Here is a 115343-nt window from a genome sequence, read left to right as displayed (position 1 = left end):
GCTTGCGCACCACTTCGACTGCGGTCTCCATCGCCTGCACCACGGCCTGATCGATGCCCTCGGGCGTCGGCTTGAGCACGAAGCGGTTGCCGTCGATCACGTTGATCGTCCAGTCGCGCGCGCCGGTCAGCCCCGCACCGTTGGTCAGCGGCAGGATCGCCTCGCGCACCGCATCGACCTTGCCCGGATCTTCAACCAGGAAAGTCAGCGCGCCGTCGCGGTTGGAAATGTCGCTGATGCGGATATTGCCGCCCGCTTGCTTGAGCTTGCCGCGCACGGATTCGTCCATGCCCTCGATGCGCTGCTGGCGCACTTGTGCGGGATCGGCTTCGAGCAGGATATGGCTGCCGCCCGCAAGATCGAGCCCCAGATTGACCTTGGGCGCATAGACCCCGGCTGGAATGGCGAAACCCATGGTGGACAGGAGCGACGGGACCGCGGCCAGCGCAGCGGCCAGCGTGATCGCCCAGAGCCAGATCACCTTCCAGCGCGGAAATTCAAGCATTTCGAGCAGTCTTCCTGAAGGAGCCCCGGCGCATCGGAATGGGAAACGCGGGCCGCAGCATCAATTTGGTCGTTCGGCGTGAAGCGGGCAGCACTCAGTCGTTGGCGGGAGCCGAACCGGCTGGCGGCATGACATCGCCAATCGTCGCCCGCACCGCGCGGACGCGCACATTGGGGGCCAATTCCAGATCGACGATATGATCGTCAACCTTGAGCACCTTGCCGATGAGGCCGCCGGCCGTCACCACCTGATCGCCCTTCTTCAGCCCTGCGATCTTCGCCTGCTGATCCTTCTGGCGGCGCATCTGCGGACGCAGGATCAGGAAGTAGAAGATCACCGCCATCGCAACGAGCGGCAGGAACTGCAGATAAGCAGGCGGCTCGCCCGCAGCAGTGGCAGGAGCAGCGGCGGCGAGCATGGAGAGCAAGGCAGGACCGTTCATGGCTGGTCAGAAACTTTCGATAGGGCGGGCTTGAGGCTCGATCCGGCCCCGCAGGCCGAACCTCACCAATATCGGCTGGCGCGCTAGCAGTTTGGCATGGCTTAGGCAACTTTGCGCGGGGCCCCGCCGCCCCGCTTTTGCCCGCGCCATCAAATCAACCATCAAGAAGCCTTGCGCTCCTGCAAACCCCTGCCTATAGGCGCGCCTTCCGGTCGGGACGTAGCGCAGCCTGGTAGCGCATCACACTGGGGGTGTGGGGGTCGGAGGTTCGAATCCTCTCGTCCCGACCAACTATTTCAAGCGGCGCTCCCCCTGCAGGCGCCGCTTCCCCGACCTCACCAAACTTGTAGCACCGCCCCTTACGGCTTCTTGCCCGCATCGGTCCGGTACTTGTCGAACCACGCGAGGATCGCCGAAGCCTTGGCCGCCGATTGCGAGGGCCGCGCGGTGAAGCCGCCGTGGCTGGCGCCGGGCACTTTCACGAGCGCGGTCGGCACGCCGCGGATTTGCAGCGCCGCGTAATATTGCTCGGATTCGCTCACCGGCGTGCGGAAGTCTTCGCTCCCCACCACCACCATTGTCGGCGTTTTCACATTGCCCACCAGCGAGAGCGGCGAACGGTTCCAGTAGCTCATCGGGTCTTCCCACGGCTGCTTCTTGAACCAGTAGCGCGAGGTGAAGCCCGTACCATCCATCGTCAGCGCCTCGCTGATCCAGTTGATCACCGGCTTCTGCGTGGCGGCGGCCTTGAAGCGGTCGGTCTTGCCCACGATCCAGCTGGTCAGCACCCCGCCGCCCGAACCGCCGGTCACGAACAGGTTGTCCGGATCGGCCACGCCCTTGGCAATCGCCGCATCCACCGCGCTCATCAGGTCGCCATAGTCATCGCTCGGGTAGTTCTTGTCGATCAGGTTGGCGAACTCGCTGCCGTAGGACGTGCTCCCGCGCGGATTGGTGTAGAGCACCGCATAGCCCTGCGCGGCATACAGCTGGTCGTCCGAGGAAAAGACCTGCCCATAAGCCGTGTGCGGCCCGCCGTGGATTTCCAGGATCAGCGGCACGCGCTTGCCCGCCTGATAGCCCGGCGGCAGCACCAGCCACGCCCCGATCTTGCGCCCGTCGCTCGCCGTCACGTCCAGCGGCTCGACGCGTCCCAGCGCCTTGGCCGCCAGCACCGTCTCGCCCAGCCGCGTCACTTGCCGCTTGCCGATGAACAGGTTTGCAGGCCGCACGCCGCCGCTGGCATCGCCGGTCCACGCGATCACCCCGCCCTTGGAAACGCTGAAGCTGCCGCCGGTATAGGGCCGGTCGAACCCGCTGCCCGCCAGCCCTTCGGCCACCACCGTCAGCTTTCCAGCGAGATCGATCCGCGCCACCTTGCGCACCGCCTTGTCGTCAAAGGCCGCATAGACCGAGCGCCCGTCCGCCGCCCACTGCACATCCTCGATGCTGCGGTCGAGCGTGGCCGTCAGCGCCCGCACGTTCGCACCATCGCGGTCCATCACGTAGAGCACAGACGGCTGGTAGCTCTTGTGCGTATCGTCGAACCCGAGAAACGCGATTTTCCCGCCATCGGGCGAGACCACCGCATTCTGATCCGGCCCATAGCGCCTGGTCAGCTGCGTCAGCGCCCCGCTCGCCAGATCGAGCGCAAAGACCTCGCTGTCATTGGGCTCGCGCTCCCAGTCTGCGCGGCGATTGGAGGAAAGCACCAGCGTGCGGCCATCCGGCGCAAACGAAAGCGGCCCGGAAACATCGAACTTGCCGTAAGTCAGCTGGCGCGGCGCACCGCCGTCCGCCGCCACCACAAACGCCTGATCGAACCCCGGCTTGAGATAGCCGCCGCCATCCGCGCGGTAGGTCACCCGGTCGATCACTTCGAGCGGCTCGGCCCACTTCGCGCCCTCGGGCTTGGCCGGCGCTGCGCCCAGCCGCGTCGCCTCGCCCGGCACGCGCATGGTATAGGCAAGCTGCTTGCCATCGGGCGACCAGGCAAGGCTGGCAGGCGCATCCGGCAGCCCGGTGATCCGCGCCGTCGCGCCGCTCTCCATCCACCGCACATACAATTGCGGCGAACTGCCTTCCTCGGCCCCGACATAGGCCAGCCGCTTGCCATCGGGCGACCACACCGGCGAAAACTGCGCGGCCCCGCCCGCGCCCGCCAGCGGCACTTGCTCGCCGCTCTGCACATCCACGATCCAGATCGCCGAGCGCATCCGGTCGGTCATCACATCGCCCGATTGGCGCACATAAGCGGCGCGCGTCCCGTCCGGGCTGATCTGCGGACCGGACGCCATCTCGAGGCCGAACAAGTCCGCGCCGGTGAAGCTGCGCGAAGGCTGCTCGCTCGCGGCTGCAGGCGAAGCTGTCTGGGCCACGGCGGGCACGCAGGTCGAAAGGAGAAGCAGGGCAATCGTCTGGCGAAGCATGGATAATTCCCGCGTGATGGATCGTTGCCCCATCTTTGGCCCGCCAGCCCGCACCCGCGCAAGCGGTGTTTTAGCGCCGGACAAGATCGTCAGCCGCGTCCATGCTCCATCCTGTCAATCCGGCAGTGCCGCCACGAACGCCCGCACCACATGCGCCGAATTGGCCGAGGCGAGATGCTCGAACACATATTCCATGTTCTTGTGCGGATCCCCGCCCGCCAGATCGGAAAGGCTGCGAAACACGATGGCCGGCACGCTGTTGCTCATCGCCACCTGCATCACCGCGCCGCTCTCCATATCGAGCACCCGCGCCGCCCACGCACGCTGGAGGTAGATGCGGAAGGCCGCATTGTCGGCATAGATCCCCGCCGTCACCCCCGTCCCGCCAACTTCGACCTTGGGCATGCGCGGCAGGCACAGCGCCGATCCGGCGCGCATCTTGTCCGAAGGCGGCACGCAGCGTTCCAGCGTGATCCCCGCCACCACCTGCTTCGCCAGCGCCAGCAACCCGGCATCAACCGGAATGCGGTAAACCCGCTGCATCTGCGCGGTTTTGCTGGTGATCAGCGTTCCGCGCGGGAAGATGAAGTTCCAGTTCGCGGGCGATTCCGGGTGCCCCTCATCCGGCGGCATCCAGCCCTTCTTCGTCTTCCGTGCGAAAGAGCCCTCCAGGTACTGCCCCCAGTTCTCAGGCACCACGACATCGCCGATGGACAGCGCCGGATCGACTCCGCCCGCAATTCCGGAAAACACGATCCGCTTCACGGTGAACCGGCCGAGCACGAGCTGCGTGCTCATCGCCGCATTCACCACGCTCACCCCGCTCTGCATCAGCACGACGGGCTTGCCCTCCAGCGTCCCCGTCAGGAAGGTGTTGCCGTTGATGGTGTGCTCCTTCGCCTCCTGAATCAGCGGCGCGAGCGAATGCCATTCGGGATGGAACGCGGTCATCACCACCGTGCGCGGCGTATCATCCAGCTTTTGCGCTGCGGCTGGCACCGCCAACAGCGCGGCGCAGAGCAGGAGGATGGACCGGATCATGCCGCAGCCATCCACATGAAGCGCACCACGAACAGCGCGGCGAGCAGATAGAGAAACCAGTCCGACGTGCGCGCCTGCCCCTTGATCAGCTTGAGGAACGCGTGCGCGGTGATCCCAAAGGCGAGGCCATTGGCGATCGAGAACGTCAGCGGGATCATCGCCACGGTCAGGAACGCCGGGATCGCCGCCATCGGGTCGTCCCAGTCCACTTCAGTCAGCGGCAGCAGCATCAACCCGCCTACCACCACCAGCGCAGGCGCAGTCGCCGCCAGCGGGACCAGCTGCGCATAAGGCGCAACGAACATCGTGGCGAAAAACAGCAGCCCGCAGACCACCGCCGTCAGCCCCGTGCGCCCGCCCGCCTGCACGCCCGCCGCGCTCTCGACATAGCTCGTCACGGTCGAAGTGCCCGCCACCGCGCCGACCATCGTCGCCACCGCGTCGGTCATCAGGATGCGGTTCAGCCCCGGTATCTTGCCCGCCGCATCCATCAGCCCGGCGCGCTTGGTCACCGCGACCAGCGTGCCGATATTGTCGAACAGATCGACGAACAGGAACACGAACAGAATCTCGACCAGCCCCAGCCCGGCCCGGTGCGCGTTCTCGCCGGAAAGGCCAAACACGCCCGGAATATCGAGCTTGAACGCCGTCGCCGTCAGCGCCGAGAGGCTGTAGGGCTCGGTCGGCGCATGGACTTGCCCCATCGCCCAGCCCGCCAGCGTGGTCAGCACGATCCCGATCAGCATCGCCGCGCGCACGTTCCAAACCGCGAGCGAGCCGATAACCACCAGCCCGAACAGCGCCATCGCCGGCCCCGGCTCGGTCACGCTGCCCAGCGCCACGAACGTCGCGGGATTGGCGACGACGATGCCTGCATCCTTCAGCCCGATAAACCCGATGAACAGGCCAATGCCCCCCGCCACCGCCGCAAACAGGTGCTGCGGGATGACCGAGACGATGAGCTGGCGCACTCCCGTCAGCGTCAGAATCAGGAACGCAAGGCCCGAGAGGAACACACAGCCCAGCGCCACCGGCCACGGCACGCCCATCTGCTGCACCACGGTGAAGCTGAAATAGGCGTTCAGCCCCATGCCCGGCGCGAGCGCCAGCGGGGTGTTCGCCACCATGCCCATCAGGATCGAGGCAAAGGCCGCGGCAAAACATGTCGCCGCCGCCACCGAGGCGACCGGCAGGCCCGCCTGCCCGAGGATCGCCGGATTGACGAGCACGATATAGGCCATCGTCAGAAACGTGGTGAACCCCGCCAGCACTTCAGTGCGCACATCGGTGCCGCGTTCGCTCAGTTTGAAGCGGGCCTCCAGCATCCCGGCATTCGCCGCATCGCCCGTCATGTCATGTCCCCCGCATCTGCATTCGCCGGCATGGTCACGCCGACGATTCCCCTGTCTTCAAGCTCTGCCGCCAGCCGCAGCAGCGCCCCTTCGCCGCCCTGCTTGCCGATCAGCTGCAAGCCTAGCGGCAAAAGCCCCGCGCGCTGCAAGGGTACGGCCAGCACCGGCAGCCCGGTAAAGGTGATCGGCTGGGTATGCATGCCAAGGTTCGACCGCGCCTCGTTCAGTTCGCCGTCGATCAGGATCATGGGATCGTTGATCAGCGGCGCAGCACACGGCGCAGACGGCGCGAGCAGCACATCGAACTCTGCCACCAGCGCCGCAATTCGCGCCATGTGTTCGGCGCGGAACGCCCGCGCTTCGTCGTAGAGCGCATCGGGCAGCAAGGCCCCCGCGATCAGCCGGTCGCGCACGGCGGGATCATAGGCAAAGGGATCGGCGGCCAGCGCATCGCGGTGCAGCTTTCCGCCTTCATAGGCCGTCATCACAAAGGCCGCACTGCGCGCCCGCGCCACATCGGGCAGTTCGATCAGCGGTGCTTCGGGCGCTATCGCATCGATCGCGGCAAGCTGCGCCGGATCGGCATTCTCGCGAAACCGCCCGCCCAGCCGCGCCACGCGCAGCGCGCCCTGATGCGGCGCAATTGCGCCGCCCCGCAGCACGTCCCACACCAGCGCCAGATCGCCCAGATTGGCTGCAAACGGCCCGATCTCGTCAAAGCTCTCGGCAAACGGAAATGTCCCCGCCAGCGGCAGATCACCGCGCGCGGGACGCACCCCATACAGCCCGCACAAGCTGGCCGGAATGCGCACCGAACCATTGGTGTCCGATCCCAGCGCAAAGGACACCAGCCCCGCCGCCACCGCCGCCGCCGATCCGCCCGAAGAACCGCCCGCCAGCCGCGCGGGATCATGCGGATTGCGCGTGGTGCCATAGTCGGCATTCACCGTGGCAAAGCCATAGGCAAAGGCATCCATGTTGAGCGTGGCGCACAGCACAGCGCCCGCCGCGCGCAGCCGCTGCACCGCCAGCGCATCGGCTGCCGCCACAGGCCCCTTCGCCCGCGCGGCGGAGCCAGCCGTCGTCGGCAGGTCCGCCACATCGAACAAGTCTTTCACTGCATAAGGCACGCCCGCGAGCGGCCCCAGATCGCACCCCAGCGCGCGCTTCGCGTCCACCGCGGCCGCTTCGGCCAGCGCCCGCTCGGCCAGCACCCGCGTCACCGCAACATGCGGATCGGCCGCCAGCGCATCGAGCGTGCGCACGGCCACCCCCGTTGCCGTCACTTCTCCGCTGCGTACCGCAGCCGCAATCGCTGTCGCCGTCTTCATGCCCCGTCCTCACCCAGCGCGATCCGCGCATGCCGCGTCAGCAGCGTCAGATTGGCATTCACCCCAGCGCGGCATTCGTCCGGCACCGTCAGTCCGATCTCGCCTGCGCGCACCAGCATCGCCGCCTCGCCTTGTGGGGGCAACGGCACGACTGCCGCTGCCGCATCCAGCTCGCTCCGCCAGCGCCCGGCCAGCCATGCGCAGACGAACAGCTGCAACTGGTGGAAAATCATCAGCGGCAGGATCACCACGCCCACGTCCGCCGGAGCAAACAGCGCCCCCGCCATCGGCACGCCCGAAACGAGGCTCTTCTTCGAACCGCAGAACAGCAGCACGATGGCATCCTCGCGCTTGAGGCCCGCCGCGCGCGCGACCATCCCGTTAAGCGCGATCACGATGCCGAGGATCACCGCCGAAGCGGCCAGCAGCACCGCCAGATCAACCAGCCCCACCCGGCTCCACACCCCGTTCACCACCGCCGCGCTGAACGCCGAATAGACCACCAGCAGCACCGAAGACTGGTCCACCGGGCGGAGCAGGGCCTTATGGCTATCGATCCACTTGCCGATCACCGGCCGGAGCAAGTGCCCGGCAAGGAATGGTAGCAGCAACTGCGTGCCGATCTTCTGTACCGAGGCGAGGCCGTCCATCCCGCCACTCCCATCAGCCGCAGGGCCGCCCGAATGGATGAACACCGCCACCAGCAGCGGCGTCAGCACGATGCCGATGAGATTGGACAGCGAGGCACTGCACACCGCCGCCGCGACATTGCCCCCCGCCAGCGCGGTAAAGGCAATCGAGCTCTGCACGGTCGAAGGCAGCAGCGCGAGGAACAGCAGCCCCATCGCCAGCGCCGGATCGATGAACGGCGCAGTCAGCGCCGCCGCCGCCAGCCCCAGCACCGGAAACAGCCCATAGGTAAAGCCAAGCGCCATCAGGTGCAGCCGCCAGTGCCCGATCCCGGCAAGCACCGCTTCGCGCGAAAGCTTCGCGCCGTGGAGGAAAAACAGCAGCACGATCGCCCCGTCCGCTGCCCAGTCGAACACAGCCTGCGCCGCGCCGCGCGCGGGCAGCACGCTGGCCGCCACCATGCAGCCCACCAGCCACAGCAGGAACTGATCGATCTTGGGCAAAGAAAAGCGCGCCGCCATGGTTCTCCCCGCTAAACCGCGCCTGAACCACCCAGACGTCCGCCTTGAAGCGCAGGGCTTGTTGCAAAAAACAGCCCATGCGTCACCATCGGCAGCGGCGCCATCCCCCGCCGCATGCCCGGATGCAGGCCGTCACGCAGGCCGTCATCGGGGCGGGCTCTGTTCAAAGCGGTCCCAGTGCCCGGTAATCTCGTCCACCACTTTGCCGCCCACGCGGTACAAGCTCTCCAGCGCGGCGGTCATCCCGGCATAGCCCTGGTTCTCGCTGAGCAAATACGCTGCAGCATCCACTCCCGGCGGCGGCATCGTGAAATTGCTCGCCGCGCGCAGCACCATTACCCGGTCGCGGTCCGCCCGGCCCACTTTCGTGAGGTATTCGATGGATTGGAACGTGCCCGTCTCCTCCATCGCGGAGGTCACGAACTCGCCCTTGCCCTTGGTCCAGAACTTCGTCCAGTCATTGGCCCACTGGGTCAGCTTCGCGCCGTGCCAGAAGGTCATCGCCGCCAGATTGTCACCCTTCAGCACGAACGGCGGCTTCTGCGCATTGGGATAGCCGGTGAAAGCCTTGCGCGCCTCGGCAATCCGCGCATCATCCGGCAGCGCCATGTCCTTCGTGAGGGCAAAGGCCCAGTCCCGCAGCGCCGGATTGAGCTCGAACAGCTCACCGTTGGCCGGTTCCAGCGGGGTCTTGTCCATCGGCCCCTTGCTGTGCAGCGCGAAGTAGCCGCTCGTCCACCCAGCCGGAATCTCCCGCGCATCGATCTCGTGCGCCATGTCGCCATCGATCAGATAGCGCGCCCACGCAGCGGAACCGACCGAGGCATCCCCCGGATCGATCCCGGCAATCCCCGCGACGAGCCAATAGGCCTTCGCCAGATCTAGCCGCTCATCCAGCCCCAGCGCCAGCGCCGCCGTGGCCGATTTGATCGAGCCCATTCCCGTCACAATGGCGAGAACGCCGGTTTCGGGATCATAGGCCAGATCGTGCCAGCCTTGCGGAAACGCCAGCGGCTCGGTCAGATGCCGCCGCTCTTTCCACAGCTGGAATTCGCCCGGCGCGTCGCCCGTGTCCTTGCCGATCTCGAACATGGTGACGACCACCACCCGCACCGGCAGCTTCGCGCTGCAAGGCCGCGCCGGCGCGCAGGCCTTCACCGCCGCCAGCGTGGCGGCATCGGCCACGGGCGCGGCGCTCGCAGACTGGGAAGCCAGCAGGCCAGCCGCAAGGCACGCAAGACGCACAATACCACGCATGGCCCGGATCCCCCTGAAATCACGTCATGAAAAACGAGGGCGAAGGGCAGCCGCGCCGCCCCTCGCCCCATGGCCCGGTCAGAACTTGTAGACGACCGAGGCCTGCCAGTTGCGCGGACGCTCGGGCAGCGCGATCGTGCTGCCGAACAGTTCCGTGAAGTTGGCGCGGAAGTACTTGGCGTCGGTGATGTTCTTGACGACCACGCGCAGCAGCCACGGCCCCTTGGCATACGAGATGCTGCCATCGACCAGCGTATAGGCCGGCAGACGAACCGTCTGCGCCTGCCCCGAAAACACCGACGGCACGTGGCTGACACTGCCCGCAAACGCGAGGCCATTGTCGAACGAGTAGGTCGCGGTGGCCGAGAACAGATCCTTCGGGATACCGGCGCGGCGCGCCTGATCCTTGTTGCCGATCGGCAGCAGGCCGAACAGCTGCCCACCAAGGTGCAGCGATTGGTCGGTCACGCCCTTGAGATCGCCAATGCCGAAGAAGCTGAACAGCACGCCATCATTGAGCGCGGTCAGGTTGTAGACGTTGGTCTTGGTATAGGCGCCCGTCACCAGCAGGTGGCGATCCACCGACCAGCGCACTTCGGCCTCGAGGCCCTTGGTCTCGACCGCCTGGTTGACCGTGATCGACTGCGCGTTGAAGTCCACGCGGCTCTGCTTGTAGACCGAAACGGCGGCATAGAGGCGATTGTTCAGGAACGAACCCTTAATGCCGCCTTCATAGAGCTTCGAGGCGCTGATCCATGTGCCCGCCTGCAGGTTGCCCGGATCAAGCTCCGCACCCTGCCCCGCGATCACCACCGACTGGCGCGCGATCGTGCCATAAGGCACCAACCCGAACGGCAGCTTGTAGTTGGCGCTGACCGACCACGACCACGCGCCTTGCGTGTCCTCGCCCACCGCGCCGTTCTTCGAGCGGGTGCGGGTGGCATCGCTGGTCGATTTGCCCTTGATGTTGTCATACCGGACGCCGCCGGTCACATCGAGGCCGAAGTTGAAATCGAGGTCGACCAGACCCGCCAGACCGAAGTCGGTGTAATAGCCAGTCACATAACTGGAGTAGTCTTTGCCCGACTGGGTCGAGAGCAGACGCGTCGAACGCGCGTCATAGCCCTTGGTCAGGTCGACGCGGTGGAAGAACTCGTAGTCGAAATCGTCACCATGCTTGAAATCGGTGTAGCGGATCGAGGGCGAGAACTGGACCGAGAACTTGCCGACGTCGTTGGTGAACTTCTTCGAGACGACGATCTTGTTCTCGATCACGTAGGAATCGTGGAACTGCGAGAAGCCGTAGGCGTTCTCGTTGAGGTTGGTATAGGCATCGTAGAACAGCTGGTTCTTGATCTCGAGATCGTTCCCGGCGTCGAAGATCAGGTCCATGTAGGCCGTCTTGGCCTTGTTCCACAGCTTGTCCTCGGGGCCGGCCAGCGTGTTGCGCCGATCGAGCTTGGCCGTGCCCGCGCCCGTCAGCGCCAGCTTGGGGTAGTTGTCCTTGAGGCACTGGTCGGTCCAGCCGCCGGGAAACACGCCGCCGCCGCAGGCAAATGCGCCGAACACGCCGAACGAGCCGCCCGCATCCATCTCATCGGGCGAAAGCTTGCCGTCGCCGTCCGTATCGAGCGGCTGGGCCGAACCGGTGATGTAGGTGCCGTTGTCGACCAGATCCTGCGTCAGGCGGTTCCAGCCGCCGTTCTGCTGGCCCTTGAAGTCATGGTACATGCCGCCGAACTCGAGCCGCAAGTTGGGCGAGAGATCGGTATCGAACGCCGCCTGCAGAATGGTCTGCTTGGTGTTCATGTTGCGGTAGTAGCTGCCTGAATCCTCGACCTCGGCGTAGAGGCTGTAGCCGAATTCCTGGCCGCCGATCTTGCCCGGGCCGCGCAGGTCCGCGCTGAGCACGCTCTTGCCCCAGCTGCCGGTGGTGTAAGAAAGCTGGCCCGCCGGGCTGTCCATGTACTTGCCCTTGGCCACGCGGGCCGATTTGGGCACGAAGTTCATGTAGCCGCCGGTCTTCGAAGGACCATAGATCGGCGAGGCCGGGCCGCGCACGATGTCGATGCGGTCCGAAGCGCCGATCGGGGTCGGGTAGTTGCCCGGATTGTCGAGCCTGCGAACGCCGCGGAAATAGACTTCGCCGGGGGTGCCGCGAATGTCGAGCGCGCCGCCGACGCCGAAGAACGAGTTGGTGAAGGTGCCGGGCACTTGCGCGACAAGATCGTAGATCTCGCTCACGCCAAAGCGCTCAAGCTGCTCCTTCGAGATCGTCGAGGCCGAACGCGGCGTTTCGACGAGGTTCTTGTCGAAGCCGAAGATCGAGCCGACGTCCTGGATGGGCAGCGCGCCGAGCGAGCCGACGACGACGATTTCTTCCTTGGCCGGCGGTTCGTCAGCCGGAGCTTCTTGCGCGAACGCGGGCGCCGTCAGCGCGGTGCAGCCAAGGAGGACAAGCCCCGTGACGAAGCTGCGCGAAACCGGCCGCCGTGCGGATGACGTGGAAAAGCTCATGATGGTAACCCCCTGTGGACGCAAAAGGCGCTCCGGCCCTGCCTTCGCGGGGACCGGACAACGCGTGATTGAAACCGCGCCTCTCCTGCAAACCACCGGATATCTTCCCTGCCGCCATGCCGCATAACGGCACCCCCGAGGCAGAGCGCACCCGCTCTTGTTAATGCCACCGCAGCAGCAATTTGTAATATCGCCTTAAGGCAGCTTTTCCGCCCGCGCCAGTCGCTCGGCTTCATATGCGGCAAAACGCTGTTCAAGATTGGCCTGGAGCCGCGCCTTTTCATTGCCCGCCAGATACTTGGCGCACGAAGGTGTGGCAAAATCAGCACAGACCGCCACGGGCACCAGCTTGATCGGATCAGCCCACAGTGCACCGCCGGGCACGAAGGAATACGTCAGCCCCGCCCGCGCGATGGCCTTGAGCGCGCCGTAGCCCAGCCCTTGCTCGCGCACCGCGCGGACATACTCGTTCGTCATGTCGGAACGCAGCACGCCCTGATCGTCGGTCGCAAGCACCACCGGTACGCCGTGCGCGCGGTAGAGCGCCATGGGATGATCCGCGCCCTTCACGCCAAGAATCACGGCATTGCTGGTGAGGTTGATCTCCACCGCAATCCCATCACGCGCCATGCGTGCCATCGTGTCTTCGGCCGCGTCTTCATAGGCGATGCCCGTGCCGTGCCCGATCCGCCTGGCGCCTGCCGCAATTGCCTGCGCGATATGGTCCTTCATGTCCTGCGGCGGCACTTGCCCCAGCGCCACCTCGCCCGCATGGAGCGACAGCTTGACGCGCGGATACCGGGCCGCGAGCTGGCGGATCATCGTCATGTGCAGCGCATAATCGCGCCGCGCGGCCCATGCGTCTTCGGGCATCACGATATTCACGCCGACAAAGCGCGGATCGGCATCCGCCATCATGAAACCGAGGATTAGCGAACGATAGACCTGACGCGGCGGCAGCGCCCGCAGCGCCTGAAACAGATAGCGCACCGCCACCTTGCACGCAGGCTCTGCCGCAGGCGTGCCGCACCCCATCGCGCCCGCCGCAGCCGCTTCGTCCGCATCCAGTTCGGCGCGCGCCTTGGGGATCAGCGCGGCAAAGGCCTTCGCCTCGCTCGCGTAAACCGCTGCCAGATCGCCTTGCGCCAGCGGCGCATCGCCTGCCGCGCGCACCACTGAAACCAGCGCGTTCGTGTTGTGATCGAGTTCGAGGTACGACAGCGTGTCCCCCGCCGCGATCCGCCGCGCGGCCATAAGCATCTTCGCCGTCTCGCCGCCCATCTTCCCGAAGCGTTCGAACGAGCGGAAGAACTGCGTGTGGCCCGAGGCCTCGTTCGCGCCCACCCCGCGCTGCAGCCCGCGCGTCGACATTCCGTCGATCAACCGGTCCATGCCGAACTCGTTGGTTTCGGCAAACCGCTCGATCCCGCGCTCTGCCGGGCATGGCGGCGGCTCGACACTCAGCCCGCTGGCATCGACGCACCAGCCCTTCGCCGCCGCCCAGCTGAGATAATCCTCGGCATAGATCGCCCCGCCAAGGTGATTGTGCAGATCGCCGCCCTTGGGCATGGCGCGCAGCAGCACGCGCAAGGCAGGCGGGCTCTCGCGCGCGTCATCGATCAGTTTCGCCACCGCCGCCTCACGCGCCGGATCGTTGAGCACAGGATCAGCCAGCGAGGCACCGGGCATCGCCGCCAGCAGCACCGCCCCGCCCAGCGCGCCCATTGCCGCCTGCCATCTGCCCTCTGCCATGCGCCGCCACCCCAAGCTGATTGTTGCAGTGCAGCGAGAGTATGACCTCCCCGCCCATCGCGCAACCGCCATCAAGCGCCGTCAGCCGCCGCACCCGCACAATAGCGGTTGAAAACGCGCCCCTTCGGCGATTGCGGTCCGCGCGCCGAACCGGTACCCGCATGATCTTTGCTGCCCGACAAACGGACTTCCCCATGAACGAGACCGCCGCGCCCGCGCTGAACTACATCCCTTACGAGGATTTCCTGCACAGCGTGCGCAAGCTCTCGAAGCTGCTGGCGGCGGACGCATGGAAGGCGGATTTCATCATCGGCATCGGACGCGGCGGCCTCGTCCCGGCTGTCTACATCAGCCACGAACTGCAAGTGCCGATGCTCTCGATCGATCACTCCGCCAAAGTTCCGGGCTTTGCCGACGAACTGCTCGGCAAAGTGGCCGACAAATCCGCCAATGGCACGAAGCTGCTGTTCGTCGACGATATCAACGACAGCGGCGGCACCATCGTCTACATCCGGGGCCTGCTCGCGGAAAACGGCTGCAACCCCGATAACTTGCGCTTCGCGGTGCTCAAGGACAATTGCCGCTCGAAGGCCCGCATCGACTACACCGCCGAAGTGATCGACCGCGCCGAGGACAAGCGCTGGTTCGTCTTCCCGTGGGAAGCGGTGATGACCGCCGAGACCCTGACCGAAGAAGCGCAGGCCGTGCCAGAACGGCTGGGTTAAAGCGGCTGGGCTAACCGGCTAGCCGAAACCCGCTCATCACAGCCCAGGTCAGTGCGCCAACGACCCCAATTCCCGCCAGTGCCCAGACCGGCGACCATGTCACGTCCGGCGTCGTCTCACCCTTGGCCCGGTCGCGCCGCCCGGTGATCATCGGGCCGATCAGGTTCTGTGCGTTGAGGATCTGGTAGTAGCTGATCGCCAGCACGTGGAGGCCGATCACCGCCAGCGCCGCCTTGAACACGCTCTCGTGCCATTCCGAAGCCATGCGCCCCTGATCGAAGCTGACCCAGTCAGCCAGCGGCCCGGATTCGATCCCGTCGACATCGACCGCAAACAGCCCCGCCAGCGTGATCGCGAGGATAACCGATAGCAGCGCCACCACGCTCCATCCGCCCAGCGGATTGTGCCCGTCCGATGGCGTCTCGCCGTCATGGGTTTTGAGGTATGCCGCAATCGCGCCCGGCCCCTTGAGGAACTGCGCAAAGCGTGCCGTGCGCCCGCCCGCAAAGCCCCAGAACACGCGGAACACCACCAGCGCGAAGATCGCATAGCCCGCCTGCCGGTGCCGCTCCATGTCGTGGTTCTCGCCGCTCCACCAGGCGATGCCGAACAGCGTGATCAGGCTCCAGTGGAACACCCGCACGAACGGGTCCCACACTTTCACGGTCTCGTCGTGCATGCTCATGGCAGCCTCATTCCTCCGCGCGGAACTGGCGGTGGCAGGCCGCGCACGTGCCGCCGACAACCTTGAACTGCGCCAGCACTGCTGCCGTATTGCCCGATCCGGCAAGGCCTGCCAGCTTGTCCGCCTCGGTCACCAGCTTGGCGGCAGCGGCATCAAACACAGGCTTTTGCATCCAGATCGCGAGGAGCGCGTCGGTCTTCACGCCGGAGCTTGGCCCGGTGCCCGCCGGAAACAGACCGCCCTGCAGCCGCGCCGTGCCCGCCAGCGTGCGTGCGGCGGCGAGCAGTTTGGCCTTGTCTGCCCCGCCGCCGAGTTCATCCTTCAGCGCTTTCATCGCGCCGCCCATCTTCTTGAAATTGGCCTGCCGCGCCGCAATCGTCTCTGCGGGCGAAGCAGCGCTGGCCATCGCGCCCCCGGCCACCAGTGCGGCGGCGGCAAGCGCGGTCAGAAGCATCGGTTTCATTCGGTTCATCGGCAGTCGTCCTTCTGCTGAAACGCTCAATGCTGGATCGTCTGAACAGCCGTTGGCTTGTCCGGAAACACATCATGAAATGCGGCCTGCACCGTGGCAAGACCGCTGGCTGCGGTCTGCAGCGCGGTCTTGCCCCGCGCATCGGGCACATCCGCCCGCGCGCCCTTGCCCGCCAGCAGCCGCAGCATCCCCGGCAGGTCCGGGAAGTACGGCCCGCCCGCCAGCATGTGCAGCGCGGTCGTCCTGGTCTTGTCCGCCGCGTTGGCGTCCCCCGCCAGATCGAGCGCCAGCGCCAGCGCCGCCGCATTCTGCCCCTGCGCCGCCGCGAGCACGAGATTGACCCCGGCGCCATCGACAAAGTGCTCGTCGGCCCCTGCGCGCACCAGCTGCCACATCGCATCTGCCTGTCCGGCTTTGGCCGCCATCATCAGCGCGGTCGTCGGCTGCACCGGCGGCGGCGGCATGCCGAAGTTCGCCTCGGTCACCCAGGTGATCTTCGAAGGCCCCGAAAGCGCATCGGGATCGGCCCCGCGCTCCAGCAGCCCGGCGATCAGCGCGGCCTGCCCGGCCGCCGCAGCGACATGCAGCGGGCGCAGGCCCTGCCGGTCGAGCTCGCTCACATCCGCGCCCAGCCGCACCAGCTGCTCCGCTGCGTCCCAGTTCTTCTGGTAGAGCGCCAGCTGCAGCGCGCTCGTGTTTTCCGGCCCGCGATGCTTCACATCCGCCCCCGCCGCGATCAGCGCGGAGGCCACATCGGCCTTGCCGCTGCTGAGCGCGAAGAACAGCGGCGTAAATCCGCCCGGCGTGACCCGGTTCACATCGGCCCCCGCGCCGAGCAAGACGGAAACCGCCGCCAGCCGCCCCGCCGAAGCCGCCCACATCAGCGCCGTCTGACCGCGCACATCGGCGCTTTCCACCGCTGCGCGCCGCGCCAGCAGGGCGCTCACCGCCCCGGCATCGGAAAACCGCGCGCACATCGCCAGCGGCGTCACCCCGTCCGTGCTCGCTTGATCGACCGGCGCGCCTGCCTCCAGCAGTGCTGCAACGATGGCGCCGTTGCCTCGCTCGCAGGCCAGCAGCAGCGGGGTCCCCCCCAGCGTATCGGCCCGGTCGGTCTTTGCCCCGGCCTTCAGCAGCACATCGACCAGCGCCGGATCCTGCGTCTCCACCGCGCGCGCCAGCGGCGTCTCGCCAAAGCCCAGCGGCGCGTTGGCCGCGATAGAGGCATTGCGCCCATGCCCCAACGCCGCCGCCAGCGCCGCCGCATCATCGTCCGCAATCGCTTGCGCAACCGCCTCGGCCCGTTGCGCCAAGGCCGAAACCGGCATTAGCGCGAGGATCGACACCAAGATCAGCGCCAGAATCAGCGTGGGCAGCTTACGCATGAGCGAGCCCCGCCAGTGGCCCGGTGCTATCGCCAAACCGCGTGACCGGCACATCCAGCAGGCCCAAGCCTGCCAGCAAAACGTTCGACATCGTTGTCCCTTTTTCCACCGCCAGATGCCGCCCGCCAGCCACCAGCCCGCCCGCCACGATCACCGGCAGGTCCATGAAATCATGCTCGTTGGAATCGCCAAAAGCGCTGCCCCTAATCACCAGCGTCGTATCGAGCAGCGACCCCGCCCCGTCGCGCGATTCCTTCAGCCGCTTCAGCGCATAGGCGAAGAATTCCATGTGATAGCGGTTGATCTGCGCCAGCTTGGCCATCTTCTCGGCATTCCGGCCATGATGGCTCAACATATGGTGCGAATCCGGCACGCCGATCTCGGGGTAAGTGCGGTTTGAAAGCTCTCGTCCCAGCATGAACGTCGCTACGCGCGTCAGGTCTGCCTGCAAGGCCAGCACCTGCAAGTCGATCATCAGCCGCGCATGTTCGGCAAAGTCTGCCGGGATGCCCGCAGGCTGCGCAAATCCGCCCGCCTCCGCCTGCGGACCGCTCGCTGCGCGCTGGATGCGCGCCTCGATGGCCCGCGTCGCGTCGAGATACTCGTCCAGCTTGCGCCGGTCCTCAGCGCCCAGCGTCTGCGAAAGCCGCGCCGCATCCTCGCGCACATAATCGAGGATCGAAGTCCGCCGCCGCGCCTGCGCCAGCCGGCTGGCGGGATCGAGCGCCTCGCCATCGCCGAACAGGCGCTCGAACACGTCGCGCGGATTGGCAGTCACCGGCAGCGGCACTGTCGGCGTCAGCCACGAAATGCCGTTGGTATAAGCACAGGAATAGTTGATGTCGCAGCTGCCCAGGAGGCTCGCCTGATCGATCCCCAGTTCGAGCGAGGGGATCGCCGTGGCCGCACCCAGATGCGCCGCAAAGACCTGATCCATCGAGACGCCGCAGCGGATGTCCGGCCCTTCGGTCTGGCGCGCATGGGCGCCGGTGAGGAACGCCGGACAAGACCGGCCATGCCCCGCCGGGCGATCTCCGAAGGCCGCCGCCTGCGGATGGCCCAGCCCGCTCACCACCACCATGTCGGCGCGGTAAGGCTCCAGCGGCGCGAGCGTGGGCGGCAGCACATAGTCCGCGCCGGTCGTGGCAGGACGATAGGCATCCATCGTCATGCCGTTGGGGGTGTAGAACACCGAAAGCCGCTTGGGGTGTTGCGCAGCGTCCGCCGCTCGCGCCGCCGGGATCATCGCTTCCAGCAACGGCAAAGCCATCGCCGTGCCCAGCCCGCGCAGCACGGTGCGGCGGCCGAGGGGCGCGCGTTTCACGATCATCGGCCCGTTCCCCGTCCATTAGCGGCGCTCGCGGTCGTGATCGGCACCGGTATGCGCCGCAAGGTGAAGCCGGGGCTCATCACGATGCCGCGGATGATCGTCTGCACCCGCCAGTCATCTTTCGCCGCTTCGCGCGCGATGGCGCGCACTGCTGGCATGTCCTGCGGACCAAGGCCCCGGCCAAGCGCATAGGTCATCAGCCGCTCGGTAAAGGCGCGCGCAAAATCCTTGCGCCGGTCCAGCAGAATCTGCTGCAACCCACTGAAACCCTTGAACGCAGTTCCGTCCGCCAGCACGGCACCGGCATCGATCACCTGCCCTGCATCCTCGTTGCGCCAAGCCCCCACGGCATCGAAGTTTTCGAGCGCAAAGCCCAGCGGGTCCATCCGCTGGTGGCACGATGCGCAGGCCGGATTGGCGCGGTGCAGTTCGAGCTGCTCGCGCGCGGTCAGCCGCTTCCCGTCATGCTCGGCCTTCAGCGCGGGCACATCGGCGGGCGGCGGCGGCGGGGGCGAGGCGAGTAGGTTGTCGAGAATCCACTTGCCGCGCTTCACCACCGATGTGCGGTTGCCATAGCTCGTGACCGTCAGGATGCTGGCCTGCCCCAGCAGCCCGCCGCGCGGCAGGTCCGGCGAGAGCACGACCTTGCGGAAGGCAGGCCCGCGCACCCCCGCGATGCCATAATGGCGCGCCAGCCGCTCGTTGAGGAACGTGTAATCGGCGCGGATGAAATCGGTGACAGGCCGATTGGCAGACAGCACATGGGCAAAGAACATCCGCGTCTCGGCCGCCATCGCCGCCCGCAGCGGCACATCGAACTGCGGAAACGCGGTGATATCGGGCCGCTGCTGATCCAGATTGCGCAAATAGAGCCACTGCCCGGCAAAGTTCTCGGTCAGCGCCCCGGCGCGCTTGTCCGCCAGCATCCGCGCGATTTCCCCGCCCAGCACGGCGCTCTGGTGAAGCTTGCCCTGCCCCGCCAGCAGCAACAGCCGGTCATCCGGGATCGAGCTCCACAGGAACAGCGCAAGCCGCGTGGCAAGGTCGTAATCCGAAACCTGCGCCGCGCTGCCAGCCGGAGCCGCGGACGGCGGCGCTTCAACCGCAAACAGGAAGCGCGGCGAAACCAGCAGCGCCTCGATCGCCGCTTCCACCCCGCTCTCGAACCCGGCCGCTGCGCGCTCGCCTTCGAAGATCTTGAGCAGCGGCGCGAGTTGCGCCGCGCTCACCGGCCCGCGCCATGCCCGCTGCGCCAGAGCGCCAATGATCCGCCGCGCGCAGGGAGCTTCCTCTGCCGCCCGCTTAGGCTGGCAGACAAACACCGCGCGGCGGCTGGCGAGATCGCCATTGCCGCCCGGCTCGAACGGCCCCGCCACATCCAGCTGGAGCACATCGCGCGGGAAATTGGCCTGCGAATAGCGCGGATGCACGCGGAACGAGGGCACCGTCAGCGTGCCAGCGCGCGCGCCGTCCACCCACACGTCCAGCGGCAGGTCCATTGGCTTGTCCAGCGGCAGCGGCACATAATCGGGCGTGTTGCGCACCACTTGCACCCGCTCGTCGGGCCAGGTCTGCCGCCTGAACGAAACCGCGATGGCGTGCGCCCCCGCCTTCATCGGCACGCGCAGCACGAAGCGGTCCTCGGCCAGCCGGTCGCTCTCGTTGTTGGTGTTCGCGTTGAGCCAGACGGCAATGTCGTAGGCCCCGTCCCACCGCGCGGTATAGCGCACCGCAGTCCCCCCGCGCGATCCCAGCGGCAGGTCCGCCCCGGCGCGCTCCCCGGCGCGCTCATTGTATGCAGGGATGCCGGAGTTCATCACCGAGCCATCCTTGGCCACCTGCCATGTCGTCACGAAATCGCGCTTGGGCACCAGCCCCGTGGCAAGGCGCGCGGCCTTGCCTGCCACGGCGACATAGCGCTCCAGCAGCGTGGGCGAGACGCTGAGCACATCGGCGATATTGTCGAAGCCGAAGCCCGAATTGTCGGGCGGCAGCATGGCCGCGAAATCGCCTTCCACACCCAGCAGATCGCGCACCGCATTGGCATATTCGCGCGCATTCAGCCGCCGCACCGGCGCTGCGCCGGGATCGGGATTTGCCATGACATAGCGCGCGCGGCCCTCATCCACCCAGCTCACGAAATCCGCGCGCAAGGCCGCATCAGGCTGCTTTTTGGAATGCGGCGGCATTTCGCCCGCCGCCACGCGCCGCAGGATCTTCTCCCAGCTTTCGGCATTGCGCCCAGCCGCGATGTCGCTGGCCTTGAGGTCGGCCACCGAAAGCCCCGCGACATGATCGAAATCGTTGTGGCAGCGCGAACAATAGTCATCGAGCATAGGCTCGATCAGCGCCGCGCGCCGTTCTTCGAGCAAAGGCGCAGCCGGCGGTATGGCGACGGGATCGACAGCAGCAAAGAGGCACGAGCCTGACACCAGCACGCTCAGCGCCAGCAAGCCCCGCCCCAGAGAAATCCGCCGCAAAGCCTCGCCCAAATGCCTGCCCCCAATTGTCCGATTCTGCATGATTGCACGAGCATGAAGGCAAGGCCACGCCCTTTCTACTGCACTGCAACACGCCAAATCATTTTCCTACATCACGCCTTGCCGCTATCTGGCTTGGCGTCCCGATTCCGGCCCGACCTCAGAAATCCGGCCCCGGAAAACCTGCCCTGAGAAAGGACGCGCCTCATGCCCTCACGGCCAACACCCAGCCGTTTCACCGCGCTCGCCCGGCCCTCGTTCCTCTATGTGATGTATGCGATGATCCTCTGGGCGATCCCGCTCGGGCTGCTTGGCGCGGTGCGCCCCGCCGCCGCCCGCGCGATGACCGAGGCGATGACCGCCTACTTCGCCGGCCTGCCCGAACCGCTCTACGCACTCTTCGCCGCCGCCTATCTCGGCTACACCGCAGCACGCCAGTGGGGCAAGGCACGCGGCACCGATCGCTGATGGTCCATTACGTTGGCCCTCACCTTGGCCATGACCTTTGGTTAGTTTCGGGTAAGGTTTACCTGTTATGACCATCCTCGATATGGACGCACACCGCCTCTCCCCTGCCCACCGCGCCGCCGCGCGCCGCATGGCCCTTGCCAGCGCCGCCAGCGCCATCGCCCTGCTGCTTTCGGGCTGCGACGCCGACCGCATGAGCGCGCTCGAAGAACGGGTCAAGACCGTCGAAGCCAAGGCCGAATCCGCCGAAAAGCGCGCCAAGGCCGCCGAATCGCTGGCGGTCTCCAACCAGCCGCAAGCCGTCTCGCAGCCCGATCCCGTGCCGCAGAACGACGACCCGTCCGGCGGCGACTTCCCCGAATCCTCGGGCGATGATGCTGGTGATCCCGGCGCGCCGCCCCCGATGGCCGACAACGGGAAAGGCTGATCGGCAGGCTTGCGTGCGCAGGCCGACCCACTATCAGGGCTCCACGCCAAAGTTCACCCCGCGCGGAGCCTATCGATGTCCGAAACCGTCTTCGTCCTCAACGGCCCAAATCTCAATCTGCTCGGCACGCGTGAGCCGGAGATCTACGGCTCGGCCACGCTCGACGATATCGCCGGGATGCTCGAAGACCGCGCCCGCGAACTCGGGCTGGAAATCGATCTTCGCCAGTCCAACCACGAAGGCCACCTCGTCGATTGGCTGCACGAAGCGCAGGCCATGGGCGCAAAGGCGGTGCTGCTCAATGCCGGGGCCTTCACCCACACCAGCGTCGCGCTGCACGATGCGATCAAGGCGATCCGCACGCCGGTGATCGAGGTTCACCTCTCCAACCCGCACACGCGCGAGGCGTTCCGCCACAAGTCCTATGTCGGCATGGCCGCCAAGGCGACGATCGCGGGCTTTGGTCCGATCAGCTATCTCCTGGCCCTTGAGGGCGCACACCGGCTCTGATCGCCGCGTGCGCGGCGTTTTCCACGCCCCGGATTCCGGTTTTTCTTGCCAGTGCGCAGCGCGGCGGGCATGGAAACCCTCTTTTGCAAAATCACCCGCGAGGACAACAAAATGGGGCATGACCGCGGCGACGAGGGCGCCAAGATGGCTATCGACAGCGCGCTGGTGCGCGAACTGGCCGAACTGCTTTCCGATACCGGATTGAGCGAGATCGAGGTTGAGGACGGCACGCGCAAGATCCGCGTCGCCCGCACCCTGACCGCCGCGCCCGTGGCCACTTATGCCCCCGCGCCGATGGCCGCCCCGGCGCCCGCCGCCGCGCCTGCCGCCGCCGCCGAAGCGCCCGCCGCGCCTGCGGTCGATGCCAATGCGCTGCGCTCGCCGATGGTTGGCACCGCCTATCTCTTCCCCGAACCGGGCGCCGCGCCGTTCATTACCGTCGGGCAGACGGTCAAGGCCGGTGACACGCTCCTCATCGTCGAGGCGATGAAGGTGATGAACCCGATCACCGCCCCCGCCGGCGGCAAGATCACCGCGATCCTGGTCGAAAACGCGCAGCCGGTCGAATTCGACCAGCCGCTCGTCGTCATCGCCTGAGGCCGCGCGCCCCATGGCCATTTCCCGCCTGCTGATCGCCAACCGCGGCGAAATCGCGCTGCGCATCCACCGCGCCGCGCATGAAATGGGGATCGAGACGGTCGCGGTGCACTCCACCGCCGATGCCGACGCGATGCACGTGCGCCTGGCAGACCACGCCGTCTGCATCGGCCCGCCCGCCGCCAAGGACAGCTATCTCAACATGGCCGCGATCATTTCGGCGGCCGAGATCACCCATGCCGACGCGATCCACCCCGGCTACGGCTTCCTTTCGGAAAACGCCAAGTTCGCCGACATTGTGGAGGCGCACGGGATCACGTGGATCGGGCCCAAGCCCGAGCACATCCGCACGATGGGTGACAAGATCGAGGCGAAGCGCACCGCTGGCGCGCTCGGTCTGCCGCTCGTCCCCGGCTCCGATGGCGCGGTGTCCGATATCGCAGAGGCCAAGGCGATTGCCGAAGCCGCCGGTTATCCGGTGATCATCAAGGCCGCATCGGGCGGCGGCGGGCGCGGCATGAAGGTCTGCACCGGGCCGGACCAGCTCGAAACGCTGATCCAGCAGGCTGGCAGCGAAGCCAAGGCCGCGTTCGGCGATGCCACGGTCTATATCGAGAAGTATCTCGGCAATCCGCGCCACATCGAATTTCAGGTATTCGGCGATGGCAACGGCAACGCCATCCATCTGGGTGAGCGCGATTGCTCGCTCCAGCGCCGCCACCAGAAGGTGCTCGAAGAGGCGCCCTCCCCGGTCATTTCCGCCGCCGAGCGCGACCGCATGGGCGGCATCGTGGCGAAAGCAATGGCCGACATGGGCTATCGCGGCGCGGGCACGATCGAGTTCCTGTGGGAAAACGGCGAGTTCTACTTCATCGAGATGAACACCCGCCTGCAGGTGGAACATCCCGTCACCGAAGCGATCACCGGCGTCGACCTCGTGCGCGAGCAGATCCGCATCGCCGATGGCAAGCCGCTCTCGGTCAAGCAGGAAGAGATCGAGTTCAAGGGCCACGCGATCGAGTGCCGCATCAACGCGGAAGACCCGTTCAATTTCACGCCCTCGCCCGGCCTCGTGACGAACTATCACGCCGCAGGCGGCATGCACGTGCGCGTCGATAGCGGGCTTTATGCGGGCTACCGCATTCCGCCCTATTACGATTCGATGATCGCCAAGCTCATCGTCTATGGCCGCACCCGCGAAGGCTGCATCATGCGCCTGAAGCGCGCGCTGGAAGAAATGGTGATCGGCGGCGTGAAGACCTCGATCCCGCTCCACCAGAAGCTGCTGACCGACCCGCACTTCCTCGATGGCGATTATTCGATCAAATACCTTGAGGAATGGCTCTCCGAGCAAAGCTGACGATCAGGCCCTCCCCATTTTTGCGGCATATGCACATATGGGGAGGTGCCCGCCAACGGCAGGTCAGGGGGCAGCTTCCCCACAGTCACGCCCTTCCAGAACGCCACGCGGCCCTTGATCGCCGCCGCCTTCTCCTTGGGCTCGGCGTAATACCACGCCGCATCCCGATTTTCCGCGCCGTCCACCACCAGTGAGTAATACTGCGCGGTGCCCTTCCACCCGCACACGGTGGTCGTCGCACTGGGCTTCAGCACGCCTGCGTCCACGGCTTCGAGCGGGAAATAGTGGTTGCCTTCCACCACCACCGTATCATCGCTGCGCGCGATCACCGCGCCGTTCCACTTTGCCTCGACCATGCCTGTTCTCCTTCAGGGATCACAGGTCAGGCGGGCGCGGTAAACTGTCAACGAGCCGAAGGTGTCAGGCCGCCTTTCGCGCCGTAACGTAGATCCAGTCGCCAGCGCCCAGCAGCGGGCCGATTGCGGCCAGCGGGGCAAACAGCCCGGCATAGGCCAGCCGCTTCGGCATCTTGAGCAGGGTCTGCATCTGGCCGAAGGTATAGGCCAGATCGATGGCGAAATGCCGCGTTGACGTTACCGCAAAGCCCGCCTGCTCCAGCATTGCCCCCAGCGTCTTGGCCGAGAACTGATAGAGGTGATACGGCGGCTCGGGGTGCGGCCAGTAGTCCAGCTTCTTCGCCAGCGGCAGCGAAGCCCTGGGAAACAGACCGTCGATATTCGGCGTCGAAAGCACGATGGCCCCGCCCGGCGCGAGCAGATCATGGGCCTTGCGCAAATCGCCCAGCGGATCAGGCACATGCTCGATCACATCGAACATCGTCAGCACATCCAGCGATCCGGCCTGCTGCGGCGCATCGTGGATCGTGCCCTCCGCCACCTCAAGCCCGTAGTGCGCGCGCGCAAAGGCCGCGCTGGACTCGTTCATCTCAAGCCCGCTCGCGGCAAACCCAGCCTGCTTGGCCCGCGCCGCGAACTGGCCGATCGAGCAGCCGACATCGAGCAGACGCCCGCTTTTAACGCCACGAAGTGTCTCGGCCAGATGGCGCACCGCAATCCGGTCCTGCGTCGCAAACGTCTCGCTCGCCGGATCGCACAGCGCAGCGTGATACGAAGCGCCCGCCGAATAGAGCACCTTCAGCTCCTCCGCGCTCGGCGGATTGGCGATATAGGCGAGGCCGCACCCGGTGCAGCGCACCAGATCAAAGCCCTTGGCCCGAAACAGATGGTCAGCGCCGGTGGCAGCGCAGGAATTGCAGCTCACGGAAACATCCTGAATAGCGATCAGGATGGGGATGTACCGAACAATGCTTAAGGAAGGCTCATCCGGCTGGCACCCGCGCCTCAATAGAGCAGAAACGGTGCGCGCGCCTCGATCCAGGCCGCCTCGTCCGGCACTGCCAGCGCGTCCAGATCGGCTGGCGTGCTGGCCGGATCATCCACCCATTGCCTGAGACCCGGGCCGCCGTTGATCACATCGATCGCCAGCTTGTCGGTGACGTACTCATACGGAAAATCCCGCCACAGCGGATAATCGGGGTAGAGCCGCCGGATCGCCTTGAACGCGAGGGCCTGCAGCCGCCATGGGCGAAACGCGTGGTGATCGTAGAACGCGCCCTCGGCGTGGACCATCAGCGCGTTGCACAGCTTGCCCGCGTGCTTGTGGAACGTCGGCTCGAACCAGCACTCCCGGATCGCGCAACCTGCCAACCACTCCGGCGCGAAGGCCTGCATCTCAGCCAGCACTGCCTTGGCGTCTATGTCCGGCGCGCCGAACAACACTTCCAGGGGCCGCGTGGTCCCGCGCCCCTCCGAAACCGTCGCGCCTTCGATCATCACCGTGCCGGCATAGGCGCGCGCCATGTTGAGGCTCGCGGCATTGGGCGAAGGGTTGATCCAGATGCGGCTCTGCGGCCAGCCGAATCCCGGCCCTTCCGGCTCCCAGCCTTCCATGGCGATCACGCGGTAGTGCACGTCGAGCTTGAAGTGATCGATGAACCAGTGGCCCATCTCGCCCAGCGTCATCCCGTGGCGCATCGGCATCGGACCCGCGCCGACGAAGCTTTCCCAGCCTGCCAGCAGCGTGGTGCCTTCCACCGGGCGGCCTGCCGGATTGGGCCGGTCGAGCACCCACACCGACTTGCCCGTCTCGCTGGCGGCTTCGAGCAGATAAAGCAGCGTCGTCACGAACGTGTAGATCCGGCAGCCCAGATCCTGCAGATCGAACAGGAACACATCGGCGCTGTCCATCATCCGCGCCGTCGGCCGCCGCACTTCGCCGTAGAGGCTGAACACCGGAATGCCGAGCGCCGGGTCGATGAAGTCCTCGGTCTCGACCATGTTGTCCTGCTTGTCGCCGCGCAGGCCGTGCTGCGGGCCGAAGGCGGCGCTCAGCGTGATGCCCGGGCAGGCCGCCAGCGCATCGAGCGAATGGACGAGCCCCTCCGTCACCGAAGCGGGATGAGCGACGAGGGCAACGCGCTTGCCCTCCAGCGGGGCGCGCAAGGCAGGCTCGGCCAGCAGGCGATCGATACCGAATTTCATGAGTGATCCGGTGCCGCAAGCCGCCCGGCGAAGCAAGCCGGATCGTGGAAATCAGGCTTTTCCGGCGGATGCGCGATGGCCCAATAGGACTTGTGCCTGCCCTCCTCCTCGATCACCGCGGTGAGGCCATAGTGCCAAGGCAGCGGCGGCAGCGCGCTTGCCGGGATCGCGGCATCGAAGATCAGCACGGACTGCCCCCGGCGCGGCGTACAGACCGGCGCGCGCTCCACAGGCCGCTCCGCCATCCCGGCGCGGTAGCCGGTGAAATCATAAGCCGCCCAACGTTCCGAGGGCGAAAGGTTGAATTCGGCATACCCCTCCCCGCCCGGCGCCTTCACGAACAGTTCGAAGCAAGTCGCCTGCCACAGCCCATCCATCCGCGCCCGGCCCGCAAACGGCGGCAGAACAAGCCCTGCCGCCCCGTCCACCTTCCAGCGCAGCGTGAGCCAGCCCGCATCGAGCGACAGTATGCGCGCCGCAACGCCGGTCACCACTTTGGCCGGATGCGCCCAATGCGCGGTCAGGTCGAACGTTTCCAAGCCCCGAACTTTCATGCTAGGCGCGCGGCCATCATGACCCAGAACAGCACCGCGTACACCTCGTCGCTCCTCCGCCTGCTCAGCGAGCGTGGCTATATCCACCAGGTCACCGATGCCCACGGCCTCGATGCGCTTGCGGCCAAGCAGATCGTGCCGGGCTATATCGGCTTCGACGCGACCGCGCCATCGCTCCATGTCGGCAGCCTTGTGCAGATCATGATGCTGCGCCGCCTCCAGCAGGCCGGGCACAAGCCGATCGTGCTGATGGGCGGCGGCACCACCAAGGTCGGCGATCCTTCGGGCAAGGACGAGAGCCGCCGGATGCTGACCGGCGATGACATCAAGGCCAACATCGCCTCGATCCGCACCGTGTTCGAAAAGCTGCTGACCTTCGGCGATGGCCCGACCGACGCGGTGATGGTCGATAACGACAATTGGCTGGGCAAGCTCGGCTATGTCGATCTGCTGCGCACCGTCGGCCCGCACTTCACGATCAACCGGATGATGACCTTCGATTCGGTCAAGCTGCGGCTCGAACGCGAACAGCCGCTGACGTTCCTCGAATTCAACTACATGATCCTGCAGGCCTACGATTTCCGCGAACTGGCGCTCACCGCCGGGTGCCGGTTGCAGATGGGCGGATCCGACCAGTGGGGCAACATCGTCAACGGGATCGAACTGACCCGGCGCATGGAGAGCACCGAAGTGTTCGGCCTGACCACCCCGCTGCTGACCACGGCGGACGGCGCGAAGATGGGCAAGACGGCGGCGGGCGCAGTCTGGCTCAACGACGATGCACTCCCCGCGTGGGACTTCTGGCAATACTGGCGCAACGTGGACGACCGCGATGTCGGCCGCTTCTTGCGCCTGTTCACCGATCTCCCGCTGGACGAAATCGCGCAGCTGGAAGCGCTGAGCGGGAGCGAGATCAATGCAGCCAAGGTCGTGCTGGCCAATGAAGTGACGCGGCTGGTGCGAGGAGCGGACGCGGCGGCGGCAGCGGAAGCGACTGCAGCGGCGACGTTCGCGGGCGGCGGCGTCGGGCAGGATCTGCCCTCGCTCGATTGCCCCGGCGGCAGCATCGCGCTGATCGATGCGCTGGTCGGGCTGAACTTCGCCGCCAGCCGGGGCGAGGCCAAGCGCCTTATTGCAGGCGGCGGCGCACGGGTCGAAGGGGAAGCGGTGACCGACGAGGCCCATGTCATCACGCTCGGCGCGGGCGAAGTGCGCGTGTCCTCGGGCAAGAAGAAGCACGGTGTGCTGCGCCCGGCCTGACGGCAAAAGCCAGCCGTTAACCGGCAACCGCTTGCCGGAATGCGGCAAAACGGTGCCGGTCCTTTACGAAATATCAGCCATTTCGGGCCAAACCTCCTCGTGCTTGACCATCACGAGGAGCCACAATGGCCAGCGGCGCACAGCTTTCCGTCACCGATCAGCGGCTTACCACCCGCCACCCGGTAGACCTGCCCCTGATCGGGGAACACCGCCGTCTGGGCGATGTGATGATGCACGTCATCAACATCTCGACCACCGGGTTCATGGTGAAGGGCGAAGTTGCCCTCCAGCGCGGTGAACGCATCACCATCCGCCTCCAGCACATCGGGCGGATCGAGGCCTTCCTCGTGTGGAGCGACGGCGCACGCGCCGGGTTCCAGTTCGAGCGCATCCTGCGCGGTGACGATTTCCTGATGATGATCAAGTCGTTGCAGCCCAATCCTCGCCTGCAACGCGCGCGCTGAATTCCGCCGACAACAGGCAGCCCGCCGCAAGGATCGATCTGCCGATTGGTTCTTGATATATTATATCATCACGCTAAAGCGCACCCGACGTTCCACTTCGGGTGCAAACAATGTCCATCTCCTCGATCCTTGCCGGCAGCGCACTGGGCGTTCTGGCGCTTGCTTCCACCTCCCCCGCCTTCGCCGCGCCGGACGATGCGGCCAGCGCACCTTCTGCCCAGACGGCAAGCAGCCCTGCCGCGCACAGCCACGGCGGCGAAGTGGATACCGCACAGCCCGATGACGCCGGTCACGCCCCGATTGTCGTCACCGGACGCCTGATCTCGGGCGACCGGGATGCAGTCGTCGCGCCTGTCGTCATCAGCGGTGACGAGCTTGCCCGCCATGCCGCCGCCCAGATCGGCACGCTGCTAGCCCACCTCCCCGGCGTTTCGACCTCCGGCTTTGCGCCCGGCGCCTCGCGCCCGGTGCTGCGCGGTTTCGATGGCCCGCGCGTCCAGATCCTGACCGATGGCATTGGTTCGCTCGACGCTTCCTCGGTCTCGGTCGACCACGGCGTGGCCATCGATTCGCTCAATGTCGAGCAGATCGACGTGCTGCATGGCCCGGCCGTGCTGCTCTATGCCGCAGACCCGGCGGGCGGCGCGGTCAACGCGCTCGAACGGCGCATTCCCAAGCGGATTCCCGATAAAGCAGTGAGCGCCGAAGCGGTGGCCGGCTTTGGCAGCGCCGCCGATGCGGTGAACCTTGCGGGCACGGTCGATGTCGCGCTTGCCCCGCGCCTCGCCGCGCACTTCGATGCGGCGTACAACCGCGCGGGCGATGTCCGGATCGGCGGGAATGTCCTGTCCGATGCCCTGCGCACCCGCACGCTGGCCGAAGCGGCGGATCTTGCGGCAGGCGGCGATCAGGCAGGCGCCGATCTGCTGACCACACAGGCCAATGCGCGCGGGCGGATTGCCAATTCCTGGGCGCGCGGCACCACGCTCGGCGCCGGGATCGCCTTTATCGACAGCGGCGGCACGCTGGGCATCGCGGTGCAACGCCTGACCAGCGATTATGGCATTCCGCTGCGCCCATCGATCGATCCCGAAGACGTGTCCATCGCGCTGCGCCAGACGCGCGTCGATCTGCATGGCAGTGTCAATCTCGGCGGCTTTCTGGACCGGCTCGATTTCCGGGCAGCGTTCGGCGACTATACCCATGCCGAAGTGGTCGGCGGCCAGGCCGCGGCGCGCTTTTACAACAAGGGCATCGAATCGCGGCTGGTGCTCACGCAAGCCAAGCGCGGCGGCTGGCGCGGCGAAAGCGGCATACAGTACGGCAACCGCAATTTCAGCATTGTTGGCGAGCCGCTCGTTCCCAATTCGGTGAGCCAGCGCTTCGCTGTGTTCACGCGCCAGCAGCTCAGCGTCGGCACCTTCGATCTGGAAGGCAGCGGGCGATACGAGCATGTCGGCATCGTGCCCAAGCAGGGCCTCAACCGCAGCTTCGATCTGGTGGCGGGCGGCGCTGGGCTTGCCTGGCACCCACTGGAAAGTGTCACGCTCAGCCTTTCGGCAACACACGGCGAACGCGCGCCAAGCCCGGAGGAGCTTTATATCAACGGCGTGCACGAGGCGACGCAATCGTTCGAGCAAGGCAATTCAGCATTCGAGATCGAACGCAGCAACACGCTGGAAGCGGGCCTGCGCTATCACAGCGACCGCTTTGCCGGCGCGTTGACGGTCTATGCCACCAACTTCAACAACTTCATTGCGCCCGTGCCGACCGGAACCATGATCGAAGGCGTGCCCGCGTTTCAGTTCATTCAGGGCGATGCCAGGTTCCGCGGCATCGAGGCCGAAGGCGCATGGAAAGCGCTGCGCTGGGATGATGGCAGTGCGCTCTCGCTCGAAGGCGCGGTCGATTATGTCCATGCCACGATCACCAATGTCGGCGCAGCACCGCGCATCCCCGCCTTGCGCGTGCGCGGCGGGCTGAACTTCGAGGCCGAGCGCTTCGGGGCGAACATCGAAACCGTCTACAACGCGCGGCAGGACCGCGTGGCCACCAACGAGAACCCGGTCGATGCCTTCACCTTGCTCAATGCCAGCGTGACCTGGCGGCCGGGCGGCAAGGCTGGCCCTGCGGCGCTGATCCTGTCCGGCGACAACCTGCTCGATGCCAATGGCCGCCTCTCCACCTCCGAAACGCGCGACTTCGTGCCGATTGCGGGGCGCAACGTGCGGATCACCCTTTCGCTGAAGATTTAAACCGCGCCCCAAGTTTTGCTTGCTTGGCAAGCGCGCGCCGCGCTGCCATTCGGGCGGGGTGAACACACCCGCTGACGAACCGCGCTCGCCGCTGGATATTCCGGACTACCGCCGTTTCTGGGTGGCCCGGTTCCTTTCGGTGTTCGCAACAACCGGAATGGTCGTGGTGCTGGGCTACCAGCTCTACGATGTCGCACGCAGCCAATATGGCATGAGCATCGGGACAGCCGCATTCCAGCTCGGCCTGCTGGGCCTCGCGCAGTTCCTGCCGGTGCTGCTGCTCACGCCGCTCGCGGGTCTGATCGCGGACCGGTACGACCGGCGGATCGTGGCGGGCCTGGCCGTGGCCATCGATATGGTGGTGGCGCTGGTGCTGGCGGCGGCGACGATGGCCGGGCACCTCAACTTGCCGCTGCTGTTCGCGCTTGGCGCGCTGCACGGCACGGCGCGGGTGTTCATCGGCCCGGCGATGGCCTCGATCGCGCCCAATGTCGTGCCGGTGCGGCTGATGCCCCGCGCGGTGGCGATCAATTCGATGGCGTGGCAGACCGGCTCGGTCGGCGGCCCCGCGATTGCCGGATTGCTCTTCGCGCGATCCCCGGCGCTGCCTTATGGCATCTCGGCGGTGCTGCTCGCGCTTGCCACGATCTCGGTCTTCCGCATTCGCCCCCTGCCCCCTCCCGATGAAAACAAGCGCGCGCATCCGCTGTCGCAGCTGGTCGGCGGGCTGAGCTTCGTGTGGAACGACAGGTTTCTGTTCGGCTGCGTCACGCTCGATCTGTTTGCCGTGCTGCTGGGCGGCGCGACCGCACTGCTGCCGGTCTATGCGCGCGATATCCTGATGGTGAACGGGCATCCGGTCGGCGCAAACGGGCTGGGTATCATGCGCGCGGCCCCCGGTGCGGGCGCGGTGCTCGTGGCGCTGCTCTTGGCACGCAAACCCATCGAAAGCGGCGTGGGCGCGAAGATGCTGATCGCGGTGGCCGTGTTCGGCGCGGCGACCATCGGCTTCGGCCTCAGCCGCGATTATCTGCTGTCGCTGTTCATGCTCGCGGCGCTGGGCGGGGCGGACATGGTCTCGGTGTTCATCCGCAACACCTTGGTCCAGCTCCACACGCCCGACGGAGTGCGCGGCCGGGTGTCCGCCATCTCGGGCCTTGCCATCTCGGCCTCGAACGAACTGGGCGAAATGCAATCCGGCGTGGCCGCCGCGCTGCTGGGCGCGACCGGAGCGGTTGTATTCGGCGGCGTGGGTGCGATAATCGTGACCGCGCTGTGGGCCGTGTGGTTCCCCGAACTCAGGCTCGTGCGCACGTTTGCAGACAAGGCACTTCACCAGAAGGAACAGGCATGAAAGCGGCCAACATCCTCGCCACCATCGGCAATACCCCGCACATTCGCCTCTCCCGCCTGTTTTCCGGCTACGAGGTATGGGTAAAGAGCGAACGCACCAATCCCGGCGGCTCGATCAAGGACCGCATCGCGCTGGCCATGATCGAAGCGGCCGAGGCTGACGGCAGCCTCAAGCCCGGCGGCACGATTGTCGAGCCGACGTCTGGCAACACCGGCATCGGCCTTGCGATGGTGGCGGCGGTCAAGGGCTACAAGATTGTCCTCGTCATGCCCGAATCGATGTCGATCGAGCGGCGGCGGCTGATGCTTGCGTATGGCGCGAGCTTTGACCTGACTCCGCGCGAGAAGGGCATGAAGGGCGCGATTGCCCGCGCGCTGGAGATCGTGGAGGAAACGCCAGGCGCATGGATGCCCGCGCAGTTCGACAACCCGGCCAACGTGGCCGTCCACGTGCGGACCACGGCGGCGGAAATTCTGACGGACTTTGCCGACAGCCCCATCGACGCGCTGATCACCGGCGTCGGCACGGGCGGTCACCTCACCGGCTGCGCTGAAATGCTCAAGGGCCACTGGCCCGCGATGAAGGCCTGGGCGGTGGAGCCGACGCTTTCACCGGTCATTTCGGGCGGCCAGCCTGCGCCGCATCCCATTCAGGGCATCGGCGCGGGGTTCATTCCGGGCAACCTCCATACCCAGGCCATCGACGGCGCGATTCAGGTCGATCCGGCAGACGCCAAGGAATGGGCGCGCCGCGCCGCGCGCGAGGAGGGGATGCTGGTGGGCATCAGTTCGGGCGCGACGCTGGCGGCCATTGCGCAGAAGCTGCCCGACCTTGCACCCGGCAGCCGCGTGCTGGGCTTCAACTACGATACCGGCGAGCGCTATCTCTCGGTGCCGGACTTCCTGCCGGAGTAAGCGCAGATGGCGCTGGAACAAATCGCCTATCTGGACGGCGATACCGCGTTGACGGGGTGGATTGCCCGCCCTGTCGGCGCGGCGCGCGGCGCGGTTCTCGTGCTGCCGACGATCATGAACGCCAATCCGCCGATGGAGCGGCGCGCGGCGATGCTGGCGGATGCGGGCTTCATCGCGATGATCGCCGATTTCTATGGCGATCCGGTGCGCGATTTCGAGCATTCGATGCAGCTTGCGGGCGCGCTGCGGGCTTCGGTGGACGTCTACCGCAGCCGCTTGCGCGCGGCGCTTGAGGCGCTGACCGGGCAGCCGGACGCGCAAGGCCTGCAAGCAGCGGCCATCGGCTATTGCATGGGCGGACAGGCCGCGCTCGAACTGGCGCGGGACGGTGCGGATATCGTGCTCGCCGCCAGCTTCCACGGCATCCTCGATACCGCCCAGCCCGCAGCGCCGGGTGCCGTGAAGGCACGCATTCTGGTCTGCCACGGCGATGCCGACCCGCTCGTGCCCCGCACGCAAGTCACCGCGTTCTGGGAGGAAATGGACGCGGCGGGCGCGAACTGGCACTTCCACGCCTACAGCGGGGTGAAGCACGGCTTCACCGATCCCGGCAGCGACGCGCGCGGGCTTCCCGCCATCGTCTATGACGCGAGCGCCGACCGCCAGAGCTGGGCGGCGCTGACGGGGCTGTTCGCCGAAGTCTTCTAGACGACGCCCCAATCGCGCAGCGCCGCGACATTGCGTTCGGCCAGCGTGAGGAGCAGCCGGTCGCCATGTTCGCTGGGCGGCATGGCGAGAACTGCGCCAACCGTGAAGTAAAGCGCGAGCGGGAGCGAACCGGCAAATTCAGCCCGCGCCTGATCGAGCGTGTAGGCTGGGTCCACGGGGGTGATAGCGGCGTGATTTCGCGCCACAAGCACCTCATCGATCTCGCGCCGGTCCTCCACCGCCAGCGAACCGGCAAGGAAATAGGCCAGATCGAACATCGGGCTGCCCCGGTCGGCAAATTGCCAGTCGATCAGCCAGGCCTTGGGTCCGCTTGCCGTGTCCTCGAACAGCACGTTGTCCACGCGCGGCTCGCCGTGCACCAGCGTGCGTCCGTGCGGGATCGCGGCGAAATGGCGCGGCAGATCGGCCACGACGGTGTCGATGGCGTCCAGCAGAGCGGAATCGGCCCGCCCGGTGAAGCGTTCGCGAAACGCCGCTGCCGCCCGCGTGTTGGTGGCCAATGCCGCCTCGGCACTGGCAGCCCGGTTGTAGAGCCAGTCGGCGCTGTCCAGCCGGGCATCACCCCAGAACGCGGCATGAAGGCTGGCGAGCTGCGCGGCCACGGCCTCTGCCTCTTGCGCGGTGCATCCCGCAATCTGGTCCCCGGCGCGCGTGCACTCTGAAAGGTCTTCGAGCACGAGATTGATCGTGCGCCCATCCGGCCCGACCTTGCGCCAATAGCAGCGCGGCGTGGCGAGCGGCGGCTGGTCTCCCAGAAAGCCGTAGACCTCGCATTCCCGGCGATAGACATCGTGCGCGGCGGCAATCTCCACCGCCTGTCCGATGCCGGACGTCAGCTTCGCCACCACCGAACGCACGGCATCGGCGGCATTGGCGTTATAGGTAATCTCGGTGCGCACCGTGGCCGAAAGGTTGCCGTGGCCGATGGGCTTCGTGTTCAGCAGGCTGACGCGCGGCGCAGCGATCCCGGCGTGTTGCAGCACCGCCTGCACCCACTGCGGGGTGATCTGGTCCGGGCTGGCCAGCAGCGCGGGCGGCGGCAAGTCATCGGGCACCGCAGTATCACCCTCACGGCCCCAGCGGCCCGGCGTGTAGGCCGAATTCCAGCAATCGGTGAACTTGCCGTCCACCGCCTTGAACACCTCGATCCCGCACAGCTCGACCCGCTCGCCCTTCCGCGTGTGCATGTTCCACACCGAGGTGACGTAAGTGTCGTCGGCGAGCAGCACCTCATGCGTGAAGTAGGGTTCCATCTTCTCGCTTTGCTGGCGCACGCGGGCGATCTGGTCGTCTACCGAAAGCGCGGTGACACTGCCGGGATCGTGGCGAATGATGGGATCGGCGCAGATCTCGCGGATCAGATCGGCGCGCCGGTTGTTCCAGACTTCGTCCCAATAGAGCTCGATCAACTCGCGCGGGCTGCGGTGGGCCACGATTCGCTCTCCCGATCATTTTTTAACTGATCGGTTAAACCACTCCGCCGCGCTGCGCGCAACTGTTGCCGGCTCAGGCCTTGCCGCTTCAGGCGGCGAATTGCTCCGCCGACAGGCCCATCACCGTCTCTGGCCCCGCTTCCACTTCATAGCGCAGCGCGCCGGCCTGCGGAGCGAAGCGCAGCGCCCAGTGCCGGGCGCAAAGCAGCTTAGCCTCGTAGAACGCCCGGTCCACATTCATACCCGCGCCCTCCTTGCCCAGCGCCGCCGCCGAAACCTTGGCCATGCGCAGCCACATCAGGCCAAGGGAAACGACGCCCGTCAGCGTCATGTAGGCATAGGCGCCCGCGCCGATGGCATTGCGGTCAGTCATGCCATGCTGGAGGAACCACATTGTCGCGGCCTTGAGGTGGCCGGTAGCCTTGCCGAGCCGCTCTGCGACCAGCTTGACCGTCTCGTCCCCACTCTCCTCGGCGCATTCGGCATCGATCACCGCGAACAGGCGCTGGATCGCCCTGCCCCCGTTCAGCGCGAGCTTGCGGCCGACGAGGTCCATCGCCTGCACGCCGTTCGCGCCTTCATAGATCATCGCGATGCGGGCATCGCGCACGAACTGGTCCATGCCGTTTTCGGCGATATAGCCGTGCCCGCCCCAGACCTGCTGCATGTCGGTCGCAGTCTTGTAGCCCATGTCGGTGCCGTAGCCCTTGATCACGGGGGTGAGCAGGCTGATGAGTTCGTCCGCCGCCTGCCGCTCTTCCTCGGTTTCGGCCTTGTGCGAAAGATCGACCTGCAGCGCCCCCCACAAGCACAGCGCGCGCATGCCGCCGATGAACATCTTGGCGTCCATCAGCATGCGCCGCACATCCGGGTGGACGAGCAACGGATCGGCCTTCTGCTCAGGCTCTGCAGGCCCGGTCAGCGCGCGGCCCTGGCGGCGTTCCTGCGCATAGAGCAGCGCGTTCTGGTACGAAGCTTCGGCCTGCGCGAGACCCTGGATGCCCACGCCGAGACGCGCGGCGTTCATCATGATGAACATCGCGGCGAGGCCCTTGTTCTCCTCGCCCACGATCCAGCCCTTTGCGCCGTCGTAGTTCATCACGCACGTCGCGTTGCCGTGGATGCCCATCTTGTGCTCGATCGAACCGACCGAGACGGTGTTGCGCGCGCCCAGCGATCCGTCCGCGTTCACAAGGAACTTGGGCACGATGAACAGCGAAATGCCCTTCGACGATTCGGGTGCGCCCGGCGTCTTGGCCAGCACCAGATGCACGATGTTCTCGCTGAGATCGTGATCACCTGCCGAGATGAAGATCTTGGTGCCGGTGATGCTGTAGGAACCATCCGCCTGCGGCTCGGCGCGGGTGCGGATGAGGCCGAGATCAGTGCCGCAGTGCGGCTCGGTCAGGTTCATCGTGCCGAGCCATTCGCCGCTGACCATCTTGGGCAGATACATCGCCTGCTGCTGCGGCGAACCCTTCGACGCAATCGCCGAGATCGCGCCGTTGGCAAGGCCCGGATACATCGCAAAGGCCTGGTTGGCGCTGGCGAGGTACTCCTCCATCACGAAACCCATGACATGCGGCAGGCCCTGCCCGCCCAGTGCCTCGGGCGCGGCCAGCGTGCCCCAGCCCGCCTCGACATAGCGGGCATAGGCTTCCTTGAAGCCGTTGGGCGTCGTAACGCTGCCATCGGGATGCCGGGTGCAGCCCTCGCGGTCGCCCGACAGGTTGAGCGGCGCGACGACCTCGTTCACGAAGCGCCCGGCTTCCTCGATCACGCTATCGGTCAGATCGCGCGTGGCCGATGCAAAGCCCGGCAGGCGGCCGTAGCTTTCAAGATCAAGCACTTCGTTGACGACGAAACGGGTGTCGCGGGTCGGCGCCTGGAAAACGGGCATGAACGGTCCTCTCGGGTGTTATTCTGATGTGGCGTCCGGATTGACGGGGCGGCCTTCGAGCTTCTCGCGCTCTACCAGCAGCGCGACGAAGCTCGTCAGTTCGGCAATCGTTGCGTTGATATCGGCCTGCTGCTGCTTGAGATTGTCGATCCTCTCGCGGCACTTGTCGATCGTGACGCGGCGCTGCTTGGCGCGTCCGTCGCCCAGATCGTAAAGGTCGATCATGTCGCGGATTTCGGAAAGGCTGAAACCCACGTTCTTGGCACGCATGATCCACGCCAGCCGCGCCCGGTCGCGCTTGGAATAGATGCGCGCAAGGCCCGCGCGCGTGGGCGCGATCAGCCCCTCATCCTCATAAAAGCGCAGCGCCCGCGCGGTGACGCCGAACTCGCTTGAAAGATCGGAGATGGTGAACTGCTCACGCGACAGGGCATCGGGCTGGTGCAAGTGACCAGTATGATCACCGGTGCCGTGATGGCGCGGGCGCCGGACTGGCGGCATCGGTGCGGCTTGCGGACTCGTAGTGATCGGACGCGACGACATGGCCCGGAGACCTAACTACCCTTTACGTAAGCGTCAATCTCCGATCCGTTCCAGCCGCCCCTCGCCGTCCAGCCGCCGGTAGAAGCACGAAGGCGCCATGGTGTGGCACGCCGGGCCAGCGGCCTCCACGCGCAGTTCCAGCGCATCCTGATCGCAATCGACGCGAATCTCGCTGACCTTGAGCACGTGGCCCGATGTCTCGCCCTTCATCCACAGCCGCCCGCGCGATCGCGAATGGAAGTGCGCGAAGCCCGTCTCGCGCGTGCGGGCAATCGCTTCGGCATCCATATGCGCGACCATCAGCAAGCGGCCAGTGGCCTGATCAACGACGATGGCCGTGACAAGGCCGGCAGAATCGAAGCGCGGCATGAACACATCGCCCTGCTCGCGCAGTTCGATATCCGGTGTTTGCGTGGAAATGGGACAAGCCTTTCGCTGAGAACCCCGTCGGGTGTCATTTTGTTGCAGGATAACCACATGCCCTTTCCAAAATCCATGGGCGACGCACAACAGGCTTTAACCTTGGCCCGCAATCGCAGAAGTAAGGCTTGCGGCTTGAGGGAGCCGTGATGCGGATTGGCCGAATGGCCGGGCGCAAGCAGAATGGTCAAAGTTCAGGGTTTTTGGAAACAATGGGGCCCGATGGCGGCGCAGCTTTCCGGTTTCGGACGGGTAGCGCAGCCAGAGGAACAACGCTCAGGGATTTCGGCAGCAGTTGCCGTCCGTCATAAGCCAGCTCAAGCTGGAGGCCGCTAGGGGGCGGACCGTGGCAGGATGGAACGGTTGTCGATCAGGTATCGTCACGGGAACGCCCGGAGTTAACGCTCCGGGCGTTTCGTGTTTAAGCAAGCCTGACGTTTCCATGCTCCGGCGATCATGCCGCTAGGGGTGGCTCACCCTGCCCGGCGTGATCGAGCGATTCATTCAAAACCCGGGCAAAACAAGCAATGCGCACTTCGCCAGCCCCTGCCTTGCGCAAGGCGGCAAGGCAGGCATCGGTCGTCGCCCCGCTGGTCATCACGTCATCGATCAGCAGCACTTTGGCGCCCTTGAGCCGCGCCGCGCGGCCCGGATGCGGCGTGATCGCCCCGCGCAGCGCTTCAGCCCGCGCCCGCTTGCCCAGACCGCCGAGCGAAGGCGTGCGCCTCTGCCGCACCAACCCATCGACGACAAGCGGCTGCTGGATCGTGCGCGCAATCCGCGCCGCCAGCAGCGCAGACTGGTTGAACCCGCGCTCCCACAATCGCCAGCGGTGCAGCGGCACCGGCACCACCAGCCATTCGCCCTGAAGCTCCGGCAGGCTCCGCACCATCAGCCGCGAGAGCAAGTCCGCCAGCGCGATCCGCTTGCCGCGCTTGAACGCCAGCACGAGTTCGCGCGAGGCATCGTTATAGAGCGTGGCCGCCGCGATCCCGGCGTGGCGCGGCGGCTCCGCCATGCAGGGCGCGCATTGCACGTCGCCAGAGCGCACCACGCTATCGGCCAGCGGGCGCTGGCAGGTGCTGCACGCAGGCTCCCCCGGCACGGCGAGCTGCGTCCAGCACGCGGCGCACAGGCCGCCCTGCTGCGCCAGCGCATCGCCGCACAGCGGACAGCGCGGCGGGAACACAAGATCGACCAGCGGGGCGAGGAACGCGGGCTTTGCCATGCGGCGAAGTCTCTGCCCCCTGCTGCGGATTCGCAAGAGGGACTTGGCAAGCGCCGCGCCGCGCGGCAGGGGCATGGGCGATGGCCAGCCCCCCTCCTCCCACGATCTTCGCGCCCACCCGCCGCCGCGCGATGCGCACGCGCATGCGCAGGCTGGAACGCCGCGCCGATGCACCGCGCTTCATCGCCGATGACATTGCCGAAGACGTGCTCGACCGCCTCGCCTTCCTGCGCCACGCACCGAAGCGGGCGCTGGTGGTGGGCGATACTGCGGGGCAATTGTCCGAGGCGCTGGCCGCGCAAGGGTGCACGGTGATCCAGGCCGATCCCGCGCCGGTAGCGGGCGAAGCGGCCATCGCCGAGGAACAGCCCTTCCACGAAGGGGACTTCGATCTCGTCGCCCAGCTTGGCTCGCTCGCCACGGTCAATGACCTGCCCGGTGCGATGCTCCACATCCGCCGCGCCCTGGCCCCCGGCGGCCTTGCGGTGATGAGCCTGTGCGGCGCAGGCAGCGTGCCCACGCTGCGCCAGATCATGACGGAAACCGATGGCGACCGCCCCGCCGCCCGCATCCACCCGCAAGTCGATGTGCGGGCCGGCGGCGACCTCCTGCAACGCTGCGGATTCGCCGAACCGATGAGCGACAGCCGCACGCTGGACGTGCGCTACGCCAGCCTGCACCGCCTCGTCGCAGACTTGCGCGCCCAAGGCCTCGGCAATTGCCTCGCCCGGCCGGGGCCATTGCTGGGCAAGGCTGGCCTGGCCCGCGCGGAAGCGGCATTCGCGGCGATGGCGGACGGCGATGGGCGCGTGACCGAACGGTTCGCGATTCTGACGATGAGCGGATGGAACAAGGCGCTGCGGCCGCCGAAGTTCTGAACGGCCAGGATGCCTCCGGCGGGCAAGGGTGATAACCCTTGCCCGCCGGAGGCACTATAACCTTACCCCAAAGCTGCCTGCGCCGCCGCCAAACGGGCAATCGGCACGCGGTACGGGCTGGCCGAGACGTAATCGAGGCCGACTTTCTCGCAGAACGCAATCGAGGCGGGATCGCCGCCGTGTTCGCCGCAGATGCCCAGCTTGATGTCGGGGCGCGTCTCGCGGCCCCGCACCGCAGCCATTTCAACGAGTTGGCCGACGCCTTCGATATCGAGGCTGACAAAGGGATCGCGCGGGTAGATGCCTTGTTCGACATAGGGCCCAAGGAAGCGGGCGGCATCGTCGCGAGAAACGCCCAGAGTTGTCTGCGTCAAGTCGTTGGTACCGAAGGAGAAGAACTTCGCTTCTTCGGCGATTTCACCGGCCATGAGCGCGGCGCGGGGCAGTTCGATCATCGTGCCGACGAGGTATTCAAGGGTACGGCCCCTTTCGGCGAACACGGCTTCGGCCGCACGGTCCACCAGCGCGCGCAGGATGAGGAGCTCGCGGCGCGTGGCGACGAGCGGGATCATCACTTCGGGGACCGGCGCTTCGCCCGACTTTTCCGCGACATCGCAGGCCGCTTCGAAGATCGCGCGGGCCTGCATCTCGTAGATTTCGGGGAACGTGATGCCGAGACGGCAGCCGCGATGGCCGAGCATGGGGTTGAATTCATGCAGTTCGCCCGCGCGGCGCTTCAAGTGATCGACGCCAAGGCCTGTCGCTTCGGAGAGTTCGGCGAATTCCGCGTCGCCATGCGGCAGGAATTCGTGGAGCGGCGGATCGAGCAGACGGATGGTGACGGGGAGCCCGGCCATCACTTCGAAGATCGCGGTAAAATCGGCGCGCTGTTCGGGCAGCAGGCTATCGAGTGCGCGGCGGCGTGTGGCTTCGTCTTCGGCCAGAATCATCTGGCGAACCAACGAGATACGACCGGCATCGAAGAACATGTGTTCAGTGCGGCAGAGGCCAACCCCTTCCGCGCCGAACTGGCGCGCAACCTGGCAATCGAGCGGTGTTTCAGCATTGGCGCGCACTTTCATGCGGCGGTGCTTGTCAGCCCACTCCATGAGGACGGCGAAATCGCCGACGAGTTCGGGTTCGACCATCGGCACGGCGCCCGCCATGACATCGCCGTTCGAGCCATCGAGCGTGATGACCTCACCTTCCTTCACTTCGCGCGCGCCCATGCGCGCGGTGCGGGTGGCCATGTCGATCGAAAGGCCCGACGCGCCCGAGACGCAAGGGCGGCCCATGCCGCGCGCCACCACCGCGGCGTGGCTGGTCATGCCGCCGCGCGCGGTGAGCACGCCCTTGGCGGCGTGCATGCCGTGAATGTCTTCGGGGCTGGTTTCGACACGGACGAGGATGACGTCATCGCCCATCTGCGCGCGGTGTTCGGCGCTGTCGGCATCGAACACGACAATGCCGGTGGCCGCGCCCGGCGAGGCGGGCAGCCCGCGCGTGAGCACATCGCGCGTGGCGCTGGGATCGAGCGTGGGGTGGAGCAGCTGGTCGAGCGCCATCGGGTCGACGCGCTTCACCGCCGTCGCCTCATCGATCAGGCCTTCGCGGGCCATATCGACCGCCATCTTGAGCGCAGCCTTGGCCGTGCGCTTGCCCGAGCGGGTCTGCAGCATCCACAAATGCCCGCGCTCGACGGTGAATTCGATGTCCTGCATGTCCTTGTAGTGGGCTTCGAGCAGGTCGAACACGCGCGCCAGTTCGCCGTAAGCCTCGGGCATCGCCTCTTCCATCGAAAGCGGCTTGGCCCCGGCGCGTTCGCGTGCGGCCTTGGTGAGATACTGCGGGGTGCGGATGCCGGCGACGACGTCTTCTCCTTGGGCGTTGACCAGCCATTCGCCGTAGTAGGCGCGCTCGCCGGTGGCGGGATCGCGGGTGAAGGCAACGCCGGTGGCCGAGGTTTCGCCCATGTTGCCGAAGACCATCGCCTGCACGTTGACCGCAGTGCCCCAATCATGCGGGATCGCATTGAGGCGGCGATAGACCTTGGCGCGGTCCGATTCCCACGAATCGAACACCGCGCCGATCGCACCCCAGAGCTGTTCGTGCACATCCTGCGGGAACGGGCGGCCGAGTTCTTCGGCGACGATGGCCTTGTACTGGCCGACGAGCGCCTGCCAATGCTCTGCGCTCATTTCAACATCGGCGAAAAAGCCGTTGTCTTCCTTGATGATTTCCAGCGCATCCTCGAACCGGTGGTGATCGAGGCCGAGCACCACGTCCGAATACATCTGGATGAAACGGCGGTAGCTGTCCCACGCGAAGCGCGCGTCACCCGAACCAGCGGCGAGGCCTTCGACGGTCAAGTCGTTGAGGCCGAGGTTGAGCACGGTATCCATCATGCCCGGCATCGAGACGCGCGCGCCCGAGCGGACCGAGACGAGCAGCGGATTGGCCGGATCGCCGAACACGCGGCCCGTGGCCTTCTCGATATGCGCCACACCACCCGCAACGCCGCCGCGAAGCGCGTCGTCGAAGGTCTTGCCCGCGGCGTTATAGGCCGTGCAGACTTCCGTGCTGATGGTGAAGCCCGGGGGCACCGGCAGGCCGATGCCCGCCATTTCGGCAAGGTTCGCGCCCTTGCCGCCTGTGATGGTCTTGTCGCGCGAGCGGGGATCGCTGTTCGTGGCGCCGCCACCGAAATGGAATACGTATGCGCTCATGCCGCCAACAGGCTCCCTGCTTGTATGATTCTTGCCCGGCAGGCCCGGATTCGGGCTGCCTTTAGCCCTCTATCCGGGAAAAGTCCGCAACTTTGTGCACTGCAGCACGAAAGCGGTCAAGCAGGCCAAGCCGCCCTGCCCGTTTGGCCGGGTCTGCATCGTTGACCGTGACGCCCTCGAAGAAGGCATCGATGGGCGAGCGCAGTGTGGCGAGCGCGGCCATGGCGGCGGTGAAATCTTCTGCCGCAACAGCGGCTTCTGCCTGCGGTTCGGCTGCATCGAGCGCAGCGGTGAGCGCAGCTTCGGCAGGTTCGGGCACATATTCGCCTGCCAGCGGGGTGTAGTCCTCTTTCTTGAGGATATTGGCCGCGCGCTTGTAGCCCGCAAGGAGGTTCGTGCCGTCTTCGGTGGTGACGAATGCCTGGAGTGCATGAACCCGGGCGAGCAGGCGGACGAGATCGTCCTCGTCCCCCAGCGCGAAGACCGCATCGATCAGATCGTGGCGCACGCCCGCTTCGCGTTGCTGGACCTTGAGGCGGTCGGCAAAGAAGGCCAGCAATGCTGCAGGGGTCTTGTCCACCACAGCCGGGGCCGAACGCAGGAATTCCAGCGCCAGTTCGGAATAGGCTTCGAGCTTGATCTCGAAATCGCCCAGTTCCGCGGTGAAGTCCGCAATGCGGGCGGCAAATTCATCCGAAGGCAGCGCGGGATGCGGCTGCACTTTGCCGATCTTCTCGATGTAGATCGCGAAGTTGACATCGCCCGCCACGGCGCGGGCGAGGACTGAGGCAAACACGCTGGCGATGGCGCTGCGGAACACTGCCGTGAGGTTACAGCGCACTTGCGCTGTGAGCAGGATCTGGATCACGCCCAGCGCGGCGCGGCGCAGCGCGAAGGGATCCTTCGAGCCGGTCGGCCGCTCGTCGATGGCGAAGAAGCCTGCCAGCGTATCGAGCTTGTCCGCCAGCGCAACCGCGACGGTGACTGGTGCGGTGGGCACCTCATCACCCTGCCCAGCCGGCTTGTAGTGATCGCGGATCGCATCGGCGACCGCATCCGGCAGACCTTCGGCACGGGCGTAGTAACCGCCCATAAGGCCTTGAAGTTCGGGAAATTCGCCGACCATTTCGGTGACGAGATCGGCCTTGCACAGCTGTGCGGCGAGGCGCGCCTGCGCCGGATCGCAGCCGGGCACCACGCCTTCGTTCGCGAGCCATTCGGCCAGCTTGGCCACGCGGTCCACCTTGTCGGCAAGGGTGCCGAGCTTTTCGTGGAAGGTGATGCGGCCAAGCTTTTCGGCATGGACGGAGAGCGCCGTCTTGCGGTCCTGCTCCCAGAAGAAGCGCGCATCCGAAAGCCGCGCGGCGAGAACTTTGCGGTTGCCCGCGACGATCATCGCGCCGCCATCGTGCGCCGCGATATTGGCGGTGCAGACGAAGGCGTTGGCGAGCTTTCCGGCGCCATCCCGGCAGATGAAATACTTCTGGTTGACGCGCGCGGTGAGCTGAATGACTTCGGGCGGCACGTCGAGGAAGGCCTCGTCGAAGCGGCCAAGCAGCGGCACCGGCCATTCGGTGAGGCCTGCGTTTTCGATGACAAGGCCTTCGTCTTCCACCAGCACGAGACCGGCGTCGGCAGCGGCCTTCTTGGCACCGCCGCGCACGATGCCTTCACGCTCGGCATGATCGACAATCACATGGGCGTCGCGCAGCTTGGCGACATAGTCTTCCACGCCGTCGATCACGATCTCGCCGCTGTGGTGGAAGCGGTGGCCCATCGTGGCGCGGCCGGAGCGAATGCCGCCGATCTCGCAATCGATCACTTCGCCGCCGAGCAGCGCGATGATGCCCGAAAGCGGGCGCACCCAGCGCAGGCTATCCGGCTGGAGGCTGGGCGCACCCCAGCGCTGCGATTTGGGCCAGGGGAAGGCGCGGATGATCGCGGGGATCGCCTCGGCTAGGACGTCAGTTGTATTGCGGCCTGGCTTTACGATCTTAGCAAACAAGACGACTAAGCCTTTGGCATCAAACACTTCATCCAGTTGATCCCGTGACAAGCCTGTCGAACGAAGAAATCCATCAATCGCTTGTTGAGGTGCGTCGGCGCGCGGACCTTTTCGTTCTTCCGTCTGAGCCATGCTTTGAAGGGGCAGGCCGCACGCAAAAAGTGCCAGTCGGCGCGGAGTCGAGAAAACAGTGACCGTGGCTGAATCAATTCGGAAGCCGCTCGCGGCCATTTGCTCGAGAAACAGACGCTTGAGATCGGCGCGCGCGCCGGCCTGCATCCGCGCAGGGATTTCTTCCGAGCGCAGTTCGAGGAGGAAATCTGCCGTCTTCATGCCGTCCACCCCGGGAACTTCGCTTCCCATTCGGCGCGGTACTTGTCCATGTAGCCCTCGCAAGAGCCGCGCGCGAGATCGCGCACCCGGCCCATGTAGCTGGCGCGTTCCTGCACCGAGATCACGCCGCGCGCCTGAAGCAGGTTGAACAAGTGGCTCGCCTCGATCGCCTGTTCATAGGCAGCGATGGGCACTTTGGCCTCGAGCGCCTTGCGGCATTCGGCCTCGGCGCGGCGGAAGCCTTCGAACAGGGTGTCGGTATCCGCCACCTCGAAGTTCCACGTCGACATCTGGCGTTCGTTTTCGAGGAACACGTCGCCATAGCTGACGCCGTGATCGTTGAAGCGCAGGTCGTAGACGTTGTCGACGCCCTGGATATACATCGCGAGGCGTTCGAGGCCGTAGGTCAGCTCGCCCGCGACAGGCTTGCAATCAAAGCCGCCCATCTGCTGGAAATAGGTGAACTGGGTGACTTCCATCCCGTCGCACCACACTTCCCAGCCCAGCCCCCACGCGCCGAGCGTCGGCGATTCCCAGTCGTCTTCCACGAAGCGGATATCGTGGAGAAGCGGATCGATGCCGATCGCGGCAAGGCTGCCGAGATAGAGCGCCTGAAGATCGGGCGGGCTCGGCTTCATGATCACCTGATACTGGTAATAGTGCTGCAGCCGGTTCGGATTCTCGCCGTAGCGGCCGTCCGTCGGGCGGCGGCTCGGCTGGACATAGGCGGCATTCCACGGCTGCGGGCCAAGCGAGCGCAGCGTCGTGGCGGGGTGGAACGTGCCCGCGCCCATGCGCATGTCATAGGGCTGGAGGATGAGGCAGCCCTTAGCGCCCCAATAGGCGTGGAGCGCGAGGATCATGTCCTGCACGCTGAGCGGAGCGGCGGCGGTGTTCGTGGTGTCTGCCATGGCCCGCGCGCTTTGGCCGATTGGCTGCGGCAAATCAACCGGCCCTCAATCAACCCGCGCTGTCCAGACGGGAAAGGCCGCGCGGGAACGGAGGTTCTTGCCTCGCCTGCGTGGTTGGTCCATCCCGGCGCGGCCATGAAGAACCCTCCCTCCCCCTTCCCGCGCCTTGCGCAAATGCTGGCGGCCTGCCTGCTGATTGCGCTGGCGGCCTGCGGCGCGGCCAAAGCGCCGCCCGCGGAGCCCGCCAAGGTTGCGCTCTGGGCGATTTCGGACAGCACCGGAGTGCATGGCTGGCTGCTCGGCACGGTCCATTCGCTCCCGCGCGGCACATCGTGGCGGCGGCCGGTGATCGACGGCGCGCTGGCCGGGGCGGACCGGCTGGTGCTCGAAATCGGGGAGCCGCTCAATCAGCAAGTTGCAGGCGAGGCGCTGGGGCGGCTGGCGTTCACGCCCGATCTGCCGCCGCCGAGCACGCGCGTCGGGCCGAAGTTCCGCGCCGATCTCGCCAAAGTCTACAAAGACCTCGCGTTGGCCGATGCGCAGTTCAAGGATCAGGAAAGCTGGGCTGTCGCGCTGCAGATCGCCGCGATCGGGGGGCTCAAGCAAGGCATGGAGCCCGATAGCGGGGTCGAGCCGGAGCTGCGCCGGATGATCGGCACCAAGCCGGTGGCGGGGCTGGAAACCATCGACAGCCAGTTCGGCATATTCGATACGCTGCCGCCCCGCGCGCAGACGGTGCTGCTCGAACAAGTGGCCCACGAGGCGGCGGACAACCGCGACGACGACAAGGACATGCTCACGCTGTGGCTGCGAGGCGACGAACTGGGCATAGCGCGCGAGGCGCAGACCGGCTTTCTGGCCGATCCGGCCTTGCGGGCGGCGCTGCTGACCCGGCGCAATCTGGACTGGGCCAACCAGATCGACACGATGCTGAAAGCGGGCGCAAAGCCCTTCATCGCGGTGGGCGCGGCGCATGTGGCCGGGATCGACGGCCTGCCGCGCCTGCTCGAAGCGCGCGGGTGGACGGTGAAGCGGGTGTACTGACCGGAACCCGATCACGGCGGATTGCCCGCGAACCCTTGCTTTTTCCGCCGCACCCGCTAAGGGCCGCCGCTTCCGGCGCGCATGGTCATCCCTGGAGGCGTGGCGCCAGGAAATCGGTAGAAACATATTACGTGAAGGTACAGGTACATGAGCGAAACGCTGCATCTGCCGGCCGAGGCGCGCGATCGGGCTGGCAAGGGAGCCTCCCGAGCACTGCGCCGCGAAGGCCGCATTCCCGCCGTGATCTATGGTGGCAATCAGGAACCGGTCTCGATCCACGTCGAGGAAAAGGAACTGCGCCGCCAGCTTGGCACCGGCAAGTTTTTCGATTCGGTGATCGAACTCACCATCGGCGGCCAGACCGTGCGCACGCAGCCCAAGGACGTGGCGTTCCATCCGGTTTCGGAACGTCCGATCCACGCTGATTTCCTGCGTATCTGAACACCTAGCGCGGACGATCATTCTGCTGCGGCGGAATGATCGCCCGCCGTGCACGGCATCCCGGCCCCTTTTGCGAACGCGAGGGGCCGGGACCGGCACCACCTGATCCCTACCCGCCCGGCGCGCATCTTCCCAAGACGGCGAAGGCGCCCTGACCAAGGAGACCCCCGCGATGCAGCTCTGGGTCGGCCTCGGCAATCCCGGGCCTCAATATGCCCTCCACCGCCACAATATCGGCTTCATGGTGCTCGACACCATTGCCGAGGTGCATTCCTTCGGCCCGGTCCAGAAGAAGTTCCAGGGCTGGGTGCAGGATGGCCGCGTGAACGGACAGCGGGTAATCCTGCTCAAGCCCGCCACCTTCATGAACGAAAGCGGCCGCGCGGTGAGCGAGGCGCTGCGCTTCTTCAAGCTCGGGCCGGACGCGCTCACCGTCTTTCATGACGAGCTGGATCTGGCGCCCTTCAAGGTCAAGGTGAAGCAAGGCGGCGGCCATGCCGGCCACAACGGGCTGCGCTCGATCGACCAGCATATCGGCCCGGATTTCCGCCGCGTTCGGCTCGGCATCGGGCATCCCGGCCACAAGGACCGCGTGACGGGCTACGTGCTGGGCAATTTCGCCAAGGCCGAACAGGACGATCTGGTCGAGATGCTCGGCGCGGTTTCAGCAGAGGCTGGCTGGCTGGCTGCGGGCGATGACGCGCGCTTCATGAACGACGTTGCGCTGCGGCAGAATTAACCGCTTCTTTTGTCGGCCCAGTTTACAACTCCCCTATCTCCCAACGTGCGTTAACCACCGAAACCAGCGGAATTGCCTAATTGGCATCAAGTTTGCTTCTTGAGGGTTTAACCACAGGTTTCTGGCAAGGGGACATAACCATGAAGCGTATCCTACTTACTTCCGCCGCCCTCCTGGGCACGGCCACGATCTCGACCCCGGCTTCGGCTTGGTTCACGCACACGCACTATTGCAATTGCGGCCACCCGGCAGGTTCGAACACCTGCGGCAGCTCGAGCTCGAGCACGAGCACCACGGGCGGTACCACCACCGGCGGCACCACGACCTCTTCGACGACCGGCGGCACGACGACCTCGTCCACCACGGGCGGCACCACCACGACTTCGACTTCTTCGTCGACGGGCGGCACCACCACCTCCACCACGGGCGGCACCACCACCACGACTGGCGGCACGACGACCGGCGGCACCACGACTTCGACCACCTCGGGCGGTTCGACTTCGGGCGGTTCGACCTCGGGCGGCACGGACGTTCCGGAGCCGGGCATGCTCGGCATGATGGGCCTGGGCTTCGTTGGCCTCGCCCTGGCGCGTCGCCGCCGCCGCTAAGACAACTTGATCCCCTGCCCCACCCCGTCCTTCAGGCAGCCCAGCGGGCTTCCTGAAGGAACGGACATAGGCCCAAGGGCCGGGGGATATTGAGGGGAACGCTCAGGATCGCGACGGACCGGCGATCCAGTCGCCGGACAAGTTCATCCCGCCGCAGCAACCGCCCGCGCCAGATCGGCGCGGAACAGGCGATTGGCGGGATCGAGGCGGATGGCCTCCTTCATCAAGCGCAGCATCTGTTGGCGGTCGCGTCCGGTTTCGAGGCGGACCAGCCCGGCAACATGCAGCATATCGGCATTGCGCGGCGCCAGTTCGAGCGCCTTGTCGGCATAGCGCAGCGCCGCGTCCGCATCGCCCGATCGCGACGCTGCAGCGGCCATCCGGCGCAGCACTTCAGCGTCGGTCTCATGGCCCGGGATCTGGCCATAGGCGGCCAGTGCGGCCTTCCAGTCCTGCCGGTTCAGCGCGGCCTGCCCGGCCTTGGCTAGCTGCTGGTTCGCCTTGATCTGGGGCGAGCCGAGCCGCGCCGCCAACGCGCCCACCGCAGGATCATTGGCCCCCCTTGCCGCGCGCACCGCCAGATCAAGCTCCCGTTCGCCGGCCAGCACGCTGTCTGACAGCGGCCGCACCGTGCGCAGCGCACTGGCCGCATCGCCAACCGCCAGCTGCGCCTCGGCCAGCATCATCCGGGAATAGGGGTTCTGCGGCGAAAGCAGCAGCGCCTGCGCAAACATCGCCCGCGCCTGTTCAGGACGGCCCAGCCGCAGAAGCGCCTCGGCATAGCTCATCCCGTTGGCAGAGCGCGGATCAAGCGTGGTTTCGTGGGCAACAAGCGTCTTGCGCACGGTTTCCCAATCGCCCTTTTCAGAGGCGAGCTGCACCGTAAGATCGACCACTTCAGGGTGGGCAGGCGAAATCTTGGCCGCGCGCGCCACCAGCGCGATGGCGGCATCGACCTGCCCTGCCATATCCGCAAGGCTGGCGAGCGCGGTCAGCGGCTCGACTCGCGCCGGGAAAGCCTCGGCCGCCGCAGTGAAGCTGCGCTTCGCCTCGTCCAATTTGCCCGTTTGCGAAGCAAGCGCGCCTGCGATCATCAGCGTATCGAGCCGCTTTGGCCCCAGCTGGCGCAGCGTTTCGATGGCAGCCGATGCGCCCGGATAATCCTGCGCGGCAATCAGGAAGCCGGCATAGGCATGGACCAGCGCGTAATTTTTCGCGCCTGTCGCCATGCCCTTGCGCAAGGCTTCGAGCGCTGCGGCGGAATCTGCTTGCGCGGAATAGGCTGCGGCCCGCAGACGCCAGGCATCCGGATCGCCATCTTGCCCGAGCAGCGTGAGCGCCGCCTCCGGCTGCCCCCGCATGATCGCCGCCTCCGCCTTCATCCGCACCGCTTCTGCGGTGTGGACTCCTGCATCCTCCAGCCGGCTGAGCGTCGCCTGCGCGCCGTCTCCATCGCCAAGGCGCAATTGCGTGTGCGCCAGCAGCAGCAGCATCTCACGGTTGCTGCCATCGGCATCGAGTGCGCTCACCAGGCTTGTGCGCGCGGCGGCATAATCCTCGGCGGCAAAGGCCTTCTGCGCACTGGCAAACTGCGCGGCAGGATCAGCGCGCGAACAGGCGGCGGTGGCGAGCAGGGCGGCGATGAGAAGGGCGCGTTTCATGGCCTTGGACAATACCGCACGAGCCCTGAAATTTCAGTGAAGGGAAAGCGCGTGGGGGGCAAGGGGCGCAAATCGTGGGCCACCCTTACAGTCACGTGGCCGTTAATGATCCGAAATGGCAGTTTTCCGCCATTGGCATGGAGTTTGCTCCGCTTCGGACTGAATATATCTTAACCAACCAGAGGCATGGCCATGATCAAGTTCGCAGCAGCCGCTTCCCTCGCCGTAATGGCCGCGCTCAGCGTCGCGTCTCCTGCCCTTGCAGACTCGATGCTGTTCAATTCCACCGACATCGGCAAATCGGTGACGCTCGATTACAACGGGTACTCGGGCAATGGCGGTGCCGCGATCAACGGCCTGACCGGATCGACCACGTTCACGCTGACGGGCGTTTCGGGCAACGACTATTCGTTTTCCTATGCGGTCAGCAACACCACCTCGGCGCCGGTCTCGGATTCGCGCATTTCGAGCTTCGCCTTCAACAGCGACCCGACGATCACCGGCGCATCCTCCACCGGTGCCTACAGCTACACCCAGCTCAGCTCGAACTATCCCAACGGGATCGGCACTGTCGACGTGTGCTTCAAGGACGCCTCGACCGGTGCCTGTGCAGGCGGCGGCAGCGGCGGCCTGACGGCGGGCCAATCGGGCACCGGCGATTTCACGCTGAGCTTCGCCTCGCCGGTTTCAGCGCTGACGCTGAGCGATTTCTACGTGCGCTACCAGTCGATCGTCGGCGTGCCGGGCGTGTCTTCGGCCAGCGGCGCGGGCACGATTTCCAGCAGCACCAGCAGCACCTCCGGTGGCAGCACCACCAGCGGCGGCACGCAGGTGCCGGAACCGGGCATGCTGGGACTGTTCGGAGCAGGCATCATCGGCCTTGCGCTGGCGCGCCGCCGCCGCGCAGCCGTGCGGGTGCAGTTCGCCGCGACCTGACCTTCGGTTTCCTTGCCGGAAAAAAAGGCTCTGATCCATCCGGTCGGAGCCTTTTTTCTTGGCCTCGATCCAGACTCGATAACGGTGCCTGCGACGCGCCTGATCACGTCTGCCTATTGAGCTCAGCGCAGCGCCTCGGCAAGGTGATCGGCGATTGTCTGGTTCTGCGGTGCTTTTTGCGCTGCACGATGCAAGAGCGAAAGCGCGCGCTCGCGGTTCGTGCCGGTTTTAAGCAGCAGCCAGCCCAGTGTATCAAGCACCGCAGGATCTTCAGGCGCGACCTGCATCGCGCGCTGCGCATAAGCCAATGCCACATCCTTGTTGCCAACTTGCGCCTGCGCCCAGGCCATGTTGTTAAGCACCAACGCGCTGCGGCCATCGGTGAGCGCTAGGATCTGATCATAGGCGATGATCGCGTTGCCCCAGTTGCCAGCCTTCATCGCCGCATCAGCCGCGCCCAGCGCCTGACCCAGCGATTGCGGCGTAGGATAGCGCGCACGCGCGGCGAAGAAGGCGGCGTTGGCATCGCCTGCGGCTTCGGCGGCCCGGGCCAGCAAACGCAAATCATCGAGCGCAGCAGTCTTGCTGCTGGCAAACGGCAAAAGCGTCTGCACAGCGCCGGCCGGATCATTGCCCGCCAGCTGCGCCTTGGCCAATTCGCGGCGCAACAGAAGGCTTTCGGGATGGCGCGTGAGCATGGGGGCAAGCCGCGCGCGCGCCTGTTCGGGCTGGCCGATCCGGGTCAATGCCTGAGCATAGAGCACATTGGCATCATCGCGGTCCTTGAGCTTGTCCTCGCTTGCCTGAAGAATATCGCGCGCGCCGGTCCAATCACCCTTGGCCGCTGCCAGCCGCGCCTTGAGATAAGCCATGGCGCCATCGCTGCTGGTGCCCTTGAAATCAGCAAGCAGTGCAGCAAGTTCATCGGTGCGGCCAAGATCGCCGAGCAGACCTGCCTGTCCGATCAGCGCGGCAAGATTGCCCGGATAGCGCTTCCCCGCCTTGGTATAAGAGGCAAGCGCGCGGCCAAGGCTGCCCTCCGCCGTGGCCACCTGACCATCGACCAGCATGGCATCGAGCAGATCAGCATCGGCGGAAAGTGCCCGGTCGGCAAGGCGGCGCGCTTCGGCCGTATCACCGCCCATCAGCTTGAGCCGGGCCATGCTGGCAAGCAACGGCGCATGGCGCGGCGCAGCGGCAATCCCTGCCTCGAACGCGGCAAGCGCGCCTGCCATGTTGCCTTGCGCCAGCATGGCCAGACCGCGCAGGCGCAGGCTCGGGGCCGTCACATCCTTGCCCAGTGCAGCAAGCGCATCCTCCGGCTTCCCGCGCAGCAGCGCGGCTTCGGCAACAAGCTGCGCGAAATCGGCGGGACGGCTCCTGACGCGAAGTTTTTCCAGACTGCTGGCGGCGGCGATGCCATCACCCATGGCCAGCGCATTGCGCGCGTTGAGCTCGATCAGCGCCGGATCATTGGGGGTGACAGCCAGCGCGGCGGAAAGATCAGCCTGCGCGGCGAGATAGTTGTGCGAAGAGTATTCGCTTCGTGCTTTGGCAGCGAGCGACTGGGGATCGGCTTCACAGCCCGCAACAAGCAGGGCAAGCGCGATTGCACAGAGCGCGGGAACCAAGGGAACAGGCCGGTTCATGTTTTCCTTTTCCTTTTATCCCGATGGACAACCGGTCGCACACAACATTCAAACCGGACTTAATGCCATTCCCTGAAATTTAGGTGAAAAACGGGTTACCGCAAGGCTAAGGGCCAAACGCAATCACAAGTTCAATCCCAAATGCAATCAGGGCGCCTTGAGCGTGCCCTGATTGCATTTGGACCTTGGCCCGCGTGACGCATATCGCCTCAGCCCCCTTGACCTTGGCGCCGTGCGATACCATCGCGCAGCTGACACAAGCGGGCAGGCCATTGGCCCGCTGCACCAGACTAAGGATCATTTCATGGGTTTTCGCTGCGGGATTGTCGGACTGCCGAACGTAGGCAAATCGACGCTGTTCAACGCGCTGACCGAAACGCAGGCAGCGCAGGCGGCGAACTATCCGTTCTGCACGATCGAGCCGAACATCGGCAACGTGGGCGTGCCCGATCCCCGGCTGGATGAACTGGCGCGGATCGCGGGCAGCCAGAAGATCATCCCCACACAGCTCGGCTTCGTCGATATCGCGGGCCTCGTGCGCGGGGCTTCGAAGGGCGAAGGGCTGGGCAACCAGTTCCTTGGCAATATCCGCGAGGTGGACGCGATCGTCCACGTGCTGCGCTGCTTCGAGAACGTCGACATCCAACATGTCGACAACAAGATCGATCCGATTTCGGATGCCGAGACGGTCGAGACCGAGCTGATGCTTTCGGACCTCGAAAGTCTGGAAAAGCGGGTTCCGGCCGCGCAGAAGAAGGCCGCGCAGGGCGACAAGGAAGCGAAGATCACAGCTTCCGTGCTGGGGCAAGCGCTCGATCTGCTGCGCGAGGGCAAGCCCGCTCGGCTGACGGTGCCCAAGGACGAGGAAGAAGCGCGCGTGTTTGCGCAGGCGCAGCTGCTGACCGCCAAGCCGGTGCTCTATGTGTGCAACGTGGAAGAGGAAAGCGCGGCCACGGGCAACGATTTCTCCGCCCGCGTGTTTGCCAAGGCACAGGCCGAAGGCGCCAATGCCGTCGTCGTCTCCGCCGCGATCGAAGCCGATATCGTGACGATGCCGGTGGAAGACCGGGGCGAGTTCCTCAGCGCGCTGGGGCTGGAGGAAGCCGGCCTCGCCAAGATCATCCGCGCCGGATACGAGCTCCTCCATCTTCTGACCTTCTTCACCGTCGGCCCCAAGGAAGCGCGCGCGTGGACGGTCCACGCCGGGGCCAAGGCCCCCGAAGCGGCGGGCGAGATCCATTCGGACATGCAGCGCGGCTTCATCCGTGCCGAAACCATCGCCTACGATGATTTCGTGACGCTGGGCGGCGAAGCGGCGGCGCGCGATGCGGGCAAGCTGCGGCAGGAAGGCAAGGAATATGTTGTCAGGGACGGCGACGTCATGCACTTCAAGTTCAACGTGTGATGTGCTGCTTGGCAGCAGCACGTTCTCGAAGCGATGAGGCCTGACCAGCGGCCTGACTGCCGGCCTGATTTGGGCGGGACAGGCAGATCGTGAACGAGAATGGGAAGGCGGAACCACGCATGGCAGGACAGACACGGGTCTTGATCTTTGGATCATGCGTTTCGCGTGATCCCTTCAACCGGGTCGGCCCGGACAACCCGGAGTTTGCGCTGGTCGATTATTTCGCCCGCTCCTCGATGGCCTCAATCGGCCTGGCGCCGCTCAAGGGCGTGGATGTTTCCAGCATCCGCTCCCCGTTCCAGCGGCGCATGGTGGACCGCGATTTGCGCAAGAAGTTCCTGCCAGCGGTGAAATCGCTGGAGTATGATGTCCTGCTGGTGGATTTCATCGATGATCGCTTCAAGCTGATCGTCACCAACCGGGGCCAGGGCATCACGGATTCGACCGCGTTCCGCGAACTCACCTTCGATCTGGCCACGCTGCGGTTCAAGAAGCTGTCCAACCGCGATGACTTGTTCCGCGACCACTGGAAGAAGGGCTGGCAGGATTTTCTCGCCACGGCCGGGGAATGCGGCGCTACGCGCAAGATCTTGATCAACCGGGTCTACTGGTCTGCCAGTGACGATGAAGGCAATCCCTTTCCCGATCAGCAAGCGATCACAGACGCCAATGCCTACCTCGACTGGGTCTACGACCAGATCGCGCAGGACCTGCCGACCGAACAGTTTCTGGAGTATCCGCGCGCTGGCTTTATCGGCAAGTGCCAGCACCAGTGGGGCCGCTCGCCGTTTCACTATGTCGATGCGGTGGAAGAGCATTGCCTGCGGGGCGTGAGCGCCCATCAGTTGATGATCGGCGCCTGATCCGCGCGTGCAAGCCCGAGGGAATGTCGAAAATGCAGTATTATGAAGATCTTATTGTCGGCACTGTCAGCCGGTATGGCCGCTACGAAGTGACCCGCGAGGAGGTGATCGACTTCGCGAAGAAGTACGATCCGCAAGCCTTCCACCTCGATGATGACGCTGCTGCCGCGACGCACTTCGGCCGCCTTTCCGCCAGCGGCTGGCACACCGCAGCGATGACCATGTCGATGACGGTCGCCAATCTCCTGAACAACAAGCAGGCCGGGCTTGGCTCACCGGGCATTGACGAGCTGCGCTGGGTTAAGCCCGTCTATCCTGGGGACACACTGCGCTGCGAGAACACCCTGCTGGAGAAGCGGCGCAGCAAGACGCGGCCGGAAATGGGCATCATCCGGGGCGAAACCCGCGTCTTCAACCAGCACGACGAACTGGTGATGAGCTTCAAGGCGCTGGGCATGATCGCCACGCGCGATCAGGCTGGCACGGACTGAGCGCCGGGCCTTGCATATCCGGCCCTATGAAGCTGCGGATTTCGCGGGACTCGATGTGCTTTGGCGCGAGGCTTTCCCCAACGATCCGCCGCGCAATCGCGCAGAGCAATCCGTTCCCGCCAAGCTTGCCATGAACGATGACCTGCTGTTCGTGGCGGTTGAGGACGGCAAGGTGATCGGCTCGATCATGGCGGGGTACGACGGGCACCGCGGGTGGCTCTATTCCGTTGCCGTGCGCCAGTCTGCCAAGCGGCGCGGGATTGGCACGGCGCTGGTAGAGACCGCCGAAGGTGCGCTGCGCCGACTGGGCTGCATCAAGATCAACCTGCAGGTTCGCAGCACCAATGCGGCTGTGATCGAATTCTACAAGGGCCTGGGCTTCACCGTGGAAGAGCACATCAGCATGGGGCGGCTGCTCTAGGCCGCCTCACATCGGCTTGCACTGCACCTGCCCCTTGGCGAAGAACTGGATCCGGCCCTGCGGATCGAGGATCGTGAGGCTGGTGGCAAGGCTTTGGATCACGCCGTTTTCAGTGGGCGGCGTGCCCGGGATCGGGGCGAGGATCAGGATGTGCTCTGCCCCGGCATAGCGGGTGCGTGCGGTTTCCGGCAGGATCTGGCTCCCGGTATCGGCCGGGATGCGCACGATCTGCCCCTTGAGCTTGATGATCGCTTCCTTTTCCTGCGCCAGCACGAGCGCGCTGATCCCGCCGCCTTCAGCCACGAAATTGCAGCCGCCGCCATAAAGCTTGTTCGTCTTGATCGCGAGGTAGTCGATCTCCTCGGGCTGGACCACACTCGCGGGAGGCGGCGGCGGCGGCGGCGGCGCGCTACAGGCGGCCAGCAGCAGCACGAGACCCGGCACCAGTTTGCGCATCATTTTCTCCCGAAAAGCTTTTCGATATCGCCGTGGGCGAGCTTGACCCATGTCGGGCGGCCATGATTGCATTGGCCCGAACGCGGGGTGACTTCCATCTCGCGCAGCAACGCATTCATTTCCGCGACCGAGAGTATCCGCCCGGCCCTTACCGAACCGTGACAGGCCATGGTTGCCAGCACCAGATCGCGCTTTTCGCCAAGCAGCAGGGCCGCACCGTTCTTCGCCAGATCATCGGCCACATCGCGCACCAGCGCCTGAACGTCTCCACCCTGGAGGACGGCGGGCACGCTGCGCACCAGCATCGCGGCAGGGCCAAAGCGTTCAAGCGCAAGGCCATAGGCAGCAAGCTCTGCGGCGGCCTCTTCGAGCCGGTCGCACGCAGGCTCATCCAGTTCGACCACTTCGGGAAGCAGCAGCGCCTGCGCCGGAGCGGCCCCCTCCCCCGCACCGGCAGCGCGCAGGCGTTCGAGCACGAGGCGTTCGTGCGCGGCGTGCTGGTCGACGAGGACAAGCCCGTCTTCAGCTTCCGCCACGATATACGTCGCGGCAACCTGCCCGCGCGCAACGCCGAGGGGATGGCTGGAGACCGGCTCTGCCGCCGGTTCGGCGCGCGCGGCGGGCGGCGCCATCACGGCAGCTTCGTAGCCGCGCCAGACCTGCCCCGCTTCGGAAACCTTTGCCGAGGGTGCCTGCAAGAAAAGGCTGGACTGCGGCGCGAAGGAAGATGGAGACGAAGGCGCGGGCATCGGCGCCAGCGGCTCTGCCTGCCAGGCGCGCATCGCCGCCGCGTCCGGGGTCTGCGCTGAGCGGCGGTCGCCGGTCATCAGCGCCTGCCTCAGGCCCGAGACGATCATCCCGCGCACCAGCGCCGGATCGCGGAAACGCACTTCGGTCTTGGCCGGGTGGACGTTGACGTCCACATCCTCGGGCGGGACATCGAGGAACAGCGCCAGCACCGCATGCCGGTCGCGCGCCAGCATATCGGCATAAGCGCCGCGCACCGCACCGATCAGCAGCTTGTCCTTCACCGGGCGGCCATTGACGAACAGGTACTGGTGATCCGCAACCCCGCGATTGTAGGTCGGCAGCCCGGCCACGCCGGTGAGATGGAAATCCCCGCGCACCAGATCGACCACCACGGCATTGTCATGCAATTCGCGCGCCACGATCTGCGCGGTGCGCCCGGCAAGCGTATCGCCGGGCTGGACGTGGAGCGCGCGGCGCCCATCATGCTCCAGCGTGAAGCCCACATCGGGCCGCGCGAGCGCAAGGCGGCGCACCACATCGAGGCTGGCGGCCCATTCCGAGCGCGCACTGCGCAGGAACTTGCGCCGCGCCGGCACTTTGCCGAACAAGTCTTCGACGCGAACGCGCGTGCCCGGCGGGAGCGCGACGGGGCCATCGGAAACCAGCGTGCCATGATCGACGACGCGGGCCCACGCCTCACCCTGCGATCCGGCGCGGCTCTCGATCGTGACCCGCGCAACCGAGGCGATGGAGGGCAGCGCCTCCCCCCGGAAGCCGAGGGTAGCGACCTGCTCGATTGCCCCGGTATCCCCGATCAGGCTCTCGGGCAGCTTGGAAGTGGCATGGCGTTCCAGCGCCAGCGCGATTTCATCGGCGCGCATCCCGCAGCCGTCGTCCGTCACCTCGATCAGCGCGAGGCCGCCATCCGCGAGCCGCACCGAGATGTGCTCGGCCCCCGCATCGATCGCGTTCTCGACCAGTTCCTTGAGCGCGCTCGCCGGGCGCTCGACCACTTCGCCCGCAGCGATGCGGTTGACGAGGGCCTCGGGCAACCTGCGGATCTTGTGCTGCTGGTTAATGAGAGACGGGATGTTTGAGGACGGAGACATCTGATGTGCAAGTCTAGCGGTGAGCATACGATTTTTCGAGACGGACCGTAGTACTTATCCCATGAAACCCTGCACAAAATATTGGGTTTTGTGCGGCGGCCCTGCTAATGCGCGCACTTCGCCAGACCCGCCTCGGCCTCAAGCGCCACGAGCGTCGACGGCCACAACCGCAGTTTTAAACGGATTCCCTGATGGCCTCGCTGCTTTCCCGATTCTTCAAATTCGGTTCCCAGAACATTGCTATCGACCTCGGCACTGCCAACACGCTGGTCTACGTGCAGGACCGGGGCATCGTGCTGAATGAACCTTCCGTGGTGGCGATCGAGACGATCAACGGCATCAAGCGGGTCAAGGCCGTGGGTGACGATGCCAAGATGATGATGGGCAAGACGCCCGACAACATCGAAGCGATCCGCCCGCTGCGTGACGGCGTGATTGCCGACATCGAAGTCGCGGAAGAAATGATCAAGCATTTCATCCGCAAGGTGAACGGCTCGAAGAGCCTGCTGCGCTATCCCGAAATCGTGATCTGCGTGCCTTCGGGCTCCACTTCGGTGGAACGCCGTGCGATCCGCGATGCCGCCAGCAACGCGGGCGCGAGCCAGGTGTTCCTCATCCTTGAACCCATGGCCGCGGCCATTGGCGCAGACATGCCCGTGACCGAGCCGGTCGGCTCGATGGTGGTCGACATCGGGGGCGGCACCACCGAAGTGGCGGTACTCAGCTTGCGGGGCCTTGCCTATACCACGTCGGTACGCGTGGGCGGCGACAAGATGGACGAAGCCATCGTTTCCTACGTGCGCCGCCATCACAACCTGCTGATCGGCGAATCGACCGCAGAGCGCATCAAGAAGGACTTCGGCATCGCTATCGTGCCGGCTGACGGCATTGGCGAGACGATCCACATCAAGGGCCGCGACCTTGTGAACGGCGTGCCCAAGGAAATCACCATCACGCAGGCCAACGTGGCCGAAGCGCTTTCGGAACCGATCGGTGCGATCGTCGAAGGCGTGCGCATCGCGCTGGAAAACACCGCGCCCGAACTCGCCGCCGATATCGTCGATCAGGGCATCGTCCTGACCGGTGGCGGCGCGCTGATCCGGGGCCTCGACGAGCATCTGCGCGAGGAAACCGGCCTCCCCGTCAGCGTGGCGGAAGACCCGCTTTCGTGCGTGGCGCTGGGCACGGGCCGGGCGATGGAAGATCCGATCTATCGCGGCGTGCTGATGACGGCGTGATGCCGCAACGTGGCATGCGGCGGATCGTATAAGGAAGGGTAGCATGGCGCGGCCTGCGGACCGGCGCCCGGGCTTTTCGCGCAGGGCGCAATACGGGATCTTCACCGGCTACGTCATCGCCGTGGCCGGGTTCCTTGTGGGCGCGGGGCTGCTCGTCGTGAGCATCGTCAACCCTTCCGCATTCTCGTCGGTGCGCGGGGCCGCGAGCGAGCTGGCGCGTCCGGCAGGCGAGGCAGGGGCCGAAACTCGCACCGCCGGGCAGGGCATCATTGCCGCCATCGGTGCCTATTTCCAGGCTGGCAGGCAAAACGCCGAACTCTCACGCGAAGTCGCCGCCGCGCGGGCCAACGCCGTGACGATGCAGGCGCTGGAGGGTGAGAACCGGCGGCTGAAGGCGCTGCTCGGGATTGTCGACCCTGCAGCCCGTCCGATTGCGGCAGCGCGGCTGATCGGCTCGACGGCGGCCAGTGCGCGGCGTTTTGCGGTGCTTTCGGCAGGCGCAGCGCAGGGCGTGCGCGCAGGCCAGCCGGTGCGCTCGGCGGCCGGGCTCATCGGCCGCGTGATCGAAGCCGGGCCCGGCACCGCGCGCGTGCTGCTCGTTACCGATCCTGAAAACGTCGTGCCGGTGCGCCGCGCGCGTGATGGCCTGCCCGCGTTCGTCGAAGGCAAATCCGATGGGCGCATCGCGATCCGCCTTCTCAACATGGGGACCAATCCGCTCAGGAAGGGGGACGTGTTCGTCACCTCCGGCTCGGGCGGACTCTATCCGCCGGGCATTCCTGTCGCGGTCGTCACCGATGTGCTGCACGATGGCGGCATCGGCCACCTCGCCAGCGATCCCGCCGATGCCGATTTCGTGGTGGTCCTGCCAGTATTCCAGCCCGCCGCTGCCGCCGCGCTGGGCGCCAGCCAGCAAGCGGCAGGCCCCGCCCCTGAGGCAAGCGGCGCAGGAGACGGCACCTGATGCCCCTGCCCCGCCTGACCGATCTGCCGGCGATCACGCTGCGACCCGAAGAACTCGTCCCCCAGCGCATCAACCGCGCGCCATCACCGCTGCTGGCCACCGGGCTGCCGTGGGCCACGGTCATGCTCGCCTCGCTCGCCGCGTTCTCGCCCGTGATCGCCTCCGCCCCGGTGGCGCCGCCACTGGCGTTCATGGTGTTTCTGGCCTGGCGCATGCTGCGCCCCAGCCTGCTGCCGATCTGGGCCGGACTGCCGCTGGGCGCGTTCGATGATCTCTATAGCGGCCAGCCTTTCGGATCGGGCATCGTGCTGTGGTCGGCGGCGATGCTGGCGATGGATGCGATCGACAACCGCCTGTTGTGGCGCAGTTTCGCGCAAGACTGGGCCGTCGCCTGCCTGCTGGTCACCGCCTATCTGGCGCTTGCGGCGGGTATTGCCGGGCTGGCCGCTGGGTATCCCTTGCCGCTGGTGATCGGCCCGCAGATCCTCGTCTCGCTGGCGCTCTATCCGCTGTTGACCCGAGCCGTCGCGCTGCTCGATCGCATCCGCCTGCTCCCCCTCAAGGCGGTCTGACGCCCATGCGGATGCCTTGGTCCAAGCCAGAGAGGCCGCTGCCGGTAACGAGCGCGCAGCTGACCAACACGTTCGAGCGGCGCACTTTCGTGCTGGGCATGGCGCAGGCGGGCGTCGGCCTGCTGCTGGCCGGGCGGTTGACGTGGCTGGCCGTGGCCGAAAACGCCAAGTACCGCGCGGCGGCCGAAAGCAACCGCGTCAACCTCACCCTCATCCCGCCCCGGCGCGGCTGGGTGATCGATCGCACCGGCGCATCGCTGGCCGCCAATCGCGCCGATTTCCGCGTCGATCTTGTGCCGGACCGGCTGGTCGATACCGATGCCACGCTCGCCACGCTGTCGCAGCTCCTCGGCCTCACCGCCGACCGCGTGAGCGACATCAGGGACAAGCTGGAGAAGGCGCGCGGGTTCCAGCCGGTCGAAGTCGCCTCGAACCTTGATTGGGACAAGTTTGCCGCCGTCAGCGTGCGGCTCCCCGAACTGCCCGGCGTGATCCCGCAGCGCGGCTTCTCGCGCTACTACCCCACAGGCGCGGCGGTGGGCCACCTTGTCGGCTATGTCGGCCCGGCCTCTGCCGATGACTACGAGAAGGAACGCAACCCGCTCCTTATCACGCCGGGCTTCAAGATCGGCAAGGACGGCCTCGAAAAGCATTTCGAGGAGCGGCTGCGCGGCACACCAGGCGCGCGGCGGGTGGAGGCGACGGCAGGCGGCCGCGTGGTGCGCGATCTCGGTACGCGCGAAGACGTGCCGGGCAGGCCCATCCAGCTGACCATCGATGCCGCGCTGCAGGACTATGCCGCACGCCGCATCGGCCTTGAATCCGGGTCAGTCGTGGTGATGGACTGTGCGACCGGCGATCTCCTCGCGATGGTCTCGATGCCCAGCTTCGATCCCAACAGCTTTGCCGACGGGATCGGCCGGATCGAATGGAAGATGCTGGCCGAGGACGACCACGTGCCCTTGCGCAACAAGGTGCTGCGCGGGCTCTATCCGCCCGGCTCCACCGTCAAGCCGATGGTGGCGCTCTCGTTCCTCGAAGCCGGGCTTGATCCCGAAGCCAGCGTGAATTGCGGCGGGGGCCTGCGCGTCGGCAACCGCGTGTTCCACTGCTGGAACCACCGCGGCCACGGCGCGACCAACATGGCCAAGGGCATCTACCAGTCGTGTGACGTCTATTTCTACCATTTTGCCCAGCAGATCGGGATGGACCGGATCGCGGCAATGGCCCGCCGCCTCGGGCTTGGGCAGGAATTCCCGATGCCCTACCCCGGCCAGTCCTATGGCACCGTGCCGGACCCTGCGTGGAAACAGCGCAAATATGGCAAGGAATGGGCGATCTACGATACGGTGAACGCCACGATCGGCCAGGGCTACATGTTGGTCAATCCGCTGCAGCAGGCCGTCATGGCCTCGCGCCTGGCTTCCGGACTCCAGCTTACGCCGCGCCTGCTGATGGACCGCAAGACGCCGCAAACGCCTTCGCTCGGCATCCGGCAGGATCACCTTGATCTCATTCACGCCGCCATGAACGAAGTCGTCAACGGGCGCGGCACCGCCGGCAAAGCGCGCCTGCCGGTGGAAGGCGTGCAGATGGCGGGCAAGACCGGCACCGCGCAAGTCGTCGGCCTCAATATCGGCAACGGCAAGGGCGGGCTGTGGAAGCACCGCGACCACGGCCATTTCATCTGCTTCGCCCCGTTCGACAAGCCGCGCTATGCCTGCGCTGTCGCCATCGAGCACGGCGGCGGATCGGGCGCGGCCTACCCCATCGCGCGCGACGTGATGACCTTCCTGTTCGACCGCGCCAAGGCGATGGAAGTGCTCGCAGGCTACGAAAAGACGTGGGGCGGCAACGTGCAGCAGCGCATGGCGGCCAAGTACAACGCCTATGCCGCCCAGTTCGGCGCAAGCGCCCCCGAAGCGCCTGACGAAGCACAGGCCGCCGAAGCGGTTGCCGCAGACAACAAACCCGCGCCCGAGCCGACCGCCGCGCAGACCGACGCCGCGCCCCCCGCGCCCGAGCCCGAGGCGACGCCCGCACCTGCCGAGAGCGCAGCGCCCGCAGGTGCCCCAGCCGCCGCGCCGCCAGCCAATCCCGCTCCGGCCGCCACCGCCGCAGCGCCGCCGGGAGCCTAGCGATGCAGCGCGCCTATATTCCCGGCTTCATCGCCCGCCAGCCGTGGGGCGTGATCCTGCCGCTCACCGCGCTCGTCCTGTTCGGCGGAGCGGTGCTTTATTCAGCGGCGGGCGGGCATCTCATGCCGTGGGCGCTACTCCACGTCGTGCGCTTTGCGGTGTTTCTCGCCATGGCCATGGTCATCTCGCGCATCCCGCAGGCGTGGTACAAGAATGCGGCGCTGCCATCCTATGCGGTGCTGTGCGTGCTGCTCGTGCTGGTCGAACTGCTAGGCCGCGTGAGCGGGGGCAGCCAGCGCTGGCTCAACCTGGGTTTCATGCAGCTTCAGCCTTCGGAGCTCATGAAACCGGGCATCGTGCTGGTCCTCGCCTGGTTCTACAGCGTGCTGCCCCCATCCGAAATCCGGACATGGCGCGCCATCGTGCCGGCAGTGATGCTGCTGGGCTTGCCTGCGGGGCTGGTCATGCTCCAGCCCGATCTGGGCACCGGCCTTGCCATCAGCTTCGGCGCCGTGGTCATCATGTTCCTTGCCGGGCTGCCCTTGTGGCTGTTCACCAGCGGCGCGGCTGCGGTCTCGGTGGCGGCACCGTTGGCGTTCTTCACGCTGCTGCATGATTATCAGCGCAAGCGCGTGCTGGTGTTCCTTGATCCGGAAAGCGATCCGCTGGGATCGGGCTACCACATCACCCAGTCCAAGATCGCGATCGGTTCGGGCGGCCTGTTCGGCAAGGGCTTCGGCCAAGGATCGCAGAGCCATCTCGATTATCTGCCCGAGGCGCATACCGATTTCGTGTTCGCCACGATGGCCGAGGAATGGGGCATGCTCGGCGGCCTGTTCGTGCTCACGGTATTCGCGCTGATCCTGCGCTGGGGCATCGGCGTGGCGCTGCGCGCCCCGGACCGCTTCTCGCGGCTGCTGGCAGCGGGCATGGTGACGACGATCTTTTTCTACATCTGCATCAATCTGATGATGGTCATGGGCCTGGCGCCGGTGGTGGGGATCCCCCTCCCCTTCGTCAGCCACGGCGGTTCCTCGATGCTGACCAACATGCTGTGTATCGGCACCCTGATGGCGGTCGACCGCTGGTCACGGCGGCCGCATGGCGCTTTCGCATAAAAAGACAAAATTGGGGCTTGGCAGCGCTCTGAAAATCGCTAATGGGGCGTCTCCCAGTCGGCAGTGACGGCTCGGAAGCACCCCGGTGCGGACGCATAGCTCAGTTGGTAGAGCAGCTGACTCTTAATCAGCGGGTCCTTGGTTCGAGCCCAAGTGCGTCCACCATCCCCTTAAAATCAAATGCCAATAGCTCTGCCGTCCGGGCAGCGCGCTATGGCTGTGCCTTCAGCCGCGCACCATCACGCGCACTCCGCCCCAGCGGCTTCAGTACAGTTCATCCTTATAGACCTGATCCAGCACTTGTTCGGTATGGGCCACGTCTTCCGTGCCGAGCAGTTTCTGCCGCGCATAGCCGCGTGCGGCTATCGACTTGGCATCGCCGGTCCATTTCTCCGGCTGCCAGAGATGCGAGCGGATCAGCGCCTTGCCGCAGTGGAAATGGCATTCGGTGGGGCGCACACGGGTGTAGACCAGCGCGGGTTTGCCATCGACTTGCATGGCTTCCAGCGTTGCGGGGTCGTTGTGGATCGTGGCCAGCCCCTTGATCCGCAGCGTTTCGCGCTGGTGCGGGGCGATGAATATCAGCCCGATCTGGCCGTTGCGCAGGATGTTGCGAAAGCCGAAGGTCAGGCGGTTGCCGGGGCGCTCGGGGATCAACAGTTCGCCCTGCTCATCGATGCGGACGAAACCGGCAGGATCACCCTTGGGCGAGATGTCGGGGCGGCCTTGCGCATCGATCGTGGCGACAAACGCCAGCGGCGAGGCCGCGATGAACTCGCGCATCGAGCCTGACAGGCTTTCGGTGATCTTGGCGCGGACGAACTCCATCGGTTCGCCCAGCACGGCTTCGAGCGCGGCTTCATCGGTGATCTGGTGGGCCTTGGGCATGTGGCGATCCTCCTCGCGGATGCGATCATCACATGCCCGCAGGTCGTGCGCAATTACTCGCTGCGACGCTGGGCCCTGCCCCTAGCGGAACTCAAGCTCCGGGAAGCCCGCGGCCGCCGACTGATCGAGCGCATCGTAATAGAAGTTCGCGCCGCCGAAATAGATCAGTACGCGCGCGCCCTTGTCCGCGCGGTTCGCGCCCATCATCCACGAATTGACCTTGTCGCCCTGCGCCATCAGCGTCTGCGCATGGATGTCGGCGGTCTGCTTTGTCCATGCCGCTTCCGCCTCGGCCTTGGGCCAGAACGTGGCGTGGCCTTCGTGCTCCATCTTGCGGATGCAGGCGGTGATCCAGATGACATTCTGCTCGATCGAGGTCGGCAGGTTGGCAAACGGGGCCTGCGGGCCAGTGACCACGAACATGTTGGGGAAGTCCGCCACGGCCACGCCCATGATGCTGCCCGATACGGTCTGCCACTTGTCGTTCAGCGTCTGCCCGCTGGCACCGATGATCGGGAAGGCCTCCAGCGAGCCCGTATAAGCCTTGAAGCCAGTGGCGAGCACGATGATGTCGAACTCGTAGTCCTTCGCCGTGGTGCGCACGCCGGTCTCGGTCACCTCGACGATCGGCTCGGCCTTCTTGATGTCGACGAGGTGGACGTTGTCACGGTTGAACGCCTCGAGATAGCCGTGATCGAGCGGCGGCCGCTTGGCGAAGAGCGGGTAGTCGTCGTAAGTCGGGCACAACAGCGCGGCGAGTGCGGGATCGTTGACCCGCGCCTTCATTTTGCTTGTGATGAAATCGCCAGCCAGTTTGTTGGCTTCGGGGCTGGCGAGCAGGTCGTCGAACGTCTCGAACACCCAGCGGAAGCTGCCGGTCCAATTTTCCTCGAAGATGCGCTGGCGCTCTTCGGGCGGGGTATCGAGCACGTTGCGGCCCACCGGGCTGTCAAACGCCATGCCGAACACGTGGTTGCGGCACTTGGCGATGATCGCGTCGTAGTTGTCCTTGATCTCCTTCTCCCACTCCGGCGTCATCGGGCGCTGCATGGCGGGGAGGATGTAGTTCGGCGTGCGCTGGAACACGGTGACATCGCCGGCGGTCTTGGCGAGTTCGGGCAGCATCTGCACGGTGGTCGCGCCCGCACCGATCACGCCGACACGCTTGCCGGCATAGTCCAGCCCTTCCGGCCAGCGCGAGGAATGGAAGATCGGGCCTTTGAAGCTGTCCAGCCCCTTGATCGCGGGGATTTCCGGCTGCGAGATCATACCCATGCCGCTGACGAAGTATTTGCAGGTGAAGGTCTCACCCGTCCCGGTCGTGATCTGCCACCAGCCCTTGTCGGCCAGATAGCGCGCTTCGGTGATCTCGGTGTTGAGCTGGATGTGCGGCATCATGTCGCACTTGTCGACAACGAAGCGCATATAGGCCTGCGTCTCGGCGCGGCTCGGGTAGCGCTGGGTCCACTTCCACTCCTGCAGGATCTCCTTCGAGAAAGTCAGGCAGTAGTAATAGCTTTCGCTGTCGGTCGCAGCGCCCGGATAGCGGTTCCAGGCCCAGGTGCCGCCCACATCCGAAGCGCGGTCGAACACGCGGATCGAAAGGCCCGCTTCGCGCAAGTAATGAATGAGCGCGATACCTGCAAAGCCTGCGCCGATGCCGATGGCATCGAAATCGGGCTTTTCGCCGCTGGTGGTTGCGGAAGCCGCCCCTGCCTGCGGGGCCATGGTGGTGGTGGTCATCTCTCGTCCTCTCCTTGCGGCCATCATTTGCGGCGCGCGATAGGTTCAAAATCAGTACCTTGCTGGATTCTCCTGCAAGATCAGTAGAGTGTTTCCATGCAAGCCTTCGAATAGGGCACCATCTGATCGACCGCCCCGGCGCGCAGCTTCTGCAGCCAGTTCGGATCGGCCAGCAGCGCGCGGCCCACGGCCACGAGATCGAAATCGCCGCGCGCGAAACGCCGTTCGAGTTCATCCATCGACTTGAGCGTGGGCACGGATTCACCCGCGACGAAATCCTCCATCAGATCGCGGTCCAGCCCGACCGAACCCACCGTGATCGTGGGCTTGGCGGTGATGTGCTTGGTCCACCCGGCCAGATTGCGGTCATCCTCCTCGGGGAACGCGGCTTCCCAGAAGCGGCGTTCGGAGCAGTGGAAGATATCGACCCCGGCCTCAGAAAGCGGCGCGACCCAGCGTTCCAGTTCGGCCGGATTGTTCGCGATCTTCGCGTCATACTGGTAGGTCTTCCACTGCGAGATGCGGAAGATGATGGTGAAATCCGGCCCAACCGCCGCGCGCACCGCCGCGACGCAATCTGCGGCAAAGCGCCCACGCTGGGCAATATCGTCGCCGCCATAACGGTCATCACGCTGGTTGGTGGCGGCCCAGAAGAACTGGTCGAACAAGTAGCCGTGCGCGCCGTGCATCTCGATGGCATCGCAGCCCATGCGTTGGGCCTCGAGAGCGCCGCGCGCAAACGAGGCAATCACTTCATCGATATCGGCCGTGGTCATCACGCGCCCGCCCGGAATATCCGGCCCGACGAGGCCCGAGGGGCTTTCCAGCGGGGGATGCGGCGAATCCGGGAAGTTGAAATCCTCGCACCCGCCGACATGCCAGAGCTGCGGGATCATCGCCCCGCCCGCGCGGTGGACATCGGCGGTGGCGCGCGCCCAGGCGGCAAGGCCTTCCTCGCCATAAAAGGCAGGCACCGTATCGGCGGCGACCGAACCGGGGCGATCAACCGCGACGCCTTCGGTGATGACGGCGGCCACCCCGCCTTCGATGCGGCGGCGGTAATAGTCTGCCGACTCCTGCGTGAGCACGCCGCCCGGCGCGAAATAGCGCGACATCGGGGCCATCAGGAAGCGGTTCGACAAGTGCAGCGACTTGCAATCAAACGGGGTGAAGAACTGGTCGAGTGACGTCATGTTTTGCAGTCCTGCCTATGCTCAGAGCTTGGCCAGAAAATCATGCAGCGCGGCGTTGTAAGCCTCTGCCGCCTCGATGAACGGTGCGTGCCCGCAGCCTTCGATCAGCGCGAGCGTGCCGTGGGGGGCCATTTCCGCCGCCGCCTTGCCCACGCCGGGATCGAGGATCGCGTCCGCGCCGCCGACGATGGACAGCAGCGGCACCGGCAGCGCCTTCAGCGCCGCGCGCAGGTCAACGCGGCCAAGGTCCATCAGCGATTCGATCACGCCGGGGCCGCTGTCGATGAAGGCGGCCCACATCCAGTCGACCATATCCTGGCTGACGGGAAGCGCGCAGACGCCGCTGGCGAGGCCCCGGAAGAAGGCCGCGCGGTCGCCGCCGAGCGCGGCCTTGGTGGCCTCCAGCGAACCCGGCTCACCGCCATGGGGGAAATCATCGGAGCGGATGAAGCGCGGGGCCGCACCGCAAGTGAGCACCACGCCCGCGCAGGCTGCACCCAGCAGGCCCGCAGCTTCCACCGCCACCGCGCCGCCCAGTGACCAACCGTTAAGCACAGCGGGCTTGTCGGCGCAGGCCCGCACGATCCCGGCCACGTCGCCCGCGATCGCGGCAATCGAAACGTCATCGAAATCCCGGTCGGACTGGCCGCAGCCCCGGTGGTCGACCACGATCACCGCGTGGCCTGCCGCCTTCAGCACTTCCACCGTGCCCGCCCAGAGGCGGCCCGACATGGCCCAGCCGTGGATGAGCACGACCGGCACTCCGGCCCCGCGATGGTGTTCATAATAGACCGAGCGACCTTGGCCGCAATCGAACCGCGCCATCGTTTCTCTCCCTTGTCCTCCGCCCGCTATTGCGGTGCGGCCAGCGTGATGCCCGTCAGCGGGCTGAAATGCTGCATCGTCACCTTGCGGCGGGCGATCTTCCACACGCCATCGCGCCGTTCAAAGCGGTCGGTGTACGTCGCCGCCACGGTTTGCGCCTGCCCGTCGATGCTGTTGCCGATGCAATACACGTCACAGATGCCTTCAAGGGCATCGGTGCTGACGGAGGTGAGGCGCAAGTTCGTCGTGTAGTGGGTCGATTCCCTCCACGCGGGCCAGAGAATGTCCTCTACCGCATGGACAACGCCTTCATGCCCCACGAAATCCCCGAACGGCGGGCCGATTTCCCAAACCGCATCGCTCCACCAGATCGCGAGGAACCGCCCCATGTCGCGCTTGTCGAAGCCGAGGCAATAGTCGGACGTGAGATCCTGCAGCGCGAGCCGGGTCTCCAGCATGTCGACGCGCTGTTCGAGCGATTGGGCCATCAGGAAGCCTCCTCATCGAGATAGGGCGCGAACTTCGCAAAGGCAGCCGCGCGCGTATCGGGCACGAAATAGGTCGGCCACTGGCCGGGCGCGGGATCGACGCGGCGCAGGATGTCCTTGGCGACCGAAACTTTGTGCACTTCGGTCGGGCCGTCGACGATGCCCATTTCCGGCACGTACTGCCACATGTCCATCAGCGGCGTTTCGTTCGACATGCCGAGCGAGCCGTGGATATGCAGCGCGCGGTAGACCACATCGCGCAGCACGCCGGGCATGGCCGCCTTGATCGCCGAAATCTCGCGCCGCACGCGGTGGGTATAGCCCTTGTCCTGATCGAGCAGCCACGCGGCATAGAGCACATGCAGGCGGAACTGGGTGATCTGGGTGTAGCTGTCGGCGATGCGCTCCTGCACCATCTGCTTGTCGGCCAGACGCTCGCCCTTGGTGACACGGGAGACGGCGCGTTCGCACATCATGTCGAGCGCCTTGTTCAGCATCCCCACCGTGCGCATGGCATGATGGATGCGCCCGCCGCCGAGGCGGGATTGCGCAACGTTGAAGCCGCCGCCCACTGCGCCCAGCGTGTTGGCCAGCGGCACACGGCACTTGTTGAAGCGCAAGTAGCCATGCACCCCGCTGCCGATCTCGTCCTTCGGGCCAACAGCGGTGTTGCGCACGATCTCCAGCCCAGGGGCATCGCGCGGTACGATAATCGTGGAAGAGCCGGCATGCACCGCCACGTCCGGATCGGTGATGCACATCACGATCAGGAACTCTGACATGTCGGCATGGCTGGCGAACCACTTTTCGCCCTCGATCACCCAGTCATCGCCGTCCGCAATGGCGCGGCAGAGGAACTCGCCGGGGTCGGCACCGGCCTGCGGCTCGGTCATCGAGAAGCACGAGACGATATCGCCATCGAGCAGCGGCTGGAGATAGCGCGCCTTCTGCTCCTCGGTGCCGAAGCGGGCGAGGATTTCGGCATTGCCGGTATCGGGCGCCTGCGTGCCGAACACGGTGGGCGCAAAGCGGCTGCGACCGAGGATCTCGTTCATCAGGCCGAGGTGGAGCTGGCCATAGCCCTGCCCGCCCAGTTCCGGCCCCAGATGACAGGCCCACAGGCCCTTGTCCTTCACCACTTGCTGCAGCGGTTTCATGATCCGGCGCGCCTTCGAGCGCGGATCGAACGGATCGCCCGGCCCCCGGAACACAAGGTCCATCGGCTCGATCTCGCGCTTCACGAAATCGCGCATCCAGTCGAGCTTTTCAGCAAATTCGGGTTCGGTCGAAAAATCCCACGCCATCGGTTAAATGCTCACCTTTTCAGCAACCTGCATACCAGCCCCCATCAACCCACAGTTCCGCGCCCGTGATATAGCGCGCCTCGTCAGAAGCGAGGAACAGCGAAGCATGGGCAATGTCCATCGGTTCGCCAACCTCGCCCATCGGGATCGAGGCCTTGATCGCCGCATCCTGTTCGGGCGTGATATCGCCCAGGATCGGGGTACGGATCTGGCCGGGGAAAATCGTGTTCACGCGCACGCCCTGCTTCACGAACTCGAGCGCTGCGCCCTTGCCCATGACGCGCACCGCCGCCTTGGAGGCATGGTAGCTGATCGCATCGGGGCTGCCGATCAGGCCATAGAGCGAGGAGATATTGACGATGGCGGAGCCTTTGCCCGCCTTGATCAGCTCGGGCGCGCCTGCCTTCATGCCATAGAAAACGCCGGTCTGGTTGACCGCCACCATGCGGTCCCAGCCTTCGGGCGATTCGGCTTGGACCCCGCCGGGGTGAAAGATCCCGGCGTTGTTGACCAGCGTGGTGAGCTTGCCGAAGGTTTCGACGGTGAGCGCAACGGCCGCCTGCCAACTGGCCAGATCGGTCACGTCGAGCCGGGTGAAGGCTGCCTTGCCGCCTGCCGCGGCGATTTTCGCGCCAACCGCCGCGCCGAGTGCGTCCTGCAGATCGCCGATCATCACCATCGCGCCCTCGCGGGCATAGAGCAGCGCCTGAGCCTCACCCAGCCCGCTCGCACCGCCGGATATCAGCGCCACTTTGCCCTTGAGCCGATCGCCCACTGGACCTCTCCCATTATCGCTCTAGTGGCATTGTGGACCACACTTACTAGTTCCAGACAAGCAAAATATTGAAAGGGAGGCTCACTTGCCACCACTCTCTTCCCAGCAATTCCGCCATATTCTGGAGTTATGACAGGTAACAATCTGACCATCGGGACGCGGCCAGCGCAATTTAACTTGTTCGGGTATAGCAAGTTTGATAGACATCGGGACAGGCGACGAAGTCTTCTGCGCGTCCGGATGGGGATTTCCCCGCCCCGCGCGCTGGCAGGCAGAACGATACAGCCGGGAATAACGGGGCCACGCCAGAAGAGCGTGGCAAGATGGGAGAGACGGGATGAGCATGTCGGGTAAGGCAATGCGCGCGCTTTTGGCGGCGTCGATTTCAGCCGCGGGTCTGATCGCAGGTCAGGCTCACGCACAGCAGGCACCGCAGCAGGCTGAAGCGAGCGAAGGCCTTGAGGCCATCGTGGTGACGGCGCGCAAGCGCACGGAAAACCTCCAGAACGTTTCGTCCTCGATCAGCGCGCTGGGTGTCACTGATCTGGCCAAGCGCTTCGATTCGGACGTGCGCGACTTTGCCAATTCCGCCCCCAACGTGCTGATCGACGATACCCAGCAGGGTCCGGGCGGCGTGGCCGCGATCTACATCCGCGGCATCGGCGTGGCCGACGTGGAGAAGTCAGTCGATCCCGCGGTCGGCGTGGTGATCGATGATGTGTACCTCGGCCAGAGCTCGGGCAGCCTGCTGAAAGCCATCGACGTCGACCGCGTGGAAGTGCTGCGCGGCCCGCAAGGCACGCTGTTTGGCCGAAACGCCACGGGCGGCGTGATCAACCTTGCCCGCTCCAAGCCCACGCAGGACCTTACCGGCAAGGTGCGCGGCACCTATTCCAGCTTCGACACCTTCGATTTCCAGGGCGTCGTCAGCTTCGGCCTGGCGCCGAATGTCGCGCTCAAGGTCTCGGGCGCCTACAACACGACCGACGGCTACATCTTCAACAAGACCTTCAACCAGCCGGGCCAGAAGTCAGACTTCCGCGCCATCGGGGGCCAGCTGCTGCTGACGCCGACGCCCCAGCTCGAAATCAGCCTCAGCTACGATCACCAGCTGACCCGGCAGGATCCGCCCCAGCTTTCCGCGCTGGCCAAGCCGACCGACTTGTTCTGCGCCGCCTTCAAGTATTGCTCGCCGGTTCCGACCGAGCCGATCACGGGCGACCGCTATGTCAGCATCAGCAATGCGCCGGTCGACAAGAGCGCGCGCTTCCAGCTCGACATGGCGATCGGCAAGGCCAAGTACGAGCTCTCCAGCGATCTCGATGTCGAATATATCCTCGGCTATCTGAAGACGAGCGAGTCCATCAACCAGGACTTCGATTCCACCCCGCAGACGCTCTATCACACCGACCGTCCGGCCCGCTGGCGGCAGGTGACCAATGAAGTGCGCCTCGTGAAGGGCGGCGGCGGCCCGCTCACGTTCGTGCTCGGCGGCTACCAGTGGTTCTCGAAGTACACCATCAACCTCAAGAACTACATCGGCTTCGCCGGCCCGCCGCTGCTCACCAGCGCGCAGGACGTGACGCAGACCACCAAGTCGTGGGCCGGGTACTTCGAAGGTGACTACAAGTTCACCGACAAGCTCAAGCTGACAGTCGGCGGGCGCTACACGCACGATGCCAAGACCACGCAGGTCAATGACAAGACGATCTTCATCTACGGCACGCTGGAAGAGAAGAATCCGATTGCCAGCATCCCGCCGAAGGCTGGCGTCAACATCGTGATGCCCACCCCGATCGAGGCAAGCTGGTCGAAGTTCACCCCCAAGGTCAGCCTCAGCTACAACTTCACGCCCGATGTGATGACGTATGCGCTGTGGTCGCGCGGCTATCGCGGCGGCGGGTTCAACGGCCGTCCGGCTACGATCGGCGCTGCCACCACGCCGTATAATCCCGAAACGCTCGACAACTACGAACTGGGCTTCAAGACCGAGTTCCTGAACAATCGGGTCCGCCTCAACGGCGCGGTCTACCTGATGAAGTACAAGGACATGCAGCAGGACCTCGACGTGCCGGCCCCCGGCACTTCGACAGGTCGCGAAAACCGCACGATCAATGCCTCGAAGGCTGATCTCAAGGGCTTCGAGCTGGATCTGACCGCGCGGATTACCCCCACGTTCACCATCGGCGGCAACGTCGGGTTCCTCGATAGCCAGTACAAGGACTTCTTCGGGGACATCTACAGCACAGGCAAGCCCGTGGATGCCACGTTCCTGCGCATCCGCCGCGCCCCGCGCTGGACCTGGGATGCGCGCGCTTCGTATGAAAACGAGGTTGGCCCCGGCACGCTGATGGCCAATGCCGAACTGCACATGATCGGCGCGCACGAGCTGACCTTCCTCAACAACCCGAACTTGCGCAACGCCGCTCAGTACCTGCTCGATGCCTCGATCAGCTACAAGATCAACAAGACGATGATCAGCGTGTTCGGCAAGAACCTCGCCGACGAGAACGGCTACACCATCGGCTACGACGTCCAGAACGTGTGGAGCTATGGCGCGGCGCGTCCGCCCCGCCAGTGGGGCGTTGCGGTCACCCAGACGTTCTGATCGCAGGCAGACGGCACAATGGTGGAACTTCCCGCCCGATCCGGGCCTGATGTCCGCCGCTGGTTGGTGACCGGGGCATCGCGCGGCATTGGCCGCGCGGTCGCCGCGCTCGCCGCCAGCCGGGGCGACAGGGTCTGCATCGTTGGCCGCGATCCCGGAATTACCGGGATCGCGGCGGCGATGGGCCCTGACGTCTTCGGCATTCCCGCCGATGTTACCAAACCTGAAGACGTGGCGCGCATCGCGGCCGAAATCGAAGTGCGCTGGGGCGGGCTTGATGTGCTCGTCAACAATGCCGGGCTCCACCGCGGCGGCGGGCTCGAAAAGATTGCGGACGAGGACTGGGAGGCCACGCTCGCCACCAATCTGACCGGCCCGATGCGCATGGTCCGCGCGCTCGCCCGCCTGATGCCCGCAGGTAGCGCCGTGGTGAATGTCGGCGCGGTCGTCGGCTTCCGGGGCTTTCCGGGCGACAGCTGCTATGGCGCTTCCAAAGCGGGACTCACCGGGCTAACCCATGTGCTCGCGGTAGAGCTCGCGCGGCGGCAGATCCGGGTCAACATGGTCGTGCCCGGCTTCGTCGATACCGAAATGACCGCGACGATTTCCGACCGGGCGCGACAGGCCATCATCGATCGCATCCCCCTGAAGCGCATGGGCACGGCCGAGGAAATGGCCGATGTCTGCTGGTCGGTCGCCGGTTCGACCTACATGACCGGGTCGGTGATCTTCACCGACGGAGGCCTGATGTGCAACCTGTAGACGCCGAAAGGCGACTGCAGGCATGGCTGGCACAGGAAACCGGACGCACGGGGATTGCCCTTGGCCCGGTGCTGACCGGCGGCAATTCCAACGTCACGCGCCTGATTGAGACAGCCGAAGGCCGCCTCGTGCTGCGCCATCCCCCGGTCGAAGTGATTTCCGACAAGGCCGCCGCCGGGATCGAGCGCGAGTACCGTGTGATTTCCGCGCTGGCGGGCCTCGCCCCGGTGCCCAAGGCGGTGGCGTGGTGCGGTGATCCCGAAGTCATCGGCCAGCCTTTTGCCGTCACCGAATGGGTGGAAGGCATCGCGCTGACGGAACACCTCCCGGCTGGGTGGCCCGATACGGACGAGACCGTCAATGCGCTGGGCCTGACCATGGTGGAAGGCCTCGCGCAGGTCCATGCTGCGGATTGGCGCACCGTGCTCCCCGCCGATTTCGCCCGGCCCGAAGGCTTCGTGGAGCGCCAGATCGAACGCTGGCGGAAGGTGCGCGCAGGCGACCGCGTGCGCGATCTGCCGCTGCTGGAGGAAATCGGCGCATGGCTGCTGGCGAACCAGCCTGCGCCTGGCCGCGCCAGCGTGATCCACTGCGATTTCCACCTCGATAACTGCCTTGTCGCGCCCGACCGGCCCGAGCTCAAGGTCATTCTCGATTGGGAGATGGCAACGCTCGGCGATCCGCTCGTGGATCTGGGCCTCTGCCTGTTCTTCTGGCAGCGCGATGCGGCGGCAGAGCTTGGCTTCGGTTTCGTGCAGGGCCTCACCAACCGCCCCGGCGTCCTTCCCGCCCGCGCGCTGGCCGAACGCTGGTCCGAGCGCACCGAATTCAGCCACGCCGCCATCGATTACTACATCGTGTTCGCCGCCTGGCGCCTTGCCGCGATTGTCGAAGGTGCCTGGGTGCTGCAGACGCAGGGCAAAGTCGATACGCCCTATTCGCGCGGCCTTGAGCGCGATGTTCCGGCGCTTTTGCGCGAGGCGGCGCACATCCTCGAAAAAGGAAAAGTCCGGTGAAATCGACGATGATGGATCATCCGCTGTCCACGCAGATGATCTTCGATCGCGGCGAGCGCCTGTTCGGGTCCAGCCGTGTCGTATCCTTCGATGGCACCGCGACGCACACCCGCAGCTTTGGCGAAACCGCTGCGCGCGCGCGCCAACTCGCTGGTGCACTGGCCGCGCTTGGGCTGCCCACGGGCGAGCCGGTCGCGACGTATTGCTGGAACAGCCCGGCGCATCTCGAAGCCTATCTTGCAGTTCCCGCAATGGGCGCGGTGCTGCACACGCTCAACGTGCGCCTGCCCGCCGATCAGATCCGCTACATCATGGATCACGCTGGCGACCGGGCGCTGATTGTCGATGCCGTGCTGCTGCCAGCCGTGGCCCCGGTGCTCGGCGAATGCCCCGCGCTCAGCCATGTCATCGTCGTGGGCGATGCACCGGCGCGCATCGAAGGCTTCGGCGGCACGGTTCATGCCTACGAAGACTTCATCGCCGCCGCTGCACCGATGACCACATGGCCCGCATTGGTCGAAACCGATGCCGCCGCCATCTGCTACACCTCGGGCACCACCGGCCTGCCCAAGGGCGTGGTCTATTCGCACCGCTCGGTCTATCTCCACAGCCTCGCCTCGATGGCGGCGGATACCTTCGCGATTTCGAACCGCGACCGGATCCTGATGGTGCCGCCGATGTTCCACGCCAATGCCTGGGGCATGCCCTATTCGGGCTGGCTGGCGGGCAGCGACCTGATCCTGCCCGGCCCTCACCTGCAGAGCCAGCACCTCGCCCGCCTGATCGCGCAGGAACGGCCCACGTTGATGGCCGCCGTGCCCACGATCCTCAACGATCTGCTGCAAGCCCACGCCGCAGCGCCGCTCGATCTTGCCTCGTTCCGCACCATCGTCTCGGGCGGCTCTGCCGTCTCCGCCAGCCTGGTCGAGCGGGTCAAGGCCGCATGGGGCGTGGATGTCGTGCAAGGCTGGGGCATGACTGAAACCAGCCCGATGTGCGTCCTCTCCTTCCCCCCGCGCGAAACCGGGCCGGAAGGCGAAACGCCGTGGCGCGCGAAGGCCGGGCGGCCAGTGCCGGGGATGCACGTGCGCATCGTCGATGATGAAGACCGCCCCCTGCCCGAAGACGGCAAGGCGATGGGCCACCTGCAATTGCGCGGGCCATGGGTGACGGGCGGCTACCTCAGGCATGCGCCCGAAGACAACCGCCTGACCGCCGACGGCTGGCTGCGCACCGGCGATGTCGGCCGGATCGATGCGCTCGGCTTCGTCGAGGTGACCGACCGCGCCAAGGACCTCATCAAGTCCGGCGGCGAATGGATTTCCTCCGCCGATCTGGAAAACGCCATCGCCGCGCTGCCGGGCGTTGCCGAGGCGGCGGTTTTCGCCATTCCCGATCCGCGCTGGGAGGAACGCCCGCTGGCGGTCGTGGTGCCGCAGCCCGGCAGCGAACTTGTCCCCGCCAACTTGCGCGCCGGGCTACGCGCGCAGTTTGCCAGATTCATGATACCCGAGTATTGGGCACGGGCGGACTTCATCCCTAGGACCACTGTCGGCAAGTTCGACAAGAGAACACTCAGGGAGCAGTTCGACACCGGAGGGATGACTGTCATCGTGGAAACTGGGTTCATCTCCGGAGACTAGGATTGAATGTGAATATCTCCCCTCCCGGCGAATTTCCGGTCGAGCGCCCAAGGCTGACGCAGGGCGAACGCACCGCGCTTTCGGATGCGCGCATGTTCGAGGCGGCGATGCATCTCATCGTCGAGCTTGGCACGCACAACACCACGCTCAAGGAAGTGGGCGAGCGCGCTGGCTATAGCCGCGGCCTTGCCAGCAACCGCTTCGGTTCGAAGGAAACGCTGTTCGGATTTCTGGTGCGCGATTTCAACGAAAAGTGGGCCGCCGAACTGCGCCGCTTCGTTGGCAAGAACACCGGCCTCGCCGCCATCGAAGGCGCGCTGGATGCGGTAGAGTTCTTCCTGCTCAATCGCACCAAGCAGATGCAGGCGATGTATATCCTGTGGTTCGAATCGATCAGCAGCTATCCGCTGGTGCGCCGCCGCCTTGCCGCCAATCACATCGCCTATCGCAAGGATACAGCCCGCTGGCTGGCGCAGGCGATCACCGACGGCGAAGTGCGCGTCGGTGTTGATCCCGAGAGCTTTGCCGTTGAGTTCAGCGCGTTCATCTTCGGGCTGGTCTACCAGTGGCTGGCCAATCCATCGGCGATCAACCTGCACACCCTGATGCAGCATTACCGCGAAAACACGATCCGGATGTTGCGCCAGCCCGCAATCTGATTGCGGGCACATGGCCCTGGCTGCCCCGCCCGGCGCAGATGCGTGGCAACCTGCGCGAAAGTGCTAGCGATTGACCCAACAACCGGTGTCGACAGATGCCTTTGGATATGATGTTGTATCGCCATGATAAGAATGGCGCGGCAGGCGTCAGGGGCGGGATACCATGGCACGGGCTACCAAAGCTGCGATACCGGCAATAGACCAGTCGTGTCTCGAAGCGCTCGAGAAGCACTTCGTCTCGCAGGAACTCTATAGCCGCGATGATGTGCCCGAACGGCAGGCGCGTGTGGCACGCGCAGTCGCCGATACAGTTGTCCCGCAGATCGTTCGCCTGCACACCGAAGTGCTGCCGCAAGCGCCCGAGATCGAGCATGTGGTGGAAGCCCTCATGCCGACCGCCTCGGACATCTCGGGGCTTGCCGATATCATTCTGGGCGCAGACCTCGAAGTGTCCGTCGCCTATGTCCTGATGATGCGCGATCGCGGCCTTTCGATGGACACGCTGTTCATCGAACTGCTCGAACCGGCAGCGCGGCGGCTGGGCGAGCTGTGGGACAGTGACGAATGCGACTTCATCGACGTCACCCTCGGCGTGGCGCGGCTGCAGAAGCTGCTGGCCTTCTTCAATGACAGCCACGGCTCGCCCGCGCTGCTCTCGCGCCGCACTGTTCTGCTGGGCACCGCGCCGGGCGATCAGCACTCGTTCGGCGCCTCGATGGTCGAACGCTTCCTTGGCGCGGCCGGCTGGTCGGTACAGACGGTGTTCGATCAATCAGCCGACATGATGGGCCACGCCGCCCGGCGGGAATGGTTTGCGGTCGCCAGCCTGACGGCGGGATCGGATAAGTACCTTCCTGCGCTGAGCAACGTCATCAAAGTCATCCGCCGCCAATCGCTCAATCCGGCCATCGGCATCATGGTCGGCGGCCCGGCGTTTTCCGAAGATCCGGGCTTGGTGCGTGCAGTGGGCGCAGACGCCACCGCCACCAACGCACCGGCTGCGGTGCTGATGGCGCAAAAGCTGTTCGAACTGGGCGCGATGCAATCGGGGCACTCCCCTCGCCAGCAGGCGCACTAGCCTTCAGGTCTTGCGCGCCTTGAGCCATGCCTTCCCGGCCTTCTGGATGGTGAGCAGCGCGGAGAACGGCGAAATGCCGATCCGGGCCTTGCCGGTGCGCGCCAGCGCATCGATCTGCGCATAGTACCAATAGGTCACCGCAAACCCTTCGACCGCGCGCAGCATCTTCAGCCCGCCAAGGAACGAGAGCCACGGCGGCAGCAGCTTGAGCTTGTTTTCCCAGCGATCCAACTCGTCCGCACCCGCAAGCAGCTTGGCGGAACCGGCGGTATCGACGCAGAGCGGGCGGCCAAGCCCGATCACATCCGCCCCGCCCGTCTCCAGCGCCGTGTTCATGGCGCGGCGGCTGCGAAATCCGCCGGTGACCATCAGCGGCATCGTCAGCGAAGCGCGCATGGTCTTGGCGAAATCCACGAAATAGGCCTCGCGCGCGATGGTCGAGGCTTGCTGCGCCGGCCGGTCGGGCGCTTCCATCCCGGCAATGTCCATCATCGCGGGTTGTTCATAGGAGCCGCCTGAAATCTCCAGCAGATCGACTCCGGCATCCTGCAGCCAGCGCGCGACGATCACGCTTTCTTCAAAGGCGAAGCCGCCCTTCTGGAAGTCCGCCGAATTGAGCTTCACGCCGATGGGGAACGCTGGCCCCACCCCGGCGCGCACCCGCGCGATCACCGCCAGCAGCATGCGCGCCCGGTTTTCAAGGCTGCCGCCCCACTGGTCGGTGCGCAGGTTCGCGCGGGGGCTGAGGAACTGCGAGAGGAGATAGCCATGCGCGGCGTGGATCTGCACGCCGGTATAGCCGGTCGCCTTGGCCACTTCCGCCGCCACGCCGAAGCGTTCGATCAGATCGATGATCTCCGGCTCGGTCAGCGCTTCGGGCAGGCCGAACTGCTTGCCGGGCAGGCCCACGGCAACGGCGGAAGGCGCCTTGGGATGCGGGTTGACCGTCACTTGCGTCTGGCGGCCGGCATGGCTGATCTGCATCCAGATGTGCCCGCCCGCGCGCGTTCCGGCATTCGCCATCGCGCGCAGCCCCGCCAGCGCGGCCTCGTCCTGCGGGCCTGCGATGATGACATTGCCCGGCCGTTCGAGATGGTCCGGGTCGATCTGGACATTGCCGGTGATCAGCAAGCCCGAGCCGCCATCGGCCCACAGGCCATAGAGCCGCGCCAGTTCGGGCGTGGCGCGACCTTGCGGATCGGCGAGGCCTTCGGTCATCGCGGCCTTGGCCAGCCGATTGGGCAGCACTGCGCCGCAAGGCAGCACGAGGCTGTCGGCGATTGTCGTGTTGGCAGGCGTCAGGCTGGCGGTTTCTGTGGTCATTGGCGGCTCTCCCCGAATGTTCTCATTATGAATAGCCGCATCAAGCCCGGCGTAGCTTTCGGTTGCAAGCCTTTACTGCGACCGGCAACGAAAGCGGCCTGAAGGCGAAAGAGGAGTGGGCGATGGATCTGGGCTTGGCCGGGCGCAAGGCGCTCGTGAACGGCGGCAGCGCGGGCATGGGGCGCGGGGCGGCGCTGGCGCTGGCGCGCGAAGGCGCTGAAGTGTTCATTTCCGCACGCGGGGCCGAGCGGCTGGAGCAGGCTTGCGCCGCCATCGCTGCCGAGACGGGCGCGAAAGTCCATCCCATTGCCGCCGATCATGCCAGCGACGAGGGCCGCGCCGCGATCCTCGCCGCCTGCCCCGATCCCGATATCTTCGTGGCGACATGCGCCCCGCCGCCCTTCACCGGCGATTTCCGCGATGTCTCGCGCGAGGAATTCGAGAAATCGGTGGCGACCGCGCTGCTGAGCCCGATCGACTATATCAAGGCCGTTTCCGCGCCGATGGTGGCGCGGCGCTGGGGCCGGATTGTCAACATCAGCACCGGCGCGGCGAAGTATCCCGCCGCCATGCGCGTCCTCTCAGGCCCGCCGCGCGCGGCGCTGGCCAACTATTGCCACGCGATTTCCAAGGAACTGGCGCGCCACAACGTCACGGTGAACTCGGTGCTGCCGGGGATGCACCACACCCCCGGCATCGAAGACATGATGAACCCGCGCGCTGCCGCGAACGGGCGCACCTATGACGAGGAAGTGGCCGCCTTCGTCAAAGCCGTGCGCATTCCCGCCGGGCGCTTCGGCGATGCCGAGGATCTCGGCGCGCTCGTCGCCATGCTGTGCAGCGCGCAGGCCAGCTTCCTCACCGGCCAATCGCTGGTGGTGGACGGCGGCATGGGGACTTCGATCTTCTAGTTGACCCGATACCCCGCCCCCCGGATCAGCTTTCCGGGCCGCGCGCCGGTCGATTGATCGAACCGGCGGATCACTTCGCCCGCCACAACCGTCGCCTCATAACCGGTGGCGCGCTGATGCAGGCGGCGTCCGCCTGCGGGTAGATCGCGAACCACTTCGGGCAAGTGGAGCGACAAGCCATCGAGGTCGATCACGTTGAGGTCGGCCCGTTCGCCCACCGCGAGCAAGCCGCGATCGGTGAGCCCAACCGCGCGCGCGGCCTTGCGGCTGAGCATATGTACGGCTTCGGCGAGATCCAGCTTCAGCGGGCCCTCCCCCTTCACGAACTGGGTGAGGAGGTAGGTCGAATAGCTCGCATCGCAGATCGCGCCATAATGCGCGCCTCCATCGCCAAGGCCGGGGACGCAATACGGATGGCGCAGCATTTCGTGCGCGCTGGCGAGCGAGGCGTTCTCGTAGTTGCCGAGCGCGGCGAGGAACAGGCCGCGCCCTTCCGTTTCGAGCAGGCGGTCATAGGCCACTTCCTGCGGCGTGCAGCCACGCGCCGCGGCCTGGCCCGCCATGCTGAGGTGTGCAGGCGGCGCATAGTCCGGCGGATTGTCGAGCGGGAACAGCCAGCGCCAATTGCGCGCAAGCACGTTGAACGGGTGACCGGGGGCGAAGTCTTCGCTCAGCAGCGCCTCCCGCAGCGCGGGATCGCGCATCGCGGCAACTTGTTCGGGGATCGGCAGGTGCGCGATTTTCGCCCAGCTCGGGCAGAGCACGAAAGGATGCACCGTCAGTTCCAGCCCAGCGATCAAGCCGATGGGGCGCGGCATGACTTGCGCGTGGGCCACGCCGCCCGCTGCGTTGGTCTTCTCCAGCATTTCCAGCACGCGGCGCCAGCGCGGCGCAGTATCGTTGCCCGAGGCGAGCGTGAATGTCGCCGGGCGGCCGCTGGCGGCGATCACCCGCTCGATCACGCGGTATTCCTTGTCCCACCCGACAAAGGCATCGAGCACGACCTGAAACGTGCCCGCGCCCGCATCGGCCATGCCGCGCGTGATCGCTTCCAGCTCGGCAATATCGGCATCGAAGGTGGGGATCGCGCCGCCATCTGCGGTCTTGTGGATCGATAGCCGCGAGGTAGCAAAGCCGATGGCCCCGGCGCGCATCGCCTCGGCCGTGAGGCGGCGCATCAAGGCAAGGTCGTCTTCCGTGGCAGCCTCACGCGCCGCGCCCCGCTCGCCCATCGCATAGACGCGCAAGGGCGAGTGCGGGAGATAAGCCGCCACGTCGATATCGCGCTTCTGTGCGGCGACCTTGTCGAGGTATTCGGGGAAGGTTTCCCAGTCCCACGAAAGACCCTCGGTCATCACCACGCCGGGAATGTCCTCCACGCCTTCCATCACGTTGATCAGCATATCGTGATCGGCCTTGCGGCAGGGCGCAAAGCCCACGCCGCAATTGCCCATTACCGCGGCCGTCACGCCGTGTGCGGAGGACGGCGAAAGCTCCTCGGCCCAGATGCACTGGCCATCGTAATGCGTGTGAACGTCGATGAAGCCTGGGGTGACGATCCGGCCCTTCGCGTCGATTTCCTCCGCGCCGCGCCCGCTGAACGCCCCGATGGCAGCAATGCGTCCGCCTGCGATGGCCAGATCGCCTTCGATCAGATCGCCGCCGCTGCCATCGGCGATGGTGCCGCCCCGGATTACCAGATCATAGTCCGCCATGCCTCAGGCTCCCTGCATCACGCGCACGATCCCGCCGATCAGCGAGCCGAGCACGAAGGTGTAGATCGGCGGCATCGAGATATAGAGCGGGAGCAGCCGCTTCTCCGCCGCCCGGTGATAGCCGCGCGCATAAAGCACCCGCATGAACGGCCAGATCGCACCGATCCCGGCGGCCCAATACGGGCTCACGACATAGGCGAAGAGCCACATGCCCGGCAGGAACAGCACGAGATGTTCCAGCGTATTCTGGTGGGCGCGGACATAGCGTTCGTATTCCTCCGGCCCGCTGTGCGATGGCACCGCGATCTTGAACCGCCCCCGCGCCAAGCCCGCCATCAGCAGCGTGAAATAATAGGCCAGCAGCGCCAACGCGCTGACGATGACGACATAGACATAAGGATCTATCATGGATCTGCGCTGCGCCTCTTCCCCGGTTATGCTGCGGAGGCTGAAGCAGGGCAGGCTATGCGGCAACTCGCACTTTTGGGGCCAATCAGCCTTCGCCCAGCTCCACCGGGAGATGCCGTTCTAGAAACGCGATGACCGAGCCATTGAAGGCATCGTTGCGATCCCCGGCCACCATGTGCCCGGCCCCGCCGACATCGGCCACTTCGAGATGCGAGACGATGGCGCGGAACGCTGCGATCCCGGCATCGCTGACGACATCGCTCTTGAGCCCGCGCACCACCAGCACCGGCAAGCCGGTCTCGGCGAGCGCGACGGCAGATTTTTGCACGGTTTCGTGAAACGTTTGCGGGCGGTCGGACACGATGCGCGGATCCCAGTGCCAATAGAACCGGCCATTCTCGCGCTGGCGCAGATTGCGCATCAGGCCCGCCGGATCGCGCGGGCGCGGTCGGTCCGGGTTGTAGGCGGCAACGGCATCGACTGCGGCATCCAGCGTGGCGAAGCCATCAGGGTGCGCGCGCATGAAGGTAACGATGCGGCTGATCCCCTGGGGCTCGGGATGGGGCACGATATCGACCAGCACCACAGCAGCGGGGCGGATATCCTGCGCCACGGCATGAATGCTCGTCATCCCGCCAAGCGAGGCTCCGACCAGCGCGAAGGGCTGATCGAGCTGCGTGACGATGGCTTCAAGATCGGCGACGCGGTCATCGAGCGCATAGGCACCGGCATCGGACCAACCGCTTTCCCCGTGCCCACGCGCGTCGAAATTGATGACCCGGTAGCCTTGCCGCGAAAGGGCCTTCGCCGCGCCCGACCAGCTGTGCCGCGTCTGCCCGCCACCATGGAGCAGGATGACCACTGGCGCGTCCAGCGGCCCGGTGTCATCCGCCACCAGCGCCAGCTGATCGCGCGAGACGATCCGGTTCAACCGCTGCGAACGGCTCTGAGCAAGCTGGCTTGGCGCATCAATCGTCATGGTATTCCGTCTGCCCTCGAAGTTGGCGGGGGTGGCCCGATTAATCGGCACATGACACAGTTCGCGCAGCAGGGCACCAGCCGATATGCGTAGGCCCGCAAGACTGGTCCGTGGCTGGCCCGAGCCGGGCTCGAAAGCGCGATCATTCGCGGCGCTTGGCATTTCTGGCCAACCCGGCCCCGATCCATCGCCAGTGTGCGCAAACGTGCAGTGAGGGGTCAACCTGCCAGCTGAAGTCAATTGCAATTGGCCCCAAGCCCATAGTCTGCGCGGCACGAACGACCGGCACAATTGCCGGGCATCCGTCTTTCAGGGGAGCAAGACACTATGGGCAGGCGCACAGCAGGTTTGTTGGCATCGGGGGCGGCGCTGGCCGCAATTCTGGTTGGCGAGAGCGCATGGGCGCAGTCTAGGGCGCAGGCCGATCCGGCGGGCGCAAGCGAAAGCGCGGATACCGGCGGCGAGATCATCGTCACCGCCACGCGCAAGAGCGAGAGCATCAACAAGGTTCCGCTCAGCGTCAGCGCGCTTTCGCGTGAGGCGCTCGACAGCCGCGGCATCCGCAACTTCACCGACGTGATGCGCCAGACCCCGGGCGTGAGCTTCGAGAAATCGAATACGAGCACCAACATCGCCATTCGCGGCGTCAATTCCTCGGTCGGCGCGGCCACTACCGGCATCTACATCGATGATGTGCCGATCCAGGTGCGCCAGCTCGGCTATGGCGGCGGCAATGCCTATCCGGTGGTGTTCGATCTCGATCGCGTCGAAGTGCTGCGCGGCCCGCAAGGCACGCTGTTTGGCGCAGGTTCGGAAGGCGGCACGGTGCGCTTCATCACCCAGCAGCCCAGCCTCGATACGCTCAAGGTCTATGCCCGAACCGAGGCCAGCGCCACCCAGCATGGCGCAGGCAATGGCGAAAGCGGCATCTCGCTCAGCGCGCCGCTCGTCGAAGGCAAACTCGGCATGGCGGTCAGCGGCTATTATCGGCGCGATGGCGGCTATGTGGACCGGATCAGCTCGTCCACCGGCAAGGTCGTCCAGCCCAACGCCAACCGCACCGACAGCTTCGTGGCACGCGCTGCGCTAACATGGCAGCCGGTCGACAACGTCAAGATCACGCCAGCGATCTATTACCAGAACATCGAGGCGGACGACAGCGGCGAGAGCTGGGAGAAGTTTTCCGACTACGGCAACCACAAGTTCGTCAACGCCAACCAGCTCGCGGAAACAAGCAAGGACCGCTTCACCCTCGCCTCGCTCAATGTCAGCGTCGGGCTTGGTGCGGTCGACGTGATTGCGGTCGGCTCCTACTTCGATCGCAAGCAGGCGTTCGTGCAGGATTACACCAACTTCGACCAGACCCTGTTCACCGGGGCCAACGCCCTGCCGTTCTTCCCCCAGCAGGCGGACCCGGCGGATTTCCTCGTGGCGCAGAAGAACTGGACCGGCGAACTGCGCCTCCAGTCGAACAACACCTCCAGCCCGCTCACCTGGGTGCTGGGCGGGTTCTATTCGCATGCCGAGCAAACCTCGCTCCAGAAGGTGACCTCGCCCTACTTCCCGGTCTACCTGTTCGGCGCTCCGGCCCCCGTCCCCGGCTTCTCGATTTATGACCAGAACGCGGTCTCGACCGACGAGCAGGCGGCGGTGTTCGGACAAGTCACCTACAAGTTCACCGACAAGCTCTCGGCGCTGGCCGGGCTGCGCTACAGCCACACGGTCTTCACGATCCGTTCGATCGCGCAAGGTTTCGTCGTCGGTCCGCTGGTGGATGACCGCGGCCGCCAGAGCGAAAACCCGATCACGCCCAAGTTCGGCCTGAACTATCAGGCCACGCGCGATACGCTGGTCTATGCCTCGGCCTCGCGCGGCTTCCGCGTGGGCGGCTACAACCCGCAGGTCGGCACGTTCTGCGGCGGGGAACTGGCGAGCATCGGCTATCCGGGCGGCCGGCCGACCAACTTCAATTCGGACTCGGTGTGGAGCTACGAACTGGGCGTGAAGAGCAAGTTCGGCGGGCTCGGCAGCGTGCAGGCCAGCGTCTACCAGATCGACTGGAAGAACATCCAGCAGGCGGTGGCGCTCAACAGCTGCGGCTTCCAGTTCACCAACAACCTCGGCAAGGCGCGCAGCCGCGGCTTCGACCTGCAGGTCGAAGTCCGCCCGACCGAACGCCTGACGCTTCAGGCCGAAGTCGGCTATGTCGATGCCAAGTTCCTCGACACGATCAAGGGCGGTCCGACCGCGACGGCGCCGTTCGTGAGCGCTGGCGATGCCGTTCTGGGCGCGCCGTGGACGATTGCGCTCCACGGGCAGTATGATTTCGACGTTTTCCGCGAAAAGGGCGGCTATGTCCGCACCGATTTCGACTACCGCTCGAAGCAGAACACGCTGCCGCCTTATCTCAACCCGGCGAACGGCGCGATCGACACTGCGCTGCGCGTGCCGCCTGCAGTGGCGTTCTGGTCGGCGCGGCTTGGCGTGAAGCCCGGCAACTTCGATATCTCGCTGTTCGTCAACAACATCCTCGACAAGTCCACGTGGACGCGGCGCGAGCGGGCTTCGAACCCGTTCGAATTCTTCCGCCGCGAAACGCTGCGGCCGCGCACCTTTGGCGTGACCGCGTCCTACCGCATGTAACCAAGCCATGCGCATCGGCCTGCCCAAAGCTGGCAGGCCGGTGCGCATGGACATAAAGTGCAGCATAGGGGGAGATTGCCGGTATGAAGCTCACGCAACGCGGCCTGCGCCGCTTCCTGTCCGCCACGGGCCTTGCGCTGGTGGCCTGCGCCCCTGCCGCACGCGCCGCACCGCCTCCGGTGCTGCGCTTCATCAACGGCCATATCTACACCCCACAAGGCTGGCGCAGCACGATGGACGTGCGCGGCCAGAAGATCGTGCGCATCGGCACGCGGAAGCAGGCGAAGGCATGGCCGCGCGGCGCAGCCAGGGTGATCGACCTTGGCGGGCGCACCGTGATGCCCGGCCTTTACGACATGCACGTCCACCCCGTGTTGCAGGCCAAGGGCGATGAGGGCCGCTGCCGCATTCCGCAGGATGCCGGGCCGCAGCGGCTGATCGAACTCGTCAGCGCCTGCGTGAAGGCGGCAAAGCCCGGCGAATGGGTGAGCGGCGGTCAGTGGCAGTCCTCGCTGATGACCGGTACGCCGATCACCGCCGCCACGCTCGATGCCGTCTCGCCCGATAATCCGGTGATGCTGTATGATGTCAGCGGCCACAGCGTCTGGGCCAATTCACTCGCTCTCGCCGCTGGCGGCATCACGGCGGGTACACCCAATCCCGAAGGCGGGATCATCGAGCGCGACGCGGGCGGCAATCCCACCGGCGTGCTGCGCGAAACGGCGGGCCGCCTGCTCACCGTCAAGGTTCCTCCCCAGCCCCGCGCCGAAACCGAGCGCCAGCTTTCGGCACATCTGGCCATGCTCGCGGGTTTCGGCGTGGTCGGCTATGTCGAGGCGATGGCCTACCGCGACGACCTTGAGGTCTATGCCGCGCTGGCCGACAAGGGCGTGCTCAAGCAGCGCGTGCAGGCCTGCATTGCCTATTCAGAATCCGGCCGGCCCAACCCTGTCTTCGCGCAGACGCTCGCGGACCGGGCAAAGTTTGCGCGCGCCACCTTCAATGCAAACTGCGTCAAAGTCTTTGCCGATGGCGTACCCACCGAAAGCCACACCGGGGCCATGCTGGCAGACTATCAGGCCGGCCAGCCCAATGCGCCCGCGCGCGGGTTGCTGCTGTTCGATCCCGCCGGGATGGCGAAGGACGTGGCGCAGTGGGACAAGATGGGCGTCACGGTGCTGTTCCATGCTGCCGGAGACCGCGCGGTACGCGCCTCGCTCGATGCCATTGCTGCGGCGCGCAAAGCCAATGGCATGGGCGGGCCGATGCATCAGGTCGGCCACCTCACCTTCATCGATCCCGCCGATCTGCCGCGCTTCAAGGCGCTGAAGGCGGCTTCGGAATTCTCGCCCTATCTGTGGGATCCCCAACCGATCAACGACGACATTACCGCCGCCGTCGGCGCTCCGCGCATCGACCGCGTGTGGCCGATCCGCGAAGGCTTCTCCTCGGGCGCGCTGGTCGTGGCCGGGTCGGACTGGGCTGTGGTCCCCTCGCCCAACCCGTGGATCGGCATCGAAACCGCCGTCACCCGCCGCAATCCCGGCGGCGGCGCGCGCAGCTACGGGCTGGCGGAGGCGATCACCCTGCCGCAAGCGATCACCATGTTCTCGATCAACGCGGCAAAGCGGATGGGTATGGCCGACAAGGCGGGTTCGCTGGAGGCAGGCAAGTTCGCCGATTTCCTCGTGCTCGACCGCGATCCGTTCGCGATCCCCGTGACCGAGATTCACAGCACCAGCGTGCTGGAGACCTGGGTCGGCGGGCAGCGGATCTTCACGCGGGCCAAGGGCTGAGGGCGCATGTGGCGGCGCCTCATCAGCCTCGCCATTTTCGCGCTGCTTGCTGCCTGCCAGCGCAGCCCTGATCTCCCGCCCGTCGCCGCCAGCGCCGATGTGGCGGCCGTGGAAGCGCAGGCGTCCGAATGGCCGAGCTATGGCGGCCAGCCTTCATCGACGAAATTCTCTGCGCTCGATCAGATCAACCGCAGCAACGTGCGCAGCCTGCGCCGCGCGTGGGTCTGGCACTCCGGCGAGGTCTCCACCGGCACCGAAACAGTCGACGCGACTGTCGGCGAGATGACGCCGATCTATGTCAACGCCCGGCTCTATGGCTGCACGCCCTATGGCCGCGCCGTCGCGCTCGATCCTGCCACGGGGCGCGAGGTGTGGTCGTTCGATCCAAAGAAGCCGCGCACCGGCAACATGTACCACGAGAACTACTGCCGGGGCGTGGCCTACTGGCAGGCGGCGGACGCGGCCACGCGCGCTGCGCCTTGCGGCAAGCGCATCCTCTATGCCGCGCAGAACGCGGTGCTCCATGCGCTCGATGCCGATAGCGGGCGCGTCTGCACAGGCTTCGGCCAGGGCGGGCGGATCGATCTCGCCGCGCTTGATTACAAGGGCGAGGGCAAGCCTGCGAACACCTCGCCGCCCGCAGTCTGGGGTAATGTGGTCGCGCTGGGCACCGCTGTGCAGGACAACATGTACCGCAACTCCCTCGACGGGATTGTGCGCGCGTTCGATGTGGTCACGGGCCAGCCGCTGTGGGCGTGGAACCCGATACCCGATGATCTTTCCGGCGCGACCGGGGCGGCCAATGCCTGGGCGCCGCTATCGGTCGATGCGAAGCGCGGCTGGCTGTTCGTGCCGACGGGCAGCGCCAGCTGGGATACGCTGGGCGTCAACCGGCTGGACCGCATCCCCGAGGCCAACTCTGTCGTCGCGCTCGATATGCGCACCGGGCGCAAGGTGTGGTCGTATCAGACGGTGCACCACGACTTGTGGGACTACGACCTGCCCGCCGCGCCGACGCTGGTCACCATCGAACACGAGGGCCGGGCCGCCGAAGCGGTGATCCAGCCAACCAAGACCGGCAATATCTTCGTGCTGAACCGCGAGACCGGCCAGCCGCTGTTCCCGGTGGTGGAACGCCGTGTGCCCGCCAGCGACATGCCCGGCGAACGCGCCGCGCCCAGCCAGCCGATGCCGCTCCTCCCCCATGCCGTCACCTCACAGCGGCTGCGCACGCAAGATGCGTGGGGCCTCCTCGGCTTCGACACCGCCGCCTGCCGCACGCGCATCGCCGCCTTGCGCAACGAAGGGATCTTCACGCCGCCCAGCGTCAAAGGCTCGCTGCTCCATCCCAGCTTCCTTGGCGGCACCAATTGGGGCGGGCTTGCCTATGATCCGGGCAGCGGGCTGGCCGTGGTCAATTCCTCGAACCTTGCCGCCTCTGTCCGTCTGGTGCCGCGCGCCGAGTTCGACCGGAAGCGCGATGTGCGGCCCGGCGTCTCGTACTACGAAATGCAGGGTTCGCCCTATGTCATGCTGCGCGAGGTGCTGATGTCGCCGCTCGGCGTGCCGTGTAATCCGCCGCCATGGGGCCGCCTGACCGCCATCGACATGAAAACCGGGAAGACCCGCTGGCAAGTGCCGTTCGGCCGCATCACGCTCTCCAGCGGGATCACATCGCCCGCCCGGTGGGGCGCGCCCAATCAGGGCGGGCCGATCGTGACGCGCGGCGGCCTTGTGTTCATCGGAGCGAGCCTCGACAGCCGCCTGCGCGCCTATGACATCCAGACCGGGCGCGAGCTGTGGCAGGCCTTTGTGCCCGCCCCCGCCACCGCCACCCCGATGACCTTCCGCCACACCGATGGCCGCCAGTATGTCGTGGTCTCGGCAGGCGGACACGGCGGTTTCGGCACCCGGCTCAGTGATGCGATGGTGGCGTTTGCGCTGCGTTGACTTCCTCCCCGGCAGCGCGGCGATAGGCCTGCGGGGTCAGGCCGAAATGCTGACCGAAGCGGCGAATGAAGCTCGCGCTTTCGGCAAAGCCGACCGAGAGCGCAATTTCGGACACGTCGCGGCGGCTTTGGCGCAGCAGCCGCGCTGCGGCCTGCATCCGCCGTTGGTTGACGAGATCGCGCCAGCGCAGCCCTTGTTCGCGCAGGCGGCGACTGAGGGTCGCGGCCGAAACGCCCATTGCCTCGGCCACTTCGCCCAATTGCGGAGCACGGTCGAGCGGACTGGCCTCCAGCGCGCGGACCAGCGCCTCCAGCGATGTGCCGCGCCTTGCGGTTTCGGCGGCGCGGCGGCGCAGGTGCTCCTCCACGATGGGGTAAAGCTCCGGATCGATCACCGGACTGGTGCAATCCAGAAACCGCGTCTCGAACGAGAACGCGTTGGTTTCCTGATCAAAGAACACCGGACAGCGGAAGAACTCTCGGTAGACCCGCTCATCGCTCTGGCAGGCATGTTCGAAGCGCACCTCGACCAGCTCGAAATCGCCGCCCACATAGTTGCGGCACATGTTGTGCATCAACGCGATGGAAAATTCCGCATCCTGCCGCCGCGATTGCAGCGTCTGGTCGGTGATGAGGTACTCGTAAGTGCCCAGCCCCTCGGCCACGGTGAAGCGGTTGCGCACGGCATCCTGAAACGTCGCGAGATAGGCGGCAAAACCGCTGAGCGCCGTACGCAAGGAGGGCGCGCTGAGGAACAGGAAACCCAGCGCCCCAAGGCTGTTGAGCGCCCCCAGGCGCCCCGCCTGCAGCCCGAGGTAGGGATTGCGCGCTTCCTGCGCGGCGCATTCCAGAAACGTGAGAAACGCCTCCAGCGGCATTACGGCGCACGCGTTGTCGAGATCATCGCGCCGCAGCGCAAAGCGCGCAAGCAGCGGTTCGGGATCGCAGGCCACGAGATCGAGGCAATTGACCACGTGGCGCAGCACGAGCACCGAGATCGTCGGCTTCAGCATGTCCCTTCGTGTTCCATGGGCATTGGCCCCGCGTTAGCCCTTCGCAGCTGGACCATTCATCACGGCGGTCCGCAGGGGCAAGAGCGCCCCGCCAGTTTGGCCGCATCGGCCAAGCCGCAACACAGCGTGAGCGCGCCTATTCCCATCAAGCCCTGCCAAAGGAAGGTTCCTGCCCCATGATTTCGACTAACGCCGCCAGATCCGCGATCCGGCTCCGCAGCGCCTTCCTTGCCGGTGCTGTCCTTGCTGGCGCGGCGCTGGCAGGCGGCCCCGCGCTGGCGCAGCCCGCACCGGTTGATCTCGTGTTCCTCCACGGCACTGTGCTGACCCCCGGCGGCACCGCGCAGGCGCTCGCGGTTGCGGGCGGCACCATCGTCGCCACGGGCACTGACGCGGAGATCGCCGCGATGGCTGCGCCGTCCGCGCGCACCGTCGATCTTGCTGGACGCACGGTCATGCCCGGCCTCTATGACATGCACGTCCACACCTACTTCGCGGGCCGCGACAAGCTTTCGTGCCGCTTTGCCCAAGGCGCGGATGCGAAAGCCATTGTCGCCGCAGTCAAGGCCTGCGCCGCCAAGGCCAAGCCCGGCGAATGGATCACCGGCGGCAGCTGGGTGGGCGCCGCGTTCAAGCCGGGCGAACAGACCAAGCGCCTGCTCGATGCAGTGGCGCCGGGCAATCCCGTCATGCTCAACGACGAGAGCCTGCACAGCGTCTGGGTCAATTCGAAAGTCCTCGCCATCGCAGGCATCACCCGCGCGACCAAGGACGGCCCCGGCGGCGTGATCGACCGCGACGCGAAGGGCGAACCGACCGGCGTGCTTCGCGAAGTTGCCGCACGCGATATCGAGCGCTTCATGCCCAAGGCTACGACCGAACAGCAGATGCAGGCGATCAAGGTCGCGACCGACGAGATGCTGTCCTACGGCATCGTCGGCTTCACCGATGCCGCCGTGCGGCGCGAGATGATCGAGGGTTTCTCGGCCTATGCGCGCTCCGGCGGGCTCAAGCAGTATGCGCGCGGCTGCATCGTGTGGGGGCCGAACAACGGAGGCAGCGAGGCGCTGATCCCCGAGCGTCAGGCGTGGAGCGCAGGCCGCCTGCAGCTCGATTGCGTCAAGATGTTCCTCGATGGCGTGCCGCTCGAAGGGCGCACCGCTGTCATGCTGGCCCCGTATGAACACGATAGCGCGGCGCACGCTGATCACGGGCCGGGCGAAGGCCGCGGCCTCAAGCTGATCCCCGAAGACAAGCTGTTCCCGGCAGTCACCGCGTTCGACCGGCAGGGCATTCAGGTCAAGTTCCACGCTGCGGGCGACGGCGCGGTGCGCGAGGCGGTGGAGGCCATCGCTGCTGCACGGAAGGCCAATGGCGACATGGGGCCGCATCACGAGATCGGCCACAACACCTTCATCGATACCGCCGATGTCCCGCGCGGGCGCGATCTGCACTTCACGTGGGAACTTTCGCCCTACATCTGGTGGCCCACCCCAATCACCTCGGTCGATATCGCAAGGGCTGTCGGTCCGGAGCGCATGAAGCGCCTGTGGCCGATGCGCGATGTGCTGGAAAGCGGGGCCAACGTGGTCACTGGTTCGGACTGGCCGGTGGTTCCGTCGGTCAATCCGTGGCTCGCCTTCGAAACGCTGGTGACGCGGCAGGTGCCGGGTGCAACCGGCGATCCGATCAATGCGGGCCAGCGCATCACGCGCGAGCAGGCGATGGCCGTGTTCACCCGCAACGGCGCAGCGGAAATGGGCAGGCTCGACCGGGGCGGCACGCTTGAGCCGGGCAAGCAGGCCGATCTCATCGTGCTCGACCGCAACCCCTTGACCGTGGCAGTGGGCGACATTCACGATACAAGAGTGCTGGCAACGTACATCGCGGGCGAGGAAGTCTTCACCGCAGCCGTGGGAGAGAAAAAATGACCGACGCCACCCTGTTCCTCACCGACGAGCGGACCTTCTGGCACTGCACCGGGGTGCAGGCGCTGTTCTTCCCGATCGGCGATTGGGTCGAGCCGCCATCGGGCAGCTATGGCGCCGATACACCCGCCTCGAAGCGCCGCCTGCTCAATCTGGTGCGCGCCTCCGGGCTTGACCAGCATCTCGAAGTGCGCAGCGCCGCGCATGCCACGCGCGAGGATTTGCTGCGCATCCATCCCGCCAGCTATATCGACGAATTCAAGCGAGTGAGCGATGCGGGCGGCGGCGAGCTTGGGCTGTTTGCGCCGTTCAGCAAGGGTGGCTTCGAACTGGCGACGCTCTCGGCAGGCCTTGCGATCGAGGCGGTGGACGCGGTTGTGACGGGCCGCGCGCGCAATTCTTATGCGCTGTGCCGGCCGGCGGGGCACCACTGCCTTGCCGATCAGCCGATGGGCTTCTGCCTGCTCGCCAACATTCCCATCGCCATCGACGCCGCCAAAGCGAAGCACGGCATCGGCAAAGTCGCTGTGGTCGATTGGGACGTGCACCACGGCAACGGCACGCAGAGCATCTTCTATGACCGGGGCGACGTGCTGACGATCTCGATCCATCAGGACCGCTGCTTCCCGCCGGGCTACAGCGGCCATGACGATCGCGGTGAAGGCGAAGGCCTTGGCGCAAACCTCAATGTGCCGCTGCCTGCGGGAAGCGGGCACGAGACCTATCTGCGCGCGCTCGACCGCGTGGTGATCCCGGCGCTGCAGCGTTATCAGCCCGATCTGATCGTGATCGCCAGCGGCCTCGATGCAAATGCCGCCGATCCACTTGCCCGGCAAATGCTACATTCGGAAAGCTACCGCGCGATGACCGAACGCATGATCAAGGTGGCAGATGAACTGTGTGGCGGCCGACTCGCGGTGGTGCACGAGGGCGGCTATTCCGAAGCATATGTGCCGTTCTGCGGCCACTCGCTGATCGAGGCGCTGGCGGGCGTGCGCACCGAAGTGGTCGATCCGGAAATGGACTTCTTCGGGCCGCAGCAACCCGATGACCGGATGCTGGCGTTCCATTTCGAACTGATCGAGGAAATCCGCGCGGGCGCTGGGCTCTGAACCAACCGTAGAGCCGACGATGCGAAAGGGCCGGTCCGCCTGACCGGCCCTTTCATCATGCCCGCCCGCAAATGGCGATCCCGGCCAGATTGTTGGCGGCTCGCGACGTTGCATCGCGGCGCATCATTCGTGACATTCGATGCTGCAATCATGCCGGGCAAGCACTCGGCAACCAGCAGACCAGAGTGGAGCGGGATGTGACCGAAGTAATGGAAAAGCCGCAGCAGGATGAGGGCGCCGCAACGCAGGATTTCGATGTCCTGATCGTGGGGGCCGGGATTTCCGGCATTGGCAGCGCCTATCACCTCAAGACCCAGAACCCCGACAAGACGTTCGCCATCCTTGAAGCCAAGGAGAACATCGGCGGGACGTGGGACACGCACAAGTATCCCGGCGTGCGCTCCGACTCCGATCTCTACACCTTCGGCTACCGCTTCAAGCCGTGGGTCGGCCCGCCGATCGCGACCGCCGAGGAAATCCGCAAGTACCTGCGCGACGTGCTGGCCGAGAACGATCTCGACAAGTCGATCCGCTTCGGCACCCTGATCACGCGCTGCTCTTGGTCCACCGCCGACAAGCGCTGGACGGTGGAGACGAAGCGGGCCGATGGCAGCGCAGGCCCAACCTACCGCGCCACGTTCCTGTGGATGTGCCAGGGCTACTACGATCACCACAATCCCTACCTGCCCGATTGGGCGGGCATGTCCGACTACAAGGGCCAGCTCATCCACGCGCAGAAGTGGGATGACAGCGTCGACTATACCGGCAAGGAAGTCGTCGTCATCGGTTCGGGCGCGACCGCCGCAACCGTGATCCCGGTGCTGGCCGACAAGGCCAAGCACGTGACGATGCTTCAGCGTTCGCCGACCTATTTCTACTGCTATCCCAACCGCAGCGATCTGGCGGACCGGCTGCGCGAAATCGGCGTGGACGAAGATACCGTGCACCGCTGCGTGCGCCTCGACTATCTCCACAACCTCAAGATGCTCGATCGCCGTGCGCGCGAAGAGCCGGACATGGTGTTCGAGGAACTGAAGGAACTGATCCGCCAGTATGCCGGGCCGGACTTCCAGTTCGAACCGCACTTCACCCCGCGCTACCGTCCGTGGCAGCAGCGGCTGGCATTCATCCCCGATGGCGACATGTTCGAGCGCATCCGGGATGGCAAGGTGACGGCGATCACCGACACCATCGACCACTTCACTGCCGATGGCATCAAGCTCGGCTCGGGCGACGAACTGAAGGCCGACATCGTGATGGCGGCCACCGGCTTCAATCTGCTGATGATGGGCGGCATTGCCTTCGAAGTGGACGGCAAGCCGGTCGACTGGTCGGAAAAGGCGACCTACCGCGGCATGATGTTCGAAGGCGTGCCCAACATGGTGTGGGTATTCGGCTATTTCCGTGCGGCATGGACGCTGCGGGTCGATCTCCTGGGCGATTTCGTGTGCCGCATGCTGCGCCACATGGACGAAAAGGGCGCGTCCGAAGTCAACATCGTGATCCCGCCTGCGCTTTCGGGCGAGCCGCTCATGCCGTGGATCGAGGACGACAACTTCAATCCCAGCTACCTCGTGCGCGACATGGACAAGCTGCCCAAGCGGCTGGGCGAACAGCCCGAATGGCGCCACACGCAAGACTACTGGCGCGAGGCGGTCGACATTCCCGCGATCAATCTGGATGGCGACGAGTTCGCCTATAGCTGAGGCGATAACGCGCGGCAGACTTCAGGCGGGGCGCGTGTCCCTGCCCTGGGTCTGCCGCCGATATTCCAGCGCGCCCATGCCCGACCAGCGCTTGAACGCGCGCGAAAAGCTCGACGGTTCGGCAAACCCGACCGCGACCGCGATCTGCTCGATCGCCATGTGCCCATCCATCAGCAGTTCGCGCGCCCGGCTGTAGCGCGCTTCATCGATCATCGCCGAAAAGCGCGTGCCTTCTTCCGCAAGGCGGCGGTGCAGTGTGCGTTCGGACAGCGCCAGCATCCGCGCGGCTTCCCCGGCGGTGGGAAACTCGCTGTCGCTGCGGCTGAGGCGCGCGGCCAATCGGCCCTTGATCGTGCCGTCGGTCTGCGCGCGGCGCAGCATGCTGTCGCAGCGCGAACTGTAGAGCGTGACGAGGTCGCTATCGGCCATCGGCAGCGGCAGATTGGCCGCACCCGGCTTGAACAGCCACTGCGTCTGTTCGGCGTTGAACTGCACCGGGCACGGGAAATACCGCTGCTGGCGTTCCCAATCCGGCGGCGGCGGGGTGGTGAGCGTCACGCGTTCAAGCGGCAGCTCGCCGCCCATGACATCCGCAATCAAGGTGCGGATCGCGCCAAGATCGCGGTAGTGCGTGAAATCGTGCAGCGATTCCGAAAGCTTGCCGCTCGTGCCGATCAGCGCGCACGAACCATTAGGGGCGGCCGCATAGCGGTAGTTGATCAGCGAATAGGTCAGCGACTGGCAGCGGCAGGCGATCTGGAGTGCCTCACCCAGCGTCCGCGCGGTCATCATCGCAAGGCCGAGTTCGCCGTACTTGATCGCCCGGTAGCGCAGGCCGACGTCGAACCAGATCGTGCGGGCATCGGCGGTGCAAGCCGCAAACGACTTCTGCAGCTGCATTTCTTCCTGCGCGAGCAGCTGACCGGCATATCCATCAAACCGCACCGGCCGGACATGGCTGGTGCGACAGAAATCATCCCAATCGACCCTGGTTTCGCTCACCAGGGCGCTGCGCATGATCCGCGCGCTCAGATCCGGCAATGTCGCGTAGAGTGCATTGGAGTCCATGCCCCACCCTCTCCTCCTGGTACTTTTTATTCTGCCGTTATGAAGGCAAGGTAGCGGGCGCTGGCCACATCCGTCAATAACTTGGCGCGCAGCGTCATGGCGCAGGGCGGCCACTTCGCATAGTTTTCCCGATACATGGCTATGATGACTGAATTTTCTGTTTTTTTGCAGATATTTGCTGCAAGTTTGCGCCAGATCGGACCGCGCGGTCCCGGCTTGGCCATGCTGCGGCAGTCCGGCATCGATGCCAGTGCGTGTTTGCAGAAGGCAGGAGCACATTGATGGAAGAACCGTTCGTCTTGCCGGAAACGGCAGCCGTGCTGGCGGGAATTGCCGAGCAGGGCGGCCCGCACCTTGCCGATCTCTCTGCCGCCGACATGCGCGCGGTTTACTTGCAGATGGGTGCGCTGTTCGATGTGCAGCCCGAAGCTGGCGTGCGCTGGAAAGACATCGCGGGCCCCACCTGCACGCTGCGTGCCTATTTTCCGGGCGAAGCGGCGGCTGGGCCGGTCGTGCTCTACATGCACGGCGGCGGCTGGGTGATCGGCGATCTGGAAACGCACCATCCGGTCTGCACCACGATTGCCGCGATCACCGGGCTGCGCGTGGTCGCGGTCGATTACCGGATGGGGCCTGAGCACCCCTTCCCCGCCGGGCATGACGACTGCATCGCCGCCGCCCGGTTCGTGCTGGGCAGCCCCACCGAACTGGAAACGCCCGTCACCGCTCTGGCCCCGGCGGGCGACAGCGCGGGCGGCAATCTGGCGCTGCACGTGGCTACGGTGCTCGGCTCCGCGGCGGTCAAGGCACAGCTGCTGATCTACCCCTGGCTCGATTGCACCGCGCCCGACCACGGCTCGTACAAGGCATTCGGCGAAGGCTTCATTCTCGATGCCAAGCTGCTGGCGCGCTTCGCGGCGGACTACCTCCCCAGCGACGGCATGGCAGGCGGCGCGGCAGCATCGCCGCTGCTGCACCCGCTGGCAACGGATCTGCCCCCCACGGTGATCCTCACCGCCGGGCTCGATCCGCTGCGCGATCAGGGCCGGGCCATGGCCGCGCGCATGGCGCAGGCAGGCATGGAAGTCCATTTCACCGAGGCGAAGGGGCTGATCCACGGCCTTGCCACAATGCGCGCCGCCTTCCCCACGGCAGACCGCATCCTGCGGCGCGCCATCGCCGATTTCGCAGATCTGGTGAACGGCTGACGATCCCCGCCAGCCGCCAACCAAAACTATAAAACGACAACCCAAAGGAGAGGGAAAATGAGCAAGATCAGGCGCACCGTATTGGTCGCATCCACCGCCATCGGTCTGGCAGGCATCGCACACCCGGCTTTCGCTGCTCCGGCCGCCGAAGCGGCTGCCGCAGAGGAAGCCCCGGTCGGCGAAATCATCGTCACCGCCAACAAGCGCAGTGAAAGCATCAGCAAGGTCGGTGCCAGCGTCGTGGCGTTCGACACCTCGCTGCTCGACAAGCGCGGTATCGTGCGGCTCGATGAACTGGCCAAGGCGGTTCCCAACCTGACCCTCGCCCCCTCGACCCACGGCACGCCGGTGTTCACGCTGCGCGGCATTGGTTTCAACTCGGACTCGCTCGGCGTCTACCCGGCAGTCAGCCTGTCGCTCGATCAGGCCCCGATGCCGTTCCCGGTTCTCGCCAACCACTCGATGTATGATTTGGAACGCGTCGAAGTGCTCAAGGGTCCGCAGGGCACCCTGTTCGGCCAGAACTCGACCGGCGGCGCGATCAACTTCGTTGCGGCCAAGCCGACGAAGGAACTGCAGGCCGGCTTCAACCTCGATTACGGCCGCTTCAACGAAGTGCACGGCTCGATGTTCGTTAGCGGACCGGTCAGCGAAACGGTCGGCGTGCGCCTCGCCGTCGATGCGATGCACCGCGATGACTGGCAGTACAACTTCACGCGGGCAGACACGAACGGCGAGCAGAACTACATCGCCGCGCGCCTGATCACCGATTGGCAGGCCTCCGACAACCTCAAGTTCGAGCTGAACCTCAATGGCTCGGTCGACCGCTCTGACCCGCAGGCGCTGCAGATCATTGCCTCGCTGCCATCGAACCCCGCCGCCCCGACGCCCGAAGAACTCAACGCGCCGCTCGCCCCGCGCAATCTGCGTGCGGCCAACTGGTCCAATTCAGGCCGCCGCGGCGTCGGCACCCAGTCGGACACGGAATCGGCCCGTCCGCGCGGCAACCGCAAGATCTTCCAGGCCTTCCTGCGCGGGGACTACAACATCACCGACGATGTCGCGCTGACCTCGATCACCACCTACAACCACCTCAAGCAGAACATGGCGTTCGACCTTGACGGCTCGCAGTACGAACTGGTCGACAACCCGCGCGGCGATGGCACGATCAGCGACTTCAACCAGGAACTGCGCGTATCAAACGCTTCGGCCCCCGGTGCTCGCTTCCGCTGGACGGTCGGTGCAAACTACAACCACAGCAAGGTCAACGAGCTTCAGATCATCACGTATGGTGCCAACTCGCTGAGCAACGCCGGTACCAACTTCATTCACGAATCCAACGTCCAGAACCGTGGCCGGATGGACAACATCGCGGCCTTCGCGAACGGCGAATACGACTTCACCGACCAGCTCACGTTCAAGGCCGGGATCCGCTACACCAGCTCGAAGAACAAGAACCGCATGTGCGGTTCGGATACGACCGGCGACCAGCAGCTTTCGGCACTGTTCCGCTTGCTCGGCAATATCCTGGGCGGCAAGGACATCCCCGTTGGCCCGGGCACCTGCATCTCGCTCAACGCGCAGAACCTGCCGGGTGATCCGATCAACATCACCCTCAAGGAAGACAATGTTTCTTGGCGTGCGGGCCTCGATTTCAAGGCCTCCAGCACCACCCTGCTCTATGCCAACATCTCGCGCGGCTACAAGGCAGGCGCGTTCCCGGTGATCACCGGCGCAACGCAGGAAGTGTTCAAGCCGGCCAAGCAGGAATCGGTCACGTCGTATGAAGCGGGCGTGAAAACCCGCCTGCTGAACAACGCCGTCTCGTTCGCGGGCGCAGTGTTCTATCAGGATTACCGCGACAAGCAGATCCAGGGCACGGTCAACACCGCGCTGTTCGGCCTGCTGCAGCGGCTCGACAACGTGCCCAAGTCGCACATCTTCGGCGTCGAAGGCGAACTGACGGTGCGGCCGACGGCCGGGCTGACGCTGTCGGGATCGGCGAGCTTCCTCAAGACCAAGGTCGACGAATATTCGGGCATCACCGTGTTCGGCGTGCAGAAGGACTTCGCGGGCAGCCGCCTGCCCTTCGCGCCGTCGTGGTCGCTTGTCGGAGATATCGACTACCGCGTGCCGACCAGCGCGGGCGGCGAAGTCTTCGTGGGTGCGGGCGTGAACTACCGCACCTATCAGGATGCCTACATCGCGGGCAGCCAGCTCAAGATCCCCGACAACGGCGTGAACCGCTGGCTGGACCGCACCGCGTTCCGGATCGACGGCTATGCGCTGGTCGATGCCCGCATCGGCTACACCTTCCCGGGTGACCGCATCACGATGTCGGCATGGGGCAAGAACGTGTTCAACACCTTCAACGTGCAGAACAAGATTTCCTACAACAACATCATCACGCAGGCGACCGGCATGCCGGGCACCTATGGCGTGTCGCTCAAGGTGCGCCTGAAGTAAGCACCGGCTTCAAGGGGGGAGCAGTGCCTGCGGCGCTGCTCCCTTTTTGCTGTGTATCGCACCCAATCACCAACCAGTTCAAAGGGTTCCCATGCCTGCGCACAATCATCCAGATTCGGTCATCGCGCGGGCCCGCGCCCAATCGCTTTCCGCCATGCTCACCCGCGTGGCGGAGCGGCATGGGGAGAAGACCGCGATCATCTGCGGGGACGTGACGTGGAGCTATGCGGGCTTTCACCGCGAGGTGGAGCGGCTGGCTGCGGGCCTGCGCGGATTGGGCATCGCGCCGGGCGAGCGCATCGCGATCCTTGCGCGCAACAGCCATGCCTTCATCGCGCTGCGCTTTGCCATCGCGCGGGCCGATGCCGTGCTCGTGCCAATCAACTTCATGCTCAACGCAGAAGACGTGCGCTATATCCTCGATCACTCGGGCGCGCGGGTGCTGTTTGTCGATGCAACCACAGCCGAGGTCGGCCTTGCCGCGCGCAGCGATGCGGTCGAGCATGTCTTCGGCATTCCCGGCGAACTCGCGCCGCCGCCGGCGGGCCTGCCTGCATGGACCGAGCTCGTTTCGGACGAACCGATTGCCCCGCAGACGCGCGGCGGCGAGGACTTGCTCCAGATCGTCTATACCAGCGGCACGGAATCGCGGCCCAAGGGCGCCATGCTTTCGCACAATGCCGTGCTGTGGGAATACCAGAGCTGCATCATCGATTGCGAGTGGACCCCCGGCACTATCGCGCTCCACGCCATGCCGCTGTTCCACTGCGCGCAGCTCGATTGCATGATCGGCCCGGCGCTGCATGTCGGCGCGACGAACGTGATCACCGGATCGCCTGCTGCGGACAACGTGCTGCACCTTCTGGCGCAGCATAAGATCAATTCGTTCTTCGCGCCGCCGACGGTGTGGATCTCGCTCCTGCGCTCGCCCTTGATGGACAGTTGCGATCTCTCGGCGCTGGAAAAGGGCTATTACGGTGCTTCGATCATGCCGGTCGAAGTGCTGCGCGAAATGAACGCGCGGATTCCGAGGCTCAGGCTCTGGAACCTCTACGGCCAGACCGAGATTGCCCCCGTCGCGACGATCCTGTTTCCCGAAGAACACGCCGCACGGCTGGGTTCAGCCGGGCGGCCGACGCTGCATGTCGAAACGCGGATCGTCGATGATGCGATGAACCCGGTGGCAACCGGCGAGATCGGTGAAATCGTCCACCGCTCGCCGCAATTGCTATCCGGATACTGGAACGATCCCGAACGCACGGCAGAGGCCTTTGCGGGGGGCTGGTTCCACAGCGGCGATCTCGGCGTGGCGGACGAAGCTGGCTACATCACCGTGGTCGACCGCAAGAAGGACATGATCAAGACCGGCGGCGAAAACGTCGCCTCGCGCGAGGTGGAGGAAGTGCTGTATCAGCACCCGGCCATCAGCGAAGTGGCGGTGATCGGGATGCCGGACCCGAAATGGATCGAGGCTGTCACCGCCGTGATCGTGCTGCGCGATGGCCATGCGCTGGATGAGGCAGGCGTGCTGGCGCACTGCGCGCAGCATCTTTCAGCCTTCAAGGGTCCCAAGAAAGTGGTGTTTGCGCAGAACCTGCCGCGCAACGCGAGCGGCAAGATCCTCAAACGCGAACTCAGGCTTTCGCTGCTTTAGCCGCCGAGCCCATCCCTCGGGTTCGTCGGCCCGGACTTGATCCGGGCCTTGGCTTTTCATTTTCGACGCCGCGCAGGAAGAACAGCCGAACCCTGCGTCACGCACGGGGGTGACGCGGCACCGATCGAAAGGCGTTACGCCGCGAGGTATTCCCCGCCCGTCACGAACACCACCTGCCCCTGAATCATCGCCGCCGATGGGCTGGCGAGGTATTCGATCAGGCTGCAATAATCGTCATGCGTCACGTTGCGCCCGCTGGGGCTGGCGGCGGCGGCGGCGCGCAGGATTTCCTCGGTCTGTTCGCCGTAAACCTGCCGCAGCGCCTCGGTATCGACTGCGCTGGGGGCGACGCAGTTGGCCCGCACGCCGAGCGGTGCCAACTCGCGCGCCAGATAGCGGATCAGGCTTTCCGCGAGCGACTTGCCCGCGCCGACCGCCGCATAGTTCGGGATCACGGAGCGGCTGCCCCGGCTGGAAAGGAAGAACACCGTGCTGCCACGGCGGAACAGCTTCACAGCGGGCTGCACAAGATAGACGAGCGCGGTGCCGTTGAGATTGATCGCTTCAGTGAAGGCCACCGGATCGATGGTCAGCAGGGGTTCGGGCAGCACCTTCACCGCGCAGTGGACGAGTTGATCCAGCTGGTCCGTCTGCGCCGCAACCTCTGCCACGACAGCCTGTGCACCTTCCGGCGTGCTCACATCACCCTGGATCAGATGGCAGCGCGCGCCGAGCGCCTCGATTTCGGCCTTGGCGCTGTCGGCCGAGGCCTGATCAGCGCGGAAGTTCAGGAACACATCAGTATCCGGCTTGGCAAAGCGCTTGGCGATCGCAAGACCGATACCCTTGGTGCCGCCGGTGACGAGAATGGCCATGTGCCCTGCCCCCTTAGCCGACGTGGCCGATGGAGGACACGAGCATCACCCCGAAGCGCTCGATCATCCCGCCGGCATCGGCCCGCAGCGCGAGCCATTCCGGGGTCTGCTCGTCGCGCTCCATCGCGGCCTTGTCGGCCCAGGTCATGATCGCGAAGCGGTATGCTCCCGCTTCTGCACCTTCGAGCCCTTCGGCCACGAGGATGGTCTCGAGGCTGGTGAGATTGGGCAGCGCGCGCGCCAGCGGGGCGTGGACATTGGCATAGGCGGTTTCGAAGGCATCACGGTCTTCGGCCTTGGGCGCAGACCACACGGCAACGAGCTTGAGCATCTCTATTCTCCCATGGCGCATGCCTGTGACGGACGGCCTTGCCGCCCCCCCTTGCGCCTTCGCCAGCAGGCTACCAAACAAGTGTTTGCTATGGCAAGAGCGCGATGATAGCCAAACGGCTTGTCCGGAGCCTTTTTATCGTCATGCCCCCCGCTGAACCCGCCGCTGCTCTCGTCTTCGATCCGCGCGATCCCGATGTCATCCAGCGCCCGCTGGAGACCTTGCTGCGCTTGCAGGCCGAAGATCCGGTGCACTGGTCGCCGCTGCTCAAAGGCTGGGTGCTGACCCGGCATGACGACGTGAAATCGGTGCAGATGAACAGCGGGATCACCTCGGACCGGCTGACCCCGTTTTTCGAGAGCCAGAAGGGCGAAGAACGCGCGCGGCTGAATGATCTGATCCGCTACTTGAACACCTGGGTCGTGTTCAAGGATCCGCCCGATCACACCCGCCTGCGCACGTTGCTCAACAAGGTCGTCACGCCTGCCGTGATGCGCGATCTGGAAGGCGGGATCACCGAACTGGCAGATGGCTTGCTCGACAAGATCGCGGCGCGCGGCGATGGCCGGTTCGAATGCATCAGCGAGTTTGCCAATCCCCTCCCCGCCAGCGTGATCATGGACCTTCTCGGGATCCCACGCGAGGACATGGAGGCCTTGCGCGACTGGTCGATGCAGTTGCAGCCGTTCCTCGGCAACGCCACCAGCACAGGCGACAAGTACGAAACCGGGCGCGCCGGGATCGTGGCGATGGCGGACTATTTCCGCGCGGCGGCGCAGTACCGTCTTGCCCATCCGCGCGGCGATGTGATCTCGCACTTCGTCATGCTGCAGCAATCGGGGCAGATCACCGAGGACGAGCTGATCGGATCGTGCATCCTGTTCCTGTTTGCCGGGCACGAGACGACCACCAACCTGATCGGCAACGGCATCCGCATGCTGCTGGAAAACCCGGACCAGAAAGCCAAGCTCCTCGCCGATCCAACGCTCGCTGCCAGCGCAGTCGAAGAAATGCTGCGCTACGAAGGACCGACCGGCGCAGTGGTGCGCGTGGTCAAGGAGCCGTTCGAAATGCGCGGCAAGCGGCTGGAAAAGGGTGACCGGGTCTATGCCATGGTCAATGCGGCCAACCATGATCCCGCCGTGTTCGAAAACGCGGCGCGGTTCGATATCGGTCGTGTCCCCAACCGGCACCTGACCTTCAACCACGGCATCCACTTCTGCCTTGGCGCACCGCTGGCGCGGGCCGAGGCGCGGATCGCGATCAGCCGCTTTCTGGCGCGCTTTCCCGATGCCGCGATGGCTACTGACAGTGTGGAATACATGGACACCCTCACCATGCGCGGCGTGCGCGAAATGCCGATGGTGACGGGAGAGGCGGTGCGATGATCGAGGCCCCCGCCTTCGGCATGGCCAGCATCTGGGCGGCGCACGCCCGCTTTGCGCCCGAAAGGATCGCGGCCATCTGCGGGAGCCGTCAACTGAGCTGGGGCGAGTTCGACCGGGGCACCTGCCGCGTCGCCAATGCACTGATAGGCATGGGCGTGAAGCACGACGAGCCGGTCGCGCTGGTGATGACCAACTCGCTCGAGATGCTGCAGGTGATGTTCGGCATCGTTCGCGCGGGCGCCTGCATGGTGCCGATCAGCGGCCTCCTCACTGGTGCGCAGATCGCCACGATGATGGCGGACAGCGATGCAAGGACTGTATTCGTCTCGGCTGGCAATCGCACGCTGGTCGAAAGCGCCGGGTTGCCGGAGAACACGCGGCGGATCGCCATTGGCTTTACAGGCGAAGGCTGGGTGGATGGCGACGCGTTGCTGGCCGCAGCGCCCGAAGCCGACCCCGGGGTGCGCACGCAGCCCGAAGACCGCTTCAACATCATCTACAGTTCGGGCACAACCGGCCTGCCCAAGGGCATCGTCCAAAGCCACGGCGCGCGCACGCACTTTGCGTGGTCCAACGCGCTCGAACTCGGCATGACGCGCGAGAGCGTGACGCTCGTCACCACCGCGCTCTATTCGAATGGCACGATGTTCATGGTGCTCCCGCCGCTACTGCTGGGGGCCACCGTTATCATCATGGAGCAGTTCAAACCGGCCGGCGCGCTGGCGCTGATCGAGAAACACCGCGTGACCCATGCCTTCATGGTGCCCACGCAGTGCATCGTGACACTCGACGATCCGGCGCTCGGCCAGCACGATCTTTCCAGCCTCAAGGCGCTGCTTTCCGCCGGTTCCTCGCTGCGGCCCGATACGCGCGAGGCCGTGATCGCCCGGATGACGCCGAACGTCTATGAGCTCTACGGCTTCAGCGAAGGTTTCGCGACGATGCGCAAACCGGGCGACAACCCCAAACGGCTCAGCGCTGTCGGCCGCCCGGTCATCGGCTTCGACATGCGCATTGTCGGCCATGACAACCGCGAGGCACCGCGCGGCGAAGTGGGCGAAATTGCCGGGCGCGGCCTTGGCATGATGGCGGGCTATCATGGCCGGCCCGACCTCGACGCGGCGATCCAGTGGCACGACGCGGCGGGCACGGCCTACTTGCGCAGCGGCGATCTCGGCATGATCGACGAGGAAGGCTTCCTCCATATCGTAGACCGCAAGAAGGACATGATCCTCTCGGGCGGGTTCAACATTTTCCCCGCCGACCTTGAGGCCGTGATCGGCCAGCATCCGGACGTGCAGGATGTGACCGTGATCGGCATCCCGCACCCCAAATGGGGCGAAACCCCGCTCGCGCTGGTGATCCCGCGGGGGCAGCCGGATGCGGCGGCGCTGCTCGAATGGGCCAACGCCAACCTCGCCAAGACGCAGCGGCTGGCGGGCCTTGAATTCCGCGCGGAATTCCCGCGCAATGCGCTCGGCAAAGTGCTCAAGCGCGAGCTGCGCGCGCCGTGGTGGGATGAAGCGAAATGACGGACGCCTACATCGTCGGCAGCTATTCGAGCGCCTTTGGAAAGTTTGCGGATCGCAGTCACAAGGACCTGACGCGCGAAGTCTATCTCGGCGTGCTCGCCGATGCGGGGCTGGCGAACGGCAACGATATCGGCATGGTCTGGTTCGGCAATTGCGGGATGTGGACCGATGGGCAGGGCAGCATTCGCGGGCAAGTCTGCCTAACGCCGCTGGTGCGCGAGGGGCTGTTTCCGCAGCGCGTGCCGGTGATCAATGTCGAAGGCGGCTGCGCCACCGCCTCCATCGCGCTGCACGGCGCGTGGAAGGATGTGCTGAGCGGCCAGACCGACCTGAGCATTGCCTTCGGCGTGGAAAAGACCTTCAACCCCGCCAGCCCGGAACGCACCAAGGCGCTGTTCGATGGCGGGATCGACCAGTATGATCCGGAAGAGTGGCTCGCCTATTATGCCGCAGCCGGTGAGGCATCCGGCAAGCCGTTCGAACCCGGCCCCGGCCGCACCATCTTCATGGACACTTATGCCATGCAGGCCGCGTGGCACATGCGCACCCACGGCACCACCCAGCGCCAGATCGCCATCGCCTGCGCCAAGAACCACACGGCATCGGCGCACAATCCAAAGGCGCAATACCGCTTTGCCCTGACCCCCGAGGACGTGCTGGCCGACCGCCCGGTCAGCTGGCCCCTCACCCGCGCGATGTGCGCCCCGATTGGCGATGGCGCGGCCGCCGCGCTGGTCTGCTCGGGCGCATGGCTGGCGCGCCAGCCCGCCGCCGTCCGCGCGCGCGCGGTGCGCATCGCCGCCAGCACGATGACCGCGGGCAAGTATCGCAGGCTGGACGAGCCGGGCCTTTCGCAGCTCGCCGCGCAGAAGGCCTACAAGGCTGCGGGCCTGACTCCCGCCGACATCGACCTTGCCGAAGTGCACGATGCGACCTCGTTCTGCGAGATCTACCAGTCCGAAATGCTCGGCTTCTGCGGCATCGGCGAAGGCGGCAGGCTGGCGGAAAGCGGCGCTACTGCGCTGGGCGGCTCGATCCCGATCAACCTTTCGGGCGGCCTTGTCAGCAAGGGGCATCCCGTGGGCGCGACCGGTCTTTCGATGATCGACGAGCTGATGCTGCAACTGCGCGGCGAGGCTGGCCCCCGGCAAGTCAGCGGCGCGCGCATTGCATTGGCCGAAAACGGCGGCGGCGTCATGGGCTTTGATGAAGCGGCCTGTTCCGTCATGATCCTGCAGAAGGATTGATCGGCATGGCTGCGACTGCCCCCAAGCCAGAGGCACGCGGGAATGAAAGCCGGGGGGAAAACCGGCGCGAGGCGCTGCTCGATGCCGCCGCCGCGATGTTTGCGGCCAAAGGCTTCGACGGCACATCGATCCGCGACATTGCCGGCGCAGTGGGGATGCTGCCCGGATCGCTCTACTACCACTTCAAGTCCAAGGAAGAGCTGCTGCTCGCCGTCTACCGCAAGGGCGTCGCACGGTTCGAGGCCGCGATCGACGAAGCGCTGGGCCGCACCGTGGCCGAACCCTGGCAGGCGATCGAGGCGGCCTGCGCGGCGCACCTTTCCATCCTGCTCGATGGCGGCGACTATGCGCGAATCGTCAATCCGGAATTCGTCCGCTCGTTCCCGCCAGAGATGTTGCCGGTTCTGAACGCCGAACGCGACCGTTACGAGCGCCATTTCGAAAAGCTGATCGCCGCGCTGCCGCTGGAACCGGGGACTGATCGTTGGCTGTTCAAGGTCTCTCTGTTCGGCAGCCTGAACTGGTCGCAGACGTGGTACCGCAAGGGCCGCTACACCCCCCGCGACATCGCCGCGGCCTTCATCGGCATGTTGCGGCAACCGCGGGCGTGATGCTGCCCCTGAGGGACTCGGAAAAAGTCGGAAAAAGCCAGAAAATGGCCAAAAGGATCATCGCACTGATGCGCAGCATATGGTGCAATCAGCCGTGGCGGTTTAAATAGCCGATTAAGAGGGCCCCGGACAATGCCGGGCCGCGATAAGAGGGGTAGAGGTATGCGCATTTCCTTTATGCGAAAGCTTGGCTTGGCTTCCAGTCTGGCGCTGGCCGTGGGTGCCATCGCGGCGCCCGGTGCCATGGCCACTGTCACCGATGCGATGCTGCGCGCGGTGCCCGGCGCTGAGTGGCTGACCTATGGCGGCGACTACGCCGAACAGCGCTTCTCGCCGCTCACGATGGTGAACGAGTACAACGTCAACCAGCTTGGCCTGGCTTGGTTTGCCGACATGGACACCGCGCGCGGGCAGGAAGCCACGCCGCTGGTGCATGACGGCGTGCTCTACGTCACCACCGCGTGGTCGATGGTGAAGGCATACGACGCGAAGACCGGCAAGCCGCTGTGGGCCTATGATCCCAAAGTGCCTCGCGATACGCTCTACCGCGCCTGCTGCGATTCGGTGAACCGCGGCGTTGCGCTCTATGGCGACAAGGTGTTCGTGGCCGCGCTCGATGGGCGGCTCGTCGCGCTCGACCAGAAGACGGGCAACGTGATCTGGTCGAAGGTGACGGTGCCCGATCAAACCAACTACACGATCACCGGCGCGCCGCGCATCGTGAAGGGCCGCGTGCTGATCGGCGCGGCGGGCTCTGAATACAAGGCGCGCGGCTATATCGCTGCCTATGATACCGAGACCGGCAAGGAAGTCTGGCGCTTCAACACCGTGCCCGGCAATCCGGCGCAGGGCTTCGGCAAGGAAGGCCTCAACAAGGCCGCACACGAAGCCGCAGCCAAGACCTGGGGCAACAAGTGGTGGGAACTCGGCGGTGGTGGCACCGTATGGGATTCGATCACTTATGACCCTGAAACCAACCTTGTCCTCTTCGGCACCGGCAACGCCGAGCCGTGGAACCCGGCCGCCAATGGCCGCGCGGGTGACAGCCTCTACACGTCTTCGATCGTGGCAGTGAACGCCGATACCGGCCAATATGCCTGGCATTATCAGGAAACCCCGGAAGACCGCTGGGACTTCGATTCCGATCAGCAGATCACCATCGCCGACGTGACGATCGGCGGCGAGAAGCGCCATGTCGCGATGCATGCCCCCAAGAACGGGCATGTCTATGTGCTGGACGTGAAGACCGGCAAGTTCATCTCGGGCACGCCGTGGGTGCCGGTCAACTGGGCAACGGGCCTCGACCCCGAGACTGGCCGACCGAACATCAACCCCGATGCGCGCTATGAAAAGACCGGCAAGCCCTTCATCAGCCTCCCCGGCGCGGTGGGCGCGCACAGCTGGCAGCCGCAAAGCTATAGCCCGAAGACCGGCCTGCTTTACATCCCGACCAACCTTGCCGCCTATCCTTATGCCGCTGCAAAGGACTGGAAGCCGGGCACGTTCGGGTGGTCGATCGGGCTTGATGGCTATGCTGTGTCGATGCCCGCCGATCTCAAGGTGCAGGACGGCGCCAAGGCCGCGACCACCGGGCAGCTGGTGGCGTGGGACGTGGTGAACAAGAAAGCCGCGTGGCGTGTCAACCTGACCGGACCTTCGAACGGCGGCGTGCTCTCGACCGCAGGCAATCTCGTGTTCCAGGGCACATCAGGCGGCGATTTCGTCGCCTATACCGCAGACAAGGGCGAGAAGCTGTGGTCGTTCCCGGCACAGAGCGGCATCATCGCCGCGCCGATGACCTATGCGATTGGCGGTGAGCAGTATGTCGCCATCCTCGTCGGCTGGGGCGGCGTGTGGGATGTCGCCACCGGCGTGCTGGCCAACAAGGGCGGTGCCGGCCGCAACATCAGCCGCCTGCTGGTGTTCAAGCTCGGCGCGAACGGCCAGCTGCCCGCGCCGCCGCCGATGAACCAGATGGTGCTCGATCCCCCACCGTTCACCGGCACGGCCGCGCAGGCGACCAAGGGCGGGCAGCTCTATGGCCGCTACTGCGCCATGTGCCACGGCGACGCGGCGATTTCGGGCAGCCTCAACCCCGACTTGCGCCATTCGGGCGTGATCGGCTCGGCCGAGGCGCTGAAGTCCATCGTCATCGGTGGCCAGCTCCACGAAATGGGCATGGTCTCGTTCAAAGCCGCACTGAAGCCTGCGGACGCCGAAGCCATCCGCATGTACCTGATCAAGCGCGCCAACGAAGACAAGGCTCTCGCCGCGCGCTGAGTCATTGAAAATCTCCCGCCGGCATCGCTGGCGGGAGATTTCAAATCAGCAGATCCGGGAAGGCGGCCATGGGCAGCTGGGCTTTGAATGCCTGCCAAACGGCGGCTGCAGCTTTGCGCAGGATCATCGAAGTCCCGCGCCACGCATCTGCGTCAGCCCGTTGCGTCCGCTGAAAACCGATAGCTCGATGCGGTAACGCCGCCCATCAGATTGACGTCGTGATAGATCCGGCTGGCCGCATCCGCGCCCGCCGCGCCGAGCGCCACGAACAGCGGCACAAGGTGATCCTCGCGCGCATGGCAGACCCGCGCGAAGGGGGCCTGCTCCCAATTCAGCAGCGCCGCCTCGCGCGCGGCAGGCGGCAGGGCCAGCGCCTCGGCCAGCCACGCATCAAACGCGTTCGAGGGCTGCATGGCCGCCGGTCCGAACAGCCGCAGGTTGTGGAAACTCAGCCCTGAACCAATGATCGCAACGCCGTCCGCGCGCAGCGGTGCCAGCGCGCGGCCGATGGCGATGTGCGCCGCCGGATCGAACGAGCGCAGGATCGAAAGCTGGAGCAAGGGCATGTCGGCGGCCGGATACATCACAGCCATGGGCGCAAACGTGCCATGGTCGAAGCCCTGTGCGGCATCAAGGCTGGCGGCAATTCCGGCTCTGGCCAGCAGCGCTGCGGCCCGCTCGGCAATCGCGGGAGCACCGGGGGCCGGATAGACGACCTTGTATGTCTCTGGCGGAAATCCGCTGTAATCATAGACCATGCCCGGCCTTGCGCCGGACATGATCCGCACGTAATCCGTCTCCCAATGGCCCGATACCATCAGAATCGCCTTGGGCCGCTCCGGAAACGCCGCGACCATGTCTGTCAGCGAACGTTCGAGATTCGCAAAAATCTGCCGCATCGCCGGAATCCACGGCCAGGGGCCGCCGCCGTGTGAAATGAAATAGGTGGGCATCGGCTGGGACATGGCGGGTGCCTTCCTGTGCGGGGCGTCAGACGTTGTGGCTCTAGATCGCGGTAATATCCAGCACCGTGGGCACGGTATCGTTAAGCAGGAGGATCTTCTTGCGCGCGATCTGCCACGTTCCGCCTTCCCGCACGAGCCGATATTCATAGCGCCCGAAGAAACAGTGCGTGCGGTCCATCCGCACATCGAAGCGGTGGCAGGTGAACGCGGCAGAGACCTCGCCGTCATCGCCCTCTGCGCGGGTCACCAGCACGTTGGTCACCTGATGCACCGCGCGCGGCGGGGGCGATGAGGCGGTGGAGAGGCCCGAGGTCAGCCGCATAACCCGGTCCTCCAGATTGCGGCGGCCCTTGTAGTAGATCAACGATAGCTCGCATTCCGGGTCCTGCGTCGGCGTGGTCTCGTCGCGCCACGCCGGCATCCAGAATTCGGCATCGGGGGTAAACAACTCCAGCCATTCGCCAAAGCGGCTGCTGTCGATCAGCAGCGCCTCGCGGTAGAGCAGCTCTTCCGCCTCGCGGATCGTGAGGGCCGCGCTCATGCTGCGAACGCTCCTGCCATGCGCTGTGCCCATGCGCGGTAGTAGCTGTGATAGAGCGTCTCGTCGCAGAGCTGCGAATCCGCGAGCACGCTGCGTTCGGGATAGAGGTCGATGCGGTCAGCAAAGCGGTTGCCGCCCGCCGCGCTCGCGGTCATGCCGCGCGCATAGCCTTGCAGCCACGGCTCGGCCATCGCGGCATAGCCGATCTGGCAATTCTCATAGGAAATGGTGTCGTCGGGCGTCGCCATGCCGGTGGGGTTGAAGAAATCCTCGTACTGGCGGATGCGCTGGCGGCGCGCGGCAGCGCTTTCGCCCTTGGGCGCGATGCACCAGGTGCGCATTTCCGTGAGGCCGGGCGAAATCGGCCGGATCACACGCAGCTGGCTCGATGCGTTTTCCGCGACTTGCAGGTTGGGAAAGATCGTGAGGTTGCGCATGTTGAACATCCAATCGCGCTTGCCCTCGCCGTGGCGCTCGGCCAGCTCGCCCGCGCGTTCATAGAGCGGGATCGCAGCCGTCACGCCGAACACGCCCCAATTGAGCACGTGGCCATTGGCAAAGCTGAAGCTGCCACCGCCCACGCCCTTGGTGTCTTCCTTCCAGTAATCACTGTTTTCCCACACCGAGGCGACCACGCTGTCGCTCATCTCCTGCTGCCGCCGTTCCAGCACGCGGATGTAGGAAGGGTGCGCGGAGGTGAAGTGATAAGCGTCGGAACAGTTTTCCAGCTGGAGCTTCCAGTTCGCCTCGAACGTGAAGGTCACCTGCCCCGGCACGAGTTCCAGCCCGTCATTGCTTTGATCGGCCACCAGATCGAGCAGCTTGGCCGCCTCCCCCAGATAGTCGGCCAGCGGCGGCACGTCGGCGGCAAGGCTGCCGAACAGGAAGCCGCGGTGGTTGGCAAAATGCGGCAGCGGCGCAAGGCCGTGATCGTCGCGGTCGAACGCCGCGGAATAGCAGCCCGCGGCCTTCCACTTCACCGCCTTGTTGCGGCCCGCGCTGTCGAAGGTCCAGCTGTGATAGGGGCACACGTGCAGCCGCGCGGTGCCCTGCCGCAGCTGCGCGATCCGTGCGCCCTTGTGCGGGCAGGAATTGAGGAACGCGCGCAAGGTGCCCGCATCGTCACGCTGCACCAGCACTGGTACGCGCCCGGCAAAGGTGGTGAAATAGTCGTGCGGCCCCGGTGCCTGGCTTTCGAGGCCGAGGAATATCCACCCGCCTTCGAACAGCGTGCGCATTTCCGCCTCGAACACGGCAGGATCGGTGAAGATCGCGCGGCTCACGCGAAACACGCCCTCGTCCGGGCGGTCGTCGATCAGATCGGATAGCCTGAGGGTCATGCCACCACCGCCTCGACCAACGTGGGGCCGGTTGCGGCCAGCGACCATGCCAGCGCTTCATCGAGCGACTGGGCATCGGCGGCGC

The 115343-nt window shown here is 65.7% G+C and carries 97 protein-coding genes, 2 tRNA genes and 2 pseudogenes (2 of these 101 cut by a window edge); 50 read left to right on the top strand and 51 right to left on the bottom strand.

The window, feature by feature from the left end; all coding sequences use genetic code 11:
- Together secD and yajC are read right to left on the bottom strand one after the other, a co-directional pair.
- Positions 1-505: the beginning of a protein translocase subunit SecD gene (gene secD / locus CFE35_RS00750; protein ID WP_292926930.1), read on the bottom strand. 1103 nt of this gene lie to the left of the window's left edge; the window shows 505 of its 1608 coding nt (coding positions 1-505); its start codon is at positions 503-505; its stop codon lies beyond the left edge, outside the window.
- Between the two features lie 94 nt (positions 506-599).
- Positions 600-947: a preprotein translocase subunit YajC gene (gene yajC, locus CFE35_RS00745; RefSeq protein WP_292926928.1), complete on the bottom strand. Its 348-nt coding sequence runs from the start codon at positions 945-947 to the stop codon at positions 600-602.
- 213 nt (positions 948-1160) lie between these two features.
- Here yajC and CFE35_RS00740 point away from each other — a divergent pair.
- A tRNA-Pro gene (locus tag CFE35_RS00740) sits at positions 1161-1237 on the top strand.
- A 69-nt stretch (positions 1238-1306) separates the two neighbouring features.
- Here CFE35_RS00740 and CFE35_RS00735 read toward each other — a convergent pair.
- The 8 genes from CFE35_RS00735 to CFE35_RS00700 all read right to left on the bottom strand — a co-directional run bounded on the left by CFE35_RS00735 (position 1307) and on the right by CFE35_RS00700 (position 13777).
- Complete coding sequence (locus tag CFE35_RS00735) at positions 1307-3376, bottom strand: S9 family peptidase (protein WP_292926926.1); 2070 nt, start codon at positions 3374-3376, stop codon at positions 1307-1309.
- 114 nt (positions 3377-3490) lie between these two features.
- On the bottom strand, positions 3491-4417 hold the full coding sequence (locus CFE35_RS00730) for a 5'-methylthioadenosine/S-adenosylhomocysteine nucleosidase (RefSeq protein ID WP_292926924.1): 927 nt from the start codon (positions 4415-4417) through the stop codon (positions 3491-3493).
- Complete coding sequence (locus tag CFE35_RS00725) at positions 4414-5769, bottom strand: NCS2 family permease (RefSeq protein WP_292926922.1); 1356 nt, start codon at positions 5767-5769, stop codon at positions 4414-4416. Before CFE35_RS00725 ends, CFE35_RS00730 begins: the two co-directional genes overlap by 4 nt.
- The gene (locus CFE35_RS00720; protein ID WP_292926920.1) at positions 5766-7100 is read right to left on the bottom strand and encodes an AtzE family amidohydrolase; all 1335 of its coding nucleotides are present in this window, start codon (positions 7098-7100) and stop codon (positions 5766-5768) included. Before CFE35_RS00720 ends, CFE35_RS00725 begins: the two co-directional genes overlap by 4 nt.
- Positions 7097-8251: a bile acid:sodium symporter family protein gene (locus tag CFE35_RS00715; RefSeq protein ID WP_292926918.1), complete on the bottom strand. Its 1155-nt coding sequence runs from the start codon at positions 8249-8251 to the stop codon at positions 7097-7099. The genes CFE35_RS00720 and CFE35_RS00715 overlap by 4 nt, the downstream gene beginning before the upstream one ends.
- A gap of 144 nt (positions 8252-8395) precedes the next feature.
- Positions 8396-9508: a purine nucleoside permease gene (locus CFE35_RS00710; protein ID WP_292926916.1), complete on the bottom strand. Its 1113-nt coding sequence runs from the start codon at positions 9506-9508 to the stop codon at positions 8396-8398.
- A 78-nt stretch (positions 9509-9586) separates the two neighbouring features.
- On the bottom strand, positions 9587-12025 hold the full coding sequence (locus CFE35_RS00705) for a TonB-dependent receptor plug domain-containing protein (RefSeq protein ID WP_292926914.1): 2439 nt from the start codon (positions 12023-12025) through the stop codon (positions 9587-9589).
- Positions 12026-12220: 195 nt separating this feature from the next.
- The gene (locus CFE35_RS00700; RefSeq protein WP_292926912.1) at positions 12221-13777 is read right to left on the bottom strand and encodes an adenosine deaminase; all 1557 of its coding nucleotides are present in this window, start codon (positions 13775-13777) and stop codon (positions 12221-12223) included.
- Between the two features lie 194 nt (positions 13778-13971).
- On the opposite strand from CFE35_RS00700, the gene CFE35_RS00695 reads away from it, so the two are divergent.
- Positions 13972-14502, top strand: coding sequence for a phosphoribosyltransferase family protein (locus tag CFE35_RS00695; RefSeq protein ID WP_292926910.1), 531 nt, complete (start codon positions 13972-13974; stop codon positions 14500-14502).
- A 10-nt stretch (positions 14503-14512) separates the two neighbouring features.
- Here CFE35_RS00695 and CFE35_RS00690 read toward each other — a convergent pair whose 3' ends face one another.
- Genes CFE35_RS00690 through CFE35_RS00670 form a run of 5 tightly spaced genes read right to left on the bottom strand, consistent with a single transcriptional unit; the run spans position 14513 to position 20827 of the window.
- Positions 14513-15187: a cytochrome b/b6 domain-containing protein gene (locus CFE35_RS00690; RefSeq protein WP_292926908.1), complete on the bottom strand. Its 675-nt coding sequence runs from the start codon at positions 15185-15187 to the stop codon at positions 14513-14515.
- A 7-nt stretch (positions 15188-15194) separates the two neighbouring features.
- Complete coding sequence (locus tag CFE35_RS00685; protein ID WP_292926906.1) at positions 15195-15659, bottom strand: cytochrome c; 465 nt, start codon at positions 15657-15659, stop codon at positions 15195-15197.
- A gap of 26 nt (positions 15660-15685) precedes the next feature.
- Positions 15686-17044, bottom strand: coding sequence for an ankyrin repeat domain-containing protein (locus CFE35_RS00680; RefSeq protein ID WP_292926904.1), 1359 nt, complete (start codon positions 17042-17044; stop codon positions 15686-15688).
- A complete protein-coding gene (locus tag CFE35_RS00675) occupies positions 17037-18374 on the bottom strand; it encodes a DUF1552 domain-containing protein (protein ID WP_292926902.1) in 1338 nt (445 codons plus the stop codon). The genes CFE35_RS00680 and CFE35_RS00675 overlap by 8 nt, the downstream gene beginning before the upstream one ends.
- Complete coding sequence (locus tag CFE35_RS00670) at positions 18371-20827, bottom strand: DUF1592 domain-containing protein (protein ID WP_292926900.1); 2457 nt, start codon at positions 20825-20827, stop codon at positions 18371-18373. Before CFE35_RS00670 ends, CFE35_RS00675 begins: the two co-directional genes overlap by 4 nt.
- Positions 20828-21061: 234 nt before the next feature.
- On the opposite strand from CFE35_RS00670, the gene CFE35_RS00665 reads away from it, so the two are divergent.
- The 5 genes from CFE35_RS00665 (at position 21062) to accC (ending at position 24216) form a co-directional block, all read left to right on the top strand.
- Positions 21062-21322: a 3TM-type holin gene (locus CFE35_RS00665; RefSeq protein ID WP_366557082.1), complete on the top strand. Its 261-nt coding sequence runs from the start codon at positions 21062-21064 to the stop codon at positions 21320-21322.
- A gap of 67 nt (positions 21323-21389) precedes the next feature.
- Complete coding sequence (locus tag CFE35_RS00660; protein ID WP_292926898.1) at positions 21390-21749, top strand: hypothetical protein; 360 nt, start codon at positions 21390-21392, stop codon at positions 21747-21749.
- Between the two features lie 75 nt (positions 21750-21824).
- Positions 21825-22259, top strand: coding sequence for a type II 3-dehydroquinate dehydratase (gene aroQ, locus CFE35_RS00655; RefSeq protein ID WP_292926896.1), 435 nt, complete (start codon positions 21825-21827; stop codon positions 22257-22259).
- A gap of 144 nt (positions 22260-22403) precedes the next feature.
- Positions 22404-22856, top strand: coding sequence for an acetyl-CoA carboxylase biotin carboxyl carrier protein (gene accB, locus CFE35_RS00650; RefSeq protein WP_292927746.1), 453 nt, complete (start codon positions 22404-22406; stop codon positions 22854-22856).
- 13 nt (positions 22857-22869) lie between these two features.
- Positions 22870-24216: an acetyl-CoA carboxylase biotin carboxylase subunit gene (gene accC, locus CFE35_RS00645; RefSeq protein ID WP_292926894.1), complete on the top strand. Its 1347-nt coding sequence runs from the start codon at positions 22870-22872 to the stop codon at positions 24214-24216.
- An 80-nt stretch (positions 24217-24296) separates the two neighbouring features.
- On the opposite strand, the pseudogene CFE35_RS00640 reads toward accC, so the two are convergent.
- The 4 genes and pseudogenes from CFE35_RS00640 to CFE35_RS00625 form a co-directional block, all read right to left on the bottom strand.
- Positions 24297-24572 (bottom strand): annotated as a pseudogene (locus tag CFE35_RS00640) (DUF427 domain-containing protein); the annotation flags it as partial.
- Positions 24573-24636: 64 nt separating this feature from the next.
- Positions 24637-25497, bottom strand: coding sequence for a class I SAM-dependent methyltransferase (locus CFE35_RS00635; RefSeq protein ID WP_292926892.1), 861 nt, complete (start codon positions 25495-25497; stop codon positions 24637-24639).
- Between the two features lie 80 nt (positions 25498-25577).
- On the bottom strand, positions 25578-26777 hold the full coding sequence (locus tag CFE35_RS00630) for a DUF1343 domain-containing protein (RefSeq protein WP_292926890.1): 1200 nt from the start codon (positions 26775-26777) through the stop codon (positions 25578-25580).
- Positions 26774-27316 (bottom strand): DOMON-like domain-containing protein, encoded by a 543-nt coding sequence (locus CFE35_RS00625; RefSeq protein ID WP_292926888.1) that lies wholly within the window; start codon positions 27314-27316, stop codon positions 26774-26776. The genes CFE35_RS00630 and CFE35_RS00625 overlap by 4 nt, the downstream gene beginning before the upstream one ends.
- Before the next feature lie 33 nt (positions 27317-27349).
- Between CFE35_RS00625 and tyrS the strand changes: the two genes are divergently transcribed.
- The 6 genes from tyrS (at position 27350) to CFE35_RS00595 (ending at position 34286) form a co-directional block, all read left to right on the top strand.
- Positions 27350-28591 carry a tyrosine--tRNA ligase gene (gene tyrS, locus CFE35_RS00620; RefSeq protein ID WP_292926886.1) on the top strand — a complete coding sequence of 414 codons (1242 nt, stop codon included), beginning with the start codon at positions 27350-27352 and terminating at the stop codon, positions 28589-28591.
- A gap of 125 nt (positions 28592-28716) precedes the next feature.
- Positions 28717-29055 (top strand): PilZ domain-containing protein, encoded by a 339-nt coding sequence (locus tag CFE35_RS00615; RefSeq protein ID WP_292926884.1) that lies wholly within the window; start codon positions 28717-28719, stop codon positions 29053-29055.
- A gap of 110 nt (positions 29056-29165) precedes the next feature.
- Positions 29166-31310 carry a TonB-dependent receptor gene (locus tag CFE35_RS00610; protein ID WP_292926882.1) on the top strand — a complete coding sequence of 715 codons (2145 nt, stop codon included), beginning with the start codon at positions 29166-29168 and terminating at the stop codon, positions 31308-31310.
- 58 nt (positions 31311-31368) lie between these two features.
- Positions 31369-32664 (top strand): MFS transporter, encoded by a 1296-nt coding sequence (locus tag CFE35_RS00605; RefSeq protein ID WP_292926880.1) that lies wholly within the window; start codon positions 31369-31371, stop codon positions 32662-32664.
- On the top strand, positions 32661-33578 hold the full coding sequence (gene cysK / locus CFE35_RS00600; RefSeq protein ID WP_292926878.1) for a cysteine synthase A: 918 nt from the start codon (positions 32661-32663) through the stop codon (positions 33576-33578). The genes CFE35_RS00605 and cysK overlap by 4 nt, the downstream gene beginning before the upstream one ends.
- Before the next feature lie 6 nt (positions 33579-33584).
- Positions 33585-34286 (top strand): dienelactone hydrolase family protein, encoded by a 702-nt coding sequence (locus CFE35_RS00595; RefSeq protein WP_292926876.1) that lies wholly within the window; start codon positions 33585-33587, stop codon positions 34284-34286.
- Here CFE35_RS00595 and CFE35_RS00590 read toward each other — a convergent pair.
- The 5 genes from CFE35_RS00590 to CFE35_RS00570 form a co-directional block, all read right to left on the bottom strand.
- Positions 34283-35740 (bottom strand): phosphotransferase, encoded by a 1458-nt coding sequence (locus CFE35_RS00590; RefSeq protein WP_292926874.1) that lies wholly within the window; start codon positions 35738-35740, stop codon positions 34283-34285. The two genes, CFE35_RS00595 and CFE35_RS00590, sit on opposite strands and share 4 nt — an antisense overlap.
- 88 nt (positions 35741-35828) lie before the next feature.
- Positions 35829-37640, bottom strand: coding sequence for an acyl-CoA dehydrogenase C-terminal domain-containing protein (locus tag CFE35_RS00585; RefSeq protein ID WP_292926872.1), 1812 nt, complete (start codon positions 37638-37640; stop codon positions 35829-35831).
- Between the two features lie 18 nt (positions 37641-37658).
- Positions 37659-38141 (bottom strand): MerR family DNA-binding transcriptional regulator, encoded by a 483-nt coding sequence (locus CFE35_RS00580; RefSeq protein ID WP_292927744.1) that lies wholly within the window; start codon positions 38139-38141, stop codon positions 37659-37661.
- 75 nt (positions 38142-38216) lie between these two features.
- Entirely contained in the window at positions 38217-38552 is a 336-nt protein-coding gene (hisI, locus tag CFE35_RS00575) for a phosphoribosyl-AMP cyclohydrolase (RefSeq protein ID WP_292926870.1), read from the bottom strand.
- Positions 38553-39057: 505 nt separating this feature from the next.
- Positions 39058-39831, bottom strand: coding sequence for a ComF family protein (locus CFE35_RS00570; protein ID WP_292926868.1), 774 nt, complete (start codon positions 39829-39831; stop codon positions 39058-39060).
- Positions 39832-39911: 80 nt separating this feature from the next.
- On the opposite strand from CFE35_RS00570, the gene CFE35_RS00565 reads away from it, so the two are divergent.
- Positions 39912-40709 carry a methyltransferase domain-containing protein gene (locus CFE35_RS00565; protein WP_292926866.1) on the top strand — a complete coding sequence of 266 codons (798 nt, stop codon included), beginning with the start codon at positions 39912-39914 and terminating at the stop codon, positions 40707-40709.
- Positions 40710-40771: 62 nt separating this feature from the next.
- Here the strand turns inward: CFE35_RS00565 and ppdK are convergent, their stop codons facing one another.
- The 3 genes from ppdK to CFE35_RS00550 all read right to left on the bottom strand — a co-directional run bounded on the left by ppdK (position 40772) and on the right by CFE35_RS00550 (position 46684).
- A complete protein-coding gene (gene ppdK, locus CFE35_RS00560; RefSeq protein ID WP_292926864.1) occupies positions 40772-43435 on the bottom strand; it encodes a pyruvate, phosphate dikinase in 2664 nt (887 codons plus the stop codon).
- A 61-nt stretch (positions 43436-43496) separates the two neighbouring features.
- Positions 43497-45773: a glycine--tRNA ligase subunit beta gene (gene glyS, locus CFE35_RS00555; protein ID WP_292926862.1), complete on the bottom strand. Its 2277-nt coding sequence runs from the start codon at positions 45771-45773 to the stop codon at positions 43497-43499.
- The gene (locus tag CFE35_RS00550) at positions 45770-46684 is read right to left on the bottom strand and encodes a glycine--tRNA ligase subunit alpha (RefSeq protein WP_292926860.1); all 915 of its coding nucleotides are present in this window, start codon (positions 46682-46684) and stop codon (positions 45770-45772) included. Before CFE35_RS00550 ends, glyS begins: the two co-directional genes overlap by 4 nt.
- 135 nt (positions 46685-46819) lie before the next feature.
- Here CFE35_RS00550 and CFE35_RS00545 point away from each other — a divergent pair, with 135 nt between their 5' ends.
- The 4 genes and pseudogenes from CFE35_RS00545 to CFE35_RS00530 all read left to right on the top strand — a co-directional run bounded on the left by CFE35_RS00545 (position 46820) and on the right by CFE35_RS00530 (position 49516).
- Positions 46820-47728, top strand: a complete 909-nt coding sequence (locus tag CFE35_RS00545) for a TraB/GumN family protein (protein WP_292926857.1) — start codon at positions 46820-46822, stop codon at positions 47726-47728.
- 147 nt (positions 47729-47875) lie between these two features.
- Positions 47876-48166 (top strand): annotated as a pseudogene (gene rplY / locus CFE35_RS00540) (50S ribosomal protein L25); the annotation flags it as partial.
- 175 nt (positions 48167-48341) lie between these two features.
- Positions 48342-48908 (top strand): aminoacyl-tRNA hydrolase, encoded by a 567-nt coding sequence (gene pth / locus CFE35_RS00535; RefSeq protein ID WP_292926855.1) that lies wholly within the window; start codon positions 48342-48344, stop codon positions 48906-48908.
- A 140-nt stretch (positions 48909-49048) separates the two neighbouring features.
- Positions 49049-49516 (top strand): PEP-CTERM sorting domain-containing protein, encoded by a 468-nt coding sequence (locus tag CFE35_RS00530; protein ID WP_292926853.1) that lies wholly within the window; start codon positions 49049-49051, stop codon positions 49514-49516.
- A 143-nt stretch (positions 49517-49659) separates the two neighbouring features.
- On the opposite strand, the gene CFE35_RS00525 is transcribed toward CFE35_RS00530, so the two are convergent.
- A complete protein-coding gene (locus CFE35_RS00525; RefSeq protein WP_292926851.1) occupies positions 49660-51177 on the bottom strand; it encodes a tetratricopeptide repeat protein in 1518 nt (505 codons plus the stop codon).
- Between the two features lie 192 nt (positions 51178-51369).
- Here CFE35_RS00525 and CFE35_RS00520 point away from each other — a divergent pair, with 192 nt between their 5' ends.
- On the top strand, positions 51370-52113 hold the full coding sequence (locus tag CFE35_RS00520) for a cistern family PEP-CTERM protein (protein WP_292926849.1): 744 nt from the start codon (positions 51370-51372) through the stop codon (positions 52111-52113).
- A 122-nt stretch (positions 52114-52235) separates the two neighbouring features.
- On the opposite strand, the gene CFE35_RS00515 is transcribed toward CFE35_RS00520, so the two are convergent.
- Positions 52236-53762, bottom strand: a complete 1527-nt coding sequence (locus CFE35_RS00515; RefSeq protein ID WP_292926847.1) for a tetratricopeptide repeat protein — start codon at positions 53760-53762, stop codon at positions 52236-52238.
- Between the two features lie 304 nt (positions 53763-54066).
- On the opposite strand from CFE35_RS00515, the gene ychF reads away from it, so the two are divergent.
- The 4 genes from ychF (at position 54067) to CFE35_RS00495 (ending at position 56942) form a co-directional block, all read left to right on the top strand.
- Positions 54067-55167: a redox-regulated ATPase YchF gene (gene ychF, locus CFE35_RS00510; protein WP_292926845.1), complete on the top strand. Its 1101-nt coding sequence runs from the start codon at positions 54067-54069 to the stop codon at positions 55165-55167.
- A gap of 119 nt (positions 55168-55286) precedes the next feature.
- Complete coding sequence (locus tag CFE35_RS00505) at positions 55287-56030, top strand: DUF6270 domain-containing protein (protein WP_292926843.1); 744 nt, start codon at positions 55287-55289, stop codon at positions 56028-56030.
- 32 nt (positions 56031-56062) lie between these two features.
- Entirely contained in the window at positions 56063-56521 is a 459-nt protein-coding gene (locus CFE35_RS00500) for a MaoC family dehydratase (RefSeq protein WP_292926841.1), read from the top strand.
- Between the two features lie 10 nt (positions 56522-56531).
- The gene (locus CFE35_RS00495; protein ID WP_292926839.1) at positions 56532-56942 is read left to right on the top strand and encodes a GNAT family acetyltransferase; all 411 of its coding nucleotides are present in this window, start codon (positions 56532-56534) and stop codon (positions 56940-56942) included.
- Between the two features lie 6 nt (positions 56943-56948).
- On the opposite strand, the gene CFE35_RS00490 is transcribed toward CFE35_RS00495, so the two are convergent.
- Both CFE35_RS00490 and mutL read right to left on the bottom strand, forming a co-directional pair.
- Positions 56949-57401: a hypothetical protein gene (locus CFE35_RS00490; protein WP_292926837.1), complete on the bottom strand. Its 453-nt coding sequence runs from the start codon at positions 57399-57401 to the stop codon at positions 56949-56951.
- Entirely contained in the window at positions 57398-59257 is a 1860-nt protein-coding gene (mutL, locus tag CFE35_RS00485; protein WP_292926835.1) for a DNA mismatch repair endonuclease MutL, read from the bottom strand. Before mutL ends, CFE35_RS00490 begins: the two co-directional genes overlap by 4 nt.
- Before the next feature lie 191 nt (positions 59258-59448).
- Here mutL and CFE35_RS00480 point away from each other — a divergent pair, with 191 nt between their 5' ends.
- The 6 genes from CFE35_RS00480 (at position 59449) to CFE35_RS00455 (ending at position 65452) form a co-directional block, all read left to right on the top strand.
- Positions 59449-60495 (top strand): rod shape-determining protein, encoded by a 1047-nt coding sequence (locus tag CFE35_RS00480; protein WP_292926833.1) that lies wholly within the window; start codon positions 59449-59451, stop codon positions 60493-60495.
- Between the two features lie 43 nt (positions 60496-60538).
- Positions 60539-61459: a rod shape-determining protein MreC gene (mreC, locus tag CFE35_RS00475; RefSeq protein ID WP_292926831.1), complete on the top strand. Its 921-nt coding sequence runs from the start codon at positions 60539-60541 to the stop codon at positions 61457-61459.
- Positions 61459-62031 (top strand): rod shape-determining protein MreD, encoded by a 573-nt coding sequence (mreD, locus tag CFE35_RS00470; protein ID WP_292926829.1) that lies wholly within the window; start codon positions 61459-61461, stop codon positions 62029-62031. Before mreC ends, mreD begins: the two co-directional genes overlap by 1 nt.
- Positions 62032-62036: 5 nt before the next feature.
- Positions 62037-64169, top strand: coding sequence for a penicillin-binding protein 2 (gene mrdA, locus CFE35_RS00465; protein WP_292926827.1), 2133 nt, complete (start codon positions 62037-62039; stop codon positions 64167-64169).
- 2 nt (positions 64170-64171) lie between these two features.
- Positions 64172-65287 carry a rod shape-determining protein RodA gene (gene rodA, locus CFE35_RS00460; protein WP_292926825.1) on the top strand — a complete coding sequence of 372 codons (1116 nt, stop codon included), beginning with the start codon at positions 64172-64174 and terminating at the stop codon, positions 65285-65287.
- A gap of 89 nt (positions 65288-65376) precedes the next feature.
- Positions 65377-65452, top strand: a tRNA-Lys gene (locus CFE35_RS00455).
- A gap of 99 nt (positions 65453-65551) precedes the next feature.
- Here the strand turns inward: CFE35_RS00455 and CFE35_RS00450 are convergent.
- The 7 genes from CFE35_RS00450 to CFE35_RS00420 form a co-directional block, all read right to left on the bottom strand.
- On the bottom strand, positions 65552-66175 hold the full coding sequence (locus CFE35_RS00450; RefSeq protein WP_292926823.1) for an MSMEG_1061 family FMN-dependent PPOX-type flavoprotein: 624 nt from the start codon (positions 66173-66175) through the stop codon (positions 65552-65554).
- Positions 66176-66256: 81 nt separating this feature from the next.
- Positions 66257-67918: an NAD(P)/FAD-dependent oxidoreductase gene (locus CFE35_RS00445; RefSeq protein WP_292926821.1), complete on the bottom strand. Its 1662-nt coding sequence runs from the start codon at positions 67916-67918 to the stop codon at positions 66257-66259.
- An 80-nt stretch (positions 67919-67998) separates the two neighbouring features.
- Positions 67999-69111, bottom strand: coding sequence for an NADH:flavin oxidoreductase (locus tag CFE35_RS00440; RefSeq protein WP_292926819.1), 1113 nt, complete (start codon positions 69109-69111; stop codon positions 67999-68001).
- Positions 69112-69132: 21 nt separating this feature from the next.
- A complete protein-coding gene (locus tag CFE35_RS00435) occupies positions 69133-69936 on the bottom strand; it encodes an alpha/beta fold hydrolase (RefSeq protein ID WP_292926817.1) in 804 nt (267 codons plus the stop codon).
- Positions 69937-69962: 26 nt separating this feature from the next.
- Complete coding sequence (locus tag CFE35_RS00430; RefSeq protein ID WP_292926815.1) at positions 69963-70424, bottom strand: nuclear transport factor 2 family protein; 462 nt, start codon at positions 70422-70424, stop codon at positions 69963-69965.
- On the bottom strand, positions 70424-71728 hold the full coding sequence (locus CFE35_RS00425) for an acyl-CoA dehydrogenase family protein (RefSeq protein WP_292926813.1): 1305 nt from the start codon (positions 71726-71728) through the stop codon (positions 70424-70426). Before CFE35_RS00425 ends, CFE35_RS00430 begins: the two co-directional genes overlap by 1 nt.
- Before the next feature lie 19 nt (positions 71729-71747).
- The gene (locus CFE35_RS00420; RefSeq protein ID WP_292926811.1) at positions 71748-72503 is read right to left on the bottom strand and encodes a glucose 1-dehydrogenase; all 756 of its coding nucleotides are present in this window, start codon (positions 72501-72503) and stop codon (positions 71748-71750) included.
- A 343-nt stretch (positions 72504-72846) separates the two neighbouring features.
- On the opposite strand from CFE35_RS00420, the gene CFE35_RS00415 reads away from it, so the two are divergent.
- The 6 genes from CFE35_RS00415 (at position 72847) to CFE35_RS00390 (ending at position 80269) form a co-directional block, all read left to right on the top strand.
- On the top strand, positions 72847-75111 hold the full coding sequence (locus tag CFE35_RS00415; RefSeq protein ID WP_292926809.1) for a TonB-dependent receptor: 2265 nt from the start codon (positions 72847-72849) through the stop codon (positions 75109-75111).
- A gap of 18 nt (positions 75112-75129) precedes the next feature.
- Entirely contained in the window at positions 75130-75873 is a 744-nt protein-coding gene (locus tag CFE35_RS00410) for an SDR family oxidoreductase (RefSeq protein ID WP_292926807.1), read from the top strand.
- Positions 75861-76889, top strand: a complete 1029-nt coding sequence (locus CFE35_RS00405) for a phosphotransferase family protein (RefSeq protein ID WP_292926805.1) — start codon at positions 75861-75863, stop codon at positions 76887-76889. Before CFE35_RS00410 ends, CFE35_RS00405 begins: the two co-directional genes overlap by 13 nt.
- Entirely contained in the window at positions 76886-78532 is a 1647-nt protein-coding gene (locus CFE35_RS00400; protein ID WP_292926803.1) for a long-chain-fatty-acid--CoA ligase, read from the top strand. The genes CFE35_RS00405 and CFE35_RS00400 overlap by 4 nt, the downstream gene beginning before the upstream one ends.
- A gap of 8 nt (positions 78533-78540) precedes the next feature.
- The gene (locus CFE35_RS00395) at positions 78541-79191 is read left to right on the top strand and encodes a TetR/AcrR family transcriptional regulator (protein ID WP_292926801.1); all 651 of its coding nucleotides are present in this window, start codon (positions 78541-78543) and stop codon (positions 79189-79191) included.
- A gap of 163 nt (positions 79192-79354) precedes the next feature.
- Complete coding sequence (locus CFE35_RS00390; RefSeq protein ID WP_292926799.1) at positions 79355-80269, top strand: B12-binding domain-containing protein; 915 nt, start codon at positions 79355-79357, stop codon at positions 80267-80269.
- A gap of 3 nt (positions 80270-80272) precedes the next feature.
- Here the strand turns inward: CFE35_RS00390 and CFE35_RS00385 are convergent, their stop codons facing one another.
- Positions 80273-81592, bottom strand: coding sequence for an NADH:flavin oxidoreductase/NADH oxidase family protein (locus CFE35_RS00385; RefSeq protein ID WP_292926797.1), 1320 nt, complete (start codon positions 81590-81592; stop codon positions 80273-80275).
- Between the two features lie 122 nt (positions 81593-81714).
- Between CFE35_RS00385 and CFE35_RS00380 the strand changes: the two genes are divergently transcribed.
- On the top strand, positions 81715-82503 hold the full coding sequence (locus CFE35_RS00380) for an SDR family oxidoreductase (protein WP_292926795.1): 789 nt from the start codon (positions 81715-81717) through the stop codon (positions 82501-82503).
- Here the strand turns inward: CFE35_RS00380 and CFE35_RS00375 are convergent.
- The 3 genes from CFE35_RS00375 to CFE35_RS00365 form a co-directional block, all read right to left on the bottom strand.
- Positions 82500-84218, bottom strand: a complete 1719-nt coding sequence (locus tag CFE35_RS00375) for an amidohydrolase family protein (protein ID WP_292926793.1) — start codon at positions 84216-84218, stop codon at positions 82500-82502. The two genes, CFE35_RS00380 and CFE35_RS00375, sit on opposite strands and share 4 nt — an antisense overlap.
- 3 nt (positions 84219-84221) lie before the next feature.
- Positions 84222-84626, bottom strand: coding sequence for an MAPEG family protein (locus CFE35_RS00370; RefSeq protein ID WP_292926791.1), 405 nt, complete (start codon positions 84624-84626; stop codon positions 84222-84224).
- Between the two features lie 85 nt (positions 84627-84711).
- On the bottom strand, positions 84712-85605 hold the full coding sequence (locus CFE35_RS00365) for an alpha/beta hydrolase (protein WP_292926789.1): 894 nt from the start codon (positions 85603-85605) through the stop codon (positions 84712-84714).
- A 327-nt stretch (positions 85606-85932) separates the two neighbouring features.
- Here CFE35_RS00365 and CFE35_RS00360 point away from each other — a divergent pair, with 327 nt between their 5' ends.
- The 3 genes from CFE35_RS00360 (at position 85933) to CFE35_RS00350 (ending at position 91994) form a co-directional block, all read left to right on the top strand.
- Entirely contained in the window at positions 85933-88248 is a 2316-nt protein-coding gene (locus CFE35_RS00360) for a TonB-dependent receptor (RefSeq protein ID WP_292926787.1), read from the top strand.
- 83 nt (positions 88249-88331) lie between these two features.
- Entirely contained in the window at positions 88332-90044 is a 1713-nt protein-coding gene (locus CFE35_RS00355; RefSeq protein WP_292926785.1) for an amidohydrolase, read from the top strand.
- 6 nt (positions 90045-90050) lie between these two features.
- A complete protein-coding gene (locus tag CFE35_RS00350) occupies positions 90051-91994 on the top strand; it encodes a pyrroloquinoline quinone-dependent dehydrogenase (protein ID WP_292926783.1) in 1944 nt (647 codons plus the stop codon).
- On the opposite strand, the gene CFE35_RS00345 is transcribed toward CFE35_RS00350, so the two are convergent.
- The gene (locus CFE35_RS00345) at positions 91960-93006 is read right to left on the bottom strand and encodes an AraC family transcriptional regulator (RefSeq protein WP_292926781.1); all 1047 of its coding nucleotides are present in this window, start codon (positions 93004-93006) and stop codon (positions 91960-91962) included. The two genes, CFE35_RS00350 and CFE35_RS00345, sit on opposite strands and share 35 nt — an antisense overlap.
- A 176-nt stretch (positions 93007-93182) precedes the next feature.
- On the opposite strand from CFE35_RS00345, the gene CFE35_RS00340 reads away from it, so the two are divergent.
- The 3 genes from CFE35_RS00340 (at position 93183) to CFE35_RS00330 (ending at position 97752) form a co-directional block, all read left to right on the top strand.
- Complete coding sequence (locus tag CFE35_RS00340) at positions 93183-94937, top strand: amidohydrolase (RefSeq protein ID WP_292926779.1); 1755 nt, start codon at positions 93183-93185, stop codon at positions 94935-94937.
- Positions 94934-96046: a class II histone deacetylase gene (locus tag CFE35_RS00335; RefSeq protein WP_292926777.1), complete on the top strand. Its 1113-nt coding sequence runs from the start codon at positions 94934-94936 to the stop codon at positions 96044-96046. Before CFE35_RS00340 ends, CFE35_RS00335 begins: the two co-directional genes overlap by 4 nt.
- Before the next feature lie 197 nt (positions 96047-96243).
- On the top strand, positions 96244-97752 hold the full coding sequence (locus CFE35_RS00330) for an NAD(P)/FAD-dependent oxidoreductase (protein WP_292926775.1): 1509 nt from the start codon (positions 96244-96246) through the stop codon (positions 97750-97752).
- 21 nt (positions 97753-97773) lie between these two features.
- Here the strand turns inward: CFE35_RS00330 and CFE35_RS00325 are convergent, their stop codons facing one another.
- Together CFE35_RS00325 and CFE35_RS00320 are read right to left on the bottom strand one after the other, a co-directional pair.
- Positions 97774-98820 (bottom strand): AraC family transcriptional regulator, encoded by a 1047-nt coding sequence (locus tag CFE35_RS00325; protein WP_292926773.1) that lies wholly within the window; start codon positions 98818-98820, stop codon positions 97774-97776.
- Positions 98821-98846: 26 nt separating this feature from the next.
- On the bottom strand, positions 98847-99044 hold the full coding sequence (locus CFE35_RS00320; RefSeq protein ID WP_292926771.1) for a hypothetical protein: 198 nt from the start codon (positions 99042-99044) through the stop codon (positions 98847-98849).
- Between the two features lie 57 nt (positions 99045-99101).
- Here CFE35_RS00320 and CFE35_RS00315 point away from each other — a divergent pair, with 57 nt between their 5' ends.
- From CFE35_RS00315 to CFE35_RS00305, 3 genes are all read left to right on the top strand, one after another.
- Positions 99102-100028 carry an alpha/beta hydrolase gene (locus CFE35_RS00315; protein WP_292926769.1) on the top strand — a complete coding sequence of 309 codons (927 nt, stop codon included), beginning with the start codon at positions 99102-99104 and terminating at the stop codon, positions 100026-100028.
- A 57-nt stretch (positions 100029-100085) separates the two neighbouring features.
- A complete protein-coding gene (locus CFE35_RS00310) occupies positions 100086-102494 on the top strand; it encodes a TonB-dependent receptor (protein ID WP_292926767.1) in 2409 nt (802 codons plus the stop codon).
- A gap of 91 nt (positions 102495-102585) precedes the next feature.
- A complete protein-coding gene (locus CFE35_RS00305; RefSeq protein ID WP_292926765.1) occupies positions 102586-104148 on the top strand; it encodes a fatty acyl-CoA synthetase in 1563 nt (520 codons plus the stop codon).
- 134 nt (positions 104149-104282) lie between these two features.
- Here CFE35_RS00305 and CFE35_RS00300 read toward each other — a convergent pair whose 3' ends face one another.
- Both CFE35_RS00300 and CFE35_RS00295 read right to left on the bottom strand, forming a co-directional pair.
- Positions 104283-105023, bottom strand: a complete 741-nt coding sequence (locus CFE35_RS00300) for an SDR family oxidoreductase (protein WP_292926763.1) — start codon at positions 105021-105023, stop codon at positions 104283-104285.
- Between the two features lie 13 nt (positions 105024-105036).
- Positions 105037-105354 (bottom strand): EthD family reductase, encoded by a 318-nt coding sequence (locus tag CFE35_RS00295; protein WP_292926761.1) that lies wholly within the window; start codon positions 105352-105354, stop codon positions 105037-105039.
- Between the two features lie 143 nt (positions 105355-105497).
- Here CFE35_RS00295 and CFE35_RS00290 point away from each other — a divergent pair, with 143 nt between their 5' ends.
- The 5 genes from CFE35_RS00290 (at position 105498) to CFE35_RS00270 (ending at position 112412) form a co-directional block, all read left to right on the top strand.
- A complete protein-coding gene (locus tag CFE35_RS00290; protein ID WP_292926759.1) occupies positions 105498-106742 on the top strand; it encodes a cytochrome P450 in 1245 nt (414 codons plus the stop codon).
- A complete protein-coding gene (locus CFE35_RS00285) occupies positions 106739-108274 on the top strand; it encodes an AMP-binding protein (protein WP_292926757.1) in 1536 nt (511 codons plus the stop codon). Before CFE35_RS00290 ends, CFE35_RS00285 begins: the two co-directional genes overlap by 4 nt.
- A complete protein-coding gene (locus CFE35_RS00280; RefSeq protein WP_292926755.1) occupies positions 108271-109521 on the top strand; it encodes a thiolase family protein in 1251 nt (416 codons plus the stop codon). Before CFE35_RS00285 ends, CFE35_RS00280 begins: the two co-directional genes overlap by 4 nt.
- 5 nt (positions 109522-109526) lie before the next feature.
- The gene (locus CFE35_RS00275; protein WP_292926753.1) at positions 109527-110132 is read left to right on the top strand and encodes a TetR/AcrR family transcriptional regulator; all 606 of its coding nucleotides are present in this window, start codon (positions 109527-109529) and stop codon (positions 110130-110132) included.
- Positions 110133-110324: 192 nt separating this feature from the next.
- Complete coding sequence (locus CFE35_RS00270; RefSeq protein ID WP_292926751.1) at positions 110325-112412, top strand: PQQ-dependent dehydrogenase, methanol/ethanol family; 2088 nt, start codon at positions 110325-110327, stop codon at positions 112410-112412.
- A 152-nt stretch (positions 112413-112564) separates the two neighbouring features.
- On the opposite strand, the gene CFE35_RS00265 is transcribed toward CFE35_RS00270, so the two are convergent.
- The 4 genes in view from CFE35_RS00265 to mdlC are tightly spaced (at most 40 nt apart) and all read right to left on the bottom strand, a layout consistent with a single transcriptional unit that may run on beyond the window.
- Positions 112565-113377 (bottom strand): class III extradiol ring-cleavage dioxygenase, encoded by an 813-nt coding sequence (locus CFE35_RS00265; protein ID WP_292926749.1) that lies wholly within the window; start codon positions 113375-113377, stop codon positions 112565-112567.
- Positions 113378-113417: 40 nt separating this feature from the next.
- Positions 113418-113918 (bottom strand): aromatic-ring-hydroxylating dioxygenase subunit beta, encoded by a 501-nt coding sequence (locus CFE35_RS00260; protein WP_292926747.1) that lies wholly within the window; start codon positions 113916-113918, stop codon positions 113418-113420.
- On the bottom strand, positions 113915-115258 hold the full coding sequence (locus tag CFE35_RS00255; RefSeq protein ID WP_292926745.1) for an aromatic ring-hydroxylating dioxygenase subunit alpha: 1344 nt from the start codon (positions 115256-115258) through the stop codon (positions 113915-113917). Before CFE35_RS00255 ends, CFE35_RS00260 begins: the two co-directional genes overlap by 4 nt.
- Positions 115255-115343, bottom strand: the final stretch of a protein-coding gene (gene mdlC / locus CFE35_RS00250) for a benzoylformate decarboxylase (RefSeq protein WP_292926743.1). The gene runs 1471 nt beyond the window's last position; only the last 89 of its 1560 coding nucleotides appear in the window; its start codon lies beyond the right edge, outside the window; it ends in the stop codon at positions 115255-115257. Before mdlC ends, CFE35_RS00255 begins: the two co-directional genes overlap by 4 nt.

The sequence above is a fragment of the Novosphingobium sp. PASSN1 genome (assembly GCF_002278815.1).
This window is presented reverse-complemented; position numbering and strand designations above follow the sequence as displayed.

Excerpts from the sequence above, each read along its gene's own strand:
- glyS (WP_292926862.1), bottom strand. The coding sequence starts at position 45,773 with ATGAAGACGGCAGATTTCCTCCTCGAACTGCGCTCGGAAGAAATCCCT.
- mutL (WP_292926835.1), bottom strand. The coding sequence starts at position 59,257 with ATGTCTCCGTCCTCAAACATCCCGTCTCTCATTAACCAGCAGCACAAG.
- CFE35_RS00335 (WP_292926777.1), top strand. The coding sequence starts at position 94,934 with ATGACCGACGCCACCCTGTTCCTCACCGACGAGCGGACCTTCTGGCAC.
- CFE35_RS00570 (WP_292926868.1), bottom strand. The coding sequence starts at position 39,831 with ATGGCAAAGCCCGCGTTCCTCGCCCCGCTGGTCGATCTTGTGTTCCCG.
- CFE35_RS00725 (WP_292926922.1), bottom strand. The coding sequence starts at position 5,769 with ATGACGGGCGATGCGGCGAATGCCGGGATGCTGGAGGCCCGCTTCAAA.
- CFE35_RS00415 (WP_292926809.1), top strand. The coding sequence starts at position 72,847 with ATGTCGGGTAAGGCAATGCGCGCGCTTTTGGCGGCGTCGATTTCAGCC.
- CFE35_RS00690 (WP_292926908.1), bottom strand. The coding sequence starts at position 15,187 with ATGAGCATGCACGACGAGACCGTGAAAGTGTGGGACCCGTTCGTGCGG.
- CFE35_RS00360 (WP_292926787.1), top strand. The coding sequence starts at position 85,933 with ATGGGCAGGCGCACAGCAGGTTTGTTGGCATCGGGGGCGGCGCTGGCC.
- CFE35_RS00285 (WP_292926757.1), top strand. The coding sequence starts at position 106,739 with ATGATCGAGGCCCCCGCCTTCGGCATGGCCAGCATCTGGGCGGCGCAC.
- mreC (WP_292926831.1), top strand. The coding sequence starts at position 60,539 with ATGGCGCGGCCTGCGGACCGGCGCCCGGGCTTTTCGCGCAGGGCGCAA.
- mrdA (WP_292926827.1), top strand. The coding sequence starts at position 62,037 with ATGCGGATGCCTTGGTCCAAGCCAGAGAGGCCGCTGCCGGTAACGAGC.
- CFE35_RS00720 (WP_292926920.1), bottom strand. The coding sequence starts at position 7,100 with ATGAAGACGGCGACAGCGATTGCGGCTGCGGTACGCAGCGGAGAAGTG.
- tyrS (WP_292926886.1), top strand. The coding sequence starts at position 27,350 with ATGACCCAGAACAGCACCGCGTACACCTCGTCGCTCCTCCGCCTGCTC.
- accC (WP_292926894.1), top strand. The coding sequence starts at position 22,870 with ATGGCCATTTCCCGCCTGCTGATCGCCAACCGCGGCGAAATCGCGCTG.
- CFE35_RS00730 (WP_292926924.1), bottom strand. The coding sequence starts at position 4,417 with ATGATCCGGTCCATCCTCCTGCTCTGCGCCGCGCTGTTGGCGGTGCCA.
- CFE35_RS00515 (WP_292926847.1), bottom strand. The coding sequence starts at position 53,762 with ATGAACCGGCCTGTTCCCTTGGTTCCCGCGCTCTGTGCAATCGCGCTT.
- CFE35_RS00525 (WP_292926851.1), bottom strand. The coding sequence starts at position 51,177 with ATGAAACGCGCCCTTCTCATCGCCGCCCTGCTCGCCACCGCCGCCTGT.
- rodA (WP_292926825.1), top strand. The coding sequence starts at position 64,172 with ATGCAGCGCGCCTATATTCCCGGCTTCATCGCCCGCCAGCCGTGGGGC.
- CFE35_RS00530 (WP_292926853.1), top strand. The coding sequence starts at position 49,049 with ATGAAGCGTATCCTACTTACTTCCGCCGCCCTCCTGGGCACGGCCACG.
- pth (WP_292926855.1), top strand. The coding sequence starts at position 48,342 with ATGCAGCTCTGGGTCGGCCTCGGCAATCCCGGGCCTCAATATGCCCTC.
- CFE35_RS00410 (WP_292926807.1), top strand. The coding sequence starts at position 75,130 with ATGGTGGAACTTCCCGCCCGATCCGGGCCTGATGTCCGCCGCTGGTTG.
- CFE35_RS00545 (WP_292926857.1), top strand. The coding sequence starts at position 46,820 with ATGAAGAACCCTCCCTCCCCCTTCCCGCGCCTTGCGCAAATGCTGGCG.
- CFE35_RS00435 (WP_292926817.1), bottom strand. The coding sequence starts at position 69,936 with ATGGCGCGGTTCGATTGCGGCCAAGGTCGCTCGGTCTATTATGAACAC.
- accB (WP_292927746.1), top strand. The coding sequence starts at position 22,404 with ATGGCTATCGACAGCGCGCTGGTGCGCGAACTGGCCGAACTGCTTTCC.
- CFE35_RS00500 (WP_292926841.1), top strand. The coding sequence starts at position 56,063 with ATGCAGTATTATGAAGATCTTATTGTCGGCACTGTCAGCCGGTATGGC.
- CFE35_RS00390 (WP_292926799.1), top strand. The coding sequence starts at position 79,355 with ATGGCACGGGCTACCAAAGCTGCGATACCGGCAATAGACCAGTCGTGT.
- CFE35_RS00700 (WP_292926912.1), bottom strand. The coding sequence starts at position 13,777 with ATGGCAGAGGGCAGATGGCAGGCGGCAATGGGCGCGCTGGGCGGGGCG.
- CFE35_RS00490 (WP_292926837.1), bottom strand. The coding sequence starts at position 57,401 with ATGATGCGCAAACTGGTGCCGGGTCTCGTGCTGCTGCTGGCCGCCTGT.
- CFE35_RS00275 (WP_292926753.1), top strand. The coding sequence starts at position 109,527 with ATGGCTGCGACTGCCCCCAAGCCAGAGGCACGCGGGAATGAAAGCCGG.
- CFE35_RS00445 (WP_292926821.1), bottom strand. The coding sequence starts at position 67,918 with ATGACCACCACCACCATGGCCCCGCAGGCAGGGGCGGCTTCCGCAACC.
- mreD (WP_292926829.1), top strand. The coding sequence starts at position 61,459 with ATGCCCCTGCCCCGCCTGACCGATCTGCCGGCGATCACGCTGCGACCC.
- CFE35_RS00375 (WP_292926793.1), bottom strand. The coding sequence starts at position 84,218 with ATGGCGGACTATGATCTGGTAATCCGGGGCGGCACCATCGCCGATGGC.
- CFE35_RS00325 (WP_292926773.1), bottom strand. The coding sequence starts at position 98,820 with ATGGACTCCAATGCACTCTACGCGACATTGCCGGATCTGAGCGCGCGG.
- CFE35_RS00710 (WP_292926916.1), bottom strand. The coding sequence starts at position 9,508 with ATGCGTGGTATTGTGCGTCTTGCGTGCCTTGCGGCTGGCCTGCTGGCT.
- hisI (WP_292926870.1), bottom strand. The coding sequence starts at position 38,552 with ATGCCGCGCTTCGATTCTGCCGGCCTTGTCACGGCCATCGTCGTTGAT.
- CFE35_RS00310 (WP_292926767.1), top strand. The coding sequence starts at position 100,086 with ATGAGCAAGATCAGGCGCACCGTATTGGTCGCATCCACCGCCATCGGT.
- CFE35_RS00340 (WP_292926779.1), top strand. The coding sequence starts at position 93,183 with ATGATTTCGACTAACGCCGCCAGATCCGCGATCCGGCTCCGCAGCGCC.
- CFE35_RS00280 (WP_292926755.1), top strand. The coding sequence starts at position 108,271 with ATGACGGACGCCTACATCGTCGGCAGCTATTCGAGCGCCTTTGGAAAG.
- CFE35_RS00680 (WP_292926904.1), bottom strand. The coding sequence starts at position 17,044 with ATGCGTAAGCTGCCCACGCTGATTCTGGCGCTGATCTTGGTGTCGATC.
- CFE35_RS00685 (WP_292926906.1), bottom strand. The coding sequence starts at position 15,659 with ATGAACCGAATGAAACCGATGCTTCTGACCGCGCTTGCCGCCGCCGCA.
- CFE35_RS00260 (WP_292926747.1), bottom strand. The coding sequence starts at position 113,918 with ATGAGCGCGGCCCTCACGATCCGCGAGGCGGAAGAGCTGCTCTACCGC.
- yajC (WP_292926928.1), bottom strand. The coding sequence starts at position 947 with ATGAACGGTCCTGCCTTGCTCTCCATGCTCGCCGCCGCTGCTCCTGCC.
- CFE35_RS00350 (WP_292926783.1), top strand. The coding sequence starts at position 90,051 with ATGTGGCGGCGCCTCATCAGCCTCGCCATTTTCGCGCTGCTTGCTGCC.
- ychF (WP_292926845.1), top strand. The coding sequence starts at position 54,067 with ATGGGTTTTCGCTGCGGGATTGTCGGACTGCCGAACGTAGGCAAATCG.
- CFE35_RS00585 (WP_292926872.1), bottom strand. The coding sequence starts at position 37,640 with ATGCCCGTTTTCCAGGCGCCGACCCGCGACACCCGTTTCGTCGTCAAC.
- CFE35_RS00610 (WP_292926882.1), top strand. The coding sequence starts at position 29,166 with ATGTCCATCTCCTCGATCCTTGCCGGCAGCGCACTGGGCGTTCTGGCG.
- CFE35_RS00480 (WP_292926833.1), top strand. The coding sequence starts at position 59,449 with ATGGCCTCGCTGCTTTCCCGATTCTTCAAATTCGGTTCCCAGAACATT.
- CFE35_RS00425 (WP_292926813.1), bottom strand. The coding sequence starts at position 71,728 with ATGGCGTGGGATTTTTCGACCGAACCCGAATTTGCTGAAAAGCTCGAC.
- CFE35_RS00370 (WP_292926791.1), bottom strand. The coding sequence starts at position 84,626 with ATGATAGATCCTTATGTCTATGTCGTCATCGTCAGCGCGTTGGCGCTG.
- CFE35_RS00320 (WP_292926771.1), bottom strand. The coding sequence starts at position 99,044 with ATGGCCAAGCCGGGACCGCGCGGTCCGATCTGGCGCAAACTTGCAGCA.
- CFE35_RS00505 (WP_292926843.1), top strand. The coding sequence starts at position 55,287 with ATGGCAGGACAGACACGGGTCTTGATCTTTGGATCATGCGTTTCGCGT.
- CFE35_RS00315 (WP_292926769.1), top strand. The coding sequence starts at position 99,102 with ATGGAAGAACCGTTCGTCTTGCCGGAAACGGCAGCCGTGCTGGCGGGA.
- CFE35_RS00675 (WP_292926902.1), bottom strand. The coding sequence starts at position 18,374 with ATGATCGTGAAACGCGCGCCCCTCGGCCGCCGCACCGTGCTGCGCGGG.
- CFE35_RS00660 (WP_292926898.1), top strand. The coding sequence starts at position 21,390 with ATGACCATCCTCGATATGGACGCACACCGCCTCTCCCCTGCCCACCGC.
- CFE35_RS00300 (WP_292926763.1), bottom strand. The coding sequence starts at position 105,023 with ATGGCCATTCTCGTCACCGGCGGCACCAAGGGTATCGGTCTTGCGATC.
- CFE35_RS00715 (WP_292926918.1), bottom strand. The coding sequence starts at position 8,251 with ATGGCGGCGCGCTTTTCTTTGCCCAAGATCGATCAGTTCCTGCTGTGG.
- CFE35_RS00735 (WP_292926926.1), bottom strand. The coding sequence starts at position 3,376 with ATGCTTCGCCAGACGATTGCCCTGCTTCTCCTTTCGACCTGCGTGCCC.
- CFE35_RS00295 (WP_292926761.1), bottom strand. The coding sequence starts at position 105,354 with ATGCTCAAGCTCGTTGCCGTGTGGTCTGCGCCCAAGGCCGAAGACCGT.
- cysK (WP_292926878.1), top strand. The coding sequence starts at position 32,661 with ATGAAAGCGGCCAACATCCTCGCCACCATCGGCAATACCCCGCACATT.
- CFE35_RS00365 (WP_292926789.1), bottom strand. The coding sequence starts at position 85,605 with ATGACGATTGATGCGCCAAGCCAGCTTGCTCAGAGCCGTTCGCAGCGG.
- CFE35_RS00355 (WP_292926785.1), top strand. The coding sequence starts at position 88,332 with ATGAAGCTCACGCAACGCGGCCTGCGCCGCTTCCTGTCCGCCACGGGC.
- CFE35_RS00255 (WP_292926745.1), bottom strand. The coding sequence starts at position 115,258 with ATGACCCTCAGGCTATCCGATCTGATCGACGACCGCCCGGACGAGGGC.
- CFE35_RS00630 (WP_292926890.1), bottom strand. The coding sequence starts at position 26,777 with ATGAAATTCGGTATCGATCGCCTGCTGGCCGAGCCTGCCTTGCGCGCC.
- CFE35_RS00345 (WP_292926781.1), bottom strand. The coding sequence starts at position 93,006 with ATGCTGAAGCCGACGATCTCGGTGCTCGTGCTGCGCCACGTGGTCAAT.
- CFE35_RS00705 (WP_292926914.1), bottom strand. The coding sequence starts at position 12,025 with ATGAGCTTTTCCACGTCATCCGCACGGCGGCCGGTTTCGCGCAGCTTC.
- CFE35_RS00565 (WP_292926866.1), top strand. The coding sequence starts at position 39,912 with ATGGCCAGCCCCCCTCCTCCCACGATCTTCGCGCCCACCCGCCGCCGC.
- CFE35_RS00665 (WP_366557082.1), top strand. The coding sequence starts at position 21,062 with ATGCCCTCACGGCCAACACCCAGCCGTTTCACCGCGCTCGCCCGGCCC.
- CFE35_RS00265 (WP_292926749.1), bottom strand. The coding sequence starts at position 113,377 with ATGTCCCAGCCGATGCCCACCTATTTCATTTCACACGGCGGCGGCCCC.
- CFE35_RS00580 (WP_292927744.1), bottom strand. The coding sequence starts at position 38,141 with ATGCCGCCAGTCCGGCGCCCGCGCCATCACGGCACCGGTGATCATACT.
- CFE35_RS00430 (WP_292926815.1), bottom strand. The coding sequence starts at position 70,424 with ATGGCCCAATCGCTCGAACAGCGCGTCGACATGCTGGAGACCCGGCTC.
- CFE35_RS00520 (WP_292926849.1), top strand. The coding sequence starts at position 51,370 with ATGATCAAGTTCGCAGCAGCCGCTTCCCTCGCCGTAATGGCCGCGCTC.
- ppdK (WP_292926864.1), bottom strand. The coding sequence starts at position 43,435 with ATGAGCGCATACGTATTCCATTTCGGTGGCGGCGCCACGAACAGCGAT.
- CFE35_RS00305 (WP_292926765.1), top strand. The coding sequence starts at position 102,586 with ATGCCTGCGCACAATCATCCAGATTCGGTCATCGCGCGGGCCCGCGCC.
- CFE35_RS00550 (WP_292926860.1), bottom strand. The coding sequence starts at position 46,684 with ATGGCAGACACCACGAACACCGCCGCCGCTCCGCTCAGCGTGCAGGAC.
- CFE35_RS00440 (WP_292926819.1), bottom strand. The coding sequence starts at position 69,111 with ATGACGTCACTCGACCAGTTCTTCACCCCGTTTGATTGCAAGTCGCTG.
- CFE35_RS00615 (WP_292926884.1), top strand. The coding sequence starts at position 28,717 with ATGGCCAGCGGCGCACAGCTTTCCGTCACCGATCAGCGGCTTACCACC.
- CFE35_RS00595 (WP_292926876.1), top strand. The coding sequence starts at position 33,585 with ATGGCGCTGGAACAAATCGCCTATCTGGACGGCGATACCGCGTTGACG.
- CFE35_RS00695 (WP_292926910.1), top strand. The coding sequence starts at position 13,972 with ATGAACGAGACCGCCGCGCCCGCGCTGAACTACATCCCTTACGAGGAT.
- CFE35_RS00450 (WP_292926823.1), bottom strand. The coding sequence starts at position 66,175 with ATGCCCAAGGCCCACCAGATCACCGATGAAGCCGCGCTCGAAGCCGTG.
- aroQ (WP_292926896.1), top strand. The coding sequence starts at position 21,825 with ATGTCCGAAACCGTCTTCGTCCTCAACGGCCCAAATCTCAATCTGCTC.
- CFE35_RS00380 (WP_292926795.1), top strand. The coding sequence starts at position 81,715 with ATGGATCTGGGCTTGGCCGGGCGCAAGGCGCTCGTGAACGGCGGCAGC.
- CFE35_RS00385 (WP_292926797.1), bottom strand. The coding sequence starts at position 81,592 with ATGACCACAGAAACCGCCAGCCTGACGCCTGCCAACACGACAATCGCC.
- CFE35_RS00290 (WP_292926759.1), top strand. The coding sequence starts at position 105,498 with ATGCCCCCCGCTGAACCCGCCGCTGCTCTCGTCTTCGATCCGCGCGAT.